The organism is Chryseobacterium angstadtii, assembly GCF_001045465.1.
Classification (GTDB): Bacteria; Bacteroidota; Bacteroidia; order Flavobacteriales; family Weeksellaceae; genus Chryseobacterium; species Chryseobacterium angstadtii.
Genome location: NZ_LFND01000003.1, coordinates 403,701 through 519,043, shown reverse-complemented (window position 1 = coordinate 519,043; position 115,343 = coordinate 403,701). Strand labels below are relative to the sequence as shown.

66 protein-coding genes (2 of these 66 cut by a window edge) are annotated in these 115,343 nt (G+C 38.9%); 32 read left to right on the top strand and 34 right to left on the bottom strand.

Features of this window, described 5'->3' with window-relative positions; all coding sequences use genetic code 11:
- From ACM46_RS10285 to ACM46_RS10270, 4 genes are all read left to right on the top strand, one after another.
- Positions 1-1,409, top strand: the 3' portion of a protein-coding gene (locus ACM46_RS10285; protein WP_048506560.1) for a hypothetical protein. Its footprint begins 181 nt before the window's first position; the window shows 1,409 of its 1,590 coding nt (coding positions 182-1,590); its start codon lies off the left edge, out of view; it ends in the stop codon at positions 1,407-1,409.
- Entirely contained in the window at positions 1,402-2,388 is a 987-nt protein-coding gene (locus tag ACM46_RS10280) for a hypothetical protein (protein WP_048506559.1), read from the top strand. Before ACM46_RS10285 ends, ACM46_RS10280 begins: the two co-directional genes overlap by 8 nt.
- A gap of 623 nt (positions 2,389-3,011) precedes the next feature.
- Positions 3,012-3,482, top strand: a complete 471-nt coding sequence (locus ACM46_RS10275; RefSeq protein WP_048506558.1) for a hypothetical protein — start codon at positions 3,012-3,014, stop codon at positions 3,480-3,482.
- Positions 3,483-3,859: 377 nt separating this feature from the next.
- Positions 3,860-4,411: a hypothetical protein gene (locus tag ACM46_RS10270; protein WP_048506557.1), complete on the top strand. Its 552-nt coding sequence runs from the start codon at positions 3,860-3,862 to the stop codon at positions 4,409-4,411.
- A 166-nt stretch (positions 4,412-4,577) separates the two neighbouring features.
- Here the strand turns inward: ACM46_RS10270 and ACM46_RS10265 are convergent, their stop codons facing one another.
- From ACM46_RS10265 to ACM46_RS10255, 3 genes are read right to left on the bottom strand one after another with little or no spacing between them, the layout of a single operon-like run.
- The gene (locus tag ACM46_RS10265) at positions 4,578-4,814 is read right to left on the bottom strand and encodes a hypothetical protein (RefSeq protein ID WP_048506556.1); all 237 of its coding nucleotides are present in this window, start codon (positions 4,812-4,814) and stop codon (positions 4,578-4,580) included.
- A gap of 56 nt (positions 4,815-4,870) precedes the next feature.
- On the bottom strand, positions 4,871-5,545 hold the full coding sequence (locus ACM46_RS10260) for a hypothetical protein (protein ID WP_048506555.1): 675 nt from the start codon (positions 5,543-5,545) through the stop codon (positions 4,871-4,873).
- Between the two features lie 11 nt (positions 5,546-5,556).
- Positions 5,557-6,207 carry a hypothetical protein gene (locus tag ACM46_RS10255; RefSeq protein WP_048506554.1) on the bottom strand — a complete coding sequence of 217 codons (651 nt, stop codon included), beginning with the start codon at positions 6,205-6,207 and terminating at the stop codon, positions 5,557-5,559.
- 205 nt (positions 6,208-6,412) lie between these two features.
- Here ACM46_RS10255 and ACM46_RS23350 point away from each other — a divergent pair, with 205 nt between their 5' ends.
- Positions 6,413-6,577, top strand: coding sequence for a hypothetical protein (locus ACM46_RS23350; protein ID WP_157859444.1), 165 nt, complete (start codon positions 6,413-6,415; stop codon positions 6,575-6,577).
- A 396-nt stretch (positions 6,578-6,973) separates the two neighbouring features.
- On the opposite strand, the gene ACM46_RS10250 is transcribed toward ACM46_RS23350, so the two are convergent.
- From ACM46_RS10250 to ACM46_RS10240, 3 genes are all read right to left on the bottom strand, one after another.
- Complete coding sequence (locus tag ACM46_RS10250; RefSeq protein ID WP_048506553.1) at positions 6,974-7,384, bottom strand: 5-fold beta-flower protein; 411 nt, start codon at positions 7,382-7,384, stop codon at positions 6,974-6,976.
- Positions 7,385-7,524: 140 nt separating this feature from the next.
- Positions 7,525-11,103: an RCC1 domain-containing protein gene (locus ACM46_RS10245; protein WP_048506552.1), complete on the bottom strand. Its 3,579-nt coding sequence runs from the start codon at positions 11,101-11,103 to the stop codon at positions 7,525-7,527.
- 151 nt (positions 11,104-11,254) lie between these two features.
- Positions 11,255-17,959 carry an RCC1 domain-containing protein gene (locus ACM46_RS10240; protein ID WP_048506551.1) on the bottom strand — a complete coding sequence of 2,235 codons (6,705 nt, stop codon included), beginning with the start codon at positions 17,957-17,959 and terminating at the stop codon, positions 11,255-11,257.
- Between the two features lie 1,233 nt (positions 17,960-19,192).
- Here ACM46_RS10240 and ACM46_RS10235 point away from each other — a divergent pair.
- From ACM46_RS10235 to ACM46_RS10215, 5 genes are read left to right on the top strand one after another with little or no spacing between them, the layout of a single operon-like run.
- Entirely contained in the window at positions 19,193-19,543 is a 351-nt protein-coding gene (locus tag ACM46_RS10235) for a hypothetical protein (RefSeq protein WP_048506550.1), read from the top strand.
- The gene (locus ACM46_RS10230; protein ID WP_131707572.1) at positions 19,509-19,931 is read left to right on the top strand and encodes a hypothetical protein; all 423 of its coding nucleotides are present in this window, start codon (positions 19,509-19,511) and stop codon (positions 19,929-19,931) included. The genes ACM46_RS10235 and ACM46_RS10230 overlap by 35 nt, the downstream gene beginning before the upstream one ends.
- 41 nt (positions 19,932-19,972) lie before the next feature.
- Positions 19,973-23,626 (top strand): hypothetical protein, encoded by a 3,654-nt coding sequence (locus ACM46_RS10225; protein ID WP_048506548.1) that lies wholly within the window; start codon positions 19,973-19,975, stop codon positions 23,624-23,626.
- Positions 23,627-23,652: 26 nt separating this feature from the next.
- Positions 23,653-25,113 carry an endonuclease/exonuclease/phosphatase family protein gene (locus ACM46_RS10220; protein ID WP_131707571.1) on the top strand — a complete coding sequence of 487 codons (1,461 nt, stop codon included), beginning with the start codon at positions 23,653-23,655 and terminating at the stop codon, positions 25,111-25,113.
- 13 nt (positions 25,114-25,126) lie between these two features.
- Positions 25,127-36,085, top strand: a complete 10,959-nt coding sequence (locus ACM46_RS10215) for a LysM peptidoglycan-binding domain-containing protein (RefSeq protein WP_048506546.1) — start codon at positions 25,127-25,129, stop codon at positions 36,083-36,085.
- 87 nt (positions 36,086-36,172) lie between these two features.
- Here ACM46_RS10215 and ACM46_RS10210 read toward each other — a convergent pair whose 3' ends face one another.
- The 12 genes from ACM46_RS10210 to ACM46_RS10155 form a co-directional block, all read right to left on the bottom strand.
- Complete coding sequence (locus ACM46_RS10210; RefSeq protein ID WP_048506545.1) at positions 36,173-36,919, bottom strand: 4'-phosphopantetheinyl transferase family protein; 747 nt, start codon at positions 36,917-36,919, stop codon at positions 36,173-36,175.
- Positions 36,916-38,736 carry a lanthionine synthetase LanC family protein gene (locus ACM46_RS10205; RefSeq protein ID WP_048506544.1) on the bottom strand — a complete coding sequence of 607 codons (1,821 nt, stop codon included), beginning with the start codon at positions 38,734-38,736 and terminating at the stop codon, positions 36,916-36,918. Before ACM46_RS10205 ends, ACM46_RS10210 begins: the two co-directional genes overlap by 4 nt.
- Positions 38,733-39,623 carry a DUF6734 family protein gene (locus tag ACM46_RS10200; RefSeq protein WP_048506543.1) on the bottom strand — a complete coding sequence of 297 codons (891 nt, stop codon included), beginning with the start codon at positions 39,621-39,623 and terminating at the stop codon, positions 38,733-38,735. The genes ACM46_RS10205 and ACM46_RS10200 overlap by 4 nt, the downstream gene beginning before the upstream one ends.
- A 15-nt stretch (positions 39,624-39,638) precedes the next feature.
- Complete coding sequence (locus ACM46_RS10195; RefSeq protein ID WP_083997376.1) at positions 39,639-41,558, bottom strand: alpha/beta hydrolase; 1,920 nt, start codon at positions 41,556-41,558, stop codon at positions 39,639-39,641.
- Between the two features lie 60 nt (positions 41,559-41,618).
- Positions 41,619-46,028 (bottom strand): non-ribosomal peptide synthetase, encoded by a 4,410-nt coding sequence (locus ACM46_RS10190; protein WP_048506541.1) that lies wholly within the window; start codon positions 46,026-46,028, stop codon positions 41,619-41,621.
- Between the two features lie 12 nt (positions 46,029-46,040).
- Entirely contained in the window at positions 46,041-47,657 is a 1,617-nt protein-coding gene (locus tag ACM46_RS10185) for a cyclic peptide export ABC transporter (RefSeq protein WP_048506540.1), read from the bottom strand.
- Positions 47,658-47,685: 28 nt separating this feature from the next.
- The gene (locus ACM46_RS10180) at positions 47,686-48,384 is read right to left on the bottom strand and encodes a thioesterase II family protein (RefSeq protein ID WP_048506539.1); all 699 of its coding nucleotides are present in this window, start codon (positions 48,382-48,384) and stop codon (positions 47,686-47,688) included.
- 23 nt (positions 48,385-48,407) lie between these two features.
- A complete protein-coding gene (locus ACM46_RS10175) occupies positions 48,408-49,628 on the bottom strand; it encodes a glycosyltransferase (RefSeq protein WP_157859443.1) in 1,221 nt (406 codons plus the stop codon).
- 10 nt (positions 49,629-49,638) lie between these two features.
- Positions 49,639-52,014, bottom strand: a complete 2,376-nt coding sequence (locus ACM46_RS10170; protein WP_048506537.1) for a TonB-dependent receptor domain-containing protein — start codon at positions 52,012-52,014, stop codon at positions 49,639-49,641.
- A 16-nt stretch (positions 52,015-52,030) separates the two neighbouring features.
- The gene (locus ACM46_RS10165) at positions 52,031-56,575 is read right to left on the bottom strand and encodes a non-ribosomal peptide synthetase (RefSeq protein WP_173426476.1); all 4,545 of its coding nucleotides are present in this window, start codon (positions 56,573-56,575) and stop codon (positions 52,031-52,033) included.
- 137 nt (positions 56,576-56,712) lie between these two features.
- Positions 56,713-58,323, bottom strand: a complete 1,611-nt coding sequence (locus ACM46_RS10160; RefSeq protein ID WP_048506535.1) for an MBL fold metallo-hydrolase — start codon at positions 58,321-58,323, stop codon at positions 56,713-56,715.
- Between the two features lie 17 nt (positions 58,324-58,340).
- Positions 58,341-69,695, bottom strand: coding sequence for a non-ribosomal peptide synthetase (locus ACM46_RS10155; protein WP_048506534.1), 11,355 nt, complete (start codon positions 69,693-69,695; stop codon positions 58,341-58,343).
- A gap of 1,255 nt (positions 69,696-70,950) precedes the next feature.
- Here ACM46_RS10155 and ACM46_RS10145 point away from each other — a divergent pair.
- Positions 70,951-71,436 (top strand): hypothetical protein, encoded by a 486-nt coding sequence (locus ACM46_RS10145; protein WP_048506532.1) that lies wholly within the window; start codon positions 70,951-70,953, stop codon positions 71,434-71,436.
- A gap of 109 nt (positions 71,437-71,545) precedes the next feature.
- On the opposite strand, the gene ACM46_RS10140 is transcribed toward ACM46_RS10145, so the two are convergent.
- The 3 genes from ACM46_RS10140 to ACM46_RS10130 all read right to left on the bottom strand — a co-directional run bounded on the left by ACM46_RS10140 (position 71,546) and on the right by ACM46_RS10130 (position 75,648).
- Entirely contained in the window at positions 71,546-73,054 is a 1,509-nt protein-coding gene (locus ACM46_RS10140; RefSeq protein WP_048506531.1) for an amidohydrolase family protein, read from the bottom strand.
- A 361-nt stretch (positions 73,055-73,415) separates the two neighbouring features.
- Entirely contained in the window at positions 73,416-74,525 is a 1,110-nt protein-coding gene (locus ACM46_RS22975; RefSeq protein ID WP_083997373.1) for a nuclear transport factor 2 family protein, read from the bottom strand.
- Between the two features lie 43 nt (positions 74,526-74,568).
- Positions 74,569-75,648 (bottom strand): nuclear transport factor 2 family protein, encoded by a 1,080-nt coding sequence (locus ACM46_RS10130; RefSeq protein ID WP_048506530.1) that lies wholly within the window; start codon positions 75,646-75,648, stop codon positions 74,569-74,571.
- A gap of 316 nt (positions 75,649-75,964) precedes the next feature.
- Between ACM46_RS10130 and ACM46_RS10125 the strand changes: the two genes are divergently transcribed.
- Both ACM46_RS10125 and ACM46_RS10120 read left to right on the top strand, forming a co-directional pair.
- Positions 75,965-76,912, top strand: a complete 948-nt coding sequence (locus tag ACM46_RS10125) for a sensor histidine kinase (protein WP_157859442.1) — start codon at positions 75,965-75,967, stop codon at positions 76,910-76,912.
- Positions 76,909-77,622 carry a LytR/AlgR family response regulator transcription factor gene (locus ACM46_RS10120; RefSeq protein ID WP_048506528.1) on the top strand — a complete coding sequence of 238 codons (714 nt, stop codon included), beginning with the start codon at positions 76,909-76,911 and terminating at the stop codon, positions 77,620-77,622. Before ACM46_RS10125 ends, ACM46_RS10120 begins: the two co-directional genes overlap by 4 nt.
- A gap of 70 nt (positions 77,623-77,692) precedes the next feature.
- Here ACM46_RS10120 and ACM46_RS10115 read toward each other — a convergent pair whose 3' ends face one another.
- Positions 77,693-78,562 carry a lysylphosphatidylglycerol synthase transmembrane domain-containing protein gene (locus ACM46_RS10115; protein WP_048506527.1) on the bottom strand — a complete coding sequence of 290 codons (870 nt, stop codon included), beginning with the start codon at positions 78,560-78,562 and terminating at the stop codon, positions 77,693-77,695.
- Positions 78,525-79,496 (bottom strand): glycosyltransferase family 2 protein, encoded by a 972-nt coding sequence (locus ACM46_RS10110; RefSeq protein WP_048506526.1) that lies wholly within the window; start codon positions 79,494-79,496, stop codon positions 78,525-78,527. Before ACM46_RS10110 ends, ACM46_RS10115 begins: the two co-directional genes overlap by 38 nt.
- Positions 79,497-79,573: 77 nt before the next feature.
- On the opposite strand from ACM46_RS10110, the gene ACM46_RS10105 reads away from it, so the two are divergent.
- A complete protein-coding gene (locus tag ACM46_RS10105; RefSeq protein WP_083997371.1) occupies positions 79,574-81,202 on the top strand; it encodes a glycosyltransferase family 39 protein in 1,629 nt (542 codons plus the stop codon).
- A gap of 270 nt (positions 81,203-81,472) precedes the next feature.
- On the opposite strand, the gene ACM46_RS10100 is transcribed toward ACM46_RS10105, so the two are convergent.
- Positions 81,473-82,606 carry an acyltransferase family protein gene (locus ACM46_RS10100; RefSeq protein WP_048506524.1) on the bottom strand — a complete coding sequence of 378 codons (1,134 nt, stop codon included), beginning with the start codon at positions 82,604-82,606 and terminating at the stop codon, positions 81,473-81,475.
- 182 nt (positions 82,607-82,788) lie between these two features.
- Between ACM46_RS10100 and ACM46_RS10095 the strand changes: the two genes are divergently transcribed.
- From ACM46_RS10095 to ACM46_RS10085, 3 genes are all read left to right on the top strand, one after another.
- Entirely contained in the window at positions 82,789-83,850 is a 1,062-nt protein-coding gene (locus ACM46_RS10095; RefSeq protein ID WP_048506523.1) for a sensor histidine kinase, read from the top strand.
- Positions 83,847-84,545, top strand: a complete 699-nt coding sequence (locus tag ACM46_RS10090; protein ID WP_048506522.1) for a LytR/AlgR family response regulator transcription factor — start codon at positions 83,847-83,849, stop codon at positions 84,543-84,545. Before ACM46_RS10095 ends, ACM46_RS10090 begins: the two co-directional genes overlap by 4 nt.
- Before the next feature lie 224 nt (positions 84,546-84,769).
- On the top strand, positions 84,770-85,252 hold the full coding sequence (locus tag ACM46_RS10085) for a nuclear transport factor 2 family protein (protein WP_048506521.1): 483 nt from the start codon (positions 84,770-84,772) through the stop codon (positions 85,250-85,252).
- 9 nt (positions 85,253-85,261) lie between these two features.
- Here ACM46_RS10085 and ACM46_RS10080 read toward each other — a convergent pair whose 3' ends face one another.
- Complete coding sequence (locus ACM46_RS10080; RefSeq protein WP_048506520.1) at positions 85,262-85,825, bottom strand: hypothetical protein; 564 nt, start codon at positions 85,823-85,825, stop codon at positions 85,262-85,264.
- Positions 85,826-86,258: 433 nt separating this feature from the next.
- On the opposite strand from ACM46_RS10080, the gene ACM46_RS10075 reads away from it, so the two are divergent.
- The 13 genes from ACM46_RS10075 (at position 86,259) to ACM46_RS10015 (ending at position 101,299) form a co-directional block, all read left to right on the top strand.
- On the top strand, positions 86,259-86,825 hold the full coding sequence (locus tag ACM46_RS10075; RefSeq protein ID WP_048506519.1) for a hypothetical protein: 567 nt from the start codon (positions 86,259-86,261) through the stop codon (positions 86,823-86,825).
- Between the two features lie 82 nt (positions 86,826-86,907).
- Positions 86,908-87,609 carry an ABC transporter ATP-binding protein gene (locus ACM46_RS10070; protein ID WP_048506518.1) on the top strand — a complete coding sequence of 234 codons (702 nt, stop codon included), beginning with the start codon at positions 86,908-86,910 and terminating at the stop codon, positions 87,607-87,609.
- 12 nt (positions 87,610-87,621) lie between these two features.
- Positions 87,622-88,662 (top strand): ParB N-terminal domain-containing protein, encoded by a 1,041-nt coding sequence (locus ACM46_RS10065; RefSeq protein WP_048506517.1) that lies wholly within the window; start codon positions 87,622-87,624, stop codon positions 88,660-88,662.
- A 58-nt stretch (positions 88,663-88,720) separates the two neighbouring features.
- A complete protein-coding gene (locus ACM46_RS22815) occupies positions 88,721-89,167 on the top strand; it encodes a hypothetical protein (protein ID WP_053082691.1) in 447 nt (148 codons plus the stop codon).
- 121 nt (positions 89,168-89,288) lie between these two features.
- Complete coding sequence (locus ACM46_RS10055) at positions 89,289-91,220, top strand: type VI secretion system Vgr family protein (RefSeq protein WP_048506516.1); 1,932 nt, start codon at positions 89,289-89,291, stop codon at positions 91,218-91,220.
- Between the two features lie 12 nt (positions 91,221-91,232).
- A complete protein-coding gene (locus tag ACM46_RS10050) occupies positions 91,233-93,686 on the top strand; it encodes an HET-C-related protein (protein ID WP_048506515.1) in 2,454 nt (817 codons plus the stop codon).
- A 56-nt stretch (positions 93,687-93,742) separates the two neighbouring features.
- Entirely contained in the window at positions 93,743-94,510 is a 768-nt protein-coding gene (locus ACM46_RS10045; protein WP_048506514.1) for a DUF7738 domain-containing protein, read from the top strand.
- Between the two features lie 17 nt (positions 94,511-94,527).
- Positions 94,528-95,199, top strand: coding sequence for a hypothetical protein (locus ACM46_RS10040; protein ID WP_048506513.1), 672 nt, complete (start codon positions 94,528-94,530; stop codon positions 95,197-95,199).
- Positions 95,200-95,230: 31 nt separating this feature from the next.
- Positions 95,231-96,217 carry a hypothetical protein gene (locus ACM46_RS10035; protein ID WP_048506512.1) on the top strand — a complete coding sequence of 329 codons (987 nt, stop codon included), beginning with the start codon at positions 95,231-95,233 and terminating at the stop codon, positions 96,215-96,217.
- A 29-nt stretch (positions 96,218-96,246) separates the two neighbouring features.
- Positions 96,247-96,714 carry a DUF4280 domain-containing protein gene (locus tag ACM46_RS10030; RefSeq protein ID WP_048506511.1) on the top strand — a complete coding sequence of 156 codons (468 nt, stop codon included), beginning with the start codon at positions 96,247-96,249 and terminating at the stop codon, positions 96,712-96,714.
- A gap of 6 nt (positions 96,715-96,720) precedes the next feature.
- On the top strand, positions 96,721-99,573 hold the full coding sequence (locus ACM46_RS10025; RefSeq protein WP_048506510.1) for a hypothetical protein: 2,853 nt from the start codon (positions 96,721-96,723) through the stop codon (positions 99,571-99,573).
- Position 99,574: 1 nt separating this feature from the next.
- The gene (locus ACM46_RS10020; protein WP_241485988.1) at positions 99,575-100,531 is read left to right on the top strand and encodes a hypothetical protein; all 957 of its coding nucleotides are present in this window, start codon (positions 99,575-99,577) and stop codon (positions 100,529-100,531) included.
- Positions 100,532-100,540: 9 nt separating this feature from the next.
- Positions 100,541-101,299 carry a hypothetical protein gene (locus ACM46_RS10015; protein WP_048506509.1) on the top strand — a complete coding sequence of 253 codons (759 nt, stop codon included), beginning with the start codon at positions 100,541-100,543 and terminating at the stop codon, positions 101,297-101,299.
- Between the two features lie 264 nt (positions 101,300-101,563).
- On the opposite strand, the gene ACM46_RS10010 is transcribed toward ACM46_RS10015, so the two are convergent.
- The gene (locus tag ACM46_RS10010) at positions 101,564-102,364 is read right to left on the bottom strand and encodes a patatin-like phospholipase family protein (protein ID WP_048506508.1); all 801 of its coding nucleotides are present in this window, start codon (positions 102,362-102,364) and stop codon (positions 101,564-101,566) included.
- 189 nt (positions 102,365-102,553) lie between these two features.
- Between ACM46_RS10010 and ACM46_RS10005 the strand changes: the two genes are divergently transcribed.
- Positions 102,554-103,078, top strand: coding sequence for a GNAT family N-acetyltransferase (locus tag ACM46_RS10005; protein ID WP_048506507.1), 525 nt, complete (start codon positions 102,554-102,556; stop codon positions 103,076-103,078).
- Between the two features lie 817 nt (positions 103,079-103,895).
- Here the strand turns inward: ACM46_RS10005 and ACM46_RS10000 are convergent.
- The 7 genes from ACM46_RS10000 to ACM46_RS09970 form a co-directional block, all read right to left on the bottom strand.
- Complete coding sequence (locus ACM46_RS10000) at positions 103,896-104,219, bottom strand: hypothetical protein (RefSeq protein WP_048506506.1); 324 nt, start codon at positions 104,217-104,219, stop codon at positions 103,896-103,898.
- A 3-nt stretch (positions 104,220-104,222) separates the two neighbouring features.
- Complete coding sequence (locus tag ACM46_RS09995; protein WP_048506505.1) at positions 104,223-104,510, bottom strand: hypothetical protein; 288 nt, start codon at positions 104,508-104,510, stop codon at positions 104,223-104,225.
- Entirely contained in the window at positions 104,503-104,823 is a 321-nt protein-coding gene (locus tag ACM46_RS09990) for a hypothetical protein (protein WP_048506504.1), read from the bottom strand. Before ACM46_RS09990 ends, ACM46_RS09995 begins: the two co-directional genes overlap by 8 nt.
- Before the next feature lie 268 nt (positions 104,824-105,091).
- Positions 105,092-105,433, bottom strand: a complete 342-nt coding sequence (locus ACM46_RS09985; RefSeq protein ID WP_048506503.1) for a hypothetical protein — start codon at positions 105,431-105,433, stop codon at positions 105,092-105,094.
- A 96-nt stretch (positions 105,434-105,529) separates the two neighbouring features.
- Positions 105,530-109,252 (bottom strand): DUF6443 domain-containing protein, encoded by a 3,723-nt coding sequence (locus tag ACM46_RS09980; protein ID WP_053082690.1) that lies wholly within the window; start codon positions 109,250-109,252, stop codon positions 105,530-105,532.
- 6 nt (positions 109,253-109,258) lie between these two features.
- The gene (locus ACM46_RS09975) at positions 109,259-112,078 is read right to left on the bottom strand and encodes a hypothetical protein (RefSeq protein ID WP_131707570.1); all 2,820 of its coding nucleotides are present in this window, start codon (positions 112,076-112,078) and stop codon (positions 109,259-109,261) included.
- A 7-nt stretch (positions 112,079-112,085) separates the two neighbouring features.
- The gene (locus ACM46_RS09970; RefSeq protein ID WP_048506501.1) at positions 112,086-113,636 is read right to left on the bottom strand and encodes a T9SS type A sorting domain-containing protein; all 1,551 of its coding nucleotides are present in this window, start codon (positions 113,634-113,636) and stop codon (positions 112,086-112,088) included.
- Positions 113,637-114,519: 883 nt separating this feature from the next.
- Here ACM46_RS09970 and ACM46_RS22970 point away from each other — a divergent pair.
- Positions 114,520-114,630 carry a helix-turn-helix domain-containing protein gene (locus tag ACM46_RS22970; RefSeq protein WP_083997370.1) on the top strand — a complete coding sequence of 37 codons (111 nt, stop codon included), beginning with the start codon at positions 114,520-114,522 and terminating at the stop codon, positions 114,628-114,630.
- A gap of 390 nt (positions 114,631-115,020) precedes the next feature.
- Here ACM46_RS22970 and ACM46_RS09965 read toward each other — a convergent pair whose 3' ends face one another.
- A protein-coding gene (locus ACM46_RS09965; RefSeq protein WP_048506500.1) for a hypothetical protein crosses the window boundary here: on the bottom strand, positions 115,021-115,343 show its 3' portion. 49 nt of this gene lie beyond the right edge of the window; only the last 323 of its 372 coding nucleotides appear in the window; its start codon lies beyond the right edge, outside the window — the gene reads right to left on this strand; it ends in the stop codon at positions 115,021-115,023.

The following is a 115,343-nucleotide window of genomic DNA, read 5'->3' as shown; positions in this document are numbered from 1 at the left end:
AGGACCATCAGAATCAAAATCAAAATCTTCCATACGATTCCATATTGGGGAAAACGGTGTATCTGATCATCGAGACCAGCAATATGCAAACCTTGAGTATAGATGCTGTGATAAGACCTTCAGCCAATACCCTTACAGACAATACGGAAACATTACAGTTAATGCGTTTTCTATCTCCCGACCGCTATGAAGCCCAGAGATTGTTTACAGTCCAGGTAGGAAATTTTGATGCCCTAAACAATAATGCAGGAAGTCACACTCATTATACAAACTTAAGTGATCACATCAATAAAGCTATTATTAAGCTGCAGCTCAGACCCGATGGAAGAGCTATTTTTGATGAATGGAGCGGAAGACTGGGCGAAAACACAGTCAATTTAGAAGTGGCCGTAGAAAGAACAGACAATAGTCCCTGTGCCTATAAAGACGGACAGGAAGAAGTAAATGGAGCCGGGATTTTCTTAAATGATGATACAGGGAGATTCAGAGTGGTCAATAAAAATATATACACCATTCATCATGGTAGTAATGCTTACAATACTTTAACAGAGACTAATACAGGAGAAAGAAGAAGGATCCAAAAAGTTCTGAATACCCATTCTACTGAAGTTATTTATTTTTATTACGACCAAAACGATAATGAACACCGGATTTGCTCCAGAACTAAAGAAACGGTCACAAGAAAAAGAAGAGTCAATACCATTCCGCCTGTGGCCCAAAGAGGTGAGCTTACGCAAACCATAAGTTTTACGGCAAACAGAGCTGCCGGGGAAAATATAGATGCCACTCAGTTATTGGTGTATACTAACGGAACGCTTGGTGACGGAGCCACTGATAAATGGTACGCCAATCAGCCGGGAACCGTAGAGTTAGTCGATATGGATATTCTGGCCAATGCAGGTGTGGGACCGCAGATATTTGAAGCATTCAACTATAACCGGGATGGAGTCATCATCCGGTACGGGTTTCAGCATACGAGAAGAAGAAGTATTCAGCCGGATTTATTCTCAGGATTCTTAGGAGCATTGGCACAATTCAGACAGGAAGGACACAGTCATTATATTGTTTCTCAGGGCTTTTCTTATTCTGATGCGTCGTGTTATCCCAGTGCAGAACATGTGAACGGAGAAGCGGGAGATCTGAATTTATTAACGACTCAGGAAGATGGGGTTAACACGATTCTTACAGCAGCCAATTTTGATTATGACAATGCAGTTATTCTCCGGAATATTCTCTTTAATTTCGGATTTATATTAGGACGGTCGGAAAACTTTACCAATACATCAAATGCCAGTACTGCTGATAATGTCAATACACGGTTACCTCACACGACTCATACGGCTACCCCAAGACATAATAACCACTTACATATTCACGGTTTCGCTCAAATATCAGATATATATGCCTAAAATTAATATCGCCTGTTTTACTATTTTATTTTTCCTTTTTTCCTGCTATAGTAAAGCTCAGACAGAAAATAAGGTACCCAACGTAGAAACCCATTCAACGGATAAAGGATTATTGCCTTTTAACACCAATAAAAAAGATTGTATCAGCCTGCCATTTGGATATCCGGATATTTCAAAACGAATAACCGTTGACTCCGTTCTGTCTGCGATACAGGATGAACATAAGCTGAAAGAAATCAACTCATTACAATTTGAAAAAACGGTCAAAAAAGATTTTGTATTGCTTCCTGAAGACTACGATGTGTTTCTTCCGTTCACCACTACGGTCAATGAAAAATATGACCGTATTAAAACAGCTACTGATTTTCTGTGCTACGGAGACTATTCGCTGTATTTTATGGCGGTTTATAATACCGTTCGTTATACCAATCCATATATTGAAAAAATATATTTAGTTTCAACGAAAAACAATAAGCTTATCGACATGAAGAGGATCTATCTTAATCATCAGGGAGAAATGGGATTTGCGAACTACACATTATTCAATATCGATAAAAATCACATCATCTCTCTACGGGATTATGAATTAACTGAAAATCCTTTTCAATTAAAACCTATACATCAATACCAGATTCTGCCTTCCGGAAAATTCGCCGGATACTATGAGCATGATGGTTCTTATAAAAATGATGAAGAACAGGGCCTTGTGAAAAATCACAAAAAAGAAGGAAAATGGATTGAAACCAAATCCAACGGATCACTGGATTTACAAAAACATCCGGAATTTACGGATCCATATACTTATCTGGAAGCAGAATATAAAAATGGCTTACCCACCGGACAATGGAAATTTTACAAGTTATTGCAACAATACAGTGAAGAAACAGGCGAACCTATTCTCAATACAAGGAAAAAAGGGCCGTTGATCTATACTGAAATATACAAAGACGGTGTATTGGAAAAACGGGAGTTTCATTAATTAAAATTGATTGACTATATCTTATTCTTGTCGCTCTCTGAAGCCTAAACTGCCGGATAAAACGTTTTCGGAGGCGTAATTTTTTCTTAAACGCAAAGTTTTATGAAAATGCCCCTTCACTTTAGAAATGCAAAGAGGGCGATAAATCGCTGATGAAGCAATCTGGTAAGACAGCCCGCTTCATTGAATCAATGAAATTGATTCTCTCTTTGCCTCCTAAACTATGCATCATTAAATTAATACTTTGCGTCAATGAAACTATTCTTTTCGGATAATTTTGATTTTTTGTTTAGCTCCAACCTTTGAAAATGACATGCTTTTTAATTTTGTTTGAAAATTTTAGAGCAAGTAAAATTTTTTCTTAAACGCAAAGGCCCAGCCAAGACCCTACAATTTTAAGGAAAGCAAAAGAAGGCGGTTTCACAACTGATGAAGCAGGCTGGTAAAGCACCTGCTTCATCGATCAATCAACGATTGATTCTCTCTTTGCTTCCTAAATTATACATCATTAAAATGAATCCTTTGCCTTAATTCATGAAACGGAAAGATGATAGAAGGACTAAAAAAATAAGATCTTTCAAAAGAAACTCCTAAATATTCCGTTTAATTATTAAATTTGGCACATGCGAAAAAATTTTTATCTCATCATTATATCATTATCTCTTACCAGTTGTTATACTTATCAGGTAAAAAAGCAAGTGGATACAGCGACCGACACTAAGCGGGAATCTAAAAACAATGCAGCTCTTGTTAATAGTGCTTCTGAGCAAATGAAAAGTTTACCTGCTGAGTCTCAGGTTCAGAACGTACAACAAGCGCCTGTTCCTGTCAACATTCAGGAGAAGCTTACCCCTAATAAAAATGTTAAAATTGATGTTGATGGCAAGTCCTATAAAATAATCGTTGACAAATGGGAAAGCGACAGTCTGGTTGCCCACGCGGTTCATAATCCTAAAAAGATTCTGAAATTTCATAAAAACCAGATCAATGGTGAGAAAATTGCGGAAAAACGTTTTTCACAACCCATCGCTGATATTCTTACCGTTACCGCTTATGCCGCAATTGGTGTTGGAATTTATCTTCTTCTTCGTTAATTTTTTAACTTTTCAGTCCGGTATAGAAAATATTTTAATCCTTAAAATTTAATATAAAAGTCCCACTATTACCGCACGAATCCGTTTGATTTTTAGTATTACACATCAAACATTATAAAAGCATTCAAAGATTAACAACCCCTCAACACAAAGGCTTTAACCCCTTATTTACTGGGCATTATCCCTTATCATACTCCCTTAGGGAGGTTATGAAACGGGGTGCAGGAATATTTCGCTTTCTACTGTTTCATTCTTCCAACGGCAACAAAGTCTGTCGTACCAGTCAACCGTACATCTAACAGCCCGAATAATACTATAAAAAAATTCATACACTCTTTCTTACCATCATAATTTTTTCTAACATTGCAAAAAAAACCATGAAAAACTCAAAACTATTTTTAACAGCAGCTTTAATGCTGTTCTCAGCTGTGAATGTAACGGCACAAAAAAAGAAATCCGCAGCTCCATCAAAACGCGGACCTATGGAAATGCCTAAAGATGCTGAAGTTCAGGTCATGGCCGCAGGCGAGAAAGCCTTAAGCTATTATTATAAGACCAACGATCGGGTTACCTTTAAATACGATGCCAACTATAAAAATGCAGATATCTATATCACTGACGACGGTACCCAAAAATTAATGTACAAAGCTAAACTTGATGATACAGGTGTAGATACCCAGTTAAAAGCAAGAATCAATCATTATAAAGTATACAGTTTAGACCGTAAAACCCTTTTATTCACCTACGAATCAGAAGCATCAGCAACCAGTTTAGTAAAAATGATTGCTGTATCTCCCTCAAAAACCTCTACCATTCTGGATTTCTCTCAGGCATTCGGACCTGATGAATATACGATGGGTAAAACAGAAACGTTTGAGAAGTTTCCCATCTTTTTATACTATTCAATATTTAATGCGCCTAAAAAGTAGCTGCATTATTTAAAAAAGATACATACAATCTCTGAATTCCTCTGATTTTGGAGATTGTCTTTTTTATCCTTGCCAAGGTTTTAAACCTTGACAAGGATTATCAGTACTGCGTATTCTTACCTATCAGGCACAAGCAGGATGTCAGCCGGCAGAGAGTAAGTTTTTATTACCTCCAGGAATTCATTTCATAGTTTGAAAAGTTCACTTTCATATCTTCTATCCTGTCTTCAAGGGCTTTGATTCCGGTCTGCCTATATTTTTCCTTCTCAGATTCGTTCAGGGTATATATAATATCGAATCCCGGGGCGGGGTGGGCAATAGGGACAGATACTATCATACGGCTGTCTTCTTCATAAATATAATATTGCCATTCTTTTTGTTCAAGTAATTTTTTTCCGCTCATTATTTCAGTTGATTTTGAATATATTATTTCGTATTGATTCAGAGTAACTATCTTTTTTACACCGCATAATGACAGATCCCTTCTAAAAACAACAGATATCTTCCCGGCTGATATTCTCCATAGGAAAACAGGTAAATGGCCTCATTTCTCTTTACATAATGAATTTCCAATCCATCTTCAGAGAGATACTTTTCAACAAAGCTATTCACCAGACTGAACGTGCTTTCTTTCATGATGATATTAAAAATTCTCTCCCCTATTTCTTTTTTTAATTCCCGTAATGGATAGTTGTAAAAATCCATCAGTTTGAACGCTTGATTTTCAATTACAAAAACATGTTTGAGCGCTTTTTCTTCATCTCCGTCAAATAATTTCCGCCTGATCATTTCAATGTTTTCAAGCATAGCAGGATATAATGAAATGCCCCAAACGATATCCTGCAGCATTTTTGCATAGTCTGTATTGGCTTCTTCGCCTAAAAAATTCCTTACGACCATGATGCCTATTGGATATTTTTTATACGCTTCATCTTCTGTATAAACTTCATGATCGTCAATGACCGTTTTTTTTATATCCAGCAATTGACGGTAAAAAGAAATGTTCATGGGAGTATTGGGAAATTGTTCATATTCTTCTTTGGCCTGCGCTAAAGCTTTTTCAACGATTTCACGGTAGTATTTTTTCGTTAGCCGGTCTTCTAAATCTATATAAATTGGGGTGTTCTTATCCATTGAAACTTTGTTTAGGCAGATACATTGGAATTATTTTTTTCTGCTTCATCCATATTATAGGTAATTCTGTTATCCTGGCTTATTAATGGCCTAAAAATATCCCTATATGCATTGAATCTGCTTTTGTCATAATGAACCAGTACCGGAAATAACTGACTGGCCTGGTAATATCTTTTGTTTTGTAAAGCATTTTGAATGGCCTCTTCTATTTCCTTTAAAAGAGGTCCGCAATCTTTCTTTAATAGAAAATCCTTCAGGTTAGATTCAAAAAACCGCTCACCATACAGAAGTAAAAACTGTTTGATATAAGGATATAATTCCTGTTCGTTTTTTCCATTGAGCGTTGAAATATACAATGCATTGGTGATGATATCATATACATTATCCTGATTATGGAGTCTGTGGGGTTCAAAACTTTCTTTTTCGTCCCATTTTTCAGCAATGAAACGGTCAAGAAGTTCAAATCCTTCTGGAGTGGACCACGCCAGTAGAATAAGCATAGCCTGATAAGCAATATACCGGTCTTCATGGTGAAGAAGGTGTTTTAATTTTTCAACCCGATCAAAATCTTTTTTTTCAAGGAGTTGTACTTCGCTTAAATCGTATCCTTCGTATCCTTCCTCATTATAGTAATAAAGGAGTTCATGGAGTTCGTTATTCATTTAATCAGCTTTTATGATTGGATTGAACAGTACAGGGAATGTTCAGTTCAATATTTTAAAAATACAAACTTTCTTTTTGATATGGAATTTGTTTACAGGTTTCTAAATTTTTCAAACATAATAAAATTAATAATAGAAAAGACAAGATGACGATACCGGTATGTCTGCTATTTGCTTTTGTCAAGTATTTTCACTATCTTGTAGTATGAAAAAAATTGAAAATCAAGGGAGTATAACCCATGCAGGTAGAATGAATGAACGAACAAAAGCGTTGGAAGTTCTTGAAAAAGCCAAGCAAAAGCAAGGAAAAATTACCTTTCTAAGACAAGGTGTAGGGAGAAACTTTAAGCCAAAAACTGAGGAATCGTAAATCGAAATTGATTTAATTGATATCTTCAAAGAGTAGTATTGTCGAAGAACCCGAAAATAAGATACTGGAAATCGTAAAAGAAAAATAGATCCGCACTGGCGGGCATAACACAAATAATCTGGATGATGTTGATAGGATCCTGAATAGGGCAATTGACGATCGTAATGTATTTCTTCAGCGTATGATTATGCTGCCAAAATAAAACCCCTGCGTTAACAGGGGTTATTTTTATCTATAGGTGGCGCAATAATAAACTTCATCTGAAGTGTCGTAACTATACATCTTTCGTATTAAGATTGTTTCTGCCTCTGGTTCGCAATCATATTCTCTACACTATTCTCAACCTTAGTATTTATAATCTCAATAGAGGTTTTAAAGTGGTGCTTTAATCAATGACTAATCCAATTTAAAAAAGAAATACACAACCGCTGCCCACTCCTTTTTAATGCCCTTAGCATAGCCAATCGTGCTGCGACTGCTATTTTCTACCGTTCCGTCGTCTTTGATGTAGCCAATTGTTGAGCGACTGCTGTTTTCTACGGTGCCGTCTTCTTTAACGTAACCTACAGTAGAACGGCTCTTGTTTTCTATGGTACCGTCGCTTTTAATATAACCTATTGTTGAGCGGCTTTTGTTCTCAATCGTTCCGTCCGACTTAATGTACCCGACTGTGGAACGGCTGCTGTTTTCAATCGTTCCGTCTGATTTGATATAGCCAATCGTGCTTCGGCTTCCCGATTCGATAGTTTGTGCACTCGCGATCGAGAGACTGAAGAAAAGGAAACCAATGAGTCCTGTTTTTTTCATGATTTAAAATTTTAATGGGTTATTATTTTGTTTTTTTGATGTCTTAAAAATAACGATTCGTTTTAAAAAAAACAGCGCCACTTAAAAGATAAGTGACGCTATTTTTTATAGATCTTGCTTTCGCAATACCACTGTAATGCTTATCGCTTGATTACTTTTACTGTTTTCACGAAGTTATTCACTGCATTTACTTTCATCTGATAAACTCCAGATGGGAAAGCAGAAACATCAATAGTTCCTTTCGTATCGTTGATGGCTTTTGTAAGCACCTGCTGACCTGCCATATTATAAACCGTAACCGAAAGAATCTTTTGATCAAAAGAAACCGTCAGGATATCACTAACAGGGTTCGGGAATACTTTCAACTGATCTTTCTGCGTTAAAACTTCATCAGTTCTTAAAACAGCACCTGATGTACAACCGATAGGAGAAAAAATTCTTCTTCGAATAAGGGTACCATCTCCGAGCTGGCTCTTTCTATTATCGCCGGAAGCTGATAAAAATCCGCTGTTACTGATAACGAATAAATTATTACTTCCTGCTGCTACCGTTTTTCTGTCGGTAGCTGTCCCAATAAGCACAGGGGATAGTCTCGAAATACCTGTACCATCTCCTATTTCTCCCACCTCATTACTTCCCCAAGTCCATAGCGTGCCGTCTGTCTTGATGGCTACCCCATTAAAACGCCCGGTATCAAAACTTTTCCAATCGGTGGCTGTTCCTACCTGACCCGGCGATGTTCTGGAACTTTTGGATCCGTTCCCCAGTTGCCCTGATAAATTATCGCCCCAGGTCCAAATAGTTCCATCTGTTTTCATAGCCATAGAGTGATCTCCGGCAGCATCAACACTTTTCCAGTTTGTCGCCGTTGTTATTCTTACCGGCGTTGTTTTACTGGTTGTATTTTCGTTCCCTAATTGTCCGTCATAATTCTTACCCCATGCCCAAAGGCTTCCATCCGTTTTTATTCCTAAAGAATGATCGTCTCCGGCAGCGATACTTCGCCAGTCTGCGGCAGTTCCTACCTGTGTGGGTACATTTCTGGTGTAGGTACTTCCATCTCCGTAATTGCCATAGTAATTATGTCCCCAGGCCCATAATGTTCCATTGGCTTTTACGGCTAACGTATAATTATCTCCAACGGCAATACTTACCCAATCGTTTGCCGATCCTATTTTCAACGGAGTTGTTCTGTTGTTGGTAGTTCCGTCTCCCAATTGTCCGAATTGGTTACTACCCCACGCCCATAGCGTTCCGTCTGTTTTAATAACCACTGTATGATTATATGCGGTAGCTATTTTCCATACATTTGAAATTCCAATTGGTGTTGGAGTCGCTCTATTGATCGTAGTCCCATCTCCCAATTGTCCGTATTCATTAACTCCCCATGCCCATAATGTTCCGTCTGTTTTCGTTGCTAAAGTATAGTCATTTCCTGAACTTACAACGTTCCAACAGCCTGTACCGCCGGAAAGTGTGGTAAAGGTACCACCCGGAATCCAGCTTGTCTGGCTGGTTGCACAATGAGCTGCTACCCAGTAATAGTAAGTAGTTCCAGGCAACAGATTATTCAAATTGACACTTGTAGAAGTTGTTGTTTCATCGATACCTCCAATAATTGGGTTGGTGCTGTATGCATACAGATATCCGTTACCTGGCGCCGGTGTTGGTGCAGTCCAGTTAAGGGTAGCCGACCCCGAAGTAATATTAGTGGCAGAAAGCTGCGTTGGAACAGCACAGTTTGAAGGACAAGCTATAGATGTAAGTGTGTTTTTTTCAACAAAGGTACCATCACCCAGCTGGCCATTGGTGTTAGCTCCGGCAGCTCTTAAAGATCCGGAAAAAGTGAGGTTAAGAAAATGCGAGGATCCGCCGGAAATCATCATATTATCCGTAGTGGAGCCCAATTGTGTGGGTGATGTAATGTCCGTTGTCCCGCTTCCAAACATTCCGGAGGAATTGCTACCCCAGCCCCAGAGTGTTCCCCCTGCTCTTATTCCCTCAGAATGTCCCCATCCTGCAGCGATATGGATCCAATTGCTTCCTGTTCCGATTTGGGTTGGAACTCTTTTAGCAACTGTGGTTCCGTCTCCCACCTGGCCTGATTCGTTGGATCCCCAGCCCCAAAGAGTTCCGGTAGATTTTAAAGCTAATGTATGAGTACCTGCTGCAACTATCTTCAGCCAGTTCGTAGCGGTTCCTACCTGTTTTGGAGAAACATCATAGATCGTAGTTGTGGTAGTTCCATTCCCTAATTCTCCATTGGTATTTCTCCCCCAGCTCCATAGGGTTCCGTCTGTTTTGATACCTACGGAATAATAGTCTCCGGCAGATATTTTATCCCAATTGGTACCGTTTCCTACTTTGAAAGGAATATATCGATCGATTTTGGATCCATCTCCTAACTGCCCATATAAATTCCTCCCCCAGGACCAGAGGGTTCCGTCTGTTTTAAGGGCTAATGTATGGGAATCTCCGGCACTAACAGCTCTCCAATTGGTTGCTGTTCCTATTTTGACCGGAGTAGTCCTGATGATGGTCGTATTATCCCCCAACTGTCCATATCGGTTTGCTCCCCAGGCCCATAGAGTTCCATCGGTCTTAATGGCCACTGTATGGTCATATCCGGTACTTACTGTTTTCCAGTCGCTTGCTGTTCCTACCTGCATCGGAGCATTTCTTCGAATAACTCCTGCGTCTCCAAGCTGACTGGAAGAATTACTCCCCCATACCCATAAGGTACCGTCTGTTTTGATACCTGTGGAATAATTTTGTCCGGCACTGATCATTTGCCAGCAGCCTGTTGCGTTTTGAGGAACTGCTTTCACGAGTCCCTGCTGTGTATATCCTATCCAGATTGTATTGATGTTCTGGGTTTTCACAACGTTGAGTGTGTTATTGGGAAGGCCTGCACTGGCCGCCGTGTAGGTAACGCAATCACTAAAGTTTTGCAATCCGCTTCCTCCATAGCCAATCCATACTTCATTGTTACTGTCCACATCAAGGGTATTAATCGAAGAACTCGCCACGCAAGAACTCCCTACAGAATAAGTGTTGAGTAAAGTTCCATTAGTAGAGTAAGTAAGCATGCCGGTATTGGTGTCAACATACACGATATTATTATCAATTTTCACTACTTTTTCGGCATCCTGTACGATGAAATTAAAATTTGTACCATTAAATTTGTACAAAGCTCCATTATTGGTCACCCAAACTCCATTGTTGCTGTCAGTCTTTAATGAGTTTATATTGGGAAATGAAGAATCTGTAGTCCATGTTGTACCATTAAATTTAGTAAGCCCATCAGTTGTGATCACCCATAAATTATTGGCCGTGTCTACAGCAATATTTTTAACCGCATTACTGGGAAGACCGGAATTGGCGGTGGTGTAGTTCGTCCAGGTTGTTCCGTTGAATACAATAATTCCATTATTCTGGGTGGCCATCCATTTTCTTCCTAAGCCATCAATTTCTATTTCTTTGATAGCATTGGACGCGATTCCAGAATTACCCGTGTTGTAATTGGTAAAAGCAGTTCCGTTGAATGTTGAAATTCCATTGTTAGACGATATCCACAGTAATCCTGTATTATCAATCTTAATATCACTAATGTTGTTACTCCCTATTCCCGAGTTTGACGTATTGTAAACGGTGTACGTAAATTGTGCACCGACAATACCGGAAAGGAAGATGAGCAATAAAAGGTATACTCTTCTCATTGTTTAATTTTATGTTATAGGTTTTTTAGGTTTTCAATTGTATCTTTCATGACAAGCCCACTAAGGTTGAAGCGATTCCTTGCGATTTTTTAATGAATAAAAAACATAGAACCATCACCAAACCTTAGCGGTTGTCATCCAATTTTAAAGCTTATTTTTTAATTATTTTTACTGTTTTTGTGAAGTTATTAACTGCATTTACTTTCACTAGGTAAGCCCCTGATACGAAAGCAGAAACATCAATAGTTCCTTTAGTATCATCGATCGCTTTTGTAAGCATCTGCTGACCTGCCATATTGTAAACCGTAACCGAAAGAATCTTTTGATCAAAAGAAACCATCAGGATATCACGTACCGGGTTCGGGTAAACTTTCAGCTGATCCAGCTGAGTGGAAACCTCATCAGTTGCTAAAATAATACTTGTAGGACAGCCAACAGGAACTAATATTTTCCTTAGAATATTGGTACCATCTCCTACCTGACCCCCACTATTACTGCCAGTACTTGATAAAATCCCATTGGAATTGATCACAAATGTATTAGACATATTGGTTGCAACACTTTGTCGGTCTGTGGATGTTCCTATTTTTGTTGGAATACCTCTGTTTACATTTGTTCCGTCTCCCAGCTGACCAACGTTATTATACCCCCAGGCCCAAAGCGTTCCATCTGTTTTTAATGCCAGAGAAGAATGAAAATAACCTGAAGCTGTACTCTTCCAATTGGTTTCTGTTCCGATTTGTATAGGAGAAAGTCTATTACTTGTTATAGAGGTATCGCCTAACTGGCCATAAGTATTATTTCCCCAGGTCCAAAGCGTTCCGTCTGTTTTTATTCCAATTGAATGAAGGTGTCCTCCGCCAATACTTTTCCAGTTCGTAGCTGTTCCTATTTGAGTTGGTATATTTCTGCTGGTCGTAGTTCCATCACCCAGTTGGCCACTTAGGTTATATCCCCACGCCCATAGCGTTCCGTTTGTTTTGATGGCAAGAGTCTGCTGTGATCCTGCTGCTATAGTCTGCCAGTCATTTTCGGTTCCAATTTGTACAGGTACCGTTTTGTTGATGACTGTACCGTCTCCTAGCTGTCCGTCCCCATTTTTACCCCATGCCCAAAGCGTTCCATTGGATTTTATAGCGACAATATAGTTATCTCCGGCAGCTATATTTTTCCAGTCTGTTGCTGTTCCTACCTGTATCGGACTCGTTCTGTTGGTAGTAGTTCCATCTCCTAATTGTCCGTCATAATTTCTACCCCATGTCCATAATGTTCCATCTGTTTTGATGGCAACGGTATGATGATATCCGGTAGCTATTTTCAGCCATTTATTGGATGCTCCGATTTGTTTTGGAGCATTTTTTGAAATGGTAGTTCCATCTCCAAGCTGTCCATAATAATTATCTCCCCAAGCCCATAATGTTCCGTCTGTTTTGATTCCCAACGAATGAGCAGATCCCGAACTCACACTTTGCCAACAACCTGTTGCTGCTGTAGGAAGTGTCGTAAAAGAGCCTCCCTCTGCCCAGTTACCCTGGCTGGATACGCAATTAGATGCTACCCACCAATAATAAGTGGTATTAGGTAATAAATTGCTGAAATCTACCGTGTTAGAAGCAGTAGTTCCATCTATACCTCCAATAACCGGGTTGGTACTGTAAAGGTACAGGTAACCTCCATTAGGAGCTGATGCCGACGCTGTCCAGTTAAGGGTAGCCGTTGCAGAAGTGATATTGGAAGTATACATCTGGCTTGGAGGAGTACAGATTGAAGGGCATGCAATAGAAACAAATTCATTTCTCTGAATAGTAGTTCCGTCACCTAGTTGTCCTCCGTCATTGTTTTTTCCGGTAGCTTTCAAAAAGCCGTCATTATTTAAGACTAAAGTATGATATGCTCCTGCAGAAATAATGTTATTGTCGATATCATTTCCTATGGTAATCCAGTTTGGACTATTATTGGTTGTGTTGTTCCCCAACTGGCCATAGTTATTCTGTCCGCAAGCAAATATATTTCCGGTTGTTCTTATTCCTACCGTATAATACCATCCTGCCTCAATACTTTGAACCTGATCCGTTACAGCGCCAGGTGTAGATCTGTCGGTATAAGTACCTGTACCAAGCTGTCCGAAATTATTTCGTCCCCAGGTATATAATACTCCATTTGTTTTACTTGCTGCAGAATGAGAAGCTCCGGCGGCAATATTGGCCCAATTGGTATCTGTTCCTATTTGTGTAGGAATCGTTTTGGTTACTGTAGTACCATCACCCGATTGGCCGAAGCTATTATCTCCCCACGCCCAAAGGGTTCCGTCTGTTCTCATTGCCAGAGAAAAATTAATCCCTGCCGCAATACTTCTCCAATTCGTGGCGATTCCTATTTTTGTAGGTATAGTTTTAGCAACAGTAGTACCGTCACCTAGCTGCCCATTAATATTAGAGCCCCAGGCCCAAAGCGTTCCATTGGATTGTATAGCCAATGTATGGGTAGTTGTTAAAGAGGCTTCTTCCCAATTGGTAGCGGTTCCTATCTGTGTAGGTATACTTTTATTGGAAGTAGTTCCGTCTCCTAATTGTCCGTTATTATTATAGCCCCACGCCCAAAGGGTTCCATCTGTTTTTATTCCAATTGAACACAAAGCACCTGCAATGACTTTTTTCCAGTTATTTGCAGTCCCTATCTGGGTTGGAACATTTTTATCCGTAGTGGTACCGTCTCCTATCTGACCAGCCTGGTTGCTTCCCCACGCCCAAAGTGTTCCGTCTGTTTTGATTCCTAACGAATGGCTACTTCCGGCGCTTATTTTCTGCCAGCATCCTGCGGGAGCAAGTGTTGTAAAAGATCCTCCCGGAATCCAGCTGCTTTGGCTTGATCCGCAATTTGACATTACCCACCAGTAATAAGTGGTGTCAGGCAATAAGTTGTTGATGTTGGCTGTTGTAGAAACCGTATTTCCATTGGCAGCTCCCATAGTTGGTGAAGTGCCATAAGCATATACATAGCCTCCGGTTGGTAACGGTGTTGAAGCAACCCAATTAAGAGTAGCCGTTGTAGAAGCTATATTGGAAGTATATAGCTGGCTTGGAGGATTACAAATTGTAGGACAGGCAATAGCTGTGGGTATATATTTATGAGTATTGGTCCCATCACCCAGTTGTCCTTTATCATTAAGTCCGCCTGCTTTCAGAGAACCTGCATTATCTATGCTTAAAGTATGGTATCCTCCGGCAGAAACCAGCATATTATTGGTTGTGCTTCCTGTAAGAACCCAGTTTGTGCTGTTATTGGTCGTGTTGTTGCCCAGCTGACCATAAGTGTTATGTCCGCAGGAGAGTATATTTCCTGATGTGGTTATAACTACGGTATGAAACCATCCTGCATCAAAACTTTGAACTCCATCAAGGATAAGGGTTGGTGTTGATTTATCTACCGTAGTACCGTCACCAAATTGCCCGATATCATTTTTACCCCATCCATAAAATAATCCGTTTGTTTTTCTTGCTACAGAATGAGCGCTTCCTGCGGCAACCTCAGCCCAGTTAGTATCTGTTCCTATCTGTACAGGAGAAGTTCGTGTTGTACCTGTTGTACCATCTCCAACCTGCCCCTGATAATTCCAACCCCAGGCCCAAAGGGTTCCGTTAGTTTTTGTCGCCAGAGAGAAGCTGGCACCTGCTGCAATAGTTTTCCAGCTGGTTTCAGTTCCTATTTGAGTAGGTGTACTTCTATTGGTATTGGTTCCATTACCTAACTGACCTACTAAATTACTTCCCCAAGCCCAAAGGGTTCCGTTTGTTTTTACAGCTAATGTATGAACATCACCGGCTGCTATACTTACCCAGTCGGTAGCAGTTCCTATCTGGATAGGAGCCTTTCTGGTAATCGTGGTTCCGTCTCCTAATTCATTTGATAAGTTTCTACCCCATGCCCAAAGCGTACCATCTGTTTTAATAGCAAAAGTATGGTTGTCTCCGGCAAAAACTTTTGACCAGTTGTTTGCTGTACCTATCTGTATAGGAACATTTCGGTTGGTAAGCGTTCCGTCACCTAATTGGCCGTCGCTGTTAGATCCCCATGCCCAAAGTGTTCCGTCTGTTTTGATTCCTACTGAATGAGTATATCCTGTACTCACTTTTTGCCAGCAACCTACGGGAGCAAGTGTTGTAAAAGAACCTCCAGGAATCCAAGTGCTTTGGCTGGATCCACAATTTGACATCACCCACCAATAATAGGTAGTGTTGGGCAATAAATTGGCAATATTGGCTGCTGTAGAAACCGTATTTCCATTAGCAGCTCCCATAATTGGTGAAGTACCATAAGCATATATGTATCCTCCGGTTGGTGTAGGTGTTGAGGCAACCCAATTAAAAGTAGCCGTTGTAGAAGTTACATTGGAAGTATACAACTGACTTGGAGGATTACAAGTTGTAGGACAGGCAATAGAAACAAACTCATTTCTCTGAATAGTAGTTCCGTCACCTAACCGGCCTCCTTCATTATTTCCGGTAGCTCTCAAAAAGCCATCGTTGTTTAAGACAAAAGTATGATACGCTCCTGCAGAAACAATGCTATTATCAATATCATTTCCTATAGTAATCCAGTTTGGATTATTACTGGTGGTGTTATTACCCAACTGGCCATAATTATTTTGCCCGCAAGCAAATATATTTCCGGTTGTTCTTATTCCTACCGTATAATACCATCCTGCATCAATGCTTTGAACCTGATCTGTTACGGCACCGGGTGTAGATCTGTCGGTATAGGTTCCGGTACCCAGTTGCCCCTGATTATTTCGTCCCCAGGTATACAGTACTCCATTCGTTTTGCTTGCTGCAGAATGGTAAGCCCCGGCAGCAATATTAGCCCAACTGGTATCTGTTCCTATTTGTGTAGGGATCGTTTTGATTGCTGTTGTGCCGTCTCCCAATTGCCCATAAGCATTATCTCCCCAGGTCCAAAGGGTACCGTCTGTTCTTGTCGCCAGGGAAAATTCAATCCCTGCTGCGATATTTCGCCAATTCGTGGCGGTTCCTATCTGTGTAGGTACAGTTCTAGTGGCAGTGGTGCCATCTCCTAGCTGTCCGTTATTATTATAGCCCCAGGCCCAAAGGGTCCCATTTGATTTTATCGCTAATGTGTGGTTACTTGCTATGGAAGCTTCCAACCAGTTGGTAGCGGTTCCTATCTGTGTAGGTATACTTTTGTTGACAGTAGTACCGTCTCCCAATTGACCTGTCCAGTTATATCCCCATGCCCACAGCGTTCCATCTGTTTTGATCCCGATTGAATACAAAGCACCTGCAATCACCTTTTTCCAGTTATTTGCAGTTCCTATCTGGATGGGAACGTTTCTATCCGTAAATGTTCCATCACCTAACTGACCAAACTGGTTACTTCCCCAGGCCCAAAGTGTTCCATCAGCATTTATCCCTAACGAATGGGTACTTCCGGCGCTTATTTTCTGCCAGCAGCCTGCGGGAGGAAGTGTGGTAAAAGACCCACCAGGTATCCAGCTGCTTTGATTGGATCCGCAATTAGACATTACCCACCAGTAATAAGTGGTGTTAGGCAATAAATTGGTTGCGTTAGCTGTTGTAGAAACCGTATTCCCATTGGCAGCTCCCATAGTTGGGGAAGTACCATACGCATATACATAACCTCCGGTAGGTGCCGGTGTTGAGCCAACCCAATTAAGAGTAGCTGTCGTGGAAGTGATATTGGAGGTATACAACTGACTTGGAGGATTACAAATTACCGTGCAGGCAACCTGAGTCAGTGTCTTTCTCTGAACAGTGGTACCATCGCCTATTTGCCCAACCTCGTTATTTCCACAAATAGACAAATACCCATCTACATTGATAGCCATTGTATTTCTTGAGCCTAATTGAATACTTTTCCAATCAACAGCCGTTCCTATAAGGGTTGGTGTATTTCTATTGGTTGTTGTTCCATCCCCCAATTGTGCATGTTCGTTCCATCCAAATGTGTATAGAGAGCCATTGGATGAAATGAACGCAGAGTGTACACCTTTTGCTGCAATACTCTGAACTCCCTGATAAATTACAGTTGGTGTGGAACTGTATGGATTGGTAGTACCCGTTCCCATTTGCCCCACATCATTTCGTCCCCAGGTATAAAGAACATTATTTGTTTTAGTAGCCAGGGAATGACCATTGGCTGCAGCAACATCTTTCCAATCGACAGCTGTTCCTATCTGAACAGGACTGGTTTTACTCACTGTAGTTCCATCACCTAATTCACCTGATCCATTAAGTCCCCAGCCCCAAAGTGTTCCGTTTGTTTTTATCGCCAGAGTATGAGATGATCCCAGTGAAAATGTTCGCCAGTTGGTATCTGTACCCACCTGAGCTGGAGTCAATATATCAGGCCCTGCAGTTCCTGTACCCAATTCTCCGAAATAATTACTTCCCCAGGCCCATAGCGTTCCGTTTGTTTTTAAAGCCATTACCTTTGAATTTTCTGCACCGATACTTTGCCAGTCTGATGCAGTTCCTATTTGTCTGGGCGAATATTTATTGGTAGTGGTACCATCCCCAAGCTGCCCATACATATTAAATCCCCAGGACCAGAGTGTTCCATCTGTTTTAATGGCCACCGTATATGCACCGCCGGTAGCTATTTTGAGCCAGTTGTTGGCTGTTCCCACTTGAACAGGTACGCTTTTGCTCATGCCTGTACCGTCTCCCAATTGTCCGCTGCCATTATTTCCCCATGCCCAAAGCGTTCCGTCTGTTTTTATTGCTACCGAATGACTATATCCTGTGCTTATGCTTTTCCAGCATTGGGCAAATGACTGCCAACTGATGAATAATAATAGAAAAAAGAGGTTTTTCTTCATATTTAAGTGATAATAATTTTCCTACTCGTTTAGCTTTTCGGTTCCGCTTCGTTTGAATGGTCTCTGAACTCCATAAAAAATGATTTCATCCAAAAACAGAAGTTCTAACCAATGAATCAACATTGATTTTGAAAGTATTTTGGTTGATTAAAGAGTGTAACATCATAAACTGATACAACAGACAACTTCCTCAAGCCTCACTAAAGACACTTCTTTTCCCCGGACCGATGGCATGATACCTGTACCACTTTTCATGATCCGGTATCGTCTCCATCTGATGGGTGGAAATAATTAAACAAGGTCATACCGGTGAAATACGACTTGTGCTCTAAAGAAATTTTAAGTGTTTACTGCTGTTTTTAAATTGTTGGAAACAATTAGTTCTGATGAATGGGTAAAATGAAATACAGTGTAAATTTGTTTATTTTCATGATTTAATTAGTTTTCAATTTTAGTTTGGTTTTTAGTTTTTTTGTAACAACACTATCTTCAGTCAAGATTTTAGGCTATTGATTGCAAAAGTATATTTTTATTATGGACAATCAAATAGTTAATCAAAAAAAATGATAGTTTTTTTATCTTTATGTGGCTATTTTTCTATGCTTTTAGATATTATGATTTAAATTTTTCACAAATATTCTACTTCATCCTAATCTCTTCTCAATGAAATAATTAATCATTGTAACGACAGAAATTGTATACGTTTCTTCTTTCCTCTTTTTTAATATTGGCCGACAATAAGTATCAAAAAAATTTCAGATGTAACCGCTCTTTTATACATTTTTCAGCTTTTGTGACGGCTACATTTTCTTTTAAATTAAAGGAAATTCCATCCTACACCGCAATATTACCACCGAACTTAATGCACTGTTTACAAACAATTTATATCGTTACGTATAAATACCTAATTGACAATTCGGGTATTTTCACTTAAAAGGGTATTATTTTATTTTCTTTACTTTGAGTTGTTCTTTAATAGAGCTTTTCATACAATGAACAAAGGTCAATTTTGAAAAACCTGTTGATATAAAAAGTAGAAAAGAAGTCAACTAAAAACAGGTTTCAGATCATCAATTAATTATGATGTCCTTATAGTGTATTAATAAGATTGAATTGGGTTTATAAATGAAGGAGAACAATCATCGACTGTAATATATCATAAAAATTAAGTCCTTGTTCTGTAAAATAGTACATCATTCAAAAACATTTTTTATAACCTTAAAACTAATAATTATGGCATCACAAAATCCAGTAATCAATCAAAGTGGATCCGCTAGCATTAAATCAGGTCAATTTTGTACCTGGAACACCGCAAACGGAACAAATTCGACAATTACCATTGCTAACTCAAGCAGAAGCAATGTATTAAAATTCGCTATTTCAGGAGCACCAGGAAGCGGTATTATTGTAGACGACGCGGGTAATTCAAGATCAGCCTTCGATGGAGTCTACTCTTTAAAACCTAATTCTCCCAACATTGTCGTTACTGCTTTTGGTGATTTTGGAGGCTCAACAGTCACTATCACCAACATCACTAATGCTCAAAACGATGCTGAGGCCACTATTCAGTGCCAGACTAGCTAAGTCTAGCTCTCAACTTCGCTTTCAGATCCTTTTACTATTTATTCTTGTCCATACCCTGGCAATGGGTCAGGGTGTGGTCAAGTCTAAAGCTGATACCGTATCGCTTTCCCGTTTTGAATTTGCAGAAAAAATAACCAATAACGGAAGCGATTGTATCTGTTCGATTACCAATCCCAGTCAGGCTAATATAGCTACAATCGTATTGACCGGTGCACCCGATACCAACACGATTTGTTTAGACGATAACACAACCTTCAATGGTAAACATATTTTAAAGCCCGGTCAGCAGGTAATTGCTATCGGCAACTTTACAGGTAACAAAATAACAGTATTAAATCTGTCTCTTCTGGATGTTGTGATTATTGTTATGCTATTCTGCCCCGGTTAAGGATTCATTTTATTCCATCTTGAGAACCTATACTTATTCTTATGGCACAATCCGAAACAGAGATCATATTCAGCAATGAAAATTCCGGAAATTCTGCATTATACGTATATAATCAAATAGGGCAACATTGGACCGCTTTATTGCTTCCGGAAGGATCCTCCTATACTGATCCTACGATTAGTCTGCAGGTAGCGGCACAGCAACAGGTCTATTTTCTGTTTGCCAAAACAGCTCCTGCCGATGCAAAGACTTTCATCGACAGCTACCGGCCTTATCTGTTTAAGTTCCGGCAGAATGTGACTGCCAACCTCACTACGGCATGGCTGAGCAATCCGGATAAAACACCCTCTACCCAGAACACAACTGTCCTCAATTTCGCACAATTTGGAACCAGCGCACCTTTTGTCGTAGGACAGCCTTTTAACGTAACAATTGGTAACAATTTCGGTACACTCAGTATACAGAATAATACGGTGATGACACTGCAGCCAGGCGATACTCCCAATTCTCTACAGCTGACCTGGACTTCCGGCAGCCCCAATATGAGCTTTGCCAACAAAACACTGGGGACCAATTCTCTTTTCAGAAGCGATATTACCATTCCTTTCAGCGGCCCGGGTACGGGCTCCTTCCGTTTTTCGCTGGGTTTGAATCTGAATCTGGACTTTAAAGGCTATGGATTGCAAAACAACTATTACTATGGCGACGGTGTAAACCTATCCTACTTTGCCTATCCCATACTAAAAACAGGAGATACCAATGACTATCTCCTCACCCAGACTGAAATTGATTTACTCGACATAGCCAACAGTGATGGGCTAAATACCTATTTTGCCATTACAGGCCAGATCTATAATAAGAATACCAATCAGACAAGAGCAGCCAGCCTGCCCAGCTATTATGCGATCAATACCGGTTATGCCCTAACCTTTTGGCCCGCCGTGAATATGGTGGATTCCGGAGCACAGGTTAATAATCTGTTTCCTACGGACAACAGCGCACGCTTTGTCATATCCCCGCAGGATGCTGCAGGTCTCAAAACCTACTACCTGTCGCCGGAAGGTGATTTCTACCTCGATCCCGGTGCTTCACAGGCTGCATTTGCCGATGAAAATGGACAGTACAGTTTACTGCCGGGCCTATCTGGTACAGAAGTCATCGCATTTACTCCTTATAAAAATAATAACGGTACTATTACCGGAGACACCATACGCTTTAAATCAAAACAGGCTGCTTTTGCTGCCAACTTTCCCGGTCAGGAAGTATCTCTGGCCAATCCCGGTACAGACAAACCCGTACTGGACAGCACTTATCTGACGGCATGGGCCAATATTGCATCTGCCACACCCGGCAATGTACAATATGCTTCACAACCTCAGGGCGCTTCCTTATATGCTAAAGATCATGGTGTAGCATCAAACAATAATATCACAGGATTTCTCGGCTTTTATGAACCTTCGGTAGACATGCCGCAAACCAACGGATTTGCAGTGCCTTTGGCTCCTTATCTTGGGGTAAATCCAGTACCTCCGCCCAGCGCTGAAGGTATAGGTGCATTTGAATCCAAAGTACTCAGCGCCGAAAGAAAAGCACTGATATCAGCAGCTTTCACTACACCACACAGCAGTAAAAGTCTGGCCAAAAGAACCATGGCCAAAACAGCTGCAACAACCTATACCGCTTCCACTACACCGCAAGGTTTGATTGCCAATGTGAACAATGATGGCAGCTGGAGTCTACTGAACCTGGCGCAGAATACCGTAAACAACGGTTCCCCTGAATACCTCAACCCGGCACAACAGGCTCCTGCAACACCTCCGCAATATCAGCTCAGCTTTATTAACCTGATGCCGCAGATGCAAAGTGCCTTCCTCACTAATCAGCAATTCCTGGTAATGACTAATAACCAGTACCTGGGTGATTTGTTTTCAACGATGAATACCCCCGGCGGCGGTTTCAGCAGCCAGCCTGTGTTCAACAATAAAATGTCAATCGAAGACTGGCCATTTGATTTGAACGTAGGCACAAGCAATACCTATGCTGATTACAATAATGTTCTGATCTTTAAATTTTGCAAAGGCGCTATCATCGACCGGGTAAAGAATCCTAAAGAGTGGACACAAGCCAATGCATTCAACATTGATAAGGATGATGCTGATCCAGATGCTGCTTACAATCAATTAGTAGCTGTTTCTGCCTGGCTTCAAACTTATCTGCAGGACGCAGTAGATTCTTATCAACAGGCAAAAGCCGACCCCTCATCAGATCAGTTAAAATATTACGAAAAATTCTACAGTATTATCAACGACCCTAATTGGAATGGAATCCTGGCTTTGAAAACAACCATCGACTTACAGGAATTTCCACAGCAATTAAAAGGGCTGATCAGTGGAATCAATCTCAGTAATTTTTATGCCCATCATGTGGGAATAGAAGTGAACAGAGTGAATGCAACCGATACCATTACTATGGATCCTGTCAGTTCACTTTTTGGTCTCATCAACTATGTAGATCCTGCATACTATAATCAGGTGGCGCAGGGACAGAGCGAGAATAAACCTGTACCGCCTGCAGCAGGCGCTACTTATGATTTTAAAGTACTGTTCCTCCAGGTACTGTTCGAAAATACTGCGATCAAGGATTTTGCAAGCAAACTTCAGCTAACGATGAACAATCTGTTCTCAGACTCAGTAAAAGCTACAAACAATCCTTATGGAGCAGCAAATCTGAATACCATTGTATTGAATGGAACGTATCAGGATCATAACGGCACCCCTGTGTATGTGTTCGAGAATAAGTATGATAATCTTTTTTATTTTGACAGTAATCTGCTTCAAAACGTAGAAATTACCAAAATACAGTTTAATACGCTCACAACCGATCCTTCGGCTACGGATATTCAATCTCGTTTTACGATGTGGGGCTATCTCAATTTCGGTAAAATGGTTACTTTATCTCCCGCTACAGAAGATGATCCTTATCCTATGGATGCTTTCTCATTCGGATTACCAACAGGTTCTGAAAATATATTACAGTTTGGTCTGAATTATAGTAACCTGTATGTGAATATGGCTTTTAATCTCAGTACGCCTACTGTAACTACCTATCAATTTGATGCAGGCCAGATTGCTTTCAGCTCGTCACAGAGCAATGCCAGAACCAGCAGTCTCTATCCCAATTTTGCGCTGCAGATCAATAAACTGCTCAGTGGAAACGATGATTCATTACCTTCTTCTCAGGGATATTTAACCCTTAGCTTACCTGGTGTAAATGCCAATGGGCTTTCAGGCAACTGGTATGGATTACAAATGACGCTTAACATGGGCTCTCCCGGTGAACTTGCCAGTAATCTTGGCTTCAATGCCAGTCTGCTTGTAGCATGGAGCCCCGGTTCCAAAACAACAGACCCGGGCTATAATGCACTTGTAGGCATAAAACTTCCAGGTACATCCAGCAATGCCAAACTATTAAGCCTGCAAGGTGTACTGAAGCTGGCCATCGATAAATTGAGTCTGCAATATGTAGTGGATCAGGATTCTTATCTGCTGACACTATCCAACATTGCCCTGAAGCTCCTGGGAATCTTAAAACTACCGCCCGGCGGCAATACCAACTTCCTCCTGTTTGGCAATCCTAATCCGGGAGCTACTGCCAAAAGTTTAGGCTGGTATGCCGCTTATAATAAAGATATATAACTACAGAAAGTAAAAACACCCCTGCTATGACACGAATCATGTACTGGAACGTCAATAACTTTGGAAAGGAACGTTTTTTTTGCGAACAATACCGCAAAGTAAAACGCAGGAAACTAAATCAAGGTGGTATGTCGGATATTGATGCCGCTGCTGCCCGGTTAAATTGCCTTTACGACACTATCAGCAGAAACATGCCTGACATATTGGTTATTATAGAAGCAACTACCGGCACTGATGGACTGCCGGAAGGAGAAACAGTGGATGAATCTTCAAGCTATTATCTGATGCAGGAAATAAGGCAAAGAACCGGGAATAACAACTGGTATCTGGTACCTCCTCTTGTTTCCGGCACAGAAGGACGTGCCGAAGGAATTGCAGTGCTGTATAACTCTGCCAATCTTATTTTTACCGGACCCTGGCGATGGCCTGGAGGTGATGGCCCTGCAGGTTCTGTTGCTGCTATTCCTAACGCCAACATGCGCTCCTATAATGCCCCTTATATGTGGCGGCAAAACCCTTATAATCCTGCAGGACCCGCTAACCCGCCTAATCCAAATGATCCCGATAATACATTGCCTAACCGCAATATACCCCTTGATAGTGCTAATAATCCGGGGAGGCTGGAGTATCAGGTAGCGGGGCAGTGGGATTATCATACAGGAGGTAATCCGGCGAATGCTCAATTGAATTTTCCGGATGCAGGTAAACGGCGTCCTTTCCTCACCACTTTTTATGATACCTCCGTGGCTGTAAATGGTTCTACGCATCGGGAAATCCGTTTATTGTCATTTCATGCCTCACCATATCAATTTCAGTCAAATCCTATAACAGGCCTTCGGGAAGCTGGTCCTGCCGCAACAGGTACAGCCGAAATTGCCAATATTTTTGAAATGAACCAGGCACTGGCACCCAATCAGGTCAATGTAATTGTAGGTGATTTCAATATCCCGCTTTGGAATTATGGCGGGGTAGCTTTACCAACGATTGCGTATAACCCCATTATAGCTCTCGGCTATCAGCAACAATTGCAGCAGGTGCCTAATAATTTTCCGGATAAAGCCTACCGCATTACCCACATAAAGCCATCCGATAATTCTACGCCTTATAACGATAATGGTTTTCCGGCATTTGGATATATGACCGAGCCCGAACTATTGGGACGTTATGATGCCATTGATAATATTTTTGTTCGATATCCGCCCATGCCCAACAATGCAGGCGGCCCAGCTGCTAATATGACCATTGTAAACAGGGTAACAGGCTCACCATATACAGGAGCAGGCTTACCCGCTTTACCGGTAGGTGTACCAGCAGGTACGGGCGGAGTATTGGTATATCCGCAATACTTAACCAATGCTTACTGTATGCCTGTTCCTAACGGAGTGGCAGCGCCTAATATCGGATTGAAAAACAGATTTCAGGGATGGAATAATTATCGCCGCATCAGAAGTACAAGTGACCACCTCGCATTAATTGTTGATATTTAATACAATTTCAGTTATGAGCCTTACCACGTTAGCCAATACTTTTCGCACACAAGCAGCCTCGTCAAACGGATATATTACGATTGACAGCACAGTTATGACCAGTGCCGGTTTTGTACCGCAAGATAATCTGGATGCTCTACTTACAGCATCTTTTTGTTTGGAAAACAATGCTCAGTTTCAAATCAATACCAGCGGACAGACTATTCCCGATCCTGTCGGTAATACGCTCACAGTGACCGGTACGCTCAGCATTAGCAAAATTTCTATTACGGAAGCAAATACTTCTGTAACAGCTGTTTTTACGGAAGAAGGAACCTCCATATCATTTGTGGTTCAAACCAAGCTGATTAACTGGCAATTCACTACCAGTTTCCCTTATATGAATGGCTACCCTTTTTCTACCTTGCCTTATACAGACCCATATTTTATATTTGTGACAGAGGACAGCACGGACTATAGCTGGAATGCAAAAAAAATCAATTTAAAAGAAGGACAAAATTTCGCCTCCAATCTCACGCTTACCGGATACCTGCAACCGATTATCTCTTTTCTAGCACCGGGATGGAGCAGCAGCACCAAACTTCCATTTTTTGGGCCCATCAAATTGGATGAAGTAGATAACGAAACGATCCTGTTTCCCGATATTGACTGGAAAGCCGTTATTGACTGGAAGATGCAGCCTCTTTCTTTTTTAACAGTAGGCAGCCCTTTTGTACGCTTAATGATAGAGACCCTTACGGATGATGGGACTACCGAAAAAGATGATGAATATGAGATCTTACAAATTCGTGAATCAGACCCTTCTGAAACACCGGATGAGGAGACTATTGCCAATGATGATACGGAAGACGATCCAAAATCAGAACAGAATCCCAATTTGTATTTTGGAATGTCACTCACAGCAGGCACCGATATACAACTTGATTTCTCGGCTTTATGGCAGGAGGAAAACAGTACACTAACGATTGCCACAACTTCATCGCCTGATAAACCTTTAACGGCTATGAACCTCATCAATCTGATGGCCGGACAAAACTATCTGACATTCATTCCTCCTACATTGCAACAATTTTTGCGGGTTTTCACCTTTAAAGTATTTACCACAACGCTCTCATTGAGCAATAAGAATATTAAACGGTTAAGTGCTACAGTGGGTTCTACGGGAACCTGGCAGTTATTTTCAGATTTCACGATTAATGAATTCAATTTTGTATGGACACTGGGAAATCCGAGCGGACTGAATGGCTCTCTCTATTATTTTGAAAGTGAGTTCGAGTTCTTCCCCACTGTATTCAAAAATCCGGACGGAACACCGGGACTTTTCTATATTAAGATCAATAATCAGCTTCAATTCTGGGGTAACTACGAAGGATCTGTATTGCTTAATGACTTAGTGTCTGGTATTACAGGCGGTGCCATCAAGATACCAACCAATATAGCCAGCGTTGCCTTCTCCAATTTCTTTCTGTACATGGATGTACCCAACAAAACCTATCGTTTGGGAGCAACTACAGATATTGAACTGAACATCATTACCAATATCGCGATCAGGAATACTACTTTTGTCATCAACAGCTCTACGCCTGCTGATGGCAAAGGTGCCTCTAAATTCGCAGCTAACATAGCGGGTACCTTTATGCTTGCCCAGTTTTATCTGGACGTAAAAGTAGACTACACCTCTACCGGCAATGACTCCTTATGGAACCTGAGCGTATCCACCTTACCGGGACAAATTATCAGTCTGGGAGATCTGATGAAACAGATGTTTGAAGCCATCAGCCTGCCTACAAGTTTCTTGCCTGATCATCTTAATATCACCCAGTTTTCTACTACAGCTATCATCCCAAGCGGTAATCAATCCAGTACCTACGAAGTAAAAACAGGTCTTCAATGGAAATTCATGTTTCCTATTATTGACCAACCCATCAATATACTGGCCAATCTCCGTATCAAATATGAAAGCAGCACCACGCCCGGTGGCCCGGGAAAATACTCCGGCGGTGTTCTGGGCAGTGTAACGCTGGAATATTTTAATGCCACTGTTGACATCAGTTATAATTTCTCCGAGAACAATCAGCAGCTCGCGATTACCTGGGAAGGCTTTACCGCGATGTATGATGTAAGCGGGCAAAGCCGTACCATTGTTTTCTCCATCAAAAACTGGACGTTGGGCGGATTGATCACGTCCTTTATGAAGATGCTGTTCAACCCAACATTTGAACTTGATGCACCGTGGGATATCCTGAACAAAATAAGTCTGGACGGCTTCTCGGTTACTTACAACCTCGACACCAAAGATATTAAGGTTACCTACAAATTACCTAAGACACTTAACCTTGTATTCATCAATATTAACGGAATCAACCTTACCAAAACCGAAAAAGGAGTGTTTATCACTTTTGATGGTAATTCCGTTGTACCTTCCATTAACGACAGTAATCTGTTCAAACCTTCCACAGGCGGACAGGACATTCAAAAAATGCCGGAAGTTCCGGGACAGGGCAACCAGTATTTCGACCTGCGTCTGCTGGCCATGGGTCAACACGTAGAACTGGCAAATCCTGCCCAGTACAATTCTATAAAAGATGTCACCAAAGCCATGCAGGAAGCTTTTGCCGAACCCAAACCGGGCACTGTGCCTATAGGACCGGGTTCGGGTAATACGCTGCTGAAATTCAACGAGGACAGCAACTGGCTCATTGCGACCAATTTTGGTATCCTGAATGCAGGTACCAAAGAAAAACCTGTGTGGACTCTGGATATGCAGGTTGTATTTAATGATCCTAATCTATATGGTCTGCGCATCGCTATGGCAGGCGGTAAAGCCAAAATATTTGAAGGCCTTGATTTTGAGATCATGTATAAAAAGATCTCCGATTCCATCGGTGTCTATCAAATAGATCTTACCCTACCTAATGCATTGCGTTATCTGCAGTTTGGCGCTGTCAATATTACCCTTCCTTCCATTGGTATTGAAATTTACACCAATGGTGATTTCATGGTAGATATCGGCTTCCCTTACAATATGGACTTCTCCCGTTCGTTCACTTTGCAGGCCATTGTGCCGCCAGGTATCCCTGCTATGGGTTCAGGCGGATTCTATTTCGGAAAACTCAGCAGTGCCACTACGAATAAAGTCCCTAAAACCAACTATGGTAACTTTAATCCTGTGATCGTATTTGGTATCGGTTTGCAGGTAGGTGTAGGCTATAGCGTGAACTACGGTATACTCAACGCCGGTTTCAGCATTACCATGTTTGGGATCATAGAAGGGGTAATAGCCGCTTATTATCCTTACAGCGGAGCTTTGCAGGAAAGCAATAAAGAGCAGGTAGAAACTTCCTACTATTATTATCTGCAGGGTACCATCGGTATTATCGGTAAACTGTATGGTTCCATAGACTTCGGTATTATATCGGCCAGTGTCAATATTACTGTTATGGTATATGCACAGGCCATTTTTGAAGCTTATAAGAAAATACCATTGGCTATCGTAGCTTCGGTAGACGTTAGGGTTTCTGCCAAACTGAACCTGGGTATCTTCTCCATTACCATTCACTTTACGTTTACTGCCAAAATCCGCTTTGATCTTACCATTGGTACAGACCAGACCGCCAAAGCACCCTGGAACAACAATCTTGGTGCGCCACATGCCGCAGCCCGTCTGTCCGCTCCTGTGGCCACCGTACGTATTGCGCCTGCAAGAAAAGCGACACCGCTTGATGGTTCTGCACCTGTTGAATTCGCAACCATTGATGCATTTGACATCACAGAAGAAACGATGTCCGATTCAATGGTGATCCGCCGTTCTCCACATATGGCTATAAACTACAGCTCTGTATTGGTGGGAGCCTCTGCGGACAGCCTGCCTACATTGAGTCTGTATTTTGTTCCTCACTTAACCATAGCAGGACCTGAAAATGGTAACCTGAGCGATCAGACTGCACAATATGTAGCAACCTTATTTATTGATGCACCTGACCCATCGGGTGAAGGTAATGGAGCTACCACTTCCTTTGACTATTTATGTACCGACTTCTTCCGTTGGCTGGTACTGAACTATATTGACCATGCACCGTCGCAATCTACCCGCGTGGAAGTAGATACGGAAGGTATTTCAAAAGCGGATCTTGATGCATTGATTGCATTCCTGTCCAGCGAAAACAATCCTTTCCCTATACCGACTGCTGATCTGCTCAGCTTCCTGCAAAACAGCTTCCAGGCGGTCGACGTTCAACTCCTGAAAGACAACTTACCTGCAGCAGCCATCTTCCCTATGTTCTTCGACCTAGAGCTGAAGGTACCGGATATATCATTAGACATTCAGTTTAATAATTATAATATGGCCACACAGGAATATCTGTCGGCTGTAAAAGAATGGTTCAATGAACTGGCTGTAAAAGTGCAGGAAGAAACAGCATCTTCGGCCAGATTTGCAACGGCAACCGATCCTCAGCAATGGAGCATGTCTACCTTTGTATTTGAAGATTATTTTGTTCTGCTAGGTAAGCAATTGGCTGGCTATGCATCTGATGCAATGGATAATTTCACTTATCGCCTAAGCAATGGAAACAGCTTATCCGCTATGGTCAACTGGGCCAATGGCATCAGCGTAGACGGAACAAGCAACAGCGTGAATGTACAGGATCTGGCTACGGCTAACCAGACTCATCCGCTCACAGGCAACAGCCCGGTATTGATTACAGGGGTTATGCATGATATTGCAGAAGGCAATACCTTTACCTCTGTGGCGGCCGTGTATGCCATTACAGCAACCATGCTGATCACAGAAAATGCGGCAGTACCGGGATTATTATCCCCGCAGACCGTTACTTATAAGGGTAATTCTTATGAGGTAAAAGCTACCGATACCATCAATGCAGTTGCATCCGGATTAAAGACAACAGTTAATGATCTGGCGGCTGATACCAACTTCCAGGATACGGCAGTTCTTATGGCTGGCAGCTGGTTAGCTATTGGTGCCGCCATTTATACTGCCAAGAACGAAGATACCTTTAACAGTATCAGCACGGATGTGTATAAAAACCTTGATGCAAGTGCCTTACTGATGCAAAACCAGATAACATCAGGTTTATTTATTGCAGGCAACAGCTTCGAATATGGCAGTACCAAGTACACCATCGTACCGGGTGACACGCTTACCAGCATGGCTGCGGCTATTTCAGCATTAGCAGGGACTACGGTTACCGCTCAGGACCTTGCAGGTAATGCACAGGTACAGGCACAGCAGGTACAGCCGCTGGGTCAGGTATTGGTACCACCTTTTGTACATACTACAGTTACCTTCACCGATGCAGCACAAGCCGACACGCTGGATGTACTGGCACAACAATACAATACCACATCTGCTCTGCTGGCGACCAGCTATGCCAACCAGCAGCAAGATAACTTCTTCTACAATGGCGAAGGATATGCGAATGCCAATATTCCGGGTCTGCAATACCTTACTGTTGGAAGCATTCTGGAATACTTTACCGATAACAATTCTTATGGACAGCTGTCCGGTATGGTATCCCGCTATCAGTTACATGGTATGCGTCTGCCTACTACTCTTCCGGGTCTTACACTTTCGGCAGGCTCCGGCTGCACTGGCTCCAATTGTGCCCTGTATGCACTTACCGGTCAGGAATTTGCTCTTCCGGCTACGATCCCTGCTGATTTCTCGATACAGCTTATCAACAATTCTTTAAGCTGGCTTCAGTTCAACGGGAAAACGATGAAGGAAGAAGGGGGTAATACACTCGATATCACACTGACCACGGAAGATCTTAACCAGATCAGTACCCTGCTCAACTATGCTCAGAAAACGGGTATACAACCGGACGTACTGGAGCTGGCGCCTATGCAGCCTTTCAATCTGCAGGCTGTGCAATATACTTTCCAGACGACAACACAATGGCAGACATCCGGAGCATTAAAACTGCCTTATGGATCCGGGGATCCATCCAATGTGTCACCACTCATCTGGCAGTTCCCTTCAGGCCTGCTCAATCAACTGGCATTACCGAAAGATCAAGGCTCAGCGTTCAGCGTTCAGATAGGACAATATGATGCGGCTAAAGGCGTAATGGACTACCGTACATCCTCTTATTACGGATGGAGTACTATGGTAGATATAGAAATTAAGCTCCTTGATACCGATTCCACCGCTCCGGTAAATGCTTACAGTTATGAGCTACTGGGTGCCGGTGAAGCAGGTGCGAACATTCTGCAAAGACTGTTGCAGGCACTTGACCCAAAATCATCTAACAATAATACAGATAAGATAGTCGATATCCAATGGTTATATGAAGGGTCAGACGGTTTATTGTCTGTTGGAATGGAGCACATGAAAACATTCATTGTACAGGCGAATCTTTCTACGGAAACCAATCCTGATACTTCCGCCCTGAAAATGGATGCAAGGGAAGAAGCAGAAGCAGCACCTACTACCGGTGTACTGAACAGTATTTACGATTTCGTACGCTTGCTATGGGAGTGCAGCATTACCCGTTCGGGAGGCTATTATCTGATGTACAACGAAATCGAAAGCAATACCGGATTCCCTTCCAGTGTATTTGGTAAAGGCGATACTGCCAATGTCCGCCTATTGGTGACCTATAGCAGCCAGTACAACAACAAGCCAACCGATTATATGACCTGTGCGGTAACCGGAGATAAGATCGATTCCAGCTCCTGTGTGGTATATGCACAAAGTGAAATGCAAGAAGGATTGTCATACTATGTTAATACTCCTGCTGATACCATCGACACTATCACCGCCCGCTTCAATATACTGCCTGCCGAATTGGTAGAACTGAATAAAAAAGTCATCCTTAATACCAAAGCCGATACAACGGATCCTGCAAAATATCCTGTCCCTGTCATTACTTTTGACGGATTGGTATGCGAAGTAGGAAGCAACGGTCCGGGTAATACATTAACCTCTATTGCTGCCTATTATGGAGTGGACGCAACCGCTATACAACAGCTTAATCCGGGCATCAGTGACTGGAACAATCTTCCGCTTTGGCAACTGGTAGTACTGCCTCAGGTACAATACACGATCAGTAGCAGCGGTAAAGCAGGTCTTACCTTTGAAAGTATTGCTGCTTACTATTTTATTGATAGGGCTGCTATGGCCTGGGCTGCCAGAGATGTGGTTAACCTCTTTGTAAACCCGACCACTCTTACCATCAATGATCAGATTCTGCATAAGGTAACGGCCGTACAACAAGGTACAGCAGGCTTTGATCTGAACCGGACAAATCCTAATCCGGATCCGGATAAACAACCTAAGATAACCGATCCTGATTATGCTGAGGTGTATCTCAACAATATGTACAATCTGCTCAGCTATCAGATCGTAGAAAACAACTGGTTCACGGAAAGTATCGTGGGCTTACCTGCTGGACCTGCCAAACCGCAGACACAGGACGACGTATTGGGTAAAACAGCCGACAGCAACGGTGATGATGACCTGATATGGTATTACAACCAGGTAGTTCCTATTGCCAAGTTTGCGAAAGCTAATCCTTTTATGACTTATCCGGCCGGATATCCGCAGGAAGCAGACAACCCTTACCGTGGTATCGGTCATCAGGTGCAGGTGCATTTTGACTGGGTAGATTATTACGGTAATGAAACGGTTACTCCATTCAGTGATCCTCAGCTGGATCCTTCCACACCAGTCAATAACCCTCCTATCCAGACAGGTTATGTAGATGAGTTGAAAGGATTGAGTAAATGGCCAAGTGTGGAACTGAGCTATCTGTTTGACCTGGGTACTGACAATCAACCGGAACTTAAACTGGAATTCAATTTCAATATCCAACGTTATAATGAGCTGCCTGATGTTCCGGCTGATCAACAGCAAGACTGGAAACAGAATGCTGCCAATGATCTGCTTACGTACACCAATGTATACTATCAGCTTACTCAGCTCAATCCGGTAGATGGTAAGAATACAGTGACCATTACTCTAAGCACATCGCTCACACCGAATAAATCTGTAGATCTTTCAGGTGACCAGTTCAATCAGTTACTGCAGTTTGTAAAAGATATTTATACCTATTTACTGGCCCGCAGCCAGGGTAATCAGGCGACTGCTCCCGTAATGAATCCGATCACGCAACCGGTGAATGTAGCAGATATTGATACCCGTTCTATTTTGCAACTCACAGTCAATCTTGATTTTTACCGCGATCTGCAATATGTGAACACTGACTTTAAAGACAGTGCTCTGGTAACCACCGCTCTTACGCAGGTGAAGCCCAAAACAATGTCTACAACAGCACAGTCCGGCACAGATCCTCAGTACAGTCTGAATGAATTTGCTGTCCTGTTTGAAGCTGCCTTCTTTAGCCCCGATAACTATGAACTGAAGATTGCTATCGGTACCAATGCAGCAACGGCAGGCGGTGTCAATAATCAGGCGGTGTTTGTAGTCCGTATGGGTCTAAAATCCGGCCAGGGTATTTACTGGCAGGTGAATCAGGCCGGTACTTATCAGCTGACTGCCGATTCCATCACGCAATTAACGGCGGCAGGTGTACCCAACGATGTTACCTCTGCCATCAACAGTTTAGTAGGAACGGTGTATGAAAGCAGAGATCTGTTCGATGCAGCGTTGCAGCAGCAACTGACGACAGCACAGTTTGACCAATACCGTATCAATATCTATACGTACAGTTTACTCAATGCCGTATTCTATGCGCTTAAACCGTTGGCCACAAGCCTTGTCTCCAAAAGTGATGTCCCTCTATGTAGCTATATAACAGGTCAGGGTCTTGATTGCAGCAAAGGTGAAATACAGACGTTTACGGGCATCGATATGGATACCTGGGGTGCTCAGTCTCTTAATGCGATTGACGTGTTCCTAAGTGCCGATTATTCAATTCCTGCTTTCCTTGTGGATCAGTTGAAATCGGTGGAAGAAAAAGATTGGCTGGCATCACAAAATATTGATGCTACTACTTATCTGCAGGCGATCACCAATGCGAAAACCATGCTTGCCGGAGCTATTGCTTCCGAAGTGGAACCTATCCTTACAGCGCCTTATGTTTCACCTGCAATGGGTGATGATACAAGTATCGGCAATGCCAAAGAGAAATTCGAACAGCAATTACTGAATCAATTGGGTAATGCTTACACAGTGAATGCTCTGGTACAGTTTGAAGTAACCGCCGAATCTGATTTCACGGCATCCGGAAGCTACCAAACACCACCTCGTCTGTATGGTACTCCGGTCATCAGTAACAAAGCAGATGGTGATGCTAAAGAATACAGTATCTCCACCTCCAAGATACAGTTGAATGAAAAGGGTGCAACCGATACGGATTCCTTCCTTACCTTCAGCTTTACTACAAAAAATGCAAAAGAATTTACGAGTGTAGATCTCGACATGACATATGTAGTGACCCATGTGGAATGTGATATCAGTGAAGTGACGGGCATTAATGGTTATAAGGGTTCCAACTGGCTTACCTTCATTATTCCGGCCGATGTAAGCAGCAGTAATAGCGGCAGCACCTCTGAAGCAGCACCTATTGCTTCCTCACTACAACAAAGCTTAGGTAATGTAGATATTCCTGTGGTATTACGTAACTATCCTACTCCACCAACGTTAACAACACAAACAGGAAAAGGGGTATCTGCAGGAGGAGACACTACCAAAACGCGACTGGCGAAAGCATCCGAATGGAATTTTATCTATTCTTACACCGAAGACCAGGCTGCACAGGATAAAATATTCTCTGATATTGAGTTTAATTTAATTCCTAATCCTTCTGCGAGAGCATTGGGTGCAACCAGCCGTGATCTCTTCAGCGACCTGGCACAATTTGTATCCGTATGGCCGAATGTACTTGATGATTTCAACCGTTATCTGAAATTAATTACCGCTCAGTCAGACAACAGTGATTCTCATCTTACCAATGCTTACTGTGCATTACAGACCATGGTAACACTGACCAATAATCTTGCTATTGCCTGGAGCCAGTACAACAGTCTGCTTTTAGGTAATCCTAGCAGTAATGCTACAGCACGTGCTTACGATTTCATTATCCGCCAGACAGATGATACCGATTTCGACAACCGTCTGCTGGTGACTATTGTGCCTGCTGTGGATATGTCTTCCGATGATCTGTCAATATACCGTGGCAATAAGTCTGTCCTTGAAGTGGAACTGCCGCAAACTCCTTATGTAACGATTGATCAATATACAAAAGTGAATGCCACCGATAAGGAAGGCGTGCCTATTCCTAATGCGTACTGGTATCAGGCCGAAGACAAATCTTATCTGTCATGGGAAGAATCTTTCAACATTCCTTCCCGAACCGTGAATACGGATGCACTGAACGTATTACAGTTCCAGTATGCGTGGGCCGGACTTTCCATTATCCGCAACGAAGACCTTATTCCTTATAATCCGACGGTAAGCGACTTTATTTACCGTACCCCATTGGTTAGGTTCTCTAATAAGCTGATCCCGTTACTCAGCAGTGATGACGTTTTTGATGTTGCCAAGATCAATAATGATAATGGTCTCAACTTATCACTGGCACAGCAACTGGCCAACTTCTTCAGTACTTTCTTTACGTATGATGAACTGGCTGAACAACTGGTGAAACTCAGCGTATCATGGAATTATCCACTGCTGGCCTCATCAGGAGATCTGATGCCTGCCATAGAACTGCCTGTCTTGCTGGCTGCCCCGTTCACTTTTGAGATTCCTACCGATTATGAGATCCCTGCGGGAGGATGCCAACCTACCTTCAGTGAATCTGATCCGTTTGTCTGCCGTCTTGCCAATACGCTTAAAATGTGGTACAGCCAGCATAAGCCTGTCACGAACGGTGCCTGGTTCCAGATGGAGATTGCCGTTTTCTCATCGTTGAGTGAGAGCAAACTGCCATTGATAACGCTTAGTAATGTAGTATTGTACTATAAGAATATTTCGGATATGAAGTAAATCTTTCGAAAAGCAAAGATTATTTTGTCAGACTTTTCAAAATCAATAGCGCCGCTGAAAATCAGGCGGCGCTATTTGTTTATTATACTAAAAATGCAGTCTTTTAATGACTTCTCTGTCCAGGTCTGTTTTTTTAGGCAGAACAACAGACCATGCATGTCCTTCTGAAAGCCATGAAATGGATTTATACTGTGGAAAATTGATGAAACTGCAAGTTATAATTCCATCACTGTATTCTACATTTTCAATCTCATATAAAGAAAAAGGAGTCATTAATCCTGTTTTCAATATTTTGGAAAGCGCTTCTTTGACGGTCCATAAAACAGTAAGGCTTTTATTAATATCTGCATCTATTAAAGATAGCTGGTGCTGTTCACCGGGAGTCACGATTTCTTTGATGGCTTCAATCTGGTCCATACTGATCGCTTCTACGTCTACACCCATAGGATGTTCTTCCGAAAAAACTACGGCTATCCCGACTTCTGTGGTGTGAGAAATACTCAGCTGGATATTCCCTCCTTGCGGTACGTAGAGAACAGGCTGCTGAAATATTCCGGGAGCGATCCATGCGTCTGTTACAACAACATCTTCCATAAAGCTTTTTAAAGCCATTTTAGCGGCGTACCTTCCCAGCAGGTAGCTGTGCTGTGTTTTGGGTAGTTTTAAACCGTCAAAAAAAAGCAGTTCTTTTTCATGAAGAAACGAATGTCGCATTTCTTTCAGGTCAGCCAATGAATGGCCGGCTGCCGCAATTGCAGCGGGAAATATTCCGCCGGCTCTTTTCAAAACCAGTTTTTCAGTCACCAACTTATTTTGCAGAGATGAATTCATCATTGTACAAACTCCAGACAGCCATTATAAATGAAATTCTTAATGGTTCTGATGACCAAATAATCCAATCGTTCAATAAGATCTGCTTTATCTTTCGAATGGGTATATTTCACTACCTTATCAACGACTTCATCAGGCTGTGCCAGGCAATAAAACTTAAATTCCGCACAGACAGTTCTGATGGTTTTAGGATCACTTAATGCTCTCAGCAGTGTTTCTTCAATATTAAGAGCTGTCTCGGTGGTATAATTCGTTTTGCTGTCATACGAAGGGGTAAGCACTACTGCAAACGCACCCGGAGGTTGTATGATATTTAAAGTCTGCTGGTACATATCATCGGAGGACCAATCCCATCTGGTGTTTATGATTTTCGCATCGGAACTTAGCCGAAGGGGTAGATCTAACACCGCCTCGCCCAAATTCTCAAATCTGTCGAAAAGTGAATTTCTACGGGCTACTATGTCTGAAAATCTTTCCGAATTATGATTCTTAATCATGGAACTGTAAAAAAGATTTTTATTTTCCTCCCACAATAAGAAATCTTTAAACAACTCCCCATAAGAATCGGTCTCTATAATCAGCAGAATATTGGTAAGGATGTGAATATTATCTGTGGTTATGGCCTTTACTATCTTATGATGGACCGCAGGAAAATTCACTTTCGTAAATTCATAAAACTTAGGATATCTTTTTCTGAATATAAAATCTTCTCCGGACGGAACCGCCAGTGACAGAGTATATTCGTTTTTTACAGATTCGTCAATAACCGATGTACTGTGTTTTATTTCTGCATAAGCAATTCCCATCTTTCCTGTTAGAAAACCTTCTTCAAATCCTGTTATTTCATCTGTCTGATCTACTATATTTTCACCGTCGAATATATTTCGGACAAGGGAAATAAACGGACTGTTCACCGATGGGGAAAGAAGCAAAAGCAGCGGTAAATTATTTTCCAATACTTCCGTTTCTTTATTGTCTGATAAGAATTTAAAAATCCTGATGTAGTCTTCTTTATGAGAATTAACGTTGAGAATATGCTTTTTTTCTGCCTCGGAAATCAACGGATACTGATCCAAAACAATATCTTCATTGAAATTCTGAATACAATCTTCAATATATTTTTCCGTCTGTGTAATATAAAAAGTAAGGCTCTCATTTCCGGATACCGAATTTATATATTTAAGGGTAAACAATATTCCTAAAGCTCCCCGCGCAAAATCACATGAATCTTCTATGCTTATTTCTTCTTTTGCAGTCCATGAGATTCCTTTGGATGTCAGAACGCTGTTATCCAGAACTATATTAAGATAGGTATTAATGAGTTGTTCTGTTTCTTCTGAACCGTTTATTTTAAACAGGGTCAAAAGAATGAATAGCATTCCTGCACGCCCATCTAACAGATAATCTGAAGTGTAAGCGGAATCTAAAAATTCATTTTCCGACTCTTTTATTATTTTAACTGCATATTCAAGAAAGACAGCTTTTTCGTTTACCTTATAGAGCTCCAGCAGGAAATAGGCTACTCCTCCTCTTCCCGTGTACAGCGAATAGTTTGCCGTTGCTACCTGACCACAATAAGCAACCAGTTCCAAGGTAAATCTTTCTATTTTTTCGAGTAACCGCAGGCTTTTATTCTTTTTGTAATGCTCCAGCAGAAAGAACAAATATCCGGTTATCCCAAATTCTATATTTTCTATATTGCCTGATATCAGATAATTTCCTTTCAGATTTTCCTGATTATTTTCTGCCTGTTTCTTTAAATCTTCAAAATTCAGATTTAAAATTTCGTCTAATATATCTAATTCTGGTTCCAGTTTCATATCTGATAGGTTTTAAGTAGACCAATTATATTATTATAGTACTCCGGATACTCTTTTCTCACGAGATCTTCAACCTGCTGAGCGCGTATGTCTTCACTTTTAAAAACTCCAAGCGCATGCAGATAGGAACGTTCTTTTGAGCTTCCCAGAACATCGCAGATCCCATCAAACTGACGGTTAACATTCTCAAGATAATACCTGATATCTGTATTTTCTTTGTTGGCTATCGAATGCAGAAGTGCCTGCTCGTAAATAATATTAAAAAAGCCAACATCAATTTTGGACAAATGATCCACATTTTTATCGATAAATTCGAAGGCTTTCCGCGTGTATCGCTTAAAGAAAGGGATATCATTGCCTCCGACAATCCCGTTATTTACCCCGTCAATTCTATTAAATGTATTGTAATAATGCTTCATTTCTTCCGGTATATAGGTAAAATGAGCTTTCATATCATTATAAAAATCGGTGTATGACTGGAAACCAAATTCAACGTTTTGCACCAAAACCGGAGAATTCCCGAAAGAATCATCCAGTTTGTTAAATACGAATACGTCACCATCCGCATGCAGAAAAGGCTCGTCCTGAATACTGAATGCATAGATTTTCCCTAATGCCCACAAGCGTTCGTGGTAATCATTAAGCGTATCAAGACTTACATCTACTTTTGTATAGGGTAACTTCAATTTGTTGATTAAAATGTCATATCCTATTTCATCGGTAACCAGTTCTACCTGGTCATAAAATTTTCTGAACTGCAGGCAGCTTAATGTCCAGCTGAAATAGTTGTATTTTTTATCATTCCATCCTCCATTATTTCTATCATGGGGACTTGCGTTTTTCTTTTTATAGCTTGGTTTGGACCAAAAACTTTGTACAATTTTCATGTAAAATAATTTAAATTAAAAAAATCCCCAGTAGCAGAAGTAAAAAAGGATCAACAGTAAGGAAAATAGAATTCCTACAATCACTACTTTATGCTGGTATTTACTTATTCTAACTGACAACAGAAGCAATACAACCACCATTGCAACATATACGTAAAGAAGGGAAAACAGGTTGCTGAATTTTTCTTTTATTCCGAATGCACAGATAAAAAAGTTGCTGCCGGCGGCATCTTTGATGGCATAAAGAAATCCACTCATCAGGGCAACTGCCATGATACAAGATGCGATCAGCAGACCATAGAAAAGTTGATTCAAAACACTTTCCTTTCTTCCTTTTTTAAAGAAATGCATTGAGAAATAAACAATTCCGATGATCATAATCAGATAAGCGAGAATCAGCGGGGACAGTGTCAACGGATCGAAACCGCTTCCTATAAACATGGCCAGTTTTGCAACTCCCGGATTGATATGAATATCAGTCACAAAATTGGTGTTATAAGTACTCATGATTTTGGACGGATTCCTTTGGTAGGTATCTTTAATAAATTTATTGATAAACCCGCTTCCTTCCTCGGTGAATGCCAGGGCATGTCCTTCATTTTTAAATATAATCACGTCTGCTTTCAATAATTCCGTTAATGACTGGGCATTTGAAACCGGGGTGATGGGATCAAATTCTCCTGCTAAAATAAGAGTGGGTATTTTGGAGATTTTTGTATAATCCAATACATTCTGCGGCAATGTGTTGCGATTCCATTGGCTATTGATTAAGAAATCTGCCCTGTAAAATGACAAACCTCCTTTTAAACCCGGATATTTCGCAGCGGCAGTGTCATAATAATTTACTGAGTTATAAGGCACGGCATCATTGAGCACCATACTGTAATACGTCCCGAAATCCAATGCTGTGAATGCACCGGAGAAAGCCCCCACTACGGAACTCAATGCTTCAGCGTTTCTTTCGTGAAATAAAGTAATGATAACAGGCAGGACTTCGGTCAGCTGCTTGTTGTATAAAGCCTGATGAATGACAATTTTAAAATCTTCGCTGTTAAAAGTAAAGCTTCCTTTTTCCAGCAGTTTCTCCGGAACCTTCACCGTTAATGGGTTTTTATCCAGATCTGCTATGACTTCAAAGTATGTTTTTTCAAGGTTTGGAAATTTCTTGTTAGAGACAGGGTTTTGCTTACATTTCTCAAAGAAAATCTTCAGTACCTGCATATAATGTTCGTTGATCTTGTTATAATATTCGGAAATATTATTAACGGGGGAATCCAGAATCATTTTATTAAAATCCTGAGGATAGGCATTCGCATACACCTGTGATATATAGGTACCGTATGAAACTCCAAGAACGTTCCAGCTGTCGTAGTGCAATGCATTTTTAAGGGCATGCAGATCATTAGCCACATTGACGCTGTTGTAGTTAGCCGGGTCAATTCCTTTTCTGATCAGCACATTTTTACAGTTCATTGTAGCAAATAATCTGTTCTTTTCATCAGCAGCAGAAGATTCATTGGAAGACAAAATCTTAAATACTTCATTTCCAAGTTCCGGACATAGTTTAGGTAAAGAATTTCCGACACCTCTTGCGTCTACCAATATAATATCCGAGTATTCTCTCAGCGGATGGTCACGAAAATATCCGAAGGTCTGTATACCTGACTGTCCGGGACCTCCTTCTATGTATAGTAAAGGTTTTTGAGATGACGGTTTTTTCTTTTTAAGAACCGTAAATGCTATTTTTATTTTATTCGACGGGGCCACCCAGTTTTCAGGAACGGTGAGATATCCCCATTCTATTGTTTTATCGTCTTTAAGATTTTCAACATCGAAAAATGGTTTCGTTTTGTTAATGGCAGCTTCTCCTTTCTGAGCAGATAGAAATGAGGATACCATAATAAGCAGTAAAAAAATTACTTTTGGGGTCTTCATATAGAATAATTAATTTTTATTTATTTTTTGTTATTTACAGGTTTTCTGTGTGGGTGAACTTTAAAAGTCAAAATCAATGTCCACCGGATTGTTACTGTAGAAAAAGTTTTTATATTCGGATTCCGCATCAGCTTTTAATGCTGACAGGTATTTCAGAAATTCAGCATAGGTTTGCGAAAAATCTTTAATGACATGATCTTTATACAGGCTTTTGTTATAACTGATTTCAAGATGAATTTCTTCCGGCTCGCTGATGACATTCATAATAAAAGGGAATTTGTTGTAAACGGTATTCTGAGGAACTGTTTCCAAAGAAAAACCTGCAAAATCACTTATGGTATGATGATAACTGAATTCCGGGTTTTGAGCTACAAAAAGAATATCTACCTTATTTTTCACAAAAGAATAGTCGGAAACTTCTTCATATTTTGTTACTTCCAAAAATTCTTCGGTTACTTTCTGAAGCATTTCACCGAGTTTTTCTTCTCCGAATTTTACTCTCAGCAGTATACTTTTAATGAAAACTCCAAGAAGCGACTGTACCTGAGGCGCAGATCTTCCCGAATCTACCGTTGCTATACAGATATCCGTTTTTCCCGATATATTTCGTAAAAACACCAATAGCGATGTTAGCATCAACAGATAGGGAGTGGTTTTCATTTCTTTGGCCAGATCTGTCAATCCTTTGCTCACCTCCTGATCCAGAGGAATAGTCAATATATTTCCCTCATAGGAATCTACTGCCGGGGATTCTTTCTTTAAAAACGAATCATACTCATAGGCTTTGGTGTAGTCTTTCCAGAAAACATCATTTTTTTCAAGGTCTGTATTCTGATAATACCAGTACGCATAGTCTCTGAACTGAATTTCAGGCATCAATTCTACTCTGTGGGCAGCAAATTCATTATAAAGAGATACCAACTGCTTTATAAACAAACCTGTAGAGATTCCGTCAAAAATAATATGATGGGTAAGAAAAAGAATTTTATATTCCTGTCCTACTTTCAGAATCATCATTTTAAGCAACAGTTCCTGCTCAAGATCAAAGCAATAGCTCTTGTAGGCATCAACGATTTCTCTGTATTCAGCTTCACCCTGGACTTCATTAATTTCTAATGCGAAGTGAATATGTTCTGCAGAATTAATTTTCTGGCTGACAGTTTCATCCTTCAGTATAAAATTTGTTCTTAGAATTTCATTGGCAGCAATAATATGCCTGATTGCTTTTTCCAGCAGTACGATATCTACCGTTCCGGATACATCGAACTCCATGAACATATTATAAGACGGAGAAGCTCCTTTTCTCTGGCAGGCCAGCCAGATATTGTTCTGCGCAGGCGTTACCCTGATAACCTCCTGATAAGGTGCATGAGCTATCCCGCTATCTCCATTCTGTTCCTGGAGAAGAACCTGACATAAAGAATATAAATCGGGATTTTCAAACACTTCTTTCATGGATAAATGAACGGAAAATTTTCTGTTCACCCTGTTAATCAGCTTGGTAACCAACATAGAATGTCCGCCTAATTCAAAGAAGTTGTCTTCATCCTGAATATCTTCCTTCGTATTAAGAACGTCTTTCCAGATTTTTTTTAGCTGCTGTACCAGTTGCGGATCTTCAATCTCGTGATTTTTAACCGGCTCATCCGAAGGAAGTTCCTTTGATGAAAGCAGCTGCCTATCTATTTTTTTATTCGGGGTAAGAGGAAACTCTTCGATCGTAAAAATAAAATGGGGAACCATATAATAAGGAAGCATTCCCTGAAGCTTTTCGTGTACCCCGGATATTTCTATCTGAGCATCAGCTTTCAGGTAAGCCACCAGATGGTTTTCGCCTTCTATTTCTTTAACTACGACTACAGAATCTTCAATATTTTCAATAGTATTCAGATGGTTTTCGATATCTCCGAGCTCTATTCTATAGCCTTTTATCTTCACCTGATGATCGCTCCTTCCTAAGAAAATGATTTCTCCGTTTTCGTTCCATTGTCCTACATCACCTGTTTTATAGATGAGTTCTCCTTCTCTGAAAGGGTTTTTTACAAATTTTTCTAAGGATAATGCTTCATTGTGATAGTATCCTTTTGCCAATCCTTTACCGCCAATGTAAATATCTCCAAGACTATTGACAGGCAAGAGATTCAGGTTGGCGTCCAAAATATAGAAAGAGGTTTCTTTAATGGGCTGTCCGATATTCTGAGGAGATGTTCCATGCTCAATTTTTTTGACTGAAGACCAGATGGTAGTTTCCGTTGGCCCATACATGTTCCAGAGTTCTTTGCAGGATATTAATAGTTCTTCGATCAAATCATTATTAATCAAATCTCCTCCGCAAAGTATTTTTAGTTCAGAATCAGGTTTCCAGCCTAAGCTGAGCAGTCTTTTGAAAAAACTGGGAGTGGCCTGGATAATGGAAGGTTTCACTTTCAGAATCTCCTTTATCGTAGACAGAGGATCTCTCAAAGTTTTATCACCGGCCATATATAAGGTGGCTCCGCTCATCAGAGGGGTAAAAAACTCCAGAATAGAAATATCAAAAGAATACGTAGTTACGGAGTAGAAGGTGTCTTCTGGATGTACACCCGGTTTCTGACTTATACTCTGCAACAGATTCAATAGTGAGGCATGTCCTATTTCAACTCCTTTGGGATTTCCCGTGGATCCGGATGTATAGATGATATAGACTGTATCTTCGGGTTTAACAACAGTTTGAACAAAATCTTCCTCTTTACTCAGTATGTTCTGTAAAAAGACGCTTTCAATACCGGTAAGATGAATAGAAATAGGTTCCTCGGATATTAAAAGCCCGGCCTGACTGTTTTTCAAAATATACTGCAGTCTGTTGACCGGAAACTCAGGATCAAGAGGGATATACGCCTTTCCTGCTTTCATGATTCCCAACAGAGTACAAACCATATGAGCAGACCTGCCGAGTAAGACGGCTATGGCTTTTTCATCCGGATGATTATTTAAAAGATAATAAGCAACCCGGGACGATATTGTATCAACCTCAGCATAAGAAAGTCTGAACTTGCTGTCTGCTATGGCTGTTTTATCGGGAGATTCTGAAACATTTTCTCTGAATAGGTCAAGGAATGTCTTCTCAGTACTTCCCTTTTCTTCCGCACTGATGAATCTTTCATTAAATGAGAAAAGGTTTTCTTTATCTTCCTGCGACAGGAATGAAATTTTCTTCAGAGATTCTTCCGCCAATGCTTCTATGTTTACGATCAAATGTTCAATATGCCGCACACACTGTTCTATAGAATAGTCATCAAAGAAATCTGTGTTGTAATCGAAATCTATTTTAATATCTTCATGATCATCAAATTCTCTGACGTATATGGCCAATGCTGATCTTTCGGATTTATTGGTAAGAGGAATTACGGTAGTTTCAGTTCCTTCAAAATGGTCGGCATAGTTATGTTTTTCATAAGAGAACGTGATATTGAAAAGTCTGTTCTTTTCATTGAACAGTTTCAGATCGCTGATCATTTTTCCAAGAGGATATTTCTGATATCTGTAATCTGACATCAGCTGTTTTCTGGTGTTTTCTATGAGTTCAAGCAGGCTGTTCTCATCATTCAGGTTCATTCTTAAAGGTGAAACTCCCATAAACAATCCTACTGTTTTTTTGAATGCTTTGGTATTTCTGTTAAGCACCGGAATTCCGATTGCGAGATCATCACTTTGGTTTATTCTTCCGAAGTAGAAGAAAAAGAGCCCCAGAAATCCATGAAAAGTAGAGAAATTATGTTTTTTACCGAGTTCGATAAATCGGTTATAATCTTCCCTTCGAACGATCAGTTCTTTTCTGTCGCTTATATGAACCCGATGATCTTTTGTTTCATTTCCATTAAAGATTACCTGTGGCAGGCTGGAAAATCTTTCAGCCCAGTACTGTTGATCTCTACTGAATTCATCGGAGATCCGATAAGCTTCGTCATGAGCAGCGAAAGCGCTGTATTCATAAGGATACTGATCCTGTACCGCGTTCAGTTTCAAAATATCATTGTAGTTTTTAATCAGTCTCTGGAACATGAGGGAGGTGCCCCATCCATCGGTGATAATGTGGTGATATACGGAGAAAAGATAATAATGATCCCCGGCAGCTTTTATGAGAACAAACCGATACAGATAATCATCTTCCAATACATTAAAAGGTATTAAAAACTCTTCCTGCATATACTCTTCAGCGGCAGATACGGGATCCGTATTCTCCGAAAAATCTACCCATTCCAAAGGTCTGGGTTCTCCTTCATAGATGTATCTTCTTACTTCGTTTTCATTTTCGCGGAAAAAACTTCGATAGGCATCGTGCTGCCTGATCATTTCATGATAAGCTTTTGTAAAGGTTTCCTTACAGATTTCACCTTTAATTTCTATTTTGGCACCTATGTTATAGATCGGAATATCCGGATGCAGCATCTGCTCAAAAAAGATATCCAATTGGGGAAGCGTTAACTTCATAAGCGTGGGTTATTAAAAGTAAGCATTTTGGAAATTTTCCGGAACGTCTTCTCTTACGATTTTACCGTAATCGAATTTCAGGAGCTTATCGCAGTATTGGAAATATCTGTCGTCGTGGGTAACGGCAATGATGGTTTTTCCTTCGGCTTTAAGCTTCGGGATCAGCTCTTCATAGAAATATCTTCTGAAATAAGGATCCTGGTCTGCCGCCCATTCATCAAGTACTACGATAGGTTTGTCTTCCAGCAATGCAAATATCAATGCCATTCTCTTGCTTTGTCCTTTGGAGAACTTTCTTCTTGCAGATTCTTCAGAATCATCTGTCACTACATTTTCAAGTTTGAAAACTTCAAGCAACCTTTTATAGTTTGCGTTATCTTTCAGCTCGTAACCATCATAATTCTGAGAGAAGAGATGGTTGCTTGTAAATACTGCTGAGATAAGATTCTGAATATCTTTTTCTGAATCCATTTTTTTCCCGTCAAAAATAATCTCGCCCTGATCCGGAACATAAAGACCTGACAGAATATTGATAAAAGTACTTTTCCCACTTCCGTTTCCGCCTACAATAAAAATAACTTCTCCTTTATTGATTTCCAGGTTTACCGGGCCCAGTTCGAAGTTAGCATCCGCATTATCATTTTTGTAATTGAAATGAATGTTTTTAAAATTTAATTTTGAAAAATCAACAGCAGGCTTTTTGGTGTATTCCTGTTCGGATTTTTCATTTTTAAAGTCTGCATAAAACTCTTTAAGACGTTTATTGGCAACAAATAATCTGGTGATAGAGTCCTGAAGATTAACCAGTACATTGATAGGTCCGGTTATAAATAATAATACAAGAACGTAAGGAATAACAAATTCTTTTTTCAACCATCCCAATTCCGGCAAGGCGAATAAAATAACTCCTATGATGATATACATTCCGTACTGACTGATTAATCCTATGGACAGAAAGGAAAAGCTGATTTTGAAATCCAGTTTATACGCTGCATTTCTGTTGGTAAAGACGTAATCATCCAATAACCTTTCTTTTCTTTTATCACTGATCATCAGTTCTTTAAATCCATTCACCACATCCTGTACGAATCCGAAATAAGCGTCATTATACCTTCTTATTTTTTCTATGGATTTAGACAGCAGGTTAATTACTAAATAATACATAGCTGCAATCACAATGATCCCGGCAATAATGATGAGTGCAGAAACCACAGAGAGACGGATCAGGTATCCTATACAAAGCAATACCATCAGCAAAGAAGAAATAGCTGCGGTAATTACACTCGGTAATGAATAAAAGGTTCTCACGTCTTCTACAGCGGTAAAAAATCTCTGCGTACCCAGTTTTTCTATTTTTATCAATGGGGTATCCAGAATTTTCTCAAACAGTGTTTTTTCCATTCCGGTAAGCATCCCGAAGGTTATTTTATTCAATTCTTTCTGGAAGTATATATTCAGCAGATAGGCATAGATCACAAATGAAAAAAATGTGATGTAAATGTAACCGTCTATTTTAAACTTATCGGCTATACTGTTGTTGATGATATAGATGATACCAAAACTTAATAAACTGCTTATTAAGGCATAAATTGATATCAGAACAATGTGCTTGGGTTTTATTTTTAGCATGATTTAAATTTTAATGGTTTGGTTAGGACTAAACGAAACAATAATTAATAATTTTCCCTATGGTTTTACTATGATTATGGATAAAAAAGTGATTTCCTTCAAAGATTGAATAATCGAAAGCTGCTGTTGTAAACTTGCTCCAGTTTTCAATTCTGTCCGTAAGAGATTCCTGATCTCCCATTATAGCATAAATAGAAGACTCAATAGTAATGTCTTTTTCAAGATCCTGATCTTTTTCAATGCATTCAAAATCTGCTCTCATGATGTTGGAGAAAAAAGCAAATGCATCTTTATTTTCAATAATTTCATTAGGAATTCCTCCCAGCTCGGCTATACTTGTTTTAAAGGCATCATCATCCAGATTATGTCTATTGGGAATCTTATAGCCATCCAGTGGCCCCGGATTGCCGGAAACAACTAGATAATCAGGTTTATCATTATGTTCCTCAAACAGTTTAGTAAGAGAAAGAGCCAGTATTGCTCCCATACTATGTCCAAAAATAATGAAAGGTGCCCCGTTTCTTTTACGGCTGATTTGTTCAAAAAGATCACGTATGGCTTCTTTTTTATCTTTAATTAAAGTCTCTCTGAACCGTTCTCCTCTGCCCGGCAATTCTACAGGAACAAATTCTATATCCGGTACCAGGGATTTCTGCAAAAAGTTATAAGAATACTTATTACCGCCTGCAAAATGGAGTAAAAAAAGTTGTTTTTTTGTAATACTCATTATTATTCGATTAGTTTTTTAGATCAGTAAAGGGATACCATATGGCTGATGTTTTGGGAAGCCTGTTCAAAGCTGGTCTTCATTTTTATCAGGTTCAGTTTAATATCCTTATTATTTTGAATTTCATTAATTTTTGAGGCTAAAGTTTCCACATTCAGCGAATGGGCAGTTATTTTAGCTCCAAGTCCGTTGGCTTCTACCCTGTTTGCATTTTCAAACTGATCAAGGCCTAACGGAAATACAATCATGGGAGTTCCATTCATGATACTTTCTTTTATTCCGCCCATTCCTCCGTGCAAAATGGCTATTTCGGTCTGCTTCAGGAATGCCATTTGAGGAAGCCACCGATGAACAGCTATCTTATCTGAATTGTAATGAACATAATTGTCATAAAGGTTTCCCACAGATATATACAGTACGTAATTTTCCAGAAGATCATGCTGCATGGTCTGTAAAATGGTGCTGATGATCATTTGTGTTTTCTCTTTATCGATCTCATCTGCCCAGGAACCCAACGAACAGTACAGGATTTTTTTTCCGGCTTCTTTTTGCTCAGACAGTTCTTTTTTCAGTGCTGAGGTATCGTAGTAAGAATCAAAAATATCCTGTTCCGGAATGCACGGGCCTATATATAAATCATTATTACGTTCTACCGCATCTTCTTTTAAAAAATCTTTGGAAGAAGTCATCAGGTTATAAAAGCCATCAAAAACAGAAAGTACATCTTTTAAAGAAGTGATCTTAAATCCTTGCTGTATCAGAAAATCAATCAGGATGTTCACCGCTTCTACATTCACGTCTTTCATCAGCATATCCGCACTCCATTCTTTTACTTTATCGGTAAACGAGTTTTTGCTGAAGTCATTCCCAATAGGAAAATGGCAGTAAACCAATCCTGTTTTTATCTTATATCTCAGGTAAAAAGTAACAGCTTCTATAGGATTATAGGCTGTAAAAATAATGGCAGACGGGTTATGATTTTTCATCAATTCATCAAAATCACCATTGATGATGGAGGTAATAACCCTGGCATTTATTTTACCGGCCTCATGTTTAATTCCTCTGGGATAGTATTCTTCAAAGACCGTGGTATAAGAGAATGATGTTTTAGAAATACTGTCTGTAACATCCGGAACTCCTATATAATGAACCTCATGCCCCATTTGTGCAAGCTTTTCGCTGATTCCCAATGTGGGAATAATGTTTCCTTTAAAAGGATCGCTATAGACTAAAAATTTTTTCATATGTATTATTTTACCTGCTTCTTTCTCTTTCTTCTTCGTTCCCAAACTGTCTTTGCTCTTTGGATACCTGATCGCTTCCAAAGGTGTAGCTGATGGAAAATCTAAAAAACCGGTTATTGTCGTAGGAAATATATTTCTGTTCAACATTATTGATGGCCGAAGTCATTCTGCGGGGGCTTGAATTGAAAATATCGTACGCCGCAATACTCATGTTCAGGCCTCTATAAGGTGTTTTATAGGAAACAGCAAGATCCAGGGAATTGGCTTTGGAGAAATGAAATAAATTCTGATTAAATGCTGATCCGTACCAATAATTGACATCAGCCGTTAATGTTTTTGACTTGTTGATGGTAAATGAATTGTTCAACGATCCAAAAAACTCAAATCCGTTTCTTAATTCCAGATTGAGGTCTTTTTCTTTCACAGACCGGGAATAATTCAAAAAAACAGTGGTATACGTCTTCCACCATGAAAAGGGGTTGAATTCATATGTTTCCATTAAAGAGTATCCATAACTTTTAAAGTAGTTATCAAAAGTTACGATCTGTTCTTTCGTATCATCGTTCATGTTAAACAAGGTCCCATACGCATTGGAATTGATGTTGAAGGACAGTTTGGATGTAAGTCTCTTATAGGTATGGGTAAGTTCTATATTATCTACAAAAGAAGGCTTCAAATATGGATTTCCCATAGAAGATATCTGACTGTTGATGAAATATCTGGCTGGATTCAGCTGTCCATATGAAGGTCTCTGAATTCTTCTGGCATAATTAAAAATTAAATTATTATTATCATTAACCTTGTATTTAACGAATAATGATGGAAATAATTTAAGATACTTATTGTAATCTGTCTGATTGGAAGTAACGGAATACCCTTTTGTCTGGGTATATTCTGATCTTAGACCGACCTGTCCTTCCCAACGGTCGGAAAATTTCCGCATCCCGTTGATATAAACAGCCTGAATAGCTTCGGTAAATTCAAACTGATCCGACTGTGTGAGGGCATTATTTGAAGAAAGATCATAATTATTAAGCAGGTAATCCGTATTGGTAAATGTCAGTTTTCCTCCGTAATTGAAATTAATCAGCTTTCCGGGATGATCAATATCAAACTTTACGCTGTAATTATTGATTCCCTGATCTGCAACGCTCTTATTGTAAAAATTGACTCCCTGATAATAATTTTCCGGATCATATTGATTGGAAAGAATAATGTTGTTCACATCTCTGTTGTAGCGGAGGTAATCTATATCAATATTTAATTTTCTTCCCAAAGTATCCAGCTTTTGATCCAAATGTAAATTGAATGAATGATTATTGATTTTGCTGTGCATATCTCCTCTTCCTCTCAGATAGTACAGTCTTTCATTGGAGGCATTTCTTACATCCGTATTGATATTGTCAGTAACAAAATCATTATTGATTCCGCCCAAATACTGTAATCCGATTTTGGTTTTTGGGGTCACTTCATAATCCAGCAATACTCTTCCGGAAAACTGGTTACGGTTTATTTTCTGTTCAGTTGTGAGGTAGTAGGGATCCGAAAAAAATATGTCGGCCATCTGTTTTACAAAAGTATCTCCAAAGGAATACCCGGTATTAAGCAGCAAGCTTAATTTATCTTTCTGATAAGTAAAGTTATTGTTTACAGACTGCAGGAGATATTTAGCTTTCGAGGCATCGTCTGTAAGGCTGGTGTTGTTGTTCCATGAGTTCTTTTTTGCTTTTTTTAGAACCAGATTCACAATTCCGCTGTTTCCTTCAGCTTCGTATCGTGCGGAAGGATTACTGATAACTTCCACTTCTTTGATGCTTTCGCTGGGAATAGATTTTAAAAAGTTTTTCAGATCTTCACCGCTTAAATTAATCATTCTTCCGTCTACCATTACTTTTACAGCATCTCTGCCCAGCATGGAAATCTGGTCGTTTTTTAAGACTAAACCGGGAACGATTTTTAATGTTTCAAAAACATTCCCTTTATTCATAAGGCCGTTATTTTCAAGATTGACTACTGTTTTATCCAGTTTTTGAAAAACCATTTTGGGAGTGGCTGTCAGTTTCACTTCTTCTATTAATTTAGAAATGGTTGACAGTTCTATATCCTCTATTCTGGTGTCGTCATTTACTTCTATTTTTTTCTCCAGATATTTATATTCAGGGCTTTTAATGATCAATACATAGGAACCTTTGGCCAGTTCTGCCGTAAAGTTTCCATTATCCCCGGTGGATGTTTTCAGGTTGATGTTTTTAGCCGTAAACAGAAGTTCTACATTTTTTACGGGCTCTTTTTCCTTATTCAATACCCTTCCTTCCACTTTATACTGAGCGTAGAAAATAACGGGTATCATTAAAGTTAAAACATATAATAATTTAAAATTTCTCATAGAATAAGTATAACTATTAAGCTTTTATAAAGTTTAGAAACTCTTTGACATACTCCGGCAAACTGATTGGAGCAGCGGCAGCCGGATGGGTTAAATAAAGTAGGATGCAATCGGAATATTCGAAAACTTTCAGGTTAATTCCGTCAAATGCAACCGTTTGTTTTACATATTCTCTGAAAGGAGAAACTTCTGCAGACCCGCTGCTGTAATTCACATAATTATAAAAACCTATGATATTCTTTTCCAAGTCCTTTTCCGTCTTTTCTTTGATATCCTGTCTGATGATTTCATAAGGAATTTTCTGATCACTTCTTGTTTCTGTCATATGGATGTAGTTTGCCAGTATTTCCTGCATTGAATAGCTTTCAAAGCCTGAATAAGCTGAAACCACCAAATCAATCAGCATGCCCGCTACTTCTTCAGATTCCGGATTTTCTCTATTGCTGCTCAGCATTCCGTAGAAATTCTTCGCTGTATTTTTATGATCATTGAGAATTCTCAGGAAAATGGATAAAGAAAAAGCATTGAAAGGCAGGGACAGCTGTTGAGATAATCTCTGAAGGTGTAAAAAGTCTTCACCTGCAATGAATATTTCCTGATTAACAAAATCCTGAACGTAAACCGTATCGTCTTCAGATTCGTTATGATGAAACAATGGTGCCTCCAGTATTTTCTGCATCTGCTCATTTCTCTGTTTTTTTCCTTCATCAGATGCTAAGAAGCGGTTCTGACGCCGAATAAAATTAAAATAATGAGCCTGGGCTGTGATTTCGTGTTTGGTATTAAAATAATCTTCCAGTGCATTCTTCAATAAGAAGCCGGAATATTCATCCAGCAATGAATGATGGATTCCAAAAAACACCTGAGCTGAGGCAGCCTCTTTATTTTCTGATTGAACAATTAAGATTCTGATGATGTCTCCTTCAAACAAATCATAAGGTACAGACATCCATTTATTTCCAGTATGTCTTATCTCTTCTATAGATTTCGACATGATATTTTCTGTCCGGATTTTTAAATTGATTTCCTTCTCAGAAACATACCGCTGAATAATCCCGGTTCCCGTTTTTTCAAATTTTACCATCAGGAAAGGAAACTTAGACAGGATATGTCTTACTTCATTCTCAAAATTGCTTTCATCAAAGTGTTCAATCTTTACATCAAAATTAACTGCTGCATATTGATTCCTAAAAAAGAAACGCTGGTATTGAGATAAACCGATGCTGTCACCATGCGCCCATTGTGAGCTTTCCTGCTCCTTCTGAGATGATTCATGTGTGAAATCTGCATTTGAATGTTCGGCCAGTGAAGTATTTTTTGTTACATATTTACTCAGCTCCTCCAAAACGGGGTATTGTAAAATATGTCCTACTTTAAGGGTATAACCTAGCTGACGCAGCCTGGATACAATCTGGATAGACTTTATGGATTCTCCACCCAGATTATAGTAATTATCCTTTATGCTGACAGGGTTCTGCTTCAGTATTTCTTCGCAAACCTGCACCAGTATTTTTTCTTCTGCGGTTTTGGGTGCCACATATTCGGTTTTGATCAAATCCTGTACACTTACTTCAGGAAGACTTTTTCTATCGATCTTCCCGTTGCCTGTTAATGGAATATCTTTCAGTTCCACATAAAAGCCCGGAACCATATACTGAGGGAGTCTGTTTTTTAAATAATAAGCTAATTCCTGCTTATCAACAGCCGAATCACTCACATAATAGACCACAAGGTTTTTATCCCCGGCATGCTCTTTCACTTCTGTGACTACGGCTTTGATGGCATCACTATAAGACAGCACCCGGCTGTCGATCTCACCCAGCTCTACTCTATGCCCCCGGATTTTGACCTGCTGATCAATTCTTCCCAGATATTCAATATTACCATCCGGCAGCCATCTTGCCATATCTCCCGTGCGGTACATCTTTGTACCTTCAATAAAAGGATTGTCTACAAATTTTTCGGCGGTAAGGTCTTCCCTGTTTAAATAGCCAAGAGCTAAACCTGCTCCGGCAATATACAGCTCGCCGCTTATTCCTACCGGCACCAAATGACCGTATTCATCCAGAATATAAATCTCAGTATTGGCTATCGGCTTACCAATAGGAAGGGTATCAAACTCTGTATTTCCTTTCGGTATTTTATAGACACTGGCGCAAATACTGGTCTCCGTAGGGCCATATGCATTATAAAAAGTTCCATACTTCAGGTATTCTTTCGTTTTGCTGATTACCGCTGCTTCTCCTGCCGTAATTACTGCTTTAAGGTTTTGTACTCTGTCCATGTTCAGTAAGCTGAAAAAAGCAGGAGGTAAAGTCATCAGATCAATACTATTTTCAGCAATATATTCTTCAAATGCATAAGAATCTTTGCGTACCGTATCATTAAGGAGGTAAAGGGCTTTCCCGGGCAATAAAGTCATGAATATCTCCGATATGGAGGCATCAAAGGAAAACGAAGCAAACTGACCGATACGGGAATAGGATTCAACTTCAAAAAGCGCTATCTGAGATACTATGGTATTCAGAATACCTGCATGGGTATTCACTACTCCCTTAGGCTCTCCTGTGGAACCTGATGTATAAATGATATAAGCAGGATCTGAACCTTTGAGATCTTTTCTGTTCCCTCCTGTAAAATCAGCAGGCAGTGATTCTCCGGTATCGGTATCTACATCAAAAAGAGATCCGGTAATTAACAGCTCTAAGCCTTCACTCATTACTGATTTTCTGGATTCCGGAAGGTTGGCATCAATAGGAACATACACTGCACCCAGTTTCATAATCCCAAGAATCGAAATGATTTGCTTTTCACTGCGGTCAAGCATTACCCCTACATCATCTCCTTTTTGAATTCCATGATCTGTGTGAAGTCTGTAAGCCAAAGCATTAGCCCGGTTATCAAGTTCTCTGTAGCTCAGTACTGTTTCTTCAAAGACTACGGCCACCGCTTCAGGATTTTTTTCTACTTGTTCCTCAAACAAGTCGATAAGTGTTTTATCTGAAGGATAGGCTGTTTTTGTAGCATTAAAATCATTTAATAATAATTGTCTCTCTTCCGAACTTAGATATTCAACATCCGAGAGTTTTCTGTCCGGCACAGCAACAAGCTCTACCAATAATGCTTTGTAGTGTTTTATAAACTGATTGACAGTTTCTGAATCGTAAATACTGTTGTTGTAATTTACACATATGCATAGTTGTTTATTGACTACAACAAAATGCATTTCTATATCGTTTTTACAGCCATTTCCGTTAAACTCTTCAATAATATCCGGATAAATTTCTTCTGTAAAATGAATATCCTGCTGTTCTCCAATGAATGTAACGGAAACATCAAAAATTGAATTTCTTGTCTGATCTCTTTTAAAACCAACATCTTTCAGAATTTCACTCACCGGATATATGGAATGTTCATAGGCCGGAGCCATATTGTCTTTAATTCTTTTAAAAAGACTATTGAAGCTGTCTTCAGAAGATACTTTATTCCTTAAAATTAAAATCTTGATAAAATAACCCAGCTGTTTTTTGAATTCGTTTCTTTCTCTCACCGCCATCGGAGATCCGATTGTTACATCTTCGTGATGGTTATATTTGGACAGCAGGATTTTGGCAACAGTAAGAATTCCTACGAAAAGACTTCCTTTCTGCTTCTGAACCAATTCATTAAACAGATAAGTTTCCTGTACGGACAGGAACATTTGAGCAGTTCTGCTTCCATAGGATCTGACAGGCGGTTTTACTCTATAAGTAGGCAAATGAACAGTTTCGGGTAATGGCAGTAAAATATTTTTCCAGTATTCTTTATGGCCCCGGCGCTCGTCCAGTTCTTTTTCATGCCAGTCAATATAATCTCTATACTGATAATCTGCGGTTTTCAGTTCAGGCTCTTCTTTATTCAGATAGGCATTATACATTTCGAATAATTCCTTTTCAAATATTTTTACAGACCATTCATCTGAAATAATATGATGCATCGTAAAACCCAATATACTCTGTTTATTAGGAAGATGAATCAGATAGCACCTTAAAAGCGAGTCTTTTTCCAGATCAAAATTGATGCTGTGATTTTCATTAATAAACCGTATCCCGTCTTCATAAGTACAGTGGGTATAATCCATCTCTATGATTTCTCCGGCTCTTTTCTGATGAATTACCTGCTTGAGTTCGCCTGATGGATCCAGTTTAAAATTGGTTCTTAAAATCTCATATTTATGAATAATACAATCTAAAGCTTTCCTGAGCGGTTCAATATAAAAGACTTCTTCCTTATGAATGCTTGAAGATAAATTATACGCCAGAGAAGCAGCAGAAATCTGACATTCTGCCCAGATTTCTCTCTGGGCATGAGACGTTTTATAATAAAAGCTTCCATCCTCATTTATGGAAATCTTATGGGAAGTATTTCCTTTTAAAAACTGAACGATAGCCGCTTTCTGCTCTTTCAGCTGTTTTAAAAGTTGATCCGGAATATGTTCTACGTAAGAAATTACTTCTAAATCGTCATTGTTTAATACAACCTTAATATTATTTTCCTTTAATTTTTCGATAAAATCTTTCACATCAATAATTTTAATATTCGACATTTACTCCCGGCCTGTCATAGTATATTAATCCTGTCAAGACTAATTACAGGCTGTTCTTACTCTTCAATACACTGAAATACAACAGCATGTATTAAAAATCAACAGGGCATTACTTATAAATATTCGATTGTTTTTTCTCCAAATAGCCTCTCTGCACTGATTCCTCTGGATATACATTCTTTCAGGAGCTTATTGGATTCTACAATGGCTTTGGATTCATCCGTATACTTGATGGAGCTTATAAAAACCAGCCACGGTTCCATTCCCATAGCGTATACAAATACATCTTTAGGATTAAAAATATCAATGAAGGCTATCCCCTGATCGTAATCCGAACCTGCCAAACGGCGGGAAAGATCCTTTTCTCTATCCAGTTTTTCGTACATCAGCGGGCCGTACAGCCAGGATAACGGAGCACCTTCACATTCCATTCCCAGGAACAGTACATCTACTTCGCCTACCATATCTTTTACCTTTTCATATATTTTGGGTTCAATATTACAGGAATCGGCAGCAAATAAAAGCCTGATCCCGTTATGTAAAGAGAAATGATAGCAAAGCTTGCTTCTCACATCCAGATCGGCATGCTCTCCTAAGAAAGGAAGCCCTGTAATGGTACAGTTTTCCATTTTAACACTATCCAGTTCATTTAACTCAACCACCTGGCTGAATCCAATTTTTTTAAACATCAGTTTAAGATCCGGGTCCTGTAAATTTCCTTTACTGCTGCTGGGAACAATAATGGTTTTTATTCTGTGACGAAGCTGCAGCAGGGTCTCTAATAGAATATGATCCTGATGATTGTGGGTAATTAAAACATAATCAATTTCCTCAGGGAGATCATTGATTGTGTATCTGTTGACATCCGTCTCGTATCCGTCGTAGCTTATTACCGGATCTACCAGTATGGACATCTTTTGTGTTTCCACCAAGACACAGGCATGACCAAAATATCTTGTTCTCACACCCGGCCCGTCATACTTTTTAAAATCAGCCGGTTTTTCCGTCGTAAAAAACTGTTTAAACTGTTCTTCTTTTTCAGCGGGTATATTCAAAAGATTCTTAATTCTTTCGTAATCTCCCGGAACTTTTTTCATCTTAAACAATTCATCAATTAATTCAGATTTAAAAGGGATATTCAGATGGATAACATGCTCTTCCGGTAATCTGGGCGTACTTAATACAAACGATCTTGAATCATCTGCATCAATAAGCTGTAATGTAATAGACTGGCAAGATTCGTCATAATATTTGCTCTGATACAAAAGCGGCTCTATCAGTCTGTAGTTGACATTGTTATTAAGATCGTAATACAGTTCAACATAGCCTTTTAAAATCTCAGGAACTTTATCATACATACTGTTTAAGGAAAACCCTTTAATCTCGCCCTGCAAGATCTCATTCAGCTCTCTCAGCGCCTCATCCAATTCCAGTAAATGGGCTCTTTTCTGAACCGTATCATCGTATAATTTTGAAATTTCGTTCACTCTGTCATTCTGATAATCCATAAACGGACCTCCCAACATTTTAGGGTTTTTAACGGCTATACTGTGAGTTTTTGAATTTTTAATGTAAGAATTCATAATTCTCAAATGACGTTTCTTAATATTCATTGCTGCTGTAGCAGGTGATATAAGATGAGACCAGGCATACCAGAAATCTATTAAAGGCTCAATAACTACATTCAGTTTCAAATAACATTCATTAGTATTCGAATTTTGCATATTTTTTTCTTTTTTTGTTAAATAATGGTTTTGAAAACTTTTTTCTCTTCGCCACCTAAAGTATTGATCACCAATACCAATTCAGTGATCGTTGGTGCTTCCAGAAAAGCTCCTACATTGATCAGTTTACCCATTTTATTTTGTATTTCACCAATTATTCTGATAACATTCATGCTGTTACCTCCTAATTCAAAGAAGTTATCCGTAATTCCTATGTTACCGATTCCTAATATTTCTTCCCAAATTTCAACAAGCTGTTTTTCCAGGTCTGTTGTTGGTGCTACATATTCCTTCTTTATTAAATCGGATGAAGATATTTCAGGAAGTTGTTCCCTGTCAATTTTTCCGTTATGGGTCAATGGAATATGGTCCAGTTCCACATAGAAGCTTGGAACCATATATTGTGGAAGCTTAGCCTCTAAATACTGCGCCAATTCCTGTTTTTCAACCGTTGAATCACTCACATAGTATACTACCAGACTTTTATCTCCTTCATGTTCTTTAACTTCCGTCACCACCGCCTTGATCTTTTCGCTGTAAGAAAGCACCTGGCTGTCGATCTCTCCAAGCTCTATTCGGTGTCCGCGGATTTTCACCTGATGATCGGCTCTTCCTAAATACTCTATATTACCGTCAGGCAGCCATTTCCCTAAGTCTCCTGTACGATACATCTTTGTACCTTTCATAAAAGGATTGTCTATAAATTTTTCAGCTGTTAATTCCGCACGGTTCAGATAGCCTCTGGCCAGGCCTGCTCCGGCGATATGCAGTTCTCCTGCAATCCCTACAGGTACCAGGTGCCCATATTCGTCCAAAATATAAACCGGGGTGTCATAAACAGGCTTACCAATCGGAAGAACGGCAGATTCCAAAACATGTTCACGTTCTATCTTAAATTTACTTGCAAAGACAGTGGTTTCTGTAGGACCATACATATTCACCATTTTTATGCCCGGATATCTGATCTGCCAGTCTCTGAGCATTACCGGGTTCAGTACTTCCCCTCCAAAAATAATATAGCGTAAGGACAGCTCCTCTTTATTCAATGGATTAAGCTGGTGACTGTATTTCGACAAATTATAAAAAGCTGCCGGCGTCTGGTTCAGTACCGTAATTTTATTATCGACGATATAATGTAAGAACGCTCCCGGATCCTGAGCCAGCTGTCTGGATATCACATGAAGACTGCCTCCGAAAAGAAGGGCTCCATAACACTCCCATACCGAAAAATCAAAATTATAGGAATGGAATAACGTCCAGGAATCATTGCTGCTAAACTCAAACACAGGATCATCATTGAACAACAAACGGACTACATTTTTATGCTCTATCATCACTCCTTTTGGAGTTCCCGTAGTTCCGGAAGTATAAATAATATAGGCCAGATGGTCCGGTTTTATGATGAATTCAGGATTTGTTGTAGGATAACTTCCTTTTAAAGCTTCAAACTCCAATAGAAATGCTTCATCTATGGTTACCTTACACTGGGTATCATTCAGAATAAAATCTATTCTTTCCTGTGGATAATCTGTGTCTATCGGAACATAAGCACCGCCGGATTTTAAAACACCCAGAATAGAAACCAGCATCTTCTCACTACGTGGTAACCGGATACAAATAAGATCATCTCCCTGAATCGCATACTTTTCACTTAAATAATGAGCCAGCTGATTGGATTCTGAATTCAATGCTGAATAGCTCAGCGTTACATCTTCATAGACCACAGCAGTATGATCCGGAGTTCTTAAAACCTGTTCTTCAAATAAACCGACAATGGTTTTATCTACTTCGTAACCTGTTCCCGTATTGCTGAACGAGTCTAAAGCTGCTTTTTCTCCGGCTCCTACATAGTCCAATTCACTTAAAGGTACATCAGAAGCACCCACGAACTGATGGAGGATGTGTTTAAAATGCGAAACCAAAGACAGAATGGAAGACGGATCAAAAACGGATGAATCATATCGGAAATCTATTTTTAAAGAACCTTGATCCGGAATGGCCACTATCGTAAACGCATAATTGGTCTCTTCAAAAACATCCACATTCTGACCGGCTAATCCCGTGATTGATGAATTCTCTTCATTGCCTCCCTGTTTGGCATAGTTTTCAAAAACAATAACATTATTAATCAGTTCTTTGCCTAATGAAGTCAAAGGCTGTATTTCTGATAAACCTGTAAAATGATACCCGATACTCTGAATAGAATCACGATGCAGTTTCTTCAACAGACTTCTCGGCGTCTCGTCTCTCTCCACACTTACCCGTACAGGAATGGTATTGATAAACAAGCCCACCATGTTTTCAACGCCTTCAAGATCAGCAGGTCTTCCGGATACTACAGCACCGAAAACTACTTCTTCCGATCTGTTATAAGAGCTCAGCAAATAAGACCATACGGCCTGAACGTAGGTATTCAGGGTGATGCCTAAATACTGGCAGAAGGTATCAATCTCCTGAAAACCACTCTGATCAATAACCAGGGTTTCTGCAAGATAATGGGAAGCTTTGTCCTGATCCTGCTTCTCAAAAGGGATCAACGTTGGAGTGTTGATGCCTTGTAAGTAATTCTTCCAGTATTCCAATGCTGCTTCCTGATCTACTTCTTCTAACCATTTGATGTAGGACGCGTATTTCTGAGGTTCTGGTAAATTCAATGAGAGTCCCTGCTGAAGGGAGTTCAGAATAGCGGAAAAATCATGAATCAGGATACTTAAACACCAGCCATCCATGATAATATGATGGTGGCTCCAGATAAATTCATAGGCGTTATCGGGTAATTCTACGATAAGAAGTCTCATCTGCGTAGGTTCACTCAAATGGAAGCCGCGCTCTATGTCGCCCTGTTTGATATTGTCTAATTCTAAGTCGGATTCTAAGATGAGATGTTTAAAATCTACATTGGCTTTCTGATGTACGATCTGAAGCGGAACTTCTCCGTAACGGTTATCAAAGGAGGTTCGAAGGATGGTGTAACGGTTCAGCAGTTTGCTAAAGGCTTTCTCTACTTTGGACAAATCAAGGTTATCGGACTTGACTCTGTAGGAGGTCTGCATAAAATAAGCGGAGCCTTGCGGATCTACGAGCCAATGGTAGTACAAGCCCTGCTGCATCGGGGAAAGCTCGTAAATATCTTCTATATTGTGATCTTTATTGATCTCCTGAAGGGTATTAAAAGATAATCTGCTGTAGGTAAGATCGGAAGGGGTTAAAATAACTTCTGATTCTTTATCTTCAGCAATCATCTGTTCTAAATGAGACTGATATATATTGATCAGCTTCTGAACGGTTTCTTCTTTAAATACTTTTTCAGAGTAACGGATATTAATGGTCATCTCGCCATTAACGGTCATTCCGGAAACATCCAGGATAATATGGGTTTTCTGGTTGTCTTCTGATACCGGGTGGCCGATATTTTCTGAACTGTATCGCAATAATGAATCGCCTGCCAGGTCATCAAAATCGCCAAGGTAATTGAACTGAACGGATGGAGAACATGCCGAGGAAAGTCCCTGATCGAGGTATTTCAGAATACCATACCCGATACCTTTATGAGGAATGTTTCGTAAGCCTTCTTTTACGCTCACCAATGCTGGCTGGCTGCTATTACTGATGTCTAACGAGAATGGGTACACACTGGTAAACCAGCCTACAGTACGGCTGATATCCAATCCGGTGTTCATCACTTCTCTTCCGTGACCTTCCATTAAAACTTTGGTCTTGTGAAGGCCGAAATGGTCCTGTAATGACAGGGCTAATCCTGTTAACAGAACATCGTTGATCTCGGCACTGTACTGTTTTCCGGCACGGGTCTGTAATAATTGGGTAAGTTCTTTATTTAAGGTAAAGCCTATACTCTTATCGAAAACATGCTTTTCAGTGACTGGATAATCGGTAGGAATCGCAGGATAAACTTCAGCTTCTATTGCTTTCCAGTAAGAAAGTTCTTTGGATAAAGCGGAACTGCTGCTGTAGTTTTCCAATGCGGTTCCCCAGCTTTGGAAGGAGTCTGTTTTGGATGGTAATTCATAAGAGAGACCTTTGGTTCCTGACTCATAGAGATGACCCAGATCTTCCAGCAGGATTCTCCAGGAAACGCCATCTACAACCAAATGGTGAATGACTAAAATAATCCTATCACCATCACTCATGGAAACATGACCGACATGGAATAAAATTCCTGATTCTATGTTTATGGTGCTTTGAAGACGTTCTCCTATCTCCTGTAAACGTAATTGTTCTTCTGATTCGTTGGCACTGTTTCTTACATCAAAATATTCGAAGTGATAGTGTTTTTCTTCTGTGCCTGCGTTGTACTGGCTCCAGAATCCATCATTTTCACGGTACTCCATTCTTAATGCATCGTGATGAAGCACTAAGGAACGGATGGAGGATTCCAGCACGGAACCGGAAAGTCTTTCGGTACTCTTGAGTAGAACGGATTGGTTGTAATGGTTTTTATTGACAATATCTTCACTTTCAAAGAAGTATCTCTGAATGGGGGTAAGAACAGCGGAACCGGTAATCACGGACTGGTCTATGGATATGACATCGGTGGTGATATAGCGGGAAAGCTCTTCTAATACGGGATATTGTAAGATGTGTTCTACTTTTAAGTTATACCCGCGTTGGCGTAATCTGGATACAATCTGGATGGATTTGATGGAGTCGCCGCCTAAGTTATAATAGTTGTCGCGAAGGCTGATAGGGCTGTGCTTCAAAACCTGTTCGCAAATGTCTACAAGGGCTTTTTCTTCTAAAGTTTCTGCGGATACATATTCGGTTTTAATAAGATCTTCGGAGCTTACTTCAGGTAAGGCGCGACGATCTACTTTTCCATTGCTGGTTAAAGGAATAGCATCCAGCTGTACATAAAAGCCGGGAAGCATGTACTGAGGAAGTTTGGTCTCTAAATAGTAGGCCAGCTCCTGTTTGTCTATAGCAGAATCGCTTACATAGTACACGACAAGGTTCTTGTCGCCATCATGTTCTTTAACTTCTGTAACGGCGGATTTGATGGTATCGCTGTAGGAAAGCACCTGGCTGTCGATCTCGCCTAACTCAATACGGTGACCACGGATTTTAACCTGGTGATCGATTCTTCCTAAGTACTCGATGTTACCATCGGGAAGCCATCTTCCCAAATCTCCGGTGCGGTACATTTTTGCCCCTGCCACGAAAGGATTGTCTACAAATTTTTCGGCAGTAAGGTCTGCTCTGTTTAAATAGCCTCGGGCTAAACCGGAACCTGAAATATACAACTCGCCGCTTACTCCAATCGGAACTAAATTTTCATTGGAATCTAAAATGTAGATATAAGTATCGGAAATAGGTTTCCCGATAGGAAGTGTCGCGGATGCTGAAAGGCTATCGTTCGTTATCTTAAATTTGCTCGCAAAAACCGTGGTTTCTGTAGGGCCATATCCATTCATCATTATTACAGAAGGATATTTACTCTGCCAGTCTTTGAGCATAACCGGATTTAGCACTTCTCCTCCAAATATGATGTATCGCAGGGACAGTTCCTTTTTATTAAACAGTTTATCATATTCTGCCAGATTGTAGAATGCGGCAGGTGTCTGATTCAGTACTGTGATTTTATTCTCAATAATATAATGTAAGAAAGATCCCGGATCCTGGGCCCGCTGCTTAGATATCACATGAAGGGTTCCTCCGAAAAGAAGAGCTCCATAGCACTCCCATATTGAAAAATCAAAATTATAGGAATGGAAGAGCGTCCAAGAATCATGACTGTTAAAGTTATACAGAACATCATCGTTAAATAGTAAGCGAACCACATTTTTATGCTCTATCATGGCTCCTTTTGGATTTCCGGTAGTTCCCGAAGTGTAAATGATATAGGCCAGATTTTCAGGTTTTACGGTAAAAGCAGGGTTATCTACAGAATAATTTCCTTTTAAAGCCTCAAATTCTAATAGAAATGGCTCGTCTATAACCACTTTGCACTGTGTATCCTTTAAGATGTATTCCTTTCTTTCTTCCGGATAGTCTGTATCAACAGGAACATAGGCTCCTCCTGATTTTAAAATTCCCAGAACAGCAATGAGTATTTTCTCGCTGCGGGGCAGCTGAATACAGATAAGGTCTTCTGATTCTATATTGTACTGTTCTCTAAGGTAATGAGCCAGTCTGTTGGACTCTTCATTTAACTCTGTATAGGTAAGCTTACTCTCTTCATAAACCACGGCTGTATGATCCGGAGTTTGATGGACCTGCTCCTCAAATAAATCGACAATGGTCTTATCTACAGAGTGATGAGTTCCTTCATTGCCAAATAAAGATAAAACGGATTTTTCTTCGGTACTTATGTAATCTAACTGTCTTAAAGGCAGATCAGGTACGCTGACAAACTGATGAAGTATGTGTTTAAAATGAGAGATTAAAGAAGTGATAGAAGATGGGTAAAAAACTGGTGCATCATAACGGAATTCTATATCTAAAGAATCCTGACCCGGAACAGCTACAACCGTAAAGTCATAATTCGCCTGTTCAAAAACATCTACAGTCCCTAAAAATTCTGCATTTCCTTCCTCATTTTTCACATAATTCTCGAAAACAAGGATATGATTAATAAGCTCTTTGCCTAATGAAGATAAAGACTGTATCTCTGCTAAGCTGCTAAAATGACTGCCTGTACTTTGGATGGAATCCAGATGGAGCTTATTCAGAAGGCTGCGAGGGGTTTCATTTTCATCTACTTTTACGCATACGGGAATCGTATTGATAAACAATCCCACCATATTCTCTATTCCTTCCAGCTCTGCCGGTCTTCCCGACACTACAGACCCAAATACTACTTCTTCCGATCTGTTGTAAGAACTTAATAAGTAGGACCATACTGCTTTTATATAGGTATTTTGAGTAATTCCTAGACTCTGGCAGAAGCTGTTAATATTTTTAAACTCTGCATTTTCTATCTTTATTTTTTCAGATGTGAAAAGAGATTCCGCTTCTGGTGTATGTTTTTTAAAAGGTATTGCTGTAGGTGAAGTAATCCCTTTCAGATAATCGCCCCAATAGGCTGTCGCTTCTTCTTTATCTACTCCTTCCAGCCACTTAATATAGGTGGAATATTTTTTTGATTCCGGTAAATGGATTTCTAATTTTTGTTCTAAAGAATTTAAAATAGTAGAAAAATCATTGATCAGAATACCTAAACACCATCCATCCATAATAATATGATGATGACTCCAGATAAATTCATACGCTCCGCCAGGAAGCGTTATGACCGTAAGACGCATCTGAGTCGGAGCAGCCAGATCAAAACCACGGGCGATATCTTCCTGTTTTATATGATCTAGTTCTAAATCGGATTCTACTATTAAATGTTTGAAATCTATATGGGCTTTCTTATGCACAAACTGAAGCAGCAGCCCTTCATATCGGCTTTCAAATGAAGTACGAAGAATAGTGTAGCGGTTAACAAGAATATTGAACGCCTCCTCTACTTTTGATAAATCTAGTTTTTCGGATTTGACTCTGTAGGAAGTCTGCATAAAATAAGCGGAACCTTTCGGAGCTGCCAGCCAATGATAATACAAACCTTGCTGCATCGGGGAAAGCTCATAAATATCTTCTATGGTATCTCCTTTATTAATCTCAGCAAGCGTATTGAAAGACAAACCGCTGTAGGTAAGATCGGATGGAGTTAAAATCACTTCTGATGCTTCATCCTCAACGATCATTTGTTCTAAATGAGCCTGATAAATCTCTGCCAGCTTCTGAATATTATCCTCTTTAAATACTTGAACGGAGTAACGGAAAGTAAGACTCATTTCCCCATTCACTACCATTCCGGAAATATCCAATACCCTATCGGTTCCCAAATTGGCTTCAGATACAGAAAGTCCGATATCCTCGGAGCTGTATTGGAATAATGAATGGTCTACAGCCGCATCAAAATCTCCAAGATAATTGAACTGAACGGAAGGTTTATTCACTGAAGAAAATGCTTCCCTCATGTAGTTCAAAACACCGTAACTGATGCCTTTATGAGGAATTCTTCTTAAACCTTCTTTTACACTCACCAATGCAGGCTGATGATCGGCACTGATATCTAATGAGAAAGGATACACACTGGTAAACCAGCCTACGGTACGGCTGATATCCAAACCGGTATTCATCACCTCACGGCCATGCCCTTCCATCAAAACTTTGGTCTTGCGAATACCAAAATGGTCCTGTAACGATAAGGCTAAACCTGCTAACAGAACATCATTGATTTCCGCATTGTATTTTTTCCCTGCCTGGGTTTGAAGCAGACGGGTCTGTTCTTTATTGAAGGTAAAGCTTACCTTATGATCTAAAATATGATTTCCCGATAAAGGATAATCGGTTGGAATAGCAGGATAAGCTTCTGCTTCCACGGCTTCCCAGTAGGAACGTTCTTTGGAAAGGGAAGCGCTATTGCTATATTCTTCCAATGCCGCTCCCCAACTTTGGAAAGCATCTGTTTTGGATGGAAGAGAATAAGACTCTTCTTTAATTCCGGATTGATATAAATGCTCTAAATCTTCCAGCAAAATTCTCCATGAAACACCATCTACAACCAAATGGTGAATCACTAAAATAATACGGTCACCATCACTCATCGAAACATGAGCGATATGGAATAAAACTCCTGATCCAATGTTTATGGTGCTTTGAAGGGTCTCTCCTATTTTTTGTAAGGCAGCTGATTCATTTTGAACGGAACCTTCATTTCTTATGTCAAAGGATTCAAATCGGTAATGATTTCCTTCTGCTCCTGCATTATACTGGCTCCAGACTCCATCATTTTCCTGATATTCCATCCTTAATGCATCGTGATGAGCCACTAAAGTCTGGATTGAAGACTCCAATACAGAAGCGGAAAGTCTTTCTGTACTTTTTAAAATAACGGACTGGTTATAATAATTCTTGTCCGCCATTTCTTCACTTTCAAAGAAGTATCTCTGGATAGGAGTAAGAACACTGGCTCCTGTAACCACAGACTGATCTATCGATACAACATCAGTGGTGATATAGCGGGAAAGTTCTTCTAATACAGGATATTGTAAGATATGCTCTACTTTAAGGGTATACCCGCGCTGACGAAGTCTGGATACAATCTGAATAGATTTGATAGAGTCTCCTCCTAGATTATAATAGTTGTCGCGGATGCTGATAGGACTATGTTTTAAGACCTGTTCGCAAACATCTACCAATGCTTTTTCGGCGGCAGTTTCTGCGGCTACGTATTCGGTTTTGATCAGATCCTCTGAACCTACTGCAGGGAGTTTCGTTCTGTCTATTTTTCCGTTGCTGGTTAAAGGAATACTATCCAATGCTACATAAAAACCTGGAAGCATGTATTGGGGAAGCTTGGTTTCTAAATAATAAGCCAGTTCCTGTTTGTCTATGGCAGAATCGCTTACAAAATATACAACAAGGTTCTTGTCGCCATTATGTTCTTTGACTTCTGTAACAGCGGATTTGATGGTATCGCTGTAAGAAAGTACCTGACTGTCAATTTCCCCTAATTCAATACGGTGTCCACGGATTTTAACTTGGTGGTCTATTCTTCCCAGGTATTCGATATTACCGTCCGGCAGCCATCTTCCCAGGTCTCCCGTGCGGTACATTTTGGTGCCTTCTGCAAAAGGATTGTCTACAAATTTTTCTGCGGTAAGATCCTCTCTGTTTAAGTAACCACGGGCTAAACCGGAACCTGCGATATACAACTCACCGCTTACTCCTACAGGGACTACATGACCGTATTCGTCTAAAATATAAATCTGTGTATTGGCAATTGATTTTCCAATATGTACATCAGGATCATTCACAATGGAAACGGATGACCATACTGCGCATTCTGTAGGACCGTATTCGTTATACAGTACGGCGTCACTGTATTTCTGATGGTTGATTACTAAGCTTTTACTTAATTCTTCTCCGGCTACAATTACATGCTGCAATGTATTTTTTCCCAATATGTTTTCACTCAGATAAGGAAGTAAACTGGAATAGTAATTAGGTACGCACAATAATCCCTGGATTTTATGCCGTATAATCTGATAGGAAATGTACTCTACATCTTTTACATGAATACTGCTTTCTATAAACAATCTTCCACCGCTGCATAAAGTACCGAAAATCACCGCCACTGAAGAGTCAAAAGAAAAAGAAGGAACCAGCAGCATGCTTTCAATCGCATAGAAATGAATCCTGTTGATGGTAGAATGAAATACATTTTGATGTTCAATCATTACCCCTTTAGGTTTTCCGGTAGTTCCTGACGTATAAATTACATAGGCTAAATGATCGGGTCTGATATCAGATTCCGGATTTTTTACTGGGTATTCATTTTTTAATTCGTCAAATTCAGCTAAGAATGCTGCATCTATATTCACTTTGGCGCGGGTATCGGCCAGAATATAATCTACTCTTTCTTTAGGATAATCAATATCAACCGGAACATAAGCTCCTCCTGATTTTAATATTCCCAAAATAGAGATGATCATCTTTTCACTGCGTGGCAGCTGTATACAGATCAAATCATCGGCCTGAATAGTATATCGATCTTTAAGATAATGAGCTAAGCGATTGGATTCTCTGTTTAAATCGGCATAACTTAACGCTATATCTCCATAGGCTACAGCCAGTGCATCAGGATTCTCACGAGCCTGTGATTCAAACAAATCTACAATGGTTTTATCTGAAGGATAGTCCGTTACGGTATTAAAACGATTAAGAATCCCTGCTGTTTCCTGTTCAGTCAAAAGAGCATAATCAGCAACGTTTGTGTCCAACAGTCTGTCATAATCAGACAGGATATGAATAAAACTGTTCAGCAGGCTTTCCATAACATATCCCGGATAAGCAGCTTTGTAATAAACAGCTAAAACAACAGTATCATCCGATTCGTTATAAAAAAGGGAGATATCATCCTGTACAGATTCAAATTTCTGCCCCAGCTGAATAGAAAAGCCTGAATAGGCGGTCAAATCAAGATGGGACGGATCATAATCTGAATGGGAAACCACCTCTTTAATTTCGTTCGCAAAGCTCTTTAGCTGGTCTTTAAAAGTAATTTCCTTTTCATGCTGAACCTCAACTAATACACTGTTATTCAATGGGATAAGCTCACTTGGATAAATTTTGATAACATTCTGATAATGATCAAAATACCTATCAAGCAAGAAAGAAAAAACAGAGGAAACAATGGCTAATTTGGATAAAGAATTATCCCTGGAAATTCTCAGAAAACGATCCAATTGATCTCTGGAGATCTGTATTTCCAAATATTCTGTCTCCTTTTCAGATAAAACAATAGCTTCTTTGTTTTTTGTCTTATTTAGCCAAAAAATATTAGATAAAGAGGATGTATTTAGCATATTTTAAATGTGATAAGGGGTATACTTCAGTGATTCGACTACGCTGTAAGAAATCTATTCTTACAACTTGTTTTTTGTTGAGTGTTGACTTTCAGAATTGTATCGGGTCTATAAACTTTCAAAATCTTTAAATAACATATGACAGCCGATAAATAAACAAGTACAGATGAATTGAGTAGAAGATTTCCGATTCCTTTTTTGGGATATATTCCCTTAATAATCACTTTTGCAATAGAAATATCAAACTTACTTCCGGTAGGTTTGGGTTTAATTTTCTGTTCAAAACGGTACTTGGTATAGCTGACATACCTCTCCTGAGTAAAGCTCATAGATTTTCAAAATGGTTATTGATAGCTCCGCCACCTAATTCACATTAAGTGCGAAAAAGTTAAAATTTTAAAAAAAGGAGAAAAGAATACTTAAAAGAGCATTTTAGCTTATTAAGAGTTTCTGGTTGTGTTTTTTTATCCTTAGTTTTCTGGTGCTAAAATAAAAAAAATTCACTCCGAAATGATATTTCGTATAAAAAAAATTGTTAATATTAGATATAAACATATATAAACATATGAATATCAAAACAATATAAATTTAATTTTCAACAAAAGTTATAAATATTTTTTTTAATATTCACCACAGAATGATAAAAAAAGATTTTTTTAAGTCTTAAAAACTGTTAAAAAAAATTTCACAACAGCAAAAACATAACTCAAATTTAAAGATCACTTTATATTTCAATGCCCGTTTTTATTTATGAAATAAAATCCGAAATCTGTTTCGTATTATAAAATAGCAGACTCCAAATCATGTGATCAACACTGAAACAAACGGCAAATTATTACCATTCATGAAAAATGGAATTATTTACTAATTAAAAAATCAATGACAATAAGAATTGTGACGATATTCAAGACTGAAATTCTTGAATAATAACAAAAAAATATTTTTATTTTCTGACTTATATTTTTAATCAATACAAGTAATTTATAGAACAAAATCCTGATTGTACCATTTACGATTCAAATAAGAAACAATAGGTATTTTTGAGAAATCGGAAAAAGAACAAAACCTCATTCGCAGTCAATTTTTCAGAATGCATCCTGAATAAAACAGAGTTTAAGAAATTCCCTCCAACAAACCTTTCCAAAGTATATAATATAAATCGTAAGAAAGTCTGAAATTCAGCCCAATTACTAAAAAACCGCTTTCTGATGTAACCTTTTTTAACTACTTTTACGTGATAATGTATAGATAATATATGAAAAAAATTATATTTTCAGGAATTGTGACTTTAGGAGGCTTCCTGCTAACCCAGGCACAATGCAACACCGTATCCGCCATCACAGAAAATTTTGATACGTGGAAAGAGATGAACAAATGCTGGACCGCTCAGGAAGGAAAAGCAATGCTTTACGCCAAAGACAAAAGAATTATATTTTATTCCATGTTCAGCCCCGGAGAAAGCATGTATTTAGTGACTCCAAAAATTAAAAGCGGGACCTATACACTTGCGTTTGATATTTCAGATAACGGAGGAGAAACCTCCCTGGAACTGTTCTCAATAGGCAATGCATCCGATACAAAATCATATACTTCAATAGCCAAACCCTCAAAGATCACCGGCGATAAAAGAGTATTCACAATTGCTTTAAAAAAAGATACTCATCTGGGTCTGAAAGTTTTGCTGAACGGCATACATCAGGCCGTTTACATAGATAATCTTTCTTTGAAACCAAAAAAATAAATCCTTTAAAAGTAATCATTCGGATACAAAAAAAGAGGCTGTTGTAAGCCTCTTTTTGTTTTATAATCTGCACGGTACGATAAGTCTCATAAAACTACCGTCCAATTCATTATTTGAGTTTCCCATTCATTTTCTGAACAAAATCATTCCATTGCCGGTCCAGATAAAGCAATGCCTTCTTCTTTTCACTTTCATTCAGGGAAGAATAGCTGATGGAATTAAAAACCAGTTTCTTCAGTGCCTTTACATCAAGTTCCCAGGCAACAAATGCTACCCAAAAATCATAGCCGAGACCTTCATATCCGTACACACTCGGGTCATCGCTGTTAATGGAACACTGGATTCCGTTGCTGAGCAAGACTCTTGCAGGGTGGTTCCGCAGATCGCTCACGTAACCTAGAATCTGGTTACTGATCGGGCTTACTTCAACCAATTTATTTTGTTTTCTGATCAGCTCCATTGTTTTTGGAAAATAAATCAGATTCAGACCGTGTCCGATTCTTGGGTTGTCCAATGATGAGATATCCAGAATATTTTTGTTAAATACAGAATTGCTTTCCCCGGCATGAAGAAAAAGGGGCATCTTTACCCCATACTTTTTGCTGAGTTCATCCAGTTTCATCCAATTTTCCCTGAAAGAATACACGCTGTTTCCGGCAGCCTCATCCGCAACAAGGTCAAATCCGGAAATCGTATCCGGAAACTCTTTTTTGAGTTCAAAAGCTATTTCAAGCTGTTTTTCAATACTCTTCGAATCTAGAAATTTAAAACTTGAATAAATTAATTTTAAACTGAACTGCGGGTTTAATTTCCTGATTTCTTTAACCACCTCCTGCAAATCTGTAATTGAGGTTTTCAATGGATATTTTCCATGCTGAAAATCATAGAGTTCATCAAAAATAAACCTGATTTCAACATGCTGTACATTATTTTTCACCAAATCCTGGAAGCCTTTCGTATAATATTCCTTAAAAAAAGGACGGTAAGGCAGCAATAGACTGATTCGTTTAAAACGTTTCTCGAATTCAATCCAGTAATCAGTATAGGTACACAGGTTGTCCCGTTTCAGGATGAGAAGATCTGCCAGCTTTTTTTCAAAACCGGGATCTGAAAGAAGCTTTTTGTTAAGGCTCACAAATCCTTTTGCCTCCTTCCCTTCTTCAAAAAACGCCAGCTGTCCGAAAATAAACTGGTCATTGTCTGTCCCATCATACACATAACATTCTTTATACTTTCTGGCTGTTGCAATAATCCACTTTACATCCGTTATGCCTCCGCTGTGGGTATGCAGCAGGCCGCCTTTGGGCATCGACTGAAATATTTCAAAGAGTTTATTTCCTTCTATCAATGGTTTTATTTCATTAAAAGAACGATTAAACAAAGGTATTTTCTGCTTATTGGTCTCGGTAAGGAATTGTTTTCTCAGCTGAAATAATTGTTCATCCAATACCTTTTCAGCATCAGATAATTTGATATCGGCATCAAAAGCAATCGATTCATTTTCCTGTTCCAATAAAGTCCAGTTTTTCTGATAATCGGATTTTTCAGCCGGTCTGTTCTGGCATCCAAACAATGGAAATCCAAAAAGCAAAATATAGGTAAAGTATTTTCTCATCATAATATTGAATATTAAAAATTGCTTTGCACCATTGAATATGCCCAGCAATTTTTGAAAAAAGGTCTAAATAAAATTAACTATAAAAATAAGACAAATTTTCCGAGTAAAAGAAGGGAAACCCGGCAGAATAGCAGACAAAATACCATAATATCCTGTGTGCAGACTAAAAAGCATATTATCCGAGTAAAATAATGAGATTTTAGACCGTTAATCATTGTTATATTGAATGTATTTCAAAAAGGCCGGTATCTCTGTTTTGTTCATGCAAAAAAACATCAGGATCGTAATCCTGATGCCTTCCTATTATCAGGACACCACGCCTGTCAAACCATTAAAATGAAAATCCGCCTCTATTATATTATTAATTTCTTCCCAACGATTTATTTTTAAGCAAACGAATCATCTCTTCCGCCAGTTTTCCGGTAGAAGCCGGATTTTGTCCTGTAACCAGACGTTGATCTACCTGTACATTGCTTTGCCAATTGGCAAGAGGCTTAAACATTCCGCCCTTTTTCTGAAGTTCATCCTGTAGTAAAAACGGAACCACTTTATCCAGCTCAATCTCTCTTTCTTCCTTGTTTGTGAATGAAGTCAATACTTTGCCCTGAATCAGGAAACGCCCGTTGGAGAGTTTTACATTAGTGAGCGCTGCCGGCCCGTGACATACCGCACCCACTACTCCGTTATTTTCATATATTGTTCTTGTAATCATTTCACTGGCGCTGTCATTAACAAGATCCCACATCACCCCGTGTCCTCCCGCAAAGTAAACGGCATCGTATTTTTTAGGAACAATTTCAGACAGTTTGGAAGCATTGAACAGCTTTCCGGTAGCTTCCCTATTCTGTATGAACCAGACATCTGCCGCATTATTCATATCCGCACCATAGCTATGTGTTTTTCCTCCTTTCGGGCTGGCAAAATCTATATCATAACCTGCATCATAAAAAGGTTTATAAGCCTGTGCCACTTCTCCCAAATGGAAACCTGTCTTTCTGCCGCTGTTCCCTAATTGATCGTGGCTGGTAATGACGAAAAGCACTTTCTTACGAACCGGATAACTTGAGAGCACCTTGCTGGCAATCGCCCATTCGTCATCAATCTTCAGCAGATTTACATAGTCTACGTAGGTTACAGCGGGATATTGTATCTCTACTTTTGCCTGAGCAGCATGCCCTGCAACATCAATGGAAATGATTTTGCCGATAAAGTTGATCTTTCTTCCGGGTCTGAATCCTTTGACGTATTCCGAGCTGGAAAAAGGCATTAGTTTTCCGGTATTAAAATCCCGGTATCGGAGATCTGCGTGCGGATGAAATGCAGACGACAGACGGGCTGTGTCTCCATTAATTTTTCCTTCAATATAATTGTTGAGGGTTGCTCTGATAAGTTCCGTATCCGACTGATCCTGCTGGGCAAAAAGAACCGTAGAACACATCATCAGACAAAACATGAGAAAAATCTTTTTCATAATATGGGTATTAAATTGTTTACAATAGAAATGAAGGGAGGATTTATTTAAGATTGATTGCTTTTACAATTTCTTCTGCCAATGCAATAGTAGAAGCAGGGTTTTGACCTGTAATCAATTGTCCGTCCCGGATAATATATTTCTGCCATGATCCGGAAGAACTAAAAATACTTCCCTCTTTTTTCAGTTTACTTTCCAGTAAGAAAGGAACTATAGTATGATAACCGCTTTCCTTCTCTTCTTTGTTGGTAAAAGCGGTCAGTTTTTTTCCTTTTATAAGCAGCTCACCATTGGAAAGATGAACATTCACTAAAGCGGCCGGACCATGGCTGACTGCTGCCACAATACCGTTTTGCTCATAAATACTGCGGATAATAGAATCCAGCTGCGGATGGGCAGGTAAATCCCACATCGCTCCGTGTCCTCCGGAAATATACATGGCTGAATATTTCTGCGGAATAATTTCAGAGAGCTTTAAAGGGTTGCTAAATTGATGAAATGCACTTTGATTCTGAATAAATTCAAGTATTGAAGGATTATTGACATCTGTTTCATACACTCTTGATTTTAAACCTTTTGGATTCGCAAAATCAATTTCAAAACCATTATTACTCAATATTTTATGGGCTTCTGCAATTTCTCCTAAGTGTAATCCGGTTTTCTTTCCGGTATCTTCATGACTTGTTGATACAAACAGAATTCTTTTGGCTGTATTGATTTCGCGGCTTGAAAATATTTTGTTAACAATCAGCCATTTATCGTTAATTTTCAGAAGATTGATATAATCGGTGAATAATCTTTTAGGGTATTCAATCTCTATGATCGCCTGAGCTGCTGTATTGCGGATATTGATACTGATGATTCTTGAAATGCAATCCTGTTTCTTGTTGGGAGTTATACCTTTAATATATTCTTTTATAGGCCATATCGTGAAACTGCCTTTATTGATATAGCGCAGATCAGCATTTGCATTAAAAGCAGAAGCAAGCATTAAGGTATCTCCGTTGTTACGGCCATTCAGATAGTTCATTAATGTTTTCCGTACATCCTGCTCTTCCGGATGGATTTGTGCGAACGACTGCCCAAACATCAGCATTAAAAAGCATACAATTAAAATTTTCATAGATGATCATTTTTGATTTACAGAAACAAATTTATAGAGCGGCAGCCCTGTCTGTATCTGTAATTCAATACATATCATCATTATTTTAACCAAAGGATTTATTGAGCCGACAGAATGGCTGGTTGAGTGAAACCTGGCAACCGTTGAACGTAAAAAGGTATTTGTTGAAATAGTTTCAATATCCTTCTTAAATCTTTTAAAGATTAGGATGATATCCCTATTTTTAGATGTTCATATTTTCAAATCATTCATGTTCAATAAAAATAGCTTTTTTTGGTATCAGCTCTGCGGATGGCTCACTATTTATCTGCTATTCATGTTGTATACTTACCTTCGTATTGGAGAAGCGGGATATGCTGCTGCCATAGCTACCTGCGCTTTTTCTTGCTTTGCAGGCATTGTATACATTTATTTTCTTTTGATCTATCCCAAACTATACAACCAGAACAGAATTCTATTTTTTATATCAATAATTCTGCTTCTTTTAGTGACTTCATTGGTAAGAATATATGTAGAGACCCATTTCATCAGTAAACTTTACAGTAGACCATCTTTCTTTAATAACAGCATAGCCCATGTTTCATATGTGGTTGTAACCAATTTTGTAGCTTTTGTGCTGGCTATTTTACTGAAACATGTTTCAATCTCCTTTGTGGTCATGAAAAAGCAGGAAGAGATGGAAAGAAAGCAGCTGATGACCGAAATGAAACTGTTGAAAGCCCAGCTGCAGCCTCATTTTCTGTTTAATTCTTTAAATAATATTTATTACGAAGCCTATAAAGAAAGTCCAAAAGCTGCCCTTCTGATTGAAAAACTATCCCAAATCATGCGCTTTTTCCTGGAAATCAACACAAAAGAAAAGATCCCGCTGGAAACTGAGATTTCATTTATAAAAAATGTAATAGATCTCGAACAGATACGCTGCCACAATCCGGTACATGTGGAAATAAACAACAGTGCGGAACCGGGAATATATGTTCCTCCCATGCTTATGGTTCCATTGGTGGAAAACGCATTGAAACACGGCATTGATAAAAGAAGTTCCAACAATTATATATTTATAGATATACGGATAACATCCCAGAACATTTCTTTTTTTATCAAAAACCAGCTCCACAGCACATTGGATAAAAACAGCCTGTCAGGAACCGGGTTAAAAAATCTGAAAGAAAGACTTGTCCTGCTGTATTCGGATAACCATAAATTACAAACTGCCGAACAGGAAAATAATTTCACCGCCACTCTAATTATCCCAAGAAAATGAAACTAAAATGTGTAATCGTAGACGATGAGCCTAATGCTGCCAAACTTTTGGAAGATTATATAAACCGGGTTCCGTTTTTAGAACTGTGCGGCGTTTTTTTTGATGGAGAAAAGGCTTTGGAAAATATGGTCTACAGCAATATTGACATTATTTTTCTCGATATCAATTTACCCGGACTCAACGGTTTGGAATTAGCCAGTATCATCTCCACAAAAACAAAGATTATTTTTACGACGGCCTACAGTCAGTATGCTGTGGAGAGTTATGAAAAAAATGCGGCTGATTATTTACTGAAACCGATTCCATTCAACAGATTCCTCTCTTCTATTATCAAAGTAAAAGATCTCATTGAACAAAAAGACACTTCCGGCAAAGAGATTGAGGATGCAGATCAGCAGGAATATTTCTTCATAAAAACTGGTTATGAAACCGTTAAAATATATTTCAGAGACCTGAAATACATAGAAGGCTCCAGAGAATATATCTTTCTGCACACCACGCAGGGAAAGCAGATGTGTTATAAAAGAATGAAAGAAATGGCAGAACGTTTACCCGAGCAATTTGTCAGAGTACACCATTCATTTATCGTAAATATCAATCATATCAGTAAAGTTGATTCCGTTCAGGTATTTATTCAGGAAGACAGAATTCCAATCGGAACCACTTACAAGGAAATACTGGGAAGCATTATTAAAAACAGATCAATTTAATCCCGCCATACTAAGCTTCATTATTTTCCCTTAAAATTTTGCCCGTTGAATAATAATTTTACAACTTTTTTTAATGGGCTATTTTATCTTCGAAGCTGTATTTTCTAAACATGGATACGAGTCCGAAAAGAGAGAAAAAAGCAGTAATCATGGTAAACAGTAAAGAAGCAGAAACCGAAACTGAAGTATTGAAATCAAAATATTTGGAGGCCTGAAGAAATAAAAATTCCCTTGCTCCTATTCCGGCAAAAGATATTAAACTTAAAATGGAGCTTCCTAAAAATGTAATGATATAAACCGTAAAGTTTTCATTAAGATCTAAACTTTTTAACAGAAGAACAAAACAGATCACCTGTAAAATCTGTATAATCATCGAAATAAAAAGAGTTCTGAAAAAGACAGACCGGTCGAGAGAAAATACTTTTTTAATGATTAAAAATGCTACAAAAGTTCCGGCAACAATCAATACAATAGGTATAAAAATCCATTGAACCGGCAGCAAAAATATGGAAAAGAACAGGATCAGAATACAGATGGCCAGTAAACCGCTCAGTCTGTCATTGAAGATTGACAGCGTCAGTTTTTTTACATTCCAGTTCAGTTTTTTATTGAGAATATAGATTTTATAGGCATCTCCTCCTATTCCACCGGGAATAAAAAAGTTGTAGAACATGCCCAGAAAATACAGTTGTAAATTGCTTTTGAAACTGAGATTAAAATCATTCACTTTTAAATACAGCTCCAATCGTTTGGCAGATAAAACCTGCGATGCCAGAAAGAAAAGACTTCCCGGAAAAAGATAAAAAAGCTTTACCCCCGACCAGATTTTCGCAATATCATAGAATGGTATTTTCCTGAAAACAAAGTATAGAAAAACAATACTGATCAATACTTTCAGCCCGTTAATAAATACTTTTCGCGTATTCTTTTTTCTTCCCAAAACTGGTGATTTTTCTGATATTGAAAGGACGCTTGGTTTGAGATTCGTAGTAGGTTTTCATCAGCATATCAATGATAATTCCGGTAGTAAAAAACTGTATTCCGATAAATACCAGAGGAATCCCCAAAACCAATAAAGGCCGTGTCCCGATATCATGCCCCAGCAGTTTTTCGATTAAAAGATAGACATTAATAATCATCCCGATGGTGAAAGCAATTAATCCTATATTTCCAAAAAGATAAATGGGCTTGGCGAGGTATTTCTGATTGAATAAAATCAAAAGCAAATCATTGATCACCTTAAAAGTACGGTTGATCTTATATTTGGAAACCCCGAATTTTCTTGCATGATGCTTTACGGGAATTTCAACAATACTCGCTCCGTTCAAATGGGCCATAAGGCTTATAAAACGGTGGTTTTCTCCGTATAAATTCAGTTCTTTTGCCGTTTCATACCTGAAAACTTTCAACGCACAACCCTGATCTGAAATATCAAGCTTTGTGGCGCTTTTGATAATCATATTGGCAATTTTGGAAGGAATTGTTTTAAACGAAGAATCCTGCCTGTTTTCGCGCTTTCCTACGACTAAATCATAATCTCCTTCTTCCAGTAAATCAACCATGGAGGGAATATCACCGGGATCATTCTGAAGATCACCATCCAATGTGATGATATAGTCTCCCGAAGCATAGTCGAAGCCCGCCATCATTGCAGAGCTTTGACCATAGTTTCTTTTCAACTGGATCAAAACCACATTCGGGTCGTTCTTTTCGGTAATTTCTTTTACCGTTCTGTCTTTCGAATGATCATCAATGAGAATGAGCTCATAATAAAAACCGTTCATCGTGTCCCGGACGCGGTCTATAATGAGCCCTGCATTCCCCTCTTCATTATACATCGGGATAACCAAAGAGTAAAATTTGTTATAATCCATTATTATTATTTTAACAGATTTTGTTTACATTTGCTTTGCGAGCTTTAGTAAAATTATTAAAAACCTTATCCTCCAAGATGAACAAAATGTTACTATTATCGCCTCGCCAATTACTATTTCTTTACATTGGATTTTCCATCGTTTATATTTCCGGACTTTTTATTCCGCTTATGGAAAATGATTCTGCACAGCATGCCTCAATGGCTATGAAAATGGCTTTAAATAACGACTTCTTCCATATTTATAAAGGTGAAAATCCTTATCTGGATAAACCTCACCTACATTTCTGGCTTGCTGCTATCTCGATGAAGCTTTTCGGCATCAACGCTGTTGCCTACAGGATTCCTGCTTTGCTGGCATTAATTCTCGGCGCCTTTTCAACCAAAAAATTATCTGACCTGCTTTATGATCAAGGGAATACGGGCTATCTGGCTTCACTCATTTTTCTTTCAGCACAGACCATCATTCTTTCGGCTCATGATGTAAGAACTGATGCAGTATTGACAGGCTTTATTATTTTTTCGGTCTGGCAGTTTGTAAAGTTCATTAAAACACAAAGTTCTGTAAGTGCTATTCTGGCCGGGCTGGGAACAGCGCTGGCCTTTTCTTCAAAAGGGCTGATGGCTGTGGTCATCATAGGATTCTGTATTTTTTCCTATTTGCTGTATTCCAGAGAGTGGAAACGTTTTTTTAAACTGAAAATCCTTGTTGTGATGATCAGTTTTCTCGCAGGGATTACTCCGGTTCTGTATGCTTACTATCTTCAGTTCGGAGAAGAAGGAATTCGGTTTATTTTGTTCAATCAAAGTATGAACCGGCTTACGGCCACTGGTTTTAAAGAAACAAGCCCGGATTATTTTTTCTTTTTTCATACCTTATTATGGGCTTTTTTACCGTTTTCTTTAGCTTTTTATTTTGGAGTTTTCGAAAAGACGGCGTTCTTTATAAAAACCAGGTTTACAAAAATCAAGGGTATTGAGTTTCTAACTTTAGGAGGATTCTGGCTGGTCATGTGTATTTTTTCGGCTTCAAGATTTAAACTTCCTCATTATTTGAACGGCCTGATTCCGGTTCTATCCATTCTCACTGCCGCTTATCTGTTTGATCTGTACAGAAAAAATGATGTCAGGAAACTGAAAATTCTTTATATCATTCAATTGATCGTTATTTTTGCCGGAATTCCCGGGTTGGGTTTATTGACTTACTATTTTACCGGAATTGAAAATATTGCTTTCTTTATTCTGTTCATCGTCGTTTACGTTTATCTTCTGATTCAGGTTTTTGCCAAAGAAAATCTGTTCAGGAAGTATGTGTTTATTTCGCTGGTATTTTCGGTGGCTGTGAATATCTATCTGAATACCCAGTTCTATCCTGTTCTTACCCAATATCAGGGCAGTCTGAAAATGGCAGAATTCGTCAGTCAAAAAAATATAGACAAGAATAAAATACATATGCTGAACAATTATGAGGCCTGGGGCTTTGACTTCTACACCCAGCGAAATACTCCGAGAGTTGATGAAAGCGCACTGAAGAAAGGAGATTATCTTGTGATTTATAATGAACATCTACAGAATTTTAAAAGAAATTATAGAGTAATTGATCAGGAAAATCATTTCCGGATCACCCGATTGTCATTAAAATTTTTAAATCCTAAAACCCGCCCGGCGCAATATGAAAAAATATTTTTAATTGAAATTACAGAGTAAAAGTAGATAATGATTATTCTCTCTGTAAGCCTTGTCAAGGTTTTGAACCTTGACAAGGCTTGTTTCCATTTCGCAGATAGAATTTAACAAAATAGCTCTGCTTCTCTATCAATAATCTCTGACTTCAAACTTCCTGACATTTTCCCTGCAAGCCTTGTCAAGGTTCAAAACCTTGACAAGGCTTCTTTTCATTAGCAGATAGAATTTAATAAAACAATTCTGCTTTCCATCCCAATAACTTCCCTCTTCAAACTTCCCTACATTATTAAACTAATTATTCCGTTTTGCCAATCTGTTCAAAATCCTGTATTTAAAATAGGAAGATGGTTTTTCAATAATCAGTCTGTATAATAAACCTCCGGCAATACAGCCCAACAAACCAATTAAAAGGCTGATATTATCTGAAGTTTCCATTCCAGATTGCTCAAGACCGTATTGAATCATATGAATAATTCCTTTATGCGAAAGATAAACTGCATAAGACAACCCCGCCAGCTGCGCCGTACCATATGATTTCCATCTGAAAAGAAATGAAGACTTCGAAACCGCTGACAATAAGATAACTCCATAACTCACTGCCACAAAAGTAAATCCAAAAACAGAAGCTTCCTCCGACACCTGATCATTACATATCCATAGCGAAATCCCAAGCAGAATAACTCCGCAAACCAAAAGCCTGCTTCCGTTGTCATGAACTGCATTTTTAAACCTTGATGAATACTGCATCAGATAACCGAGTATAACGCCTACAGCCAGCCCATCCAAACGGGTATGGGTAGGATAATATATTTTCATATACCATTCTTTCCAAAAGCCTTTCGTATCTAAAACGGGAACAATCCATTCTTTCCAAATCATCCATCTGGCGGATAAAGAGAAAAGGATAAGAAAAAGGGCAAAAAAGACTGTATATCTGAAGATTTTAGTCTTTACAGCAATCAAAAGTGCTAAAGGAAGGAAAAGATAAAACTGCTCCTCAATACATAAAGACCAGGCATGTGAAAATGTTCCGCGGTTGATAACATCCAGGCCGTAGTTTTGGGTAAAAGTGATAAATTTCCAGAAGGAAGACAGCCATTCTCTTTCTCTGAAAAACGGAAAAGCAAAATACAGAAACAAAGTAAACAGATAAGGCGGAATAATCCTGAAAAAACGTTTGATGAAGAATGTTTTTAAACTGATATCTCTACTTTTTTCAATTTCTTTAAAAAGCTGTCCTGATATTAAAAACCCGCTCAGCACAAAGAAAAGATCGACTCCCGTCCACCCGAATCTTCCTATTGTATCTATCCAGGCAGGATGTTTGAATGCACGGTAATGGTACATTAAAACCAATAAAATGGCTAAAGCTCGTAAATGATCGAGTCCGTGAAGTTTTTCAGATGAATGGTGATCCGCAGGCATATTTTTTTCTGCAAATATTCAATATGAAACTGATCTTTTTTGTGGATGATGACAGAAAACACGAATTCTGATGCGAACGGTAAAAACTGTTATCTGGATCGTCATTACAGCTTTCTGTCACAAATTGGGTTCGTTTTATCAAAATTCTGAGTGGAGTCGCTCAGGATTTTTTATTTTTGAAGATGATGAAACTCAAAACTGAAAATAACATCAGGCAAAATATCTCTTTCCAGCTGTTCTTCTGGATCGCTCTGTTTCTGTTCGGAACGGCAAAAAGTTATGGAGAATATGCGCAGGGAATATCTGCCGAAGCTGTTATTTATAATTTCTGCCACTGGATATTTCAGATTGCAGCAGCCAATTTTATCTACTCTATTCTGATCCGGAATTTTTTTGACCATAAAAAATACTTTGAATTTTCGCTGTATCTTATCATCAGTTTATATATTATTTCCGTTATCAACAGGATATTCATTGTTTATCTGGCTGAACCGTTCTTTATCAAAGTACCCAAAGACAGTCTGTACAGCATTTTTACGGATATCGGCTACCTTTTAAGCCATTATACCTTTCCCATCATCAGTGGTGCTTTTATTTTTATCTCGGTGATGTTTGTCATCCGCTACAAAGATGAGAAGGAAAATTCCATACAGCTGCAGAGAGAAAAAGCAGAACTGGAATTAAGGTCTCTGAAAGCTCAGCTCAATCCTCATTTTCTATTCAATACGCTGAACAATATTTATTCTCTTTCATTGAGCAATTCGGAGAAAACTTCGGAATCCATCAGCCGGCTTTCGGATATTCTGGATTATATCCTGTATAAAGGCACAAACAATAAAGTCCTTGTCTCGGAAGAACTTGCCGTAATAGACCATTATATAGCATTGGAAAGTCTTAGGTACAGTGAAGGAAGGCTTAAAATCAGTAAAACATTCAGTTTTCATCCCGCTGCCACAATTCCTCCCCTTCTGTACCTCACCTTAGTAGAAAATGTGTTCAAACACGGAGCCGGGAAAACTAAAAATCAAACGGAAATAAATATGAAGATTACTTCAGCTGGAGCCTATTCTGTTTTCAGCATTGAAAATACCTGTGAACCCGGAGAAAGTAATCAACCGAAAGGAATTGGGCTCAGTAATATTGAAAGTCAGCTCAGGCATCATTATCAACAGGATTTCACTTTCCATATTTCAAAGGAAAACAATATTTTTAAAGTCGAAATAAAAACCCCGGCCCACTTATGATCAACTGTATCATTATAGACGACGAACCTCTGGCAGCTGCATTGCTGGAAAAACACATTTCCAAAATCGACCGTTTGCAACTGGCCGGAAAAGCTGAAAATGCAATGGATGCCTACCAACTGCTGCAGACAAAATCGGTAGACCTCATGTTTCTGGATATTCAGATGCCTCATTTAAGCGGAATTGATTTTTTAAAATCGCTTTCACAAAAACCTGCAACTATTTTTACAACCGCTTACCGCGATTTTGCCCTTGATGGTTTTGAACTGGAAGCTGTAGATTATCTTTTAAAACCGATTACTTTTGAGCGTTTCTTTAAATCGGTAGAAAGGATTTTAAGACACAAAACTGATATCAAGGAAGATTTTATGATGCTTAAAACAGAAGGGATGACGAGAAAAGTTCCTATTCGTGAGATTCTGTATTTTGAAAGCCAGGGAAACGATATTAAAACAGTCCTGCTCAGCAATGAGAGCATTGTTTCAAAGGTTAAAATGACCGATCTGGAATCTCTTTTATCGGGAAAAGGTTTCGTAAGAATTCACCGTTCTTTCATGATTAATGCACAATATGTCACTGCTTTTAACAATAGTGAAATCGTTCTTGGTGCCTATCATATTCCTGTCGGCAGAAGCTATAAAAGTGAGTTTGATGCTTTTGTAAAGGCGGTTAATAAAGGTTCTGTGAATCAGTAGAAAACTTATTTCATTATCAATCAAATAAAACAAATTAAACCACTCATTATCAATACTTTAAATATTACCCACATCGTTAAACACCTTTTATAATCCAAGATCACCAAGACCAGTAAAAGCCTCGATATCAATTTCTTCTGTATTTAAAAATTGGTTATCTTTGGTTCAGTCCATCAACTTCTATAATTGATTTGCTAAAATTTTATCACAAAAATCTTACTATTATGAAGAAAACGCTGATCATTAAACTTTTTTCAATACTTCTATTTTCTTCAGTCTGGACAATATTCTTCTCCCAATCAAAACCATACGTTCCTGTTTCAAAACAGCTCTATGATACCATTATGGAAAAAGACAGTCTGCTTTTTGACGCTGCCAACTCCGGAAACATTGATAAACTAAAGACATTCTTTACTCAAGATCTTGAATTTTTTCATGATGTGGGAGGTCTGGCCAACTATGAAGAAACGGTCGATAATTTCAGCAGAGTGGCTAAAAATTACAGCTATACCCGAAGAGTTTTAATTCCGGAATCTGTAGAAGTTTATCCTATCAAAGATTATGGGCCCGTACAAACAGGAACACATCAGTTTTGCCGTCTGGATAAGGGCTCATTGATTAACTGTGGAACATTCAAATTTGTTCACATCTGGAAAAAAACACCCGATGGCTGGAAGATTTCAAGAGTAGTCAGCTATGGGCATTAAACTATTTCATCAGTATCCAAAATATTGCCCGAACCACTGTTCAAAAGGTTCTTTATACTTGTCCTGGGCAGTTTTTATCAGTTCATCCGGCTCTTCAATCTGGCTTAGGTGGTAATCACCTGCCATCCATTTCAGGTATTCATGAAGATCTTCGCTTTCTTCGTAATCATCTTCATCTCTGTAAAAATACACCGTATCAAATTCTATGGAAATTTCGGTATCATAAGTGAGTAAATGAAGCAATTGCAGGATATTTTCGGCAACAATATGCACACCGTCTTCATCTCCGAAAACTACGATAGGCATTTGGTTTAAAGCTTTATCCGTTCCATCATTCCAAATAGTGTAAAATGAACCGGAACCGTTTGCCTGGGCAATCGGAAATAGACGGGCCAAAAAGTTTTTATCTTCGCTCCAGCTTTTCAATCCTAATTTATCATCAATCGTCACTCCAAAACCCTGGCTGTAATTTTCATAGGAAGATATATTGTTTTGGAAATAGATGAGCTTTTCCAGTTCAACAGGGATTTCTGCTAATCCTAAGTTTTCTTTAAATTCTGTGATGTCAATCATGATGAATAGATATTAATGTGAAATAAAAATAACGGTAATTTATTCAACTTTGTTATCTGAACAAAAAATAATATGTGCTTTATAATCTATTTAGAAAACTATTCCATTACCGGGAATAAACTGTTTTAGAGTAATCACGCGATCATTGATTATCATCCAAATAATATCCGGTTTGAAATCATTAAAAACAGTGAACTGCTGTTTTCCAGCAATTTATAGCTGAAAACAAATTCTTCATCTTTTGTTTTATCTCTGTAAGCAATCCTTAACTTATCTTTAAAACATCCTTATGGCATACATAACATGGGAAGAACATCACATAATAATATTAAAAAAAAGTATTACTTTTGCTTGAGGTAATAAAATTGTTTGAACATATTTTTTATTAGTAATTTTAAAACACAAGTTTATAAAAACATTAAAATCCCTCCACATGAGAAAAATAATTCTACTCATTACATGCATGTTCGGTATTTCAGTTTTCTCACAAATTAAAGTGCTGAAAAATGAAAGTTTGGTGGAAATTGGAAAAGATAATTCTGTAGGTTTATATAAAAAGGAAGATAAATTCACCATCAATTATCAGGATCTCAATACGAGTAACCTGAATACCATCAGATCTTTTTCTTTCCAGAATCTGGACGGCGATGTATCCGGGCTTTACAAGCTGATTATGGATGGTTTTGTAACCACTCCTGACGAAAATATCATTTTAGAGCTTCCTAATGATATTATTGAACTTCATTATGAAAAAAATTACGGCCAGCCTACCGTTCAGTTTATCCAGTATATCAACAAAAACCGTAAGTATGTCGGAAAATCACAGTTTCTGAACAAAAAACAGGTGGAAAAGGTATTTGGAAAGACCAACGGAAAATCTGCCATGTATGAAAAACCTGCTACCATCAATCAGATAAACGGAAGCAAGTCTTCTAATCAGGCCTCTAATGGTGCTCCGTCCTCCAATAGCGGTAGCAAAAACAAAAAATCAAGGAAATAATCGTATTATTTTTCAATATTACTCAACTCATTCATCCGAATGAGTTTTTTATTTTTATTTTTGCAGAAAGACATTAAGAATTATGCCGCTTCAGATCATCAATTTAACTAAAAAGTTTGGAGAACAGACTGCACTGGACAACATTACTATTTCTATTGATAAAAATGAAATCATCGGACTTCTCGGCCCAAACGGAGCCGGAAAATCTACGCTGATGAAATCTATTGTCGGAGCATTGAAAATTGATCAGGGCGAAATTATTTTTAACGGAATGAATATTTCCGAACACGAAATCGAAAGCAAAAAAAAGATAGGTTTTCTTCCCGAAAACAATCCGCTTTATCTGGAAATGTATGTTAAAGAATACCTCCAGTTTGTCGCCAATATTCATAAAATTTCATCTGCCAGAGTAGATGAAGTCATTGAACTGGTAGGCATCACACCTGAGAAATCTAAAAAGATAGGACAGCTGTCAAAAGGATACAAACAGAGAGTGGGATTGGCACAGGCCATTATTCATCAGCCGGATCTGCTGATTCTGGATGAACCTACCAATGGACTGGATCCCAACCAGATTATTGAGATCCGAAATGTGGTTAAAGAAATTGGCCAGCAGAAAACCGTCCTTCTTTCTACCCACATTATGCAGGAAGTAGAAGCGCTCTGCTCCCGCGTTATTCTTATCCATAAGGGGAATATTCTCCAGGACTGCCCTATTGATGAATTTAAGGGAAGATTCGACAGTCTTGAAGAAGCTTTTGCAAGCTACACGGCAGTTTCTTAATTATTATTTTTCATGGAAATTCACATCACTCACGGACAGAACATTATCAAAGTTTTGTACGATGGTTTCGCCAGCTGCTTAATCATCAGACGTCCTGTGGCTGCCAACTGGCCGGATTCCCGGGGAAGTGTGGGTGAATATTATGCAGTATCAGAGCTTTCGGAGAAAGAGAAAATAGTATTGGCGGACAGTCTTAATTGCTCCCTCACGGACGGAACAGAAGCTGAGATTATGTCCGGTATTGAAGATTTTCTTCATCTTTTTGAAAACGGTATATATCAGGTAAATCTGGGACATATTCCTTACGGCAATTCCAGTTTTCATATGAGCAGGCCCTTACCTGGAGACGATTATTCTGATAACAGTCAGAAATTCTCCGGCTGGTTCTACCCTTTTGAAGATTTCAATTACCTGTACACTCTGGAAAACAAGAGTATTGATCCGAAAAGAGTGGAATATTACACCGATCTGATAAGAAAAGGAGGCCGCCCGAAACCTATCATTTTTTACAGTCTTTATAATCAGGACCCTCAGATGAGCAGTGCTTTTGTATTGGACGGTCATCATAAGATTGAAGCGTATACCCGGTTGAAAATGGATATTCCGGCCGTGTTTATTTCCAAAGACAATGAGGGCTACAGCCCTGCATCAGAGCTTATGCACGGAGCGCACCAGCTCCTTCGGGACATTGAATTTGAGCATCTTTTTCAGAACAATGATGAAAATCTTGTTCATATTAATTTCATCAATGATGAAGTACTGACTCAGGCTTTTGATAAGATATTGAAAGAGTCAGAAAGAATTGATGTCTCTCTGATTGAAGTTCTGATCAGGCATAACCAATCCGGTTCTTCAGAGGAAAGAAAATGGCTCCACCAACGTCTTGACTTTTTACGGGACAATATACACCTCAGTTTTTTTAACCTTAAAAAAGGCCTAAATGTGTATACTCCTCAATACGTGAAAGAGTATCAATCCAATGCCTGGTTTCTCACTACCCTTAGAAATACAATAGAGCTGAATAGCTGGATCAGAGAGGTGATATTACGATAAATACGCTTAATGGCTTCATATTTGATGGGTGTATCCTCAACCAATAACCCATATTATTATGATCAACAAGATTCTATTAGGAGCCTTCTGCATTTCTCAGTTCTCTTTAATATATGCAAAAGAAATTCCCTCTGTAATTTCAGGCCCCACTTATATATCCAGTGAGATACAGCCATTCCAGAAAATACCCAAAACGGTAATCATTAAAACCAAAAAGTTTAAGATACGAATAGACAAACAGCCCAACGGAAAATATCTGTATCAGTCCTGGCCTGCCAATGCCAAAATTACTTCAAAACCCAATATGATCATCAGTGACGGAGAACTGGTTCCGGACGGTTCCGGAGGAAATTATTATTTCAGCTTTACCAATAAAGGCTATCAGTATCAGGTATGGAGAAACTACCTCACCGATTCTGCTTCCAAAGCGCCCTACACCCTCACCGTAAATGACGAAAACGATAATGAAATTGTAAGTCAGGACGGATTCGTGGTGAAACAATAATAATCAAAAAGAAATATCATATTCAAAGTAAAACATCGTAGTTCTACTACAATTTCTCAAATACAGGTCCCAAAGTTTTATCAAAAAGTAGAATATTTCTATATTTAATGAAATAACACCAATGAAAAAAATAACTTCAAATTCTGAAAAAATTTCAGAGAACGATGTAGCAGGAATCAACCGCGTTGTACGATTAGATATTGTGATAGAAGGCCAGATAATCAAGCATTTCAAACATTTCAAGCTGAATCAGAGTGCGAAAAAACACCATGAATTTGAACTGACTCTGGCGCATGATTCTCTGGGAAAAACTCAGAATCACAACCTTTTGGAAGCTCAAAAATTCTTAGGACAGCGTTTAACTGTAACTTTCAGGTATAAAGATTCGGAAAATGAAAGCCCGGAGAGAAGTTTTGTAGGCCTTGTTACAAAAGTAGCGTTCAGCCAGGACAAAATGAGTCTTGGAAATATCATCTTAAAAGGTAAAAGTCCAACTATTCTGATGGACTCTGCTCCCCATACACAAAGTTTCGGGGGAAATCAGTCTGTCAATACAGGCATTATTGCCGGGAATATTCTCAAAGAAACCCTAGGTTCCGGAAAATTTGATTTCAAAGTAGACAGCCGGAATAAAAGCTATATTAACTACAGTGCTCAGTATAACGAGACCCACTACAACTATCTGGCAAGAATTGCAGAAGCCTACGGTGAGCAGTTTTACTACGACGGATATGTTCTCCGTTTCGGAAACCTTCCTCCTGCAGAGCAGCCCATACACCTTATTTACGGAAGCAATGTAACCAATGTGGAGGTTCAGATGAATGCGGTACATACCAAACCTCAGTTTTTTGGCTATGAAAGCACCAATCACGCTAAGATGTTGAGTGCTTCTACTAATATCAACCACTTAGGTGAGCTTGCCTCTAAAGCCTATCAGTTAAATGACAGTATATTTACCAGTAAATCTCTGACCCCGGCTCCTATCAATGCCAATATCTCGCTCGATGTGGATCAGTCCCAGAAAAGTGCAGCCGGAAATGCGGCCGTAGAAGTATTCACCGTTTCAGGTGATACCACGGTTCCTTTTTTATATCCGGGATGTACGGCAGATATTAATATGAGAAAAACAGGTACCAACGAGACTTCTCATTTTACAAAATTAATGATTACCGAAGCTTCCCATGAAGTGGATGCAAGAGGCTATTATACCGGATCATTTGAAGCCATTGCCGAAGGAACAGGTTTTATGCCGAGGCACGACTTTAAAATGCCAAACGCCGAACCTCAGATTGCAACGGTAATTTCTAATACCGACCCTCTGAATCAGGGACGTATACAGGTACAGTTCGACTGGCAGCAGAACAACACCACCCATTTTATCCGGATGATGAGCCCCGATGCAGGAGGTACCGATAAAATCACTCAAAACAGAGGATTTGTAGCCGTTCCCGAGGTCGGAGATCAGGTGATGGTAGGTTTCGAATACCATCATCCCGACTTTCCTTTCGCTATGGGAGGAATGTTTCACGGTAAAGTAGGTTTAGGCGGAGGCATAGACAATCATGTAAAATCCATTCAGACAAGAAGCGGTAATAAAGTTATCTTCAATGATACGGAAGGAAGCATTTTTATCGAAGATCCGAGCGGCAACTCCTATTTTATGGATGGTAAAGGCAATATTACCGTAAGTGCGCCCAAAAACATGACCTTCCTGGCGGGTGAAAACCTGATGATCAGTGTAGGTCAGAATATGAGCACTACCGTAGGTGCCGATCAGAGCAATATAGTCGGTATGAATAAAACCGAAAGCGTGACGATGAATGACACTCAGAGTGTCGGAGCTATGAAAATAACATCCGTCATTGGTGATGCAAGCATGATGATCACCGGGAAACTGACGGAAATTATAGACGGAGATGTTCACAGTGAAACCAAGAAAGAGAGAAATGAAGTAAGCGACGGAAAAATTATTACACAAAGTACAGGTACTAATGAACAGCATTCCGATAAAATTGTGAAGAACAACAGCTCAGAGAAAAGTAATAATTTTTAAATCATTACGGCTATGAGCAGAACGAGGATTGTTAAAGGAAATATCACCAAAATTATCGGCGGAAATTATAAAAGATACTCCAAAGATGAAATTGAAAATTCAGGAAGCAAGGTTATCCAGATAGGAAAAGAAGGAGGCGTGATTTACGGAGATCCGGAAAAATTCATTCCCCCTCCTATGGATGTTCAGGAAAGTGAATACAAACTGGAAAGCACCTATGCTCATGACCAGCTGATGAGTCTTGCCAAAGAACTTGGCGAGATTACTTTCATGCTTTTCATGACCCAGATTTTCGGGTATGAGATTGAAGCGGAAGCGTTAAGCAGGCTTTACAGAGATTTGAGTGATAAAAAGATCGAGGCGCCGGAAATTATCGTTTCCAAAGGTCTGGTGGGAAGAAGAGGCGGCCCTGCCGGCTACAGCAACAAGAGAAAGAAAATTATCGTTAATGAAAAGTTTGTAGAAGAAGCGGCTAAAGACAACGATAAAAGAGCAGAGCTGATGGTGGCTTTGGTTGAAGAATATGGCCATCACATAGACAACCTTCTCCGTACAGAATTAACTTCCACCGGAACTCCCGATACCGATGTGATAGATGAAGGAGCTAAATTTGCCTATTATCTGTTCAGATTTGATATCTTCAACGAATCACAGCTGAATTTTGCCAAAGCAGAACTTCCGAATTTTAAAGGAGACCTTATCATCGACTTTTCTACCCTGCATTCTAAAGTAACCGAATATGTGAAAGAAGACAGGCAGTATGATGAAGACCCTTCGGACGATATTTCTAATTACGGTGCCGGAAGAAACCGGAAACATAATAAAAATGCAGCTTTTGCTCATGGTGATATTGAATTTGAAGCTCTGGCCAATCCACAATCCCGAATTTATTCTGAAAATGACGTTCGCAAAATCTATTACGGAAACTGGCTCAGAGACTTCTCTCAGGTGATTGTAAAAATTACCGTTAGAGGAACTAATGCAGCCATCAAAGCACAGAAAAATAAAGTCATCAAAGAACTGACTCCCATGCAACTATCCCATGAAGGCTGGGTAAAGTTGATTAGAATTCTGGCGATTAAGGAATTTACTTTTGATCCGCTGAAAGAAGGAGGAAAAAATCCGGCAGATGACTACGCAACGCTGGAAACAAAATTTAACGCCGAATATGGCGAACTTACCAAAGATATTCTCGGCATTTATCGTCCTGAAGAGCATATTGATAATCCTTACGGGCTAAAAGATGAATCTGATGCCGTAGATGACAAGGGAAATGCTATTTCCTATACGTATGAAGGAACAAACACTCCAAAAAAGCTTTATTCGGGAGATAACCATCAATCATGGAAAATAGATCCTGCCAAAAATATGTCTTATTTCTTCTGGAAAGATTTTCCGGGAGACCGTCCTTCTTCGGTTACATATATGAAGCAGCAGCTCGTTCTCGCCGTATCTAAAAGAGGATCTGCACAGGGACTGAGACATTTGGGAGCTGCTTTGCACGTTCTGGAAGACTACTTCTCCCACACCAATTTTGTAGAAATATCTTTGAGAAGGCTTGGAATTGATGTTTATCCGTGGGTGTCTTATTATAAAGGAAAGCAGCCTACTCAGATTCCGGTGGTAAGCGGCCGTTTCCTGACCGATGATACTATGGCTAGTGTGGGCCCTAAAATGGGGGATTTATTATTTGATCCTAAAATCAAAGAATACAAAAGGCGAATTCCCGGCCAGAGATCATTAGCTGAAAAATTTATCATTTTTGTGCTGGAAGACCTTTCAAAAGCCCAAAAATCTGATAAGGCACAAAAAAGTTCCAATTATCTGGGAATAGAATATGCTACCTGGTTATCATGGTTCAATCAGTTTCTTAATTTTCAGGATTTTCTGGCAAAAGAATATCAGAAAACCGATAAGCAGGAATGGATGTCAAGAGATTTTTTTGAAAAACTAGGTTCAAAAACGGCTGAAACTCTTCAGAAAGGTATGGGATATACTGGTCAGATTATGGCCTTTTTTCCAAAGCTTGTTTTTAATATTGTATTGGGCTCTTTTGATGAAATTATTCCGGAGGCCCAATCTCACATGAATACCAATTATGGAGACTGCCCGTCCCACTCCCAGCTGGCAAAAGACAGTTACAGCCATCCTCTTAATAAAATCAGTGCGGAACTGGCAAAATCAGCGGTGCAGGATGTAGGAACACAATACAAAAGCGGAATGAGCGGAGCTGCTCTGGCTGATTATGTAGCTAATAAATATTTTGTGCATCCTTCTTCCCCTAACGCAAGATGGAGTGATAAACATCTCATTACCTGGACCAATAGCCAGCCAAAAGATTCTATTGATAAATTAAAATATGCAACGATATATGAGCATGCAGAACATGAAGCACAGGAAATAAGCGACAAAAGCGTTAAGAAAATAAAAGAAATTATGGAATATTTTCAAAAAATGACCAAATGAAAAAGATAGCCGCCTTACTTACCCTACTAATAATGAGTTTAATACAATGTCAAAAAATGAAAAAAGAAACTATAGAAATCTCTAAAGCCAGTATAAAAATTGACTCGTGCGGATTATCCTATAAAGGCAAAGAACTGGAGATGGGAACTCCCATTGAAGATTGGATCAAAGTATTAGGACAGCCGGATCGAAAATTTATTGCTTACATGGAGAAAGACAAAGGAACTTATGTATGGGATAAACTGGGCATTGCCGTTGACAATTTTGAGAACGGAGACGGTACTGTGGCCTGGATGTATATCTTTTTTCTTAATCTGAACAGTCCGGAAGCAGAGCAACAAATGCTTAATCATGCCAGAAGCTGGGAAAAGTTTGACGAAAAGAAATACCGCAACGGCCGTATTCCTATGTCTGAGGAGATGATTAATGAAGTAAAAGAAAAGTTGGCTCCTAAAAATTATATCTATCCGTTCAATGTCTATCAGGGCGCTGTCGATCTTAATGGCTTTCCGGTTCAGGCAGGAATGAAAGTTGAAGAGATCAATGCTTACCGCAAAGACCTTCCCTATTCCGGCCAGTTCGGATATGTGGATGATGATATAGACGGGGTAAATGATTCGGGAGTAACCACAAAAACTTTCGGGGGCGATTACCGTGCTCCGGGAGCTGAATGTAAAGACGGAAGACTTCAGTATTATGAACTCACCTATACCGCAACAAAGAAACTGGAATACCTTAAAATAGGATACGAATCTAAATCTGATTTTGACAGCAGAAAAGTAATGGAAGCATCATTTGAGGAAAGAAAAAAGAACGGCCAATAAGATTTTAAAGCATAAGAATGAATACAATCACCAACCATATCAAATACTTTTCAAAACTGTCCGGTGTATTTATCCTCAGTTTACTAAAGATTTATGGAATAGGAATTCTTTCAACGGTGATTGTGCTTGTCCTAGGAATTTACATTCTATCCAACAGCTTTGGAAGTTCTTTGGGACATAGCGGAGCTTATCTTTTTATAGTTGCAGCTATTACAGTGAAACCCGTTTCAGCGTCATTATTCTTTTTACTGATGATTGCGGCTCCTTTTGTGATTGGTATTTTCGCTACGAAATATGCTATGGCCAATATCATCAGCAGACTCGTAAAAGATCATTCGGAAACACTTTTAGTGCCTGCTATTGATAAAATTATGAGCAAATTCAGAAGCGGACAGCCGGCTGTGGTAAGAACCAGCGCAGATTATGCATTGGTGAAAATCAAACTGCTGAATGAATTTAAAAACAGCTCGGAGAATAAGATTTTGAAAAAGATTTTAAGCTATGCCTTAAAGAAGCTGAGCTTTGATGAATTGGATCTGAAAAATGGAAATGCCAATTTTTACGACATCATTAAAACTAAACTGATTGAAAAACTTCACGAACTGGCCGAGCCTTCTGCTATGATTTTTTATATCTATATCGGTTTGCAGTGGCTAAGTTTGGGATTGATGTACTTTCTAAAAGTATAAAGACTGATTAATTTTTGAAACATTGATAAACATGAAATTTTCTGCCACAAAAGAATACATAAAAGTAAAGACAGAAGGCATCCTGAATTTGGAACTGCTTTCTGCTGAATATGGTATGACGGCAGAAGAACTGGTCAGTTTTCATAACAGGCATTGCAGTATTTCAGAGTTGTTGAATATTTCGCTGCCTAAGTATGTAGAATATATTTACATCCCCACAGACCAATTCGGGATCAGGGACAGCAGGCTGTTAAAAAATACGGTGCTGGAGATTCCAACAGTGTCCAGCAACAAGGTATATGGTGTAATCATCAGATTTCTGCCGAAGAATCTGCAAATTCATTATATCATAAAAGTAAAAAGAACAGCCGCTTATATAGAGCTAAATAAAGAAAAAACCTATGTAAACAATCAGGGAATTGATAAAATCATAGAACAGCTGTTTGAAAAAGCAGAACAGGTTTTATATCCTTTACAGCTTTCTCTTCACAGCAAGGGTTCCATTCAAAAAATCCTGAATAATAAGGATATTACCCAACGCTGGGAGAAGGAATACTTTCCAAAACTGAAAGAATACTATCAGTCTGAAACTACAGACAACATCCTGGAACAACTGGATAAAGCTTATACTGATATTGATTTAAAGAAAGATTTATTTAACCGTAACATTTTTTACAAATTATTCTTTTTACCGGTTTATCAAGGCTATCCATTTTTTTCCGGAAAAGATTCTTTGAAGATTTATTTTTCAAGTCTGTCCCGGGAAGCCGGATATGAGACCGAATATACATTGAACAGAGAATATACAAGAGGAAATAAGATCGCTTTAAAAATAACAGGAACTGAAGATGAAGATCCGTTTAATAAAAACAGATCCAAAGGAAAAGTTGATCTCCTGTATAAATTTAACAAAGAGACCAAAGAGATCTTTTCAATTACAGGCTCTCTCTCCACGTTTGAAAAAGAGAAAGAATATACGGTTGATTTTCAGGTTTATGAACAGAAAAAGCCTGAATAAGTTTAAAAACATCAAAAACACACAAGAAGATGAGCGAGAAACATTTAGTCTGTCAGGGTGCTCTCTGCAAATGTAATTTCGGTACTACACCGGATACACTGAAAGTAAAGACACAGAGTAAACGATACATCAACGAAAATCAAGGGGGTAAAAAATTAATGGCTACCCATATGGATATTGGTAAAACCTTCGAGAAAAATACTTTCGGAAGCTGTACCAAAATGAATAATAATCCCTGCCAGGTTGTGGTAACGCAATGGAGTGGTTTCTACGACAAAATAACACTTCAGGATAATAATGGAAAGGCCCTGCTGGAAGACAGTAAAGCAACCTGCCCTATCGGAAGCCCGGACTGCATTACCATCATTAATCATGGACAGACTGCTGAAGCCTCTGCACAAAATGTGAAAAATGCGGATGATGAAGTTCTGGCTGAACTGCTGCCTTTTGTTGACATCAAAGGACGGGCAAAAAAATATATTCCTATCAATAAATAAATTCCTATGGACAGCAATACCCCTTTACACATCTATATTGAGTCTAAACCCGGGCAGGCATTTCATAAAGATATCGGCTGGCTGGAATTGAAGAAAGCAGAAAGCTTCAACATCTACATAAAAGAATTCAAAGACCGGAAAGATGTTCTGGATCAAAAAAAGAAAAAAGATCTGGACAGAGCCAAGAATGATTACAACAAAAAAAGTAACGCCGTAGAACAGGAGGCGCAGAAAAGCTATGATTTTATCGTAAAAAACCGTGACGATTACAATGCCGGTAAAGTAAAAGAAGAAACTTATGACGCCAATGTCAGAAAGCGGGAAGAAGGTATGGCCGCCCGGAAAAACAAATACGCGGAAATCGGTAATGCCTACAACAAAACCGTTGAAGATATCAATAAACAATATGAAACGGATCTCACCGCCATAAAAGATGATTATAAATCTGTCCGCTGGGTGCATCAGCTTGTGGGAGACAGACGGCCGGAACTTACGGCAGAAAGTTTCAACGAGGCTATGGACATGGGTACATCCAGCTTTAACTTTACCTTCGAAGAATTTCTGGAAGGAGGCGGAGCTGTTTATCTTGAACCTTTCTGGGCCGGGACAAAACCACAGGGAAAATACCCGCACGGGATTCTTATCAATGCAAAAGGCCTGCAGCCCAACGTCATTACAGCCCAATGGACGGATGCGAATAATACCCAAATTACAAAACCTCTAAAATTCGGGTCTTCTGTTTATCTGAATATCTATACTGATGCATTATACGGCAACAATATTAAGGTTCAGCTTAAAGATAAAGACAAAGTGATCAGGCTTATAACGCTGGGCATCACTGATGCAGATGACAAGCTGTTCGCTGCAGAATATCTTAATAATAATGCAGAGGAAAGAACCAACGAAGACATCTCAAAACAGGGCGAATTTTTCGAAAGACCCGTATCTGTACACGAAGAAAAAACAGTTCCCTCTTCCGCAAAAACAGGATATCTCGTGGAAGATGACGGTAATAAATATGATGAGAAGGCCAAAGGAAAGCTCAACGTACAAAAGTCCAAATTTGCTGTATTTATCGATCCTTTATGGCAGACAATGGGTGGAGATTATCTGGAAATCTATCCTGCGGTATATCACGGACGAATCCCCGGCGGGAAAAAAATTCTTCAGGACTGTATTTTAAAGATTGATAAAGATGCAGTGGAGGAAGTAAAGGTAAATGACTCCAATTCAAATCAGGTGGTGGTTCTGAGCCAGGTGGAAACAGATATCGCTTTCTTTCACCCTTGCCAGTACACCGAAGTCACCGGTGAATATAACAATAAGAAATCAACTTTGTTCCAGCGTATCAAAGACAAGTATAAAAATGAGATCCATTACAGAGTTGTTTCCAATGAAAAGGAAAAACCTGTTAAGGTTACCATTACTGACCTGAAAACAGATGACTGTATGTTCGAAGATAAACCCGAACTCTGGCACGAGAAAAAGGCAGTCACCGTAAAAGATCCGAGCCGGTACAAAGGTCTGACCATCGGAAGAAATGATATCAGTTTTTCCGTTGCTTATCCCAAACCTTCCCATTCGGAAGCTCTGGACATGATGAGCCTGGAAAATATCAAAAAACTGGAATATCCTATTCAGCTGGGTTCCTGTGCCATCACCAAACCTCTGAATGTAGAAGTATATCCTGCGATATATTATGAGGTAGGCTTTAAACTTGCTGCCGAAAACCCATTTTTCACAGGGCAGACTAAGTCTTACACTCAAAGAAAATATTTAGGCAAAGGAGGTTTCTTTAATAAAAAAAACAATAAGAAAATCCGAAAAGCACAAAGTGATGCACGGGATGAAAACTATAAAAACAAAAAACAGGAAGTAAGTGAGGGACGCCTGAGCTATAACCAGTTTGAAGTAGCTCTGGAATGGGGATATGATGACGTTAAACAGGAAGCCATTACATTTTCCGGCGAACATCCTGTTTTTAATATTATCGACAGTGCGATGTGGGTGATTAACACCATAAGTCTGCTAACCTTTAATAAAGAAGCAGATGAAGCTATCGCTGAAAACAAAAACAAACGCCCGGATCAGGTAAAAAAAAGAAATAAACAGCGGAATGCGTATCTTGGCAGTAAAAACAAGAAAGTAAGCAAGATTCCGTTCAAAGTAGAGATAAGTCAGCCTGCTTTTGCCGGAGCTGTTAAATGGAGCTATGTTGAAAGTGAAAAAGAAGGAGGTGAAATAGGTACTCTATATGAAGTAAAATTTAAAGCAGATCCACTCATAGAAATAAAAGGCAGTCTGGATCTTCTTTTTGTAGCCACCAAAATTCCTTATGTAGGACAGGCGATAAAAGGAATTACAGCAGTAGCAGATACCGTAGGTTCTTCTGATGATTTCTGGAATAAAATTGTTGATTTCTTTGGCGGCGGAGATGAATATAAAATTCAGCTTGATATAGATTATTATCTGGATCTTTTCGTTTCCGGAGCATTTAAAATAGAAGCTACTGCAACCAAATATCATACTGTAGACGGCTTTAAAGAGAATGATATAAGCCCATCTGTAGAAATAAAATTTGGAGTGGAATGCGGTGGAAGCTTAACCGCGAAATTTGGGAACGTCTATTCTTTGGAAGCTGAATTCCAGGGAAGCGCTTATGCCGTGCTGAATATTGCTAAAAATGCCGAAACCAAAACATTGGAATGCAAATACCAGGGATTGTATGCAACTATAAAGGCAAGTGTAAAAACGGACAGTGATAATTTAAATAATAATACAGAAGATAATGACGCTGATCCTTCTGAAAAAAAGTATCTTTTGCATGATGGATTTTCGTATGAATTTAAACTTGATTAAAATGAAAAACTTAATATTTCTATTCGTTGTTTTCCTAATGAATATAAATTGTAATGGCTCGAAAAATAAAGAAAAAGAAACAGATAAAATAGGTGAAGAAATGATACAGCAGACAATAAAAGATAAACAAATTACATATACCATCAATGCTACAGCAACAATACCGGTTGCCATCTATTTCAACGACATAAAAATATCAGAAGAAAATACGCCGCTTAATTCATCTGTAGACGTGAACGGCTATGCGCTGAAGAACGGAAAGTATAAAATTAAAATACAGATCTTTCCGGTATTCAGACGGGGAGATACAACGGTAAGTCCGGAAGACATCAAATCATGTCAGTTCAGTTTTGGAAGCTTTGTAAGAGACAGGGAAACAGGAGATATTTTGAATCCGAAGACTTACAGCCAGTTATCACTCAAAGCTCCCGATTCACCTGTACCCTATTTTGAGCAGGAATGGGAAGTTGAAATTAAAGATCTTCCTTATGAGCTGGAAGGTTGGAGCAAAGGCCAGAATTTATCCAAAATGGATCAAAAAGAACTGGAAAAGAAAGTAGTCAGCTTCCATCAGAATGTCAGAGAAATATTGAATAAAGGCAATGGAAACACCTGGGCAGACTTAACGAAAAAAAGAGCCGCAGAAACAGCTGTTTTTTACTACAGCACCCCTGAACAAAGTGCCAGCTCAGTTAATGAGAATAAGACCAATGTTGAAAAATACTGTACCAATATGATGATTCCACTGGAAGATTATGAAATGAAACTCTATGCGGGAGGTCAATTGGTTACATTGGAAAAAAAGAGTCATACTATGGAATTTAACAATAAATCTCCGTTAGACATCAAAGGCTGGGGCGCATTAATTCGAAAAGGACAAAAGACCGGAGCTGCTGATTATCGCATATTATTATACCTTCCGGAAGGCAGTAATGACTTTGTAATCATCCGGAAGTAATTATAAAATATGTTTGGAGTCAATATTCCGGAATATCATTCTATTTTCTTAGCGGTAGCCACTGTTTTGGTTATCTTATTTCTTTCCTATCAATGGTGGAGAAAGCAGAAACAAATCAAAAGCGTACCCAAAATCATTATTATTGCAGTCGTAGGCTTTATCTTTTATAAGCTGGTATTTTTTACCACGATCATGATATTATTTATCGGATCGGCTGTTACAGACCGTTTCTCTGCCAATGCCTGGGAAGCACAGATTATAGATTTCAAAATCCAGAGAAGCAAGGCGCCCAGGAAAGGAACACTTGCTTATCCAATCGTTCAGTATCAGGACCATAATGGACAAAAGCAGATCACTACAGTAGATACAGGTTTTGGCAATTCAGATGATACCCCCAAGCTCCATGAAACTGTAAAAATAGTGGTTCATGAAGGAAATCACCAGACCAGATTGGTTACCGATCTGAAGGTGATGACAGCTATCGGCGCATTGATTGCTATTTTCCTCGGGTTAATTATTTTGGCTGGAATTACTGAATACGCTCTCAGTTTAAGCCTTGAAAAAGTTCAGAATGGTTTGGTATCCGGGAGCTTTTATGTTTTAATTCCTCTTCTTATCCTGGGAGCAGCTTATTTCTTTGGAAAATCTGCCTGGACTCTTTTTGAGCAGGAAAACTTTTCAAGAAGGTTCTGGATTTACAGTTGTATTACGGTTGGTTGTTTGTTGTTTAGCATAGGTTATATTAATATCTTAAGAGGAAAGAAGTAGCTGGAATTGGAGGTGTGGGATAAGATTTCAGATTTCAGGCAACAGACTATTAACTTTAAAATAGGGTGAATGGTGAATTTTGCTTCGCAAATGAATCGTGAATTTTCTATCGTAAAATTGATATTTTCAGCCATCAGATATGAGACTGAATCATCAGCTCTACAACCTACAATACAACTACGAAAACCAGCAACCAACAACCTCTCCCAACCTCATTTACCCTAAAACACTCAGACACTCTAACCTCGTATCCCGCACCCCGAATCACGTCCCAGACTGCCTCAACAGACTCCTGAAACGGCTCGTCTCATAACTCTCTTCCGCAGCCTGATATCCTAGATTGAAAATTTCTTCCAACCGGTCTTTCCTGCGTTCAAAAGTCCCATAATTGGACAGTTTCTGAGATGAGATAAACCAGTCACAATAATCGAACTTCCCTTTCTCTATCCGGTAAGAGAGAAGATCATAGGAGCGTGAAACAATGGCTTTAATGGATTTTAAATCTTTAATATCAATATCGTGAGGAGGAGAAACAAAAATACCGATTAAACGATCGCATTCTTCCCTGATAATATCTGCCGGAAAATTGTTCAGGACACCACCGTCACAGTACATTTCCTCTCCAATGATGTAGGGTGTTGTCACTCCCGGAATAGAGCATGAAGCAATAATGGCGTCCACCACTTCGAAGTTTTCATCAAATATTTTCTGGGTTCCGGAAACAAGCTCTGTTGCTACAATTTTCACTTCTTTCTTCAGATCTCCCAATTTCATATCGTGAAAAATAGGTTTAAGATAATTCCTGAAAATAACGGAGGAAACCAAACCCGGCTGATTGAAAGTAAAATGTTTCCAGTTGAAAAAATAAACAGAATTGAAGAAGTCCAGAATTTCGTCCGGCGTTTTTCCTACTGCATACAGGCATCCTACAATAGACCCGGCGCTGCAGCATGACAGCACATCTATATCTATATTTTTTTCGTTCAAGAATTTTAATACTCCTGCATGGGCAATTCCTCTGGTGCCGCCTCCTGACAGAACCAGCCCTGTTCTCTCGAAATTCATAGAATAAATGTAAGAAAACAGGGGGATAAATTCAGATTAAATTTTATAAATATTATATTTTAGAATTATTCTAACTCATAATTCATTAAAAACAGGTATTTTCAAAACATAAAAGTCCGAAATACCGCATGCTTCAGATTGCAGAACTGCTTATGATGTTAGAAATTTACAGGATAAAACCACGGAACTATGATCCAGATACGAACAGCAACAATAGAAGATGCGCAACATATTGCGCTATTGGGAAGAATCACTTTTACAGAAACATTTTCAGAATACTTCAGAGATCCTCAGGATTTGTTTGATTATTACGAACGTACTTTCGATGTTTCCAAAATACGGGAAAGTCTTCAAAAGGATAACAGCCGCTACTGGATTGCTTACTGGAATGAGCTTCCCGTAGGATATGCCAAGCTGAAAATACATTCCGATACAGAAAGTCTGCCGACTGGCCAAGCTTCCCAGCTTCAGAAAATCTATGTGCTGAAGGAATTTTTAGACAAAAAAATAGGAAAGCAGCTGATGGACCAGCTCATGACTTATTTTACGGAATCTGCTAAAAGCCACATCTGGCTGGCTGTTTTAAAATCCAATGACAGAGCCGTGCAGTTTTATTACCGAAACGGCTTTAAGGTGGTTGGAGAGCATCTATTCCGCATAGGAAAAGAAACCTTTGATTTTTATATTTTATCTTTAGAAAAGGAAAAGGTTTAAAAAATCAATTACAGGAGGAAAAAGCTGGAAGAAGGCTTAAAATTGATAAAACTAAGTACCCATTATATCTGAACACCACAATAATTTCCCTCTTCCAGTTTTAGATTTCCCGCCGTTTTATTTTAAAAAAAATATGATTTTTAAAAACGCCTGATAATAAAGCAGTTGAAGCCTTTTGAAACAAGACAGGTAACGATTTGGTAATGGTGCCTATTGCGCGCTCTTTCAATCAGTTTCCTTGTAACTCTATTCAAAGATATGCATTTCTACAAAACAAAACCAAAAAACAGAATCACTTTTATCTATTACCTAAAGTATCATTCCATAATTTAAATTATACATTTTTTTTATGATATGAAATATAGAGGCTATCTCAAAAGGTAAACTAACTCTGAGAATCTCCTAAAAGGTATCCGAGAGAGGGTACTTTTGGACAACCTCTTGTTTCTTCAATGATCTCTGTTAAGGTATTTTTCAACCACTAAATAACGAAGAGCAGGTGATCCTGCTCTTGGTGTTTAAATTTTAATGTTAGAAATTAAATTCAGAAGCTCTTCTAGCGAGTTTGGAGGGAGTTCCATCGAAGACCTAATACCTTTACTCAGCTTTTTGGATCACCTATTTGATAGATAAACAGAAGCTTTTTCCACCAAATTGCGCCACCAACTGCCAGAAAAACAATTCTAGGTGTAAGACCTGATAACTTCGGTTAAAACCGGTTATTGCATCTAACCAAATCATGATCTTTCAGGAGGCAAAGAAAGTTGACCTGGTCGAGTTGTTATCTCAATTGGGTTTTAATCCCGACAGTTAATAATTAAGCATCATTTATTCTATAATCAATAAGCCTTTGTCCTATTTCATAGCTAGAAATACCTTTATATGTATTTACATACTCTTCAACCATTTCCTGAACCATATCTAAAGGGAATAATTCTACAAATTTATTTCCTTCTTTTTCGAATATGAGATCACCTTCAGTTTCTTCAATTCCAAAGATTGAAATCTCAGAATTTAGATCTATGGAATCTTTAAAACAAACTATAAGAGCCTCAGACTCATTATTTACATTCAGCTCACTTAGCATAACTGCTATTTTCCCTAGATTAATTAAATAATCAATAAAATTGACAAGATCCATACCTTACGCATCATTTATCCCATATTCATAAAGCCTTTTAGCAATTTCTTCCTGTGAAGGGGAGTAGCCTAAGCTAGCAATCCAGTCAGAAACAAATTCTTTGGCTAAGAAGACTTCAAGAAGATAGTGATATTTAATTCCACCAATTTCCTTGATACCATTATCTCCATCTTCTGGATAAGCAAGAACAATATCCGACTTGTAGTTATCTATGTCTTTCAAAAAGATTATTGAGTCTTCATCAACTTCGTCTATTTTGTTTACTAAATCAATTAAACTATTACTATGCATCTTTCTCTAAATAACTTAACACTTGATTTGTTAATTCAAAAGTATCTATTTGAGAATCTTGGATGATAAAGTCATTAACTAAATCTTCCAACATATTCAATGGACAAACATTTTCATATTCAATACCATCTACATTAATTACACCTTCATTAGGGATCTCTTCTGCATTGAAAAATTTAATTTCAGAATCTATTCCTAATTTTTCCTTAGCATAAATATCAATCAGGTCATATTCAATATCTATCGAATTAGTTATTAAGAACTGCTCCGTTTTTCCCTGTTGAATTTTTTCAATTAAATCTGTTAATTTCATATTTATTGTTTACTTTATTGATTTTAGTCCCATAGCCTCATACCTCCTAAACCATCTGGGTGCATCGTTTTCCAAAAAATTCTCCAAGAATAATAGGATGTAGGAGTTTAAAGACAAATACATTGCCCGCTATGATGTCAAACCTATATATTTCAACTAAAAGAGCATTGAAATTCAATGCTCTAAATTATTATCAAAACATCTGATCATATTTTATTAATCTTAAAATCAGTTTGAAAGCTGTCGTTTCTTTAATTGGAAAAAGGCTTTATTTCTCCTCTATCAATTCTAGAAATAGGTCTTGTAAGTTTTCGTTTATTTTTTCATTATCACTTTCTGTCGTCAAAACAAAATCTTCTTCTATCCCTTCAGCATAAGTAGCCCCATCCAAAATTCCTAAAACATGAGATAATGTATTAATTTCAACAATTCTTAAAAATTTAAGAAAAACCTCTTTCTCATCTTTTGAAAAATTAATATATATAGGCAGAATGCCTTTCCATACAGGATCTTTTGCTTCATTTGTCGTATCCAACAAATTTTTATACAATTCTAAGTTTCCTTCAATAACATCTCTATCAAGGATTTTTATTAATGTTAGTGGATTCATAAATAATAATTATTTTTTACGTTTATTTTACGAGTAATATTATGTTGTTTTCTGTTTTTTGACAAAAATCAATCTTCAAATATCTAACCAATGATTTTATGGAACCTCTTTAATTTTTACAAATGCATCTGGAAATTTAGTCTTATTCAATTGAATTAGCTCTTTCAGCGCACTATTAGGTATATTTTGATCTCCGTATACACGTCTCAATTCAAATATATCTCTTGCTAAAACTTGACGCGCGTTTTCAAATCCTTTAGTACTACGAGATACTATACCATTCGGGCCTAAAAATCTATGCCCTTCTACAGGGACTAAAATTGATGGAGCAGTATTATGGTGATAACCTGGAACAAGCTTTTTCATAAGAGCACTCTGTCCCACGTGATGAGCATCTAATCCAATTTCAACTCCTTTTAATTCGTTATAGGCTCCTACTTTCCATATTTTACTCTCTATTACCTCATCTGTAGCCTTTCCTTTAGTAGCGATAATAGCTAGCAAACCAGCTCCCATTGCAAGATACCTGTTTTCAGGTTTCCAATTGCTAATTGCCAGCCCGGCTATATCAAAGAAACCTGCGGGATCACTAATACCGCCAATCATTTTTACAGGACCATCATTGTACCTTCCTGCATTCACCATCCGATCCCAGGCAAGGTCACTCTTGGCATTCCACCAGCCCATGTATTTATTGACATGGCTTTGAATTCTAAGCGCCCAAAAGAACTTATCTCCAGAGAGCTTAATTTCAGGAATATTAACAACAGCTCCTCCAATACCTCCCTCGGCATAGTTGGTATTAAGGCTTTGATAACCGCCGTCGTATCCTAAGCTTATATTACCTCCGTTTTCAAAGCCAGATCCTGTGTTAGTCCAAGCTCCTCCTACATTGAATGCGGTATTTATTAATCCCTGGGTAGATCCGCTACTGTTTCCTTCACCTCCTGACGGGCTTAGAGAACCAAATCCATAGCTATCACCAAGATTTCCGCCTCCCATACCCAACCAGTTTGGATTTATCGATCCCACATTGCCACCGCCACCTTCGCTTTCATCAGCCATTTTAAGCTGATTCATTGGCTTCATTCCATCCGGATCCGTAAAGCTTATGGGATTATTAAATACATAGCTATAAGGCGAAAATCTTCTCATCATTTCAGCCAGTGGATCTATCACTCCCCATCGGCCAATGTCCGCCATGTACATTCTAGCTCCGTAATCGCTCCAGCCGGTTTCTTTTTGCAGTTCTTTGCCGTTATACTGGTAATTATAAGAATGATTTCCTACTAAGACATTATAACCTTCATGCTTTAAACCAAATGGATAATAATTGTTTTCCTCAAGAACTTCTGCGCTGCCAGCTGAGTTTTTAGAATAGCTTAACCGTACATTTCCTAAATGGTCAGTATAACTGTAAATATACTTATTATTTTCAAAGTTATAATACCCTTCTGCAGTAGGAACAAATTGTAATACAGTTCGGCTTGCCTCACTTTTCTTTTTATATTGAAAGCCATCCAAATAATCTATCGTTTCAACGGTATAGCTTAAAGCTCTTCCAAGAAAATAGCTGTAAACTTTTCTGATTTTTGTACCCCCTGCATCATAAACATATTTTGTATTTACATGAATATCTTCATTATTTCTATTTATAGATTCATTCAGTTTAATATAGTCCGGTAAATTAAGATGGTTATAATCAATCTGTAACACTCCTTTATCAACATGATCTTTCATATTGCCATTATCATCATAGGAGAGGAGATTTCCTGAAGTATCGGGATAACCATTATAGTTACCTGTGGCATCAGTAATGGTATTAAGCCTGTTCCCGCTATAGGTATATGTTAGATTGTCAATAAGCTGCGCCGCGCCGGAAGCATTTTTTCCGTTTCTTTGCAGGGAAGTGATGTTTCCGTTCAGATCGTAGGATAAGGTTTCATTAAAGAATCCGTTCTCAGGAACAGAAGCTCCCGGTTCGGAATAGGTTCCTTTTTTGAGCCTGTTTAAAGCATCATACTGATAATTATATTGTCTTAAAACCTGATCAGAAGATGTTCTCCACGTTACCTCGGTAACATTCCCATCATATTTTCCTGTGGAATTTGTTGTATTCTGTGGATTAAAATATTTCATTTCATACCCGAAAAGCTTGGTTCCTAGTGCATTCGGATCATTGATTTTAACAAGTGCGCCTCGGATGTCATATTGATAATTAATGCTTTCAAGTCCACCACCTACTTTTTTATCTACGAGCTGTGACAGCTCATTATAGGTATTTTCTGCCAGAAGTTCTACCGGGCCGCTATCTACCTGATGGCGATGCTTTAGTACCCTATATTGGTTATCATAGTCAAAGCTTTGCGAGATGATCCTTTCGGTATCTGTACTGAGTCTTTTATGATAAACTTTGGATTGTTTTATTGCACCTGTAAAATCCAGCTCTGATTCTGTTTTGGTGGATCCACCAAGATGATTGATAAAGTGCCTACCTACAGCTCTTCCTTTTGTGTCATAGTAGACGTAGTTTTTAGTCCAGTTATCATCCTCAATATTTTTTACCAGACTTAATGTAGGCATTGCCTGGGTGTTCACTGAAGCATTCTGGGTATCGGTAATGACAGCCTTTTCAAATATGGTAGAAGGGAAAGGTGGATTGAAGCTATAGGAAGGATAAGTGTCGTAATAGTTTACAGAGAGAAGCTTTACCCAGCCTTGCATAGGATAAGTTCCATTTGGATCATAGTATACATCCATACCTTCCCGATTAAAGAACACTCCCGAAGTTCTGCTTACATTATTGCTGCCATACGTTTCAGCATTAGCCTGCTCCAAACTTCTTTCTCCTCCCGAAAAAATTCCAGTAAACGCTGCTCTCCCGAAGTGGTCGTATTTGGTATAGAACCATTGACCCTTTGCCTTCATATTAGCGTCCTGTGAAGCAACCAACCGATCCTGTTTGTCATAAATCATGTATTCCCAGCCCTTGCCCGGTAGTTTTTTTTCAACCAGCCTTCTGAGTCCGTCATATCGGTACTGATAGCAAAGATTGTCTAAGGTAGCCTGATCAGGAATCGTAGTGCCCTCTGCCAATGGTGGAATCACATAAGCTAACTGACCAAATTCATTATAGAGATAATAGGTATCCACGTTTTGAGTACCGTCATTTTTTCTTACAAGTATGGTCTGACCTTTACCGTTTTTAAATTCTGTACTTATATTTCCATCCGGATCGGTAACAGAAGTTTTCATAAGCTGGTTGGCTGCAAAAGTTCCAGGCAAATCAATCTTGAAATTGGTTCTTCCTTCTATCCAACTTGTTGTTATCCTATATTTTTTTACTTCATCAGCTGTGTTGGTAGCGTATGCCATACCGGTAGGTTTCTGAGCCCATGCATTACCCAACGGAACCACTTGGCTGATTCTTGTGGTAAACAAATCGTCAAAGCGTTTTTCAGTATAGATCTTTTCACTACCGTATCCGGCGGATGGTGCATTTACCAGTGGATTGGTATAGATGGCTCCATTCGCAGTGCCTGACTGCGGAACGGGAAGGTAGCTTTTGGCCTGTCTTCCTTTTGAATCATATTCTATAGGGACGACGACGTCTCTTCCAAGTGGTGTCGCTTTGATAGCAACAGCTTGAATAGGCCTTCCCAAGCCATCAAAATACTGAACAGATTCTGATTTATTGATACAGTCTGCATCAAGACAGTTTTTAGTATAGATATAGTTTTCAGTTGTACTGAGATTTGCCTGTGCAAAAGAGAGCCCCGCTACAAACAATATGTGGAATGCTGTAATTATTTTTTTCATGGTTTTCTAGTGTTTGTAGTTATATTGATTTTCCTGTAAGGTTTCCCCTTCTGCGTTCTTTATTCTGATCAGCCTACCCGCCTTATCATAAACATTTACGGTTCTGATACCATTGGCAGAGATAGATTGGGTAACACCTACCAAAGGGTCATAAGTCGTTGCCGTGACACCATAATTCTTCAAGGCAGGATCTTTTCTAAGATTTTCTAAAGCTTGTATCAATGCTGGTTCATTGGCAGGGTTGTCCCGATCCAGATTGGAAGCGGCTACAGCAGCTGTTACTGTAGAAAGTGATGAAATCTGCGAATAAGCTGCCCCTGAAATAACAGCAATAGGCAGGGTCTGATAATAGCCCCATATAGTTGTTGTAGGAACTCCATTTTTTCCGGTAATCTGTACCAGGTTTCCTTTGTCATCATACACATCAAGCGTAGAAGCAGTAAAATTGCTTTGGGTCTGTATATTATAGCCCATTACGGATGTAGGATATACATTCGTCCCATTATCAAATTTAGTTTCTGATTTCCCTGTAGTCTTACCATCTTCTTTTACTTCCGATTCAAGCAATAATCCTGTCATGTTAGCAGCTAATAACTTAGTTTGATTTTTATCCTGAGCATACTTATAGAAGCCCTCAGTAACTAATCCATCTGAAGCAATAGTTTTTGAATATGAAAGCTTATAATTATCCGCCCTTACCGTATTTTCACTTGAAGATTGAAGAGAGGAAGAGCCAGAGCCGGAAGGATAGACAAAAGACATATTTTTTGTTTGGCTTATGAATGCTGTTTTTGAATAAAAGCCACTATCCATATAGTAATCAACATCACTTGCCGTACTAAATGTATACTCATAGTTATCTTTTCCAATTAGCTGATTACTTTCACTATAGACCTCTTTTTTATCAAGAATACCCGATTTTAAAAGATTGTAATAAGGTTGGAAACTAGCCTGATTTCCATTTATCGTAGTGAAGTAGGACGGATAATCTTTATCTGTTTTGAAATAGTATCTGGTATATCCTTTTCCAGTTCCTTCTGTAACTTTTACATTTTTGAACAGAATTTTACCATCAATAGAAGTATAACCGCTGGAGGCATTCGGAATTGAAGAGTCATCATAGCTGTATGAAACTGCTGTAACAGGAATACTACTGGTATCATTCAAATACTTTTTAATAGAGTTTATCCTATAACCGCTATATACTGGGCTAGCGTTTCTGTAAGGTCCGGGTTTGGGCACTAATTCCGAAAGGAAAAAGCTAACCTGTCCATGACGTAAAGGTACATTAATCGTGACTGTATACTGTCCAGGATAATTTAAGAACTCTTTATTGCTTCCCTTCTGATTGGCTGTAAGCACTTCATTTCCTCTTTTCAAGGTATAGGTAATTCTTTTATTTTCTGGTACTGGAGGCAAAAGAATTGGTTCTCCGGTATTAGGATCAATATCAGTATAGACATCTCCATAATTCACCCAGAACGCTTTTTTCTTTGAAGGATCACCTGGAATAGTAAAAGAATAGGTTAAAGTCTGGTTGGTACTGAACTGAAAATCTAAAAAATTGGGTTGGTCCTGTATACAAGAACTTATATAATATTGGGTTAAAGATTCAAGGAATGCTGGAGAGCTTCTGTCCGCATAAGTTTCTGAGCTTTCATAAATATACTGTGTAGTTCCTTTAGTCGGATGAACAATCTTACTAAGAACTCCCGGAGGATTAACCACAACACTTCCCTGGCAAGATACAAAGTTGGGGTTTTCTAAACTGGGAGGATTATAAAAAAATGCAGTTTCTTCAAGAATATTCTGTCCGTCCATTTTCTTTATTCTGTCCAACTGTCTTTTCTTATCGGTTGCAGTTCCCGGGTTTAATGGGAATGGATAAGAGTACTCAAAGACATACTCTGCAACTTTACCATAAAAGTTATTCAGCATTACTTTTTTAATGCTGTAAGGATCATTCATGGTTTTTTCCAGAGTCTGGTCATAGTCATAAACGATTTCAATATTTCCGGAAGCAGTATTGATTTTCTGAAGCTGACAACTTTTATAAAGCAGTGTGGTATTATCTGTATCGTACTTTGTATTTTTTTGATAAGTAAAATTAGCCGTTTCCAAACCATTGGCATTAGTAATACGGGTAAGGAAAAATGCGGATTTGTACTCCAGGCCTGAAGCCCCCACAGTTTGATAAAAGCTATCATAAACCGCGGCTACCGAATAGTCATTAAAATAATAGGTGTTTCCTTCGTCATCTGTTATTGTAAAGGAGTCTACGATTAGCGTAGCTGTATTGCTCTGCTTGGTATAAGTTATTTTAACATGGTTCAAAGGTGAAAGATCAACAAGGCGGAAGGTATTCTGCTCAGTATCTCTTTCTATTTTAAATTTCCCTGAAAACCCTGGAAAATTATAATAATATTCATCATCAAAGACATTTTTTTCATAATGAGCGCTTGCCGTATTTTGAAACACTTCATCAAGATTACCATTAATTTGGCGGGAAATAGCTCCACCTTTGGACATAAACCAGCCTGTTCCCACTTCCCCTGCTGCATCGCTTGGAGAAACATTGAGAGGATTATAACCCAGCTGCAGTCCAAAACCCGAACCTCCATATCCCGGAATACTGAGTAAAGGGAAGGAAATCTCTGGTATACCTGATGCAAGGGATCTTGGTGTATCCGTATAATTGGTAATAGCAGATAGAGATGGAACAGGGCTTGGCATATCCCCGAAATTAACACCCTGAAACTGGTGCTGTGCCTGTACATTATAATGTAAAGCTATTAAACTTATGAGGCACATGTATATTTTCTTCATCTTCGTTTTATTTTTTTATTAGCTTGGCATTGGCCGTTTTATTTGTATCCGTCTTTATGGTCACCAGATAAGCCCCTTGAACTAAATTCTGGGTATTCATCTTAGTTACCTTATTCTTTGTTTTTATAGACTGAAGCTGTCTTCCACCCATATCATAGAGAATAATATCGGCTTCTTTGAAGTCTAAACCGATTTCCGCATACGCATAATCTGAAACAGGGTTCGGATAGATTTTAATCTCTTGTTTCTCAATCAACTGATCAAGTTGCTTATCTCCTAATTTTATGATCTTCCAGTTTTCCTTTCCAAGTTCTTCGGCGCTGGTTCCGGCCAGAATAATGGAACCATCTCTGTTTAGCTTTATATCAGATAACCGTTCCTCTTTTTTGGAAGATTCTCCTTTTACATGCTTTCTCCATTGCTCATTGCCATCCTGATCCAAATACAGCATCCAGAAAGTTTCGTCATCTGTTTCTATACGGCCTTCTGCCTGGGTATATCCTCCTAATAAAATTCCTTTTGAAGATTTATCATCAGCTGAATGAAATACGCTTGTACCCATCAGAATATCACGGTTCCCAAAATTGTAGGATTTTTGCCAGATTTCTTCACCTCTCTCATTTAAGGAGATCAACCATAAGTCAGTTCCTTCGGTGGTTCCTACAGTTTTATTTCCTGATTTTTCTGATCTGGATTCTCCACCAATAAGATAGCCTGAGGATGTTAAAGCTAATGTTCTTAAATGATCATCTGCTTTTCCTCCGAAATTCTTTTCCCATTCTACCTTTCCGGTTTTGTCGAGTTTGACGATCCAGTAGTCTCCTTCGCCAAAATTTTCTGTTCTCTTAGAACCACTTTTGCTACTTCTTGAATAAATCCCTAGCAAAGCACCACCATCTTTCGTAGGAATTATTTTCTCGACTTCATCTAATCCTTTCCCTCCCAATATAGATTCAGATATAGTCTTACCATTCTTATCCAGTTTTACAATCAAAATATCTTTTGAGCCGTAACCTTTTGACGAGTTCTGTACATTTCCAGCTACAAAAAATCCCAAATCTGTAGTCTGAATTACTGATCTGGCTTCTTCATCAGAAGCCGATCCTAAAGTTTTCTGCCATAATTCATCTCCGAATTCATTTAATCGTATGAGCCAGATATCTGATCCCCCTTTGGAATCCTCCTTTTTATCCTGGCCCTTTTTGGAAAATGTGGTTCCTGAGACAAGAAATCCTCCGTCCTGCGTAGCCACAGAAGCAGATAGGTAGTCGTGATTATTTCCCGAGAAGTACTTCTCCCAAACTTCATTTCCCTGCTGGTCCAATTTTACCAAGTGAAAATCATAGCCGTTGTTTTGCTTTTGGCTATTAATTGCTGACGTCTGGCTTTTAGCCTGAATGGAACTTCCCGAAATAAGGTACTGCCCGTCAATGGTGCCTGTAACCTGGCTTAGAAAATCCTGCGTATTGGATCTGATGTCTTTCTGCCATAAAATATTCTGGGCAGATGCGTTAAATAATGTGCACAGCAATACTGCGCTGAAAATGTTTTTTCTCATAGGCGTTTGAGTTTTTAAGTTGTGAACTTATTGATTGTATTGGTTTCCCACAATGGGGAAAACCCCATATTTATAATATGGCTTACCAGGAGATTAATCCCTTACATTACTATTACCACAAAACTAGTTGAGTATAGCGACAGAACCTGTCGTATTATATGCAGATACAATTTTTATTGCTTTTCAGCAGAATATATTCGTTGATGGCTAAAGTATAATAATAATTTCAGCCCCATTATAACCCAGATTATAATCTTTATAACCTAGGTTATAAAATCCGGAAGGCTATATTTATTACGTCCTATATTCTTGGCTATTTGGGGGAATGGACCGAATGGCAAGTCATGCAGCTGACCGGAAAAGCCAATGAAATAAGGATATCCATTTTGGTGTAGGCGCATAATAGAGAGATGAAAATATATTCATACTTACATCATACAAAAACTGATTTTGGGGCGATGTGAAAAATCTATAAGGCCAGTAAGGGGAATCTTGCGTAAAGTGCTATATCAAAGCGATCAGAAGAGTTTGGTCTGATCAATCAATTATTTCACCACGAGTGGAATTATGTTTTTTTTTAAAGAAAACAACAACATGGCATCGTTTTTCAGGAAAGATACGATCCCAAAAACAGAAGAAACAACACCTATAATTGTCCAAAAGTCCATAAACCAAATATAAGAAATAAATGCCTATGGTTGGTATGGGTGCATAAAGGTTTTTCGTCCCGAATGCATCGGGAATCATATTTTACCCATACAAAGCTGCCAAGGAAATACACGAAGAACGCAATGCAGCCTGAAAAAGCTTAATTCGCCTATTAAGTATTTTCCGGTTGCGTTTTATTTTAAAATTTATAATTTAGCCATATAAAAATCGCCCTATGACTATGACACTTGGAGCCAAGCTGACCAGGCTGAGAAATAATAAAGGATATACGCAACAAGAGGTTGCCGATAGGCTGCAGATATCCCAGCCTGCATATTCGAAATGAGAATCCGACGCTGTAAAGCCAGACCTGGAAAGCCTGCTCAAAATCAGCAATATCTATGAAATAGACCTAAAAGAATTAGTAGATGATGCCAGCCATATTATATCAAATAATACATTTGATTCTTATTCTTCAAATGCAATAGGTACTGTGTACAATGCGACTTTTAATGTAAACTCTCCTGACCTGATAAAAATGCTGATTGATAATCAAAAAGAGATGTCTAAACTGATTGAAATGCAGGGAAGGTTGATGGAGAAGATTTTCGACAATAAATAAAAGAAGCTGCCAATCATAATAAAGAGGCCTGCTTCCGCCTCTTCATTATCCTCAGTTGTTGTTAAAAGAAGGGTATTTACAGCGGTTTATTCCAATAGAAAATAACAGACAATGTTAGTTCAGTTTTGGTCTCCTGCTGCCGTTAGCGGTATTTTGCAGCTTTGTACGCTGATCTGTCTTTTGTGACGTCTTTTTGCCTTCCTGTACAGATTGTACTTCTATGGGACCTCTGTTTTCACTTCGGAAGACCGTCCTGATCGGCCCCATAATATTTGGAGGATCGGCAAGCGGTTTTTCAACCGCCTTATTTTTCCCTCCGAACAGTTTTCCCAAACTGAGTCCTTCTGCCTTTTTGAACGGCCTCTTAAAATTGGCAATAAAATTGGAGAACAGATCGCCGTTTCTGTCAACCTGTACGAACGGTGTATTGTCTTTTT

Excerpts from the sequence above, each read along its gene's own strand:
- ACM46_RS10280 (WP_048506559.1), top strand. The coding sequence starts at position 1,402 with ATGCCTAAAATTAATATCGCCTGTTTTACTATTTTATTTTTCCTTTTT.
- ACM46_RS10275 (WP_048506558.1), top strand. The coding sequence starts at position 3,012 with ATGCGAAAAAATTTTTATCTCATCATTATATCATTATCTCTTACCAGT.
- ACM46_RS10270 (WP_048506557.1), top strand. The coding sequence starts at position 3,860 with ATGAAAAACTCAAAACTATTTTTAACAGCAGCTTTAATGCTGTTCTCA.
- ACM46_RS10265 (WP_048506556.1), bottom strand. The coding sequence starts at position 4,814 with ATGAGCGGAAAAAAATTACTTGAACAAAAAGAATGGCAATATTATATT.
- ACM46_RS10260 (WP_048506555.1), bottom strand. The coding sequence starts at position 5,545 with ATGGATAAGAACACCCCAATTTATATAGATTTAGAAGACCGGCTAACG.
- ACM46_RS10255 (WP_048506554.1), bottom strand. The coding sequence starts at position 6,207 with ATGAATAACGAACTCCATGAACTCCTTTATTACTATAATGAGGAAGGA.
- ACM46_RS23350 (WP_157859444.1), top strand. The coding sequence starts at position 6,413 with ATGAAAAAAATTGAAAATCAAGGGAGTATAACCCATGCAGGTAGAATG.
- ACM46_RS10250 (WP_048506553.1), bottom strand. The coding sequence starts at position 7,384 with ATGAAAAAAACAGGACTCATTGGTTTCCTTTTCTTCAGTCTCTCGATC.
- ACM46_RS10245 (WP_048506552.1), bottom strand. The coding sequence starts at position 11,103 with ATGAGAAGAGTATACCTTTTATTGCTCATCTTCCTTTCCGGTATTGTC.
- ACM46_RS10240 (WP_048506551.1), bottom strand. The coding sequence starts at position 17,959 with ATGAAGAAAAACCTCTTTTTTCTATTATTATTCATCAGTTGGCAGTCA.
- ACM46_RS10235 (WP_048506550.1), top strand. The coding sequence starts at position 19,193 with ATGGCATCACAAAATCCAGTAATCAATCAAAGTGGATCCGCTAGCATT.
- ACM46_RS10230 (WP_131707572.1), top strand. The coding sequence starts at position 19,509 with ATGCTGAGGCCACTATTCAGTGCCAGACTAGCTAAGTCTAGCTCTCAA.
- ACM46_RS10225 (WP_048506548.1), top strand. The coding sequence starts at position 19,973 with ATGGCACAATCCGAAACAGAGATCATATTCAGCAATGAAAATTCCGGA.
- ACM46_RS10220 (WP_131707571.1), top strand. The coding sequence starts at position 23,653 with ATGACACGAATCATGTACTGGAACGTCAATAACTTTGGAAAGGAACGT.
- ACM46_RS10215 (WP_048506546.1), top strand. The coding sequence starts at position 25,127 with ATGAGCCTTACCACGTTAGCCAATACTTTTCGCACACAAGCAGCCTCG.
- ACM46_RS10210 (WP_048506545.1), bottom strand. The coding sequence starts at position 36,919 with ATGATGAATTCATCTCTGCAAAATAAGTTGGTGACTGAAAAACTGGTT.
- ACM46_RS10205 (WP_048506544.1), bottom strand. The coding sequence starts at position 38,736 with ATGAAACTGGAACCAGAATTAGATATATTAGACGAAATTTTAAATCTG.
- ACM46_RS10200 (WP_048506543.1), bottom strand. The coding sequence starts at position 39,623 with ATGAAAATTGTACAAAGTTTTTGGTCCAAACCAAGCTATAAAAAGAAA.
- ACM46_RS10195 (WP_083997376.1), bottom strand. The coding sequence starts at position 41,558 with ATGAAGACCCCAAAAGTAATTTTTTTACTGCTTATTATGGTATCCTCA.
- ACM46_RS10190 (WP_048506541.1), bottom strand. The coding sequence starts at position 46,028 with ATGAAGTTAACGCTTCCCCAATTGGATATCTTTTTTGAGCAGATGCTG.
- ACM46_RS10185 (WP_048506540.1), bottom strand. The coding sequence starts at position 47,657 with ATGCTAAAAATAAAACCCAAGCACATTGTTCTGATATCAATTTATGCC.
- ACM46_RS10180 (WP_048506539.1), bottom strand. The coding sequence starts at position 48,384 with ATGAGTATTACAAAAAAACAACTTTTTTTACTCCATTTTGCAGGCGGT.
- ACM46_RS10175 (WP_157859443.1), bottom strand. The coding sequence starts at position 49,628 with ATGAAAAAATTTTTAGTCTATAGCGATCCTTTTAAAGGAAACATTATT.
- ACM46_RS10170 (WP_048506537.1), bottom strand. The coding sequence starts at position 52,014 with ATGAGAAATTTTAAATTATTATATGTTTTAACTTTAATGATACCCGTT.
- ACM46_RS10160 (WP_048506535.1), bottom strand. The coding sequence starts at position 58,323 with ATGCAAAATTCGAATACTAATGAATGTTATTTGAAACTGAATGTAGTT.
- ACM46_RS10155 (WP_048506534.1), bottom strand. The coding sequence starts at position 69,695 with ATGCTAAATACATCCTCTTTATCTAATATTTTTTGGCTAAATAAGACA.
- ACM46_RS10145 (WP_048506532.1), top strand. The coding sequence starts at position 70,951 with ATGAAAAAAATTATATTTTCAGGAATTGTGACTTTAGGAGGCTTCCTG.
- ACM46_RS10140 (WP_048506531.1), bottom strand. The coding sequence starts at position 73,054 with ATGATGAGAAAATACTTTACCTATATTTTGCTTTTTGGATTTCCATTG.
- ACM46_RS22975 (WP_083997373.1), bottom strand. The coding sequence starts at position 74,525 with ATGAAAAAGATTTTTCTCATGTTTTGTCTGATGATGTGTTCTACGGTT.
- ACM46_RS10130 (WP_048506530.1), bottom strand. The coding sequence starts at position 75,648 with ATGAAAATTTTAATTGTATGCTTTTTAATGCTGATGTTTGGGCAGTCG.
- ACM46_RS10125 (WP_157859442.1), top strand. The coding sequence starts at position 75,965 with ATGTTGTATACTTACCTTCGTATTGGAGAAGCGGGATATGCTGCTGCC.
- ACM46_RS10120 (WP_048506528.1), top strand. The coding sequence starts at position 76,909 with ATGAAACTAAAATGTGTAATCGTAGACGATGAGCCTAATGCTGCCAAA.
- ACM46_RS10110 (WP_048506526.1), bottom strand. The coding sequence starts at position 79,496 with ATGGATTATAACAAATTTTACTCTTTGGTTATCCCGATGTATAATGAA.
- ACM46_RS10105 (WP_083997371.1), top strand. The coding sequence starts at position 79,574 with ATGAACAAAATGTTACTATTATCGCCTCGCCAATTACTATTTCTTTAC.
- ACM46_RS10100 (WP_048506524.1), bottom strand. The coding sequence starts at position 82,606 with ATGCCTGCGGATCACCATTCATCTGAAAAACTTCACGGACTCGATCAT.
- ACM46_RS10095 (WP_048506523.1), top strand. The coding sequence starts at position 82,789 with ATGATGAAACTCAAAACTGAAAATAACATCAGGCAAAATATCTCTTTC.
- ACM46_RS10090 (WP_048506522.1), top strand. The coding sequence starts at position 83,847 with ATGATCAACTGTATCATTATAGACGACGAACCTCTGGCAGCTGCATTG.
- ACM46_RS10085 (WP_048506521.1), top strand. The coding sequence starts at position 84,770 with ATGAAGAAAACGCTGATCATTAAACTTTTTTCAATACTTCTATTTTCT.
- ACM46_RS10080 (WP_048506520.1), bottom strand. The coding sequence starts at position 85,825 with ATGATTGACATCACAGAATTTAAAGAAAACTTAGGATTAGCAGAAATC.
- ACM46_RS10075 (WP_048506519.1), top strand. The coding sequence starts at position 86,259 with ATGAGAAAAATAATTCTACTCATTACATGCATGTTCGGTATTTCAGTT.
- ACM46_RS10070 (WP_048506518.1), top strand. The coding sequence starts at position 86,908 with ATGCCGCTTCAGATCATCAATTTAACTAAAAAGTTTGGAGAACAGACT.
- ACM46_RS10065 (WP_048506517.1), top strand. The coding sequence starts at position 87,622 with ATGGAAATTCACATCACTCACGGACAGAACATTATCAAAGTTTTGTAC.
- ACM46_RS22815 (WP_053082691.1), top strand. The coding sequence starts at position 88,721 with ATGATCAACAAGATTCTATTAGGAGCCTTCTGCATTTCTCAGTTCTCT.
- ACM46_RS10055 (WP_048506516.1), top strand. The coding sequence starts at position 89,289 with ATGAAAAAAATAACTTCAAATTCTGAAAAAATTTCAGAGAACGATGTA.
- ACM46_RS10050 (WP_048506515.1), top strand. The coding sequence starts at position 91,233 with ATGAGCAGAACGAGGATTGTTAAAGGAAATATCACCAAAATTATCGGC.
- ACM46_RS10045 (WP_048506514.1), top strand. The coding sequence starts at position 93,743 with ATGAAAAAAGAAACTATAGAAATCTCTAAAGCCAGTATAAAAATTGAC.
- ACM46_RS10040 (WP_048506513.1), top strand. The coding sequence starts at position 94,528 with ATGAATACAATCACCAACCATATCAAATACTTTTCAAAACTGTCCGGT.
- ACM46_RS10035 (WP_048506512.1), top strand. The coding sequence starts at position 95,231 with ATGAAATTTTCTGCCACAAAAGAATACATAAAAGTAAAGACAGAAGGC.
- ACM46_RS10030 (WP_048506511.1), top strand. The coding sequence starts at position 96,247 with ATGAGCGAGAAACATTTAGTCTGTCAGGGTGCTCTCTGCAAATGTAAT.
- ACM46_RS10025 (WP_048506510.1), top strand. The coding sequence starts at position 96,721 with ATGGACAGCAATACCCCTTTACACATCTATATTGAGTCTAAACCCGGG.
- ACM46_RS10020 (WP_241485988.1), top strand. The coding sequence starts at position 99,575 with ATGAAAAACTTAATATTTCTATTCGTTGTTTTCCTAATGAATATAAAT.
- ACM46_RS10015 (WP_048506509.1), top strand. The coding sequence starts at position 100,541 with ATGTTTGGAGTCAATATTCCGGAATATCATTCTATTTTCTTAGCGGTA.
- ACM46_RS10010 (WP_048506508.1), bottom strand. The coding sequence starts at position 102,364 with ATGAATTTCGAGAGAACAGGGCTGGTTCTGTCAGGAGGCGGCACCAGA.
- ACM46_RS10005 (WP_048506507.1), top strand. The coding sequence starts at position 102,554 with ATGATCCAGATACGAACAGCAACAATAGAAGATGCGCAACATATTGCG.
- ACM46_RS10000 (WP_048506506.1), bottom strand. The coding sequence starts at position 104,219 with ATGGATCTTGTCAATTTTATTGATTATTTAATTAATCTAGGGAAAATA.
- ACM46_RS09995 (WP_048506505.1), bottom strand. The coding sequence starts at position 104,510 with ATGCATAGTAATAGTTTAATTGATTTAGTAAACAAAATAGACGAAGTT.
- ACM46_RS09990 (WP_048506504.1), bottom strand. The coding sequence starts at position 104,823 with ATGAAATTAACAGATTTAATTGAAAAAATTCAACAGGGAAAAACGGAG.
- ACM46_RS09985 (WP_048506503.1), bottom strand. The coding sequence starts at position 105,433 with ATGAATCCACTAACATTAATAAAAATCCTTGATAGAGATGTTATTGAA.
- ACM46_RS09980 (WP_053082690.1), bottom strand. The coding sequence starts at position 109,252 with ATGAAAAAAATAATTACAGCATTCCACATATTGTTTGTAGCGGGGCTC.
- ACM46_RS09975 (WP_131707570.1), bottom strand. The coding sequence starts at position 112,078 with ATGAAGAAAATATACATGTGCCTCATAAGTTTAATAGCTTTACATTAT.
- ACM46_RS09970 (WP_048506501.1), bottom strand. The coding sequence starts at position 113,636 with ATGAGAAAAAACATTTTCAGCGCAGTATTGCTGTGCACATTATTTAAC.
- ACM46_RS22970 (WP_083997370.1), top strand. The coding sequence starts at position 114,520 with ATGACTATGACACTTGGAGCCAAGCTGACCAGGCTGAGAAATAATAAA.